Raw genomic sequence first — 113,889 nt, 5'->3', positions numbered from 1 at the left:
CGCGCCGTTTCTCAGGGAATTCACAGGTTCGCGCAAGGGTGCTCTCAGGGGCGCGTCACAGGGTGTGGGACATGACCACGACCACGCCTCAGGCGCGTACCGAACTGCTCAGGCCGGACGGGAGCCCCGTCCGCGTGCTCGTCGTGGACGACGAGGTGTCGCTCACCGAGCTGTTGTCCATGGCCCTGCGTTACGAGGGCTGGCAGATCCGCAGCGCGGCCGACGGCGCGGGGGCGGTACGGGCCGCGCGCGCGTTCCGCCCCGACGCCGTGGTGCTCGACATGATGCTGCCCGACATGGACGGGCTCTCCCTGCTCGGCAGGCTGCGCCGCGAGATGCCGAGCGTGCCCGTGCTGTTCCTCACCGCGAAGGACGCGGTGGAGGACCGCATCGCCGGGCTCACGGCCGGCGGCGACGACTACGTGACCAAGCCGTTCAGCCTGGAGGAGGTCGTGGCGCGGCTGCGCGGCCTCATCCGGCGGGCCGGCGCCGCCGACAGGCGCAGCGAGTCGACGCTGGTCGTGGGGGACCTGACCCTCGACGAGGACAGCCACGAGGTGACGCGGGGCGGCGACAGCATCCATCTCACCGCCACCGAGTTCGAGCTGCTGCGGTACCTCATGCGCAATCCGCGGCGCGTGCTCAGCAAGGCGCAGATCCTCGACCGGGTGTGGAACTACGACTTCGGGGGCCAGGCCAACGTCGTCGAGCTCTACATCTCGTATCTGCGCAGGAAGATCGACGCAGGCCGGGAGCCGATGATCCACACGCGGCGCGGGGCGGGCTATCTGATCAAGGCCGCCGTGCCCGTCTCCGCGTGAGAGGTCCCGGACCGGGGACCCTGCGGACACGGCTCGTCCTCTCCGCCGTCGCGCTGATCGCCGTGGTGTGCGCGGTCATCGGGGTCGTCACCACCCTCGCCCTCAGGTCACATCTGTACGAGCAGCTGGACGGCGCGCTCGGCGGGGTCGCGCAGCGGGCGGCGGGGCCCGCCGTCGCGCCGGGCGGCGACAAGCTGCCGCCCGGGCCCGGCCCCGGGGAAGGCTCGGGCTCGGACGGCGACCCGCTGGACTTCGTCACCCGGGGCCCGCAGGAGATCGGGGCACTCGGCGCCGAGGTGCACGACGACTCCGTAGGACGTGCCCTTGTCAGCACTGAGGATGACGGCGGCGGCACGGTGCCGGACGCGACGCGGCTGGACGCCGCGCAGGTCGCGGCGCTCGCCGACGTGCCGAGGGACGGGAAGCCGCACAACGTGGACGTCCCCCGGCTCGGCGAGTACCGCGTCACGTACACGACCGGGCACAAGGGCGACTTCCTCGTCGGGCTGCCGACCGCCAAGGTGCGGAACACCCTCAGCACACTGATCGTCGTCGAGGTCTGCGTCACCGCGGCCGGTCTGGTCGCCGCGTCGCTGGCCGGCGCCGCCATGGTCGGCGTCGCGCTGCGCCCGCTGCGCCGCATCGCGAGCACCGCCACCCGCGTGGCGGAACTGCCGTTGCACAGCGGCGAGGTGGCCCTGCACGAGCGCGCGCCCGACGCCGACCCCCGCACGGAGGTCGGACAGGTGGGCGCCGCGCTCAACCGCATGCTCGACCACGTCCACTCGGCGCTCGACGCGCGCCAGCGCAGCGAGACACGGGTACGCCAGTTCGTCGCGGACGCCGGCCATGAGCTGCGGACACCGCTCGCCTCGATCCGCGGGTACGCCGAGCTGACGCGCCGCGGCCGGGAGACCACCGGGCCCGACACGCGGCACGCGCTCGGCCGGATCGAGTCCGAGGCCGAGCGGATGACCGGGCTCGTCGAGGACCTGCTGCTGCTCGCGCGGCTCGACGCGGAGCAGCCGCTCTCGTACCGGAGCAGTGATCTCGCACCGCTCGTGGTCGACGCCGTCAGCGACGCGCGGGCCGCCGGGCGGGACCACGTCTGGCGGCTCGAACTGCCCGCCGAGCCCGCCCTGGTGCGCGCCGACACCGCGCGCCTGCACCAGGTCGTCGTCAACCTCCTCTCCAATGCCCGCACACACACCCCGCCCGGCACGACGGTCACGGCCCGGGTGTGCCGGGCCGGGCCCCACGTGCGCCTGGAGGTGCGGGACGACGGGCCCGGCATCGCGCCCGACCTCCTGCCCTCGGTCTTCGAGCGCTTCGCCCGCGGCGACGCGTCCCGCTCCCGCCACGCGGGCTCGACGGGCCTCGGCCTGGCGCTCGTCCGGGCCATCGTGACCGCGCACGGGGGCACGGTGACGGTCGAGAGCGTGCCGGGGCGGACCGTGTTCGCCGTCATGCTCCCGGCGATGTCCGAGGGGCAGGACGCACAGCTGGGCTCACCGTCCGAGGTGGCTGAGCTCTCACAGTCGGGCCACAGCCTCAGCACACAGCCCTGACAGACCACTTGGCGAGTGTCGGCCGCATGCGAACCGACACTCCCCCGGGGGCCCTGCCGTCGCGGGACCACCTCCCCGCCACAGGGCGCGACGTGCCCGTCCCGGACGTCCTGGACGTCGTGATCCCGGTCCACAACGAGGAGAAGGACCTCGGGCCGTGCGTCCTGCGGCTGCGCGACCACCTCGCCCGCACCTTCCCCTACCCCTTCCGCATCACGATCGCCGACAACGCCTCCACGGACCGCACGCCGCAGGTCGCCGCCGAACTCACCGCCTGCGCGCGGGAGGTGCGGCACGTACGCCTCGACCAGAAGGGCCGCGGCCGGGCCCTGCGCGCCGTCTGGTCCGCGTCCGACGCCCCGGTCCTCGCGTACATGGACGTCGACCTGTCCACCGACCTCAACGCTCTGCTGCCGCTCGTCGCCCCGCTGATCTCGGGCCACTCGGACCTGGCGATCGGCTCACGTCTGGCGTGCGGTTCACGGGTGGTGCGCGGCCCCAAGCGCGAGCTGATCTCCCGCGCGTACAACCTCATCCTGCGCGGCTCGCTGCACGCCCGCTTCTCCGACGCCCAGTGCGGGTTCAAGGCGATCCGCGGCGATGTGGCGCGGGTGCTGCTGCCGCTGGTGGAGGACACCGGCTGGTTCTTCGACACCGAGATGCTGGTCCTCGCCGAGCGCGCCGGACTGCGCATCCACGAGGTGCCGGTCGACTGGATCGACGACCCGGACTCGACGGTCCACCTGGTGCGGACGGCCACGGACGACCTCAAGGGCGTGTGGCGGGTGGGCCGCGCGCTCGCGGTCGGCGCGCTGCCGCTCGACCGGCTGGCCCGCCCCTTCGGCGACGACCCGCGGGACAGACGGCTCACCGGAGTCCCCGGCGGCCTCCCCCGCCAGCTCGTCGGCTTCTGCGCGGTCGGCGCGCTCTCGACCGTCTGCTACCTCCTCCTCTACAGCGGCTTCCGTACGTTCACGGGGTCGCAGGCGGCCAACGCGCTCGCCCTCCTCGTGTCGGCGGTGGCCAACACGGCGGCGAACCGGAGGCTCACCTTCGGGGTGCGCGGCAGGGACCGCGCGGTCCGCCACCAGGCGCAGGGCCTCGTCGTCTTCGCCATCGGTCTCGCCCTCACCAGCGGCTCCCTCGCGGCGCTCGGCGCGGCTTCCGGCGAGCCCGCGCACTCCACGGAGCTCGCGGTCCTCATCGCGGCGAACCTCGCGGCGACGGTGCTGCGCTTCCTGCTGCTGCGGGCGTGGGTGTTCCCGGATGCTCCAGCGGTAGCGGCAGCCTCAGAGGAACCGAGGAACGCACGATGACGACGACCACAACCGCCGCCGTGGGGTCCGCGCACCGGCGGGCGGGCGTGCTGCCCGGCCGGCTGTGGCGCGGCAGAGCCGACGACCCCCGCTGGGCGCGCCCCGCCCTCCTCGGACTGCTGCTCGCCACTGCGGTCCTCTACCTCTGGAACCTCAGCGCGTCCGGTTACGCCAACTCCTTCTACTCCGCCGCCGTCCAGGCAGGCAGCCAGAGCTGGCAGGCCTTCTTCTTCGGCTCGCTCGACGCGGGCAACGCGATCACCGTCGACAAGCCACCGGCGTCGCTCTGGCCGATGGCGCTCTCCGTGCGCCTCTTCGGCCTCACCTCCTGGGCCGTACTGGCTCCGCAGGTCCTGATGGGTGTCGCGACGGTCGGTGTGCTGTACGCGGCGGTGCGGCGCCGCTTCAGTGCCGCCGCCGGGCTGATCGCGGGCGCGGTCCTCGCGCTCACGCCCGTCGCCGCCCTGATGTTCCGCTTCAACAACCCGGACGCGCTGCTCGCCCTCCTGATGACCGTCACGGTCCACTGCGTCCTGCGCGCCCTGGAGGACGGCCGCACCAAGTGGCTGGTGTGGGCGGGCGTCGCCGTGGGCTTCGCCTTCCTCACCAAGACGCTGCAGGCGTTCCTGATCCTGCCGCCGCTCGCGGTGCTCTACGCGGTGTGCGCGCCGGTACGCCCACGTAAGAGGTTCGCCCAACTCGCCCTGTCAGCGAGTGTGATGACGGTCGCGGGCGGCTGGTGGGTGGCGATCGTCGAACTGTGGCCCGCGTCCTCGCGGCCGTACATCGGCGGCTCGCAGCACAACTCCTTCCTCGAGCTGACGTTCGGCTACAACGGCCTCGGCCGCATCAACGGCGAGGAGACCGGCAGCGTGGGCGGGGGCGGCGGCCCGGGTGGGGGAGGCATGCCCGGTGGAGGTGGCGGGCCCGGCGGGGGTGGCGGTCAGTGGGGGGAGACCGGAATCGGGCGGATGTTCAATTCCGAGATCGGGGCCCAGATCTCCTGGCTGCTGCCGGCCGCGCTGATCCTGCTCGTGGCGGGCCTCGTCCTCACCCGCAGGGCGGGCCGCACGGACACCGCACGCGCGGCGTTCGTGGCGTGGGGCGGTTCGCTCCTGATGACCGCCGCGGTCTTCAGCTTCATGGCGGGGATCTTCCACCAGTACTACACGGTGGCCCTGGCGCCCTATGTCGCCGCGCTCGTCGGCATGGGGGCCACGGTCCTGTGGGAGGAGCGGGCCGCGCGGTGGGCGCGGGCGGTGCTCGGGGCGACGGTGGTGGGCACGGCGGTCTGGGCGTACGTCCTGCTCGGCCGGGTTCCGGACCACCTGCCGTGGCTGCGGTGGGCGGTGCTCGTCGCGGGTGCCGTCGGGGCGGTGGGCCTGCTGGCGGCGAGCCGTCTCGGCCGGAGGCTGACCCTGACCGCGCTCGGGGTGAGCCTCGCGGCCTCCGTGGCGGGCCCGGTCGCGTACACCCTGTCGACGGTGGACAGCCCGCACACGGGGTCGATCGTGACGGCGGGTCCGGCGTCGGCGGGCGGCATGGGCGGGCCGAGGGGGCCCCGGGGGCGGGGTGGGGGTCCGCGGGGCGGTGTACCGGAGGGCGGTGCTCCGCAGGGGCGGCCCAACGGTGGGATGCCGAAGGGCGGGGTTCCCGGTGGCGGCATGGGTGGGTTGCTGAACGGCGCCCAGGTCTCCGACGCGGCCAAGTCGCTCCTGAAGTCGGGCGCCGCCGACCGCACCTGGGCCGCGGCGGCCATCGGCTCCCAGAACGCGGCGAGCTATCAACTGGCCACCGGCGAACCGGTGATGGCGATCGGCGGCTTCAACGGCAGTGACCCGGCACCGACGCTCGCGCAGTTCAAGAAGTACGTGGCGGACGGCGACATCCACTACTTCATCGCGAGCGGTACGGGCGATAAGGGCGGCGCGGGCGGGATCTCGTCCTGGGTCGAGTCGACGTTCGAGAAGGTGACGGTGGGCAGCGCCACGTTCTACGACCTGACGCGCAAGTAGCCGCAGTCTGCTCCCTCTCCGGAAAACCTCTTGTACGGCGTACGGGAACTGTTCTACGGTGTACGTCGCTCACCCCCGTACACCGTAGAAGAACCGGAACCCCGGAAAGGGAGGACTGCATGACGGCGACGACTGCCGAGACCCCCACCGCCTCGCAGAGGCACCCGCAGCGCTGGCTGATCCTCGGCGTCATCTGCCTGGCGCAGCTCACCGTGCTGCTGGACAACACCGTCCTCAGCGTCGCGATCCCCTCCCTCACCCGGGAGCTGGACGCGTCCACGTCCGACATCCAGTGGATGATCAACGCGTACTCGCTGGTCCAGTCCGGTCTGCTGCTCACCGCGGGCAGCGCCGCCGACCGCTACGGCCGCAAGAAGATGCTGGCCGCGGGCCTCGCCCTGTTCGGCATCGGCTCGCTGGCGGCCGGCCTCGCCCAGAGCTCCTCCCAGCTCATCGCCGCCCGCGCGGGCATGGGCATCGGCGGCGCGCTGCTGATGACCACCACCCTCGCGGTGGTCGTGCAGATCTTCGACGACACGGAGCGCGTGAAGGCGATCGGCCTCTGGGCCACCATCAACTCCCTCGGGTTCGCGGCCGGTCCGCTGCTCGGCGGCTTCATGCTCGACCACTTCTGGTGGGGTTCGATCTTCCTGATCAACATCCCCGTGGCGCTGCTCGGCCTCGTCGCGGTCCTGAAGCTGGTCCCGGAGTCCAAGAACCCCCAGGGCGATCGCCCCGACCTCCTGGGCGCCCTGCTCTCGACCGTCGGCATGGCCTCGGTGGTCTACGCGATCATCTCCGGCCCCGAGCACGGCTGGACGTCGGCGCAGGTCCTGGTCTCCGCCACGGTCGGCGTGCTGGTGCTCGGCGCGTTCGCGCTCTGGGAGCTGCGCATCCCGTACCCGATGCTGGACATGCACTTCTTCCGCAACCAGCGCTTCGTCGGTGCGGTGGCGGGCGCCATCCTCGTCGCCTTCGGGCTGAGCGGTTCGCTCTTCCTCCTCACGCAGCACCTGCAGTTCGTACTCGGTTACGAGCCGCTGGAGGCCGGGCTGCGCACGGCGCCGCTCGCGGTGACCATCGTGGCCCTGAACCTGGCGGGCATCGGCGCGAAGCTGCACGCCAAGCTCGGCACGCCCGTCACGATCATGTCCGGCATGAGCCTGCTCGCCGCGGGTCTCGCGGCCATAGCGGTGCTCGGCGGCGACAACTACAACGGCCTGCTGTTCGGCCTGATCGTGATGGGCGCGGGCATCTCGCTCGCCATGCCGGCCATGGCCAACGCCATCATGAGCGCCATTCCGCCGGAGAAGGCGGGCGTGGGCGCGGGCATCAACGGCACGCTCGCGGAGTTCGGCAACGGTCTGGGCGTCGCCGTGCTCGGCGCGGTCCTCAACTCCCGTTTCGCGTCGCTCGTCGCGGTCTCCGCCGCGTCGTTCCCGGCGGCCATGGCCGCGGCGAAGTCGACGGGGGAGCGGGAGCGGATCGCCGACGCGTTCTCCTCGGGGCTTGAGACCAGCCAGCTGGTGGGCGCGGCCGCGGTGCTCGTCGGCGGCATGCTGGCTGCGGCGTTGCTGCGCAGGGCGGAGAGGGCAGACTCCGTGGGTAAGACAGCGGCATAGCATTCCCCTCCCGGGGACAACGGCTCCGGGGCCGAGGACCAACGAGGAAGGTGCGCCATGGCGAAGGCAGCCGGCCGCACGAAGAACACGGCGCGGACCAGTGTCTGGCTGCAGGCCAGGACACCCCGCGGCGGCGGCCGCAAGGGCGACCAGCCGAACGGCCTCGACCGGGAGCGCATCACCCAGGCCACGGTCCGGCTCCTGGACGCGGAGGGGCTCGACAAGTTCTCCATGCGCAGACTCGCCGGGGAACTGAACGTCACGGCGATGTCCGTCTACTGGTACGTCGACACGAAGGACGACCTCCTCGAGCTCGCCCTCGACTCGGTGTGCGGCGAGATGCGGCTCCCCGAGGCGGAGGCGTCGCCCGAGAACTGGCGCGAACAACTCCGCGAGCTGGCCGGGGAGTACCGGGCGGCGCTCATCCGCCACCCCTGGGTGTCACCGCTCGTCGGCCGCTTCCTCAACATCGGCCCCAACTGGCTGGCCTTCGCCCTCGCCATCCAGAACGCGGTGCGCAACACCGGGCTTCCCGCCTACACGCAGAACGGGGCGATCTCGGCGGTCTTCCAGTTCGTGTACGGCTTCGGCACCATCGAGGGCCACTACATCTCGCGGTGCGCGGAGGCGGGGATGAGCCAGGAGGAGTACTACCGGGAGGCGGCCGGTACGGTGCGCGACGAACTGGCCTCGCACGGGCTGCTGGAGAGTGCGGATGAGTTGATGGCGGCTCGGGAGGGGGACACGGTGGAGGAGATGTGGGAACGGGACTTCACGATTGCCCTCGACCTCATGGTCGCGGGGATCGAGTCTCTCCTTGCCAGGGGGGCCTGACCGGCCGGTCGGGGTGGGGGTTTCGAACCCGCCGCTTCGCGGCGGATGTTTCCCACCCACCCACCCGTTTGCCCCGCGACGTTTCGCGGGGGTAGGGGCGGGTGGGCGGGTGTTCCCTCGCGACGTCCCGCGGGGGTAGGGGTGGGTGGGTGGGGCTGCCCCGCGATGTCCTGCCGGGGTGGGTGGGAGGGGTGGGGAGCCCTCGCGATGTCCCCGCGGGAGTAGGGCGGGTGGGTGGGGGTGTCCTCGCGATGTTCCTGCGGGAGTAGGGCGGGTGGGGTGCCCTTGTGATGTCTCCGTGGGAGTAGGGCGGGTGGGGGTGCCCTCGCGATGTCCTGCGGAGGCGGGCGGGGGGTGGGGGTGCCCTTGCGATGTTCCTGCGGGAGTGGGGCGGGTGGGTGGGGTGCCCTTGCGATTTCGCCGCCGGAGTAGGGCGGGTGGGTGGGGGGATGGCCCGGGGTGGTCTGTGGGGGGCGGGGCTAGTTTGTTGTGTGGGTGGGGTAGAGCTGCATGTCGGCGTAGACACCCTTGATGGGGGCCGCGTCTGCGGGCCACTTGAGGGTCACCGTGTGGGTCTCGTTCGGGGGCGTCACCATGATGTGGGTCGGCGATGCGAGGCTCTTGCCGGTGGTGTCGATCTCGTAGGAGATGTTGAAGACGGCGGCGTCGCCCGGCTTGAGGGTGGTGACCCGGGGCTGGGCCCGGCCGCGCTCGATCGAGCTGGAGGTGTTGTCGGCGTCCTTGATGTCGACGCCCGCGAAACCCGTCGCCGAGCACGTGGCCGAACCCCGGTTGGTCATGGTGATGTCGATGCGGCCGGTGCTCTCGTCGGGGGCGGCGTCCTGGGCGGCGATGGTCAGGTCCGCCGTCTTGCAGGACGTGACCTTCGCCCCGGGCTTCGCGCCCCCCGCGGCCGCCTCGGTCTTGGCCCCCTCGCCGGACGAGGACGAGGACGAGGACGAGGAGGATGAGGACGTCGAAGAGGAGTTCGCGGTCTTGGAACCCTTGGACGACGCGTTCGTGCCGGAGTCGTCGCCGCCGCAGGCGGTGAGCGAGAGGGCGGCGGCGAGGCTGACGGCGGCGAGAGCGGTGATGCGGGTGTTCTTCATGGTGTCCCCCAGAAGAAGTGCGGCGTGGGTGCGGGTGCCGTGCGTGCGGTCGTAACTATTTGTAGTCCGCACCGAGTTACGGACGGCTCCCCGCGCCGTCTTCGTTCTGTCACAGGCGATGCCCTTATTGCCCTGGCGTTGCCCCAAGTGCCAGACAGGGCGTCACCTACGGCCGCCACGCCGGGCCGGGGCGGGCCCACGCCGCCCGCGCCGCCTCCGTCAGCGGCGTCAGCCCGCCTCCGGCAGCCCCTCCCCCTGCACAGCCTGAATGTCCAGTTCCACCCGCAGCGTCGTGCCGATCGCCGAGATGCCCGCCTGGACCACCTGGTTGTAGTTCATGGCGAAGTCCTCGCGGCGCAGTTCCGCCGTGGCGCGGAAGGCGGCGCGGGTGCCGCCCCACGGGTCCGCCCCGGTGCCGAGGTAGCTGAGGTCCAGGTCGACGGGGCGCACGACCCCGTGCATGCCCAGCTCGCCGTGGACCGTCCACCGGTCGGGCCCCACGGGGCTCAGCCCGCTCGACCGGTACGTGATCTCCGGGTACTGCTCGACGTCCAGGAAGTCGGCCGACTTCAGGTGACCGTCCCGCATCCCGTTCCCCGTGTCGATCGAGGCCGCCCGGATGACCGCCTCGACCCGCGACTTCTCGACGTCCTCGGCGATCTCGATGCGCCCGCCGAACTCCAGGAACCGCCCGTGCACACTGGTGATCCCGAGGTGCTGGGCTACGGCGCCCACGGTCGAGTGCGCGGGGTCGACGGTCCACGCCCCGGGCGGGGGCAGCTCCGTGCCGCCCTGCCGGGCGAGGACGACGTTGCCGACCTCGGCCCGCCCGCTGGCGGTGACGAGCGCGGTGGAGGCGACCGGCGCGTAGCCGACGGCGGTGACGATGACGGTGTACGGACCGGCCGCGAGCGCCGTCCCGTCCCGCACGACGCCTTCCGCGTCCGCGTCCGCCCGCAGCACCTGCGCCCCGGTCATGTCGGTCACCGTGACGACGGCGTGGGGCACGGCCCACCCGTCACGCGTACGGATCCGAGCGTTGAGTCCCATCCCGTTTTACTCCTTGCCGGGCTTCCGATCCGATCGGAAGCCTCACAGTCCCAGCTCACGTTCGTTCACGTTCATAGAGGCCTCACCGGCCGCGCAGAATGCGGGCGGCCCCCGGCGGCGGTGGCTGGCCGTCCCCTGCCATGAATGCCACCGCCGGCCCGGGGGCCCTCCCCACGACCGGCCCGGGGCCGCCGCCGCGCCTCCGCTCGAAGCGCGTCCGCGGCCCCGGGCCGGGGTCGGTCACTCGCCCGGGTGGGCGAGTTCGATGTCGTGGCCCTCGACGCCGCTGCCGGCGACCGTCAGGCCCGTGGCGACCGGCGGGTACCCGGTCGCGATGACCGTGTACTCCCCGCTGTCCAGGTCGGTGAAGGCGTACGCCCCGTCCGTCCCGGTGGTGGCGGTGGCGACGACGTTGCCCGCGGCGTCGACGAGCGTGACCCGCGCGTCGTTCAGCGGACCGCCACCCGCGCGCACCGTGCCGAGCACCCGTGCACCGGAGTTGAGCTCGACCTCGACCCGGGTGACCCCGGTGCCGCCGACCTCGACGGGCAGCGCGAGCGGCCGGTGGCCAGCGGCGTTCACCGCGATGGTGACGGTGCCGGGGACCAGCTCGGCGAAGGTGAACTCGCCCTGTTCGCCGGAGAGTCCGGTGGCGAGGACGTCACCGCGGACATCGGTCACGATGACCATCGCACCGCTGACGGGCAGCTTGCTGTCGGCGTCGCGCACGAGGCCGCTCAGCCCGCTGGTGCCGCTGAGGAGGATGTCGTACGACAGCGCGTCCTCGCCCACGACCACGGTCGAGGCCTGCGGCTGGAAGCCGTCGGCGGAGGCGATGAGCACGTACGAACCCGCGCCCGGGGCGTCGACGGTGTAGGCGCCGTCGCCCTGCGCGACCGAGCGGCCGAGCTGCCGTCCCCCGAGGGAGATCAGCGTGACCGCGGCCTGCGGCACGGGCGCGCTCTCGGCGCCGCGGACGAAGCCGCGTACCGGAATGCCACCGGTGATCTGCGGCAGCTCACCGGATCCCGCGCCGGGCTGCGCGGCGGACGCCGCGGCGGCGAGCCGCTGCGTGCCCTCGGGCCCGGTCTCGGTCGTCGAGGCGACGGAGGCGAGCACGGGCTGCTCGGCGGTCGTGGCGGTGGTCGCGGCAGTGTTCGCGGGAGCCGTGGCGTCGGCCGGGGCCGCACCCTCCGTGCTCTCCGCGGCCTGGGCGAGCGCGCCCGACGTCCGCAGCGGAACCTCCTTGATGAACAGCGTGATCAGGAAGGCGATCAGCGCCATCGGCGCGGCGATCAGGAAGACATCGGCGATGCCGTGCCCGTACGCGCTCTCCATCACCGTGCGGAACGGCTCCGGGATCTTGTCCAGGTCGGGGATGCCACCGCCACCGGTACCGCCGTGGCCGAACTGCGCCGCGGCCTTCGGACCGAGGTCGGTGATGCCGTCCTTGACGTAGTCGGTGATCCGCGTGGCCATGATCGCGCCCAGCGCCGAGACACCCATGGCACCGCCCAGCGAGCGGAAGAAGGTGACGACGGAGGAGGCGGCACCGAGGTCCTGCGGCTCGACCTGGTTCTGCGTGCACAGCACCAGGTTCTGCATCATCATGCCGATGCCGAGACCCATCAGGGCCATGTAGATCGCGATGTGCCAGTACTCGGTGTCGTAGCGGATGGTGCCGAGCAGACCGAGGCCCGCCGTCACCAGCAGACCACCGCTGACCAGCCACGCCTTCCACTTGCCCGTCTTGGTGATGACCTGGCCGGAGACGGTCGACGAGATGAACAGGCCGCCGATCATCGGGATCGTCATGACACCGGACATGGTCGGGGACTCGCCCCGCGCCAGCTGGAAGTACTGGCTGAAGAACACCGTGCCCGCGAACATCGCGACACCCACGAAGAGCGAGGCGAGCGAGGCGAGGGTGATGGTGCGGTTGCGGAAGAGCCGCAGCGGGATGATCGGCTCGCTCGCCCTGGACTCGACGAAGACGAAGATCAGCGCGAGCAGCACCGAGCCGCCGACCATGGCGCCGGTCTGCCACGACATCCAGTCGTACTTGTCACCGGCGAAGGTGACCCAGACGAGGAGCAGGCAGACGGCGGCGCTGATGAAGAAGGCGCCGGCCCAGTCGACCTTGACGTCGCGCTTGACGACGGGGAGCTTCAGGGTCTTCTGGAGGACGATCAGCGCGATGATCGCGAAGGGCACGCCGACGTAGAAGCACCAGCGCCAGCCGAGCCACGAGGTGTCGGTGATGACACCGCCGAGCAGCGGACCGCCGACGGTGGCGACGGCGAAGGTCGCGCCGAGGTAGCCGGAGTACCGGCCGCGCTCGCGCGGGGAGATCATCGCGGCCATCACGATCTGGGCGAGGGCGGAAAGGCCACCCACGCCGATGCCCTGCACAACGCGGCAGGCGATCAGCATCCCTGCGCTCTGCGAGAGACCGGCGACGACCGAGCCGCCGACGTAGATGATCAGGGCTATCTGTACGAGCGCCTTCTTGCTGAAGAGGTCGGACAGCTTGCCCCACAGGGGCGTCGTCGCGGTCATCGCGAGCAGCGACGCGGTGACGACCCAGGTGTAGGCGGACTGGCCGCCGCCGAGGTCGCCGATGATTTCGGGCAGGGCGTTGGAGACGATCGTCGACGAGAGGATCGCCACGAACATGCCGAGCAGCAGCCCGGACAGCGCTTCCATGATCTGCCGGTGCGTCATCGGAGCGTTCTCACCGTGGTGACCGTGGTGAGCTCCGTGCTTGGCATGGCTGCCCCGCACACCGGCTGGTGTGGTTGTTGCCATGGAATTCCTTTTCTTACGCGGGTGTACGGGTGGTCTCCGACGTGGTCTGTACGTCGTGGGGGGAAGGGGACAGCCGGGCCGAAGCCGCGCGGCAGTCCCCGAAGCTGTCACGCAGACGCGCGAGCAGCGTGCTGAGCTGGACGACCTCGTCGTCGGTCCAGTCGTGCAGGTAGTGGGTGAGCGTGCGGATGGAGAGCTCGGAGAGCTCGTCCACCTTGGCCTTGCCGCCGGTGGTGAGCCGCAGGATCCGGGACCGCTTGTCCGCGGGGTCGGGATCGCGGACGATCCACTCCTTCTCCGCGACGTGGGCGACGTGCCGGCTGGTGACCGACATGTCGACGGCGAGCAGCTCCGCGAGCCTGCTCATCCGCATCGCGCCGTGGCGGTCGAGCAGGATGAGTACGGCGGCGGATCCGGCCGGGCAGTCGTGGGGGAGCCCCCGGCCGAGGCCGCGCTTCACGGCACCGATGGCGCTGAGCTGTCGGGCCAGCTCCTCGTACTGTCGCTGCGCGGCCACGGCACCTCCTGAATATTTGTTGCTTAGGGCAACGATAGGAGCAGTTGGTTGCTGCAGGCAAACTAAAAAGGGCCCATCGGACTAAAGAGTCGGCAAAGCGTTGGGGGCCCACTTGTAAAGTCCCTGGCCAGAGGGGGTTGGGCCGATGGCGCTGGATTCGCTAGTGTCCTGCTCCATGGCACACAACCCCCAGGGCAACCCGGGCAACCCCGATCCGGCCGGCAGCACGCAGATGTTCCGCGCCTTCGTCGACGAGGCCCCGCAGGGCCGCCAGCAGCAGGCCGCGACGTCTTCGGGGCCGCGCGTCGGCCTGATCGTGGGCGTCGTTCTCGCGATCCTGGTGGTGGCGGGCGTGGCGTGGCTCGCCCTCAAGTAAGGGCACCGAACTCGACGTTTCTCCGGAGGTAGGGGCACCCCGCACCACTCGGGCCGCCCCTACCTTCGCCGCTGCATCTCCGCTTGCTACGGCTCGCCAGCTCCCCTGCGGGCGCGCTGTGGCTGGCCGCGCAGTTCCCCGCGCCCCTAGGGGGTGGGTGGTTCGGGTCTCGTTTCTCTGCGGGGGCGCTGTGGCTGGCCGCGCAGTTCCCCGCGCCCCTGAGGGAACCCGCCCTGAGCCCTACGGAATGGCCGGCCCCCAAGGGGCGCGAGGAACTGCGCGCCCAGCCACGACGCGCCCGCAGGCGAATGACGGCCTGGGGGCCCACGATCAGGGGCGCGGGGAACTGCGCGAGCAACCACGACGGGCCCGCAGGTGAATGACGGCCTGAGGGATCACGATCAGGGGCGCGGGGAACTGCGCGACTAGCCCCGATGCGCCCGCAGGTGAATGACGGCCTGAGGGACCACGGTCAGGGGCGCGGGGAACTGCGCGAGCAGTCACGACGCACCCGCAGGTGAATTGGAACCGCCCCCGGGACGGCCGGGCTAGCGCCACTTGACCGCGACGTCGCGCGTCTCGACGTGCATACCCAGCGGCACGCGCCACGCGTCCACGCACACCGGCCAGGACTCCTCCCTCTTCTGCCCGGGACCGATCGGCACCGGCAACTGCACGGTCGACTCGATCGTGGCCCAGTCGACGCCGAGCGCACCGATGATGTGCGTACCGAAGGTGACCGTCCCCGAACGGACCGGTGAGCCACCGGTGTTGCGGAAGACGACAGTCACCTTGTCGCACCAGCGCTTGTCCCCGGTCTCACGCTCGGGCTCACCGAAGCTCAGCTTCGCGGGCCCGCTCGGCGATGTACTCGGGGTTCCCGGAGCGCTCGGCGTGCCAGGCCTGTTCGGTGTGCCAGGCCTGTCAGGCGTACCCGGTGAGCTCGGCGTACCCGGTGCATCCGGCGTATCCGGGGAGTTTCTCTTCCGGTCAGGGTCCTCCGAAGGCCCCGTCGACGGGGACGTAGAGCCCCCTCCCGTACCCCTCGAAAAAGCCCCGCCCGACGACGACTTCCCCTCCGAGGCGCCCCCACGACCGCCCCTCGCCCCGCCACCGCCCGGCCCCTCAAGAGGGATCAGCCGCACGTCAGCAGTGGGGCCCACCGGCTTCTCGGGGGCCTGGGCGCCTCCCGGGGAGGAGCCCGCCGCCCCGGTGGCCACATAACCGTCCCCGCTCCCGCCGCCGCAGGCGGACAGCAGCCCGCCGAGGCACAGCGCAGCGCCCCCCGCACCGAGTATGTTCCGCACACCTCGTCGCATCGCGTCAGTGTGGCTGACGGTCCGTCAATTAGGAACCCCGTCAGCAACACCGGCCCCGTCACAGGTCGTTGCAGCCCCGCCACAGCCCCGTGGCGTCGTCAGTCCGAGATCAGGCCCTCGCGCAGCTGGGCGAGCGTCCGCGTCAGGAGGCGGGACACATGCATCTGCGAGATGCCGACCTCCTCACCGATCTGCGACTGCGTCATGTTGGCGAAGAAGCGCAGCATGATGATGCGGCGCTCGCGCGGCGGGAGTTTGGCGAGCAGCGGCTTGAGGGACTCGCGGTACTCCACGCCCTCCAGGGCCGAGTCCTCGTACCCGAGACGGTCCGCGAGGGAGCCCTCGCCGCCGTCGTCCTCGGGGGTGGGGGAGTCGAGGGAGGACGCCGTGTACGCGTTGCCGACGGCGAGGCCGTCGACGACGTCCTCCTCCGATACGCCCAGCGCGATGGCCAGTTCGGGCACGGTCGGCGAGCGGTCGAGCCGCTGGGCGAGCTCGTCGCTGGTCTTCGTGAGCGCGAGCCGCAGCTCCTGGAGGCGGCGCGGCACCCGCACCGACCAACTGGTGTCCCGGAAGAAGCGCTTGATCTCACCGACGACCGTCGGCATCGCGAACGTCGGGAATTCCACGCCCCGTTCGCAGTCGAAACGGTCGATCGCCTTGATCAGGCCGATGGTGCCGACCTGGACGATGTCCTCCATCGGTTCGTTGCGGCTGCGGAAGCGGGCCGCGGCGTACCGCACGAGGGGGAGGTTGAGCTCGATGAGCGTGTCCCGTACATAGACACGCTCCGGGCTGTCCTGGGCGAGCGTGGCGAGCCGCAGGAAGAGGGAGCGGGACAGGGTCCGGGTGTCGATGGCTTCCGAAGCCGGTGAGCTGTGAAGCGCGTCGGGCGCGGACTCGCTCGGGCTCTTGGTGAGCGTGAGCGTGAGCACCTTCGAGCTGCCCTGGTCTGCGGACATGCCACCCCCTTGAGGTCGCGGACGGTCGCGGCGGGCGCTCCCGTCGGAGGAACGCAGCCTCCACCTGAATACCGGAGGTGGGGCTACGGCAAACGCGGTTCCAGCAGAATGTCACATGTCGGCAACGCGCTGTAGTTACTTGTCGACAAACGAGGGTGACATCCGTGCAGGAAAGAGGGGGTCTGTGCCATTTCAGCAAAGAGTGCCGTCGGGAAGAGCTCCGGCGGCACTCCACTCGATACGGTTACGCCTCGATCCGATTTGCGGACCGAAGGCGCGCGAAGCTTCTGGCGAGCAGTCTCGACACATGCATCTGGGAAACGCCCAATTCCGCGCTGATCTGTGACTGCGTCAGATTGCTGTAGTAGCGGAGGAGCAGGATCCGCTGTTCGCGCTCGGGCAGTTGGACCAGGAGGTGGCGTACGAGGTCGCGGTGTTCGACGCCGTCGAGCGCGGGGTCCTCGTAGCCGAGCCGGTCGAGCAGGCCGGGCAGTCCGTCGCCCTCCTGGGCCGCCTCCAGCGACGTCGCGTGGTACGAGCGGCCGGCCTCGATGCAGGCGAGCACCTCGTCCTCGGTGATGCGCAGCCGCTCGGCGATCTCCGAGGTCGTCGGCGAGCGCCCGAAGGCGGTGGTGAGGTCCTCGGTGGCCCCCGTCACCTGCACCCACAGCTCGTGCAGCCGCCGCGGTACGTGGACCGTGCGTACGTTGTCGCGGAAGTACCGCTTGATCTCACCGACCACGGTCGGCATCGCGAAGGTCGGGAACTGCACCCCGCGCTCCGGGTCGAACCGGTCGATGGCGTTGATGAGCCCGATGGTGCCGACCTGGACGACGTCCTCCATCGGCTCGTTGCGGCTGCGGAAGCGTGCGGCCGCGTACCGCACGAGCGGCAGGTTGGCCTCGATGAGCGCGCCGCGCACCCGGCCGTGCTCGGGGCTGCCCGGCTCCAGCTCCTTGAGCTGGCCGAAGAGCACCTGGGTCAGGGCACGGGTGTCGGCACCCCGGGTACTTCCGGAGCTCGGGGTGCTTCCAGAGCTCGGGGTGCTTCCGGAACCCTGCGTACTTCCGGTGTTCTGGGCGGTTCTCGCGGGCGGCGCTTCGGGCGCAGTACTGGCCGGCACGGTCAACGCCACCCCTTCTCAGACAGGCACTGTCAGTCAGGCACAGTCAAGCTCGGTCGACGCTCGGTCGACCTCGGTCAACTCATCCGTCAAAAGCGGTCATAGCATCACAAGACATGTGCACTGTGTGCAAGCACCTGATAACTACGTGTTGAGGGCAAGTTGGGGTGTACGACGCCGAACGGCCCCGCACCATCGCGGTGCGGGGCCGTTCGGCGGGCGGGGCGGGGCGGCGGGGCGGCCGCCTCAGAACTCGTAGTCCGCGATCACCCACGTGGCGAACTCGCGCCACAGCGCGACGCCCGCCTGGTGGGCCGGGTGCTCGATGTACCGCTTCAGTGCATCGGTGTCCTCGACCGCCGAGTTGATGGCGAAGTCGTACGCGATGGGGCGGTCGGTGATGTTCCAGTCGCACTCCCAGAACGTGAGCTCCGGGATCTGCTCGCCGAGGGCGCGGAAGGCCTTGACGCCCTCGACCACGCGCGGCTCGTCGCGCCGCACGCCGTCGTTGAGCTTGAAGAGGACCAGATGGCGGATCACGGGCACTCCTTGGAGAGGGCTGGGGCCGGGCCGCGCCGGCGGCCCGGGCGGCCGCTCAGTCCTTGCCTCCGTTGGCGACCCACGTCATGAAGTCACCGATGCTCTGAGCGCCGCTCGAAATGCCTTCGAACCCTATCTGCACGTAGTCGGCGGCTTTGGCGGGGTCGGTGATGATCACGTAGAGCACGAAGACGACCACCGCGAAGAGGCCGAGCTTCTTCCACTGCACTGCCACGATCTGGCCTCCCCTTGCCGTGCCCCGTGTGACCCCTGTGACGGCGGCGAGTCTAACCCGGACGGTACTGACGGGGCTTTTAGGGACCAACGGCCCGGCAGCAGAGGCCCTTTGCCCGCGCTCCGCGGACGGCGCGGGGACGCAGGATGGGTGGTGAGCCCGGCGGATCTGGCAGGAGTCCGCGGGGCCAGGGACCGGCCCCACTGCGGGGTCCGCGCCGTCCGCTTCCCCCCGACGGCGGCGTCGACTTGAGGGCCTGGTTCTCGTCGGGGGAAGCGGCTGTCCCCCCGATGCCGCTTCCCCCGCCCATACTCAGGGAACGGCGAAGGGGAACGACGAACGGGAACGACGAAGGGCCCGACCAGCTCGGCTGGTCGGGCCCTTTCGTATCAAGAGCGGTAGCGGTGGGATTTGAACCCACGGAAGGGGGTTACCCTTCACTCGCTTTCGAGGCGAGCTCCTTCGGCCGCTCGGACACGCTACCGAGAGGAACTCTAGCCCAAAGTGGCCCGCGGACAGAAATCCGTACTTCAGCGGTTGCGGAAGAAGTCCGTCAGCCGGGCCGCGCACTCGTCCGCGAGAACACCGTTGATGACCTCGGGCCGGTGGTTGAGCCTTCTGTCGCGCACGACGTCCCAGAGCGAGCCCGCCGCGCCGGCCTTCTCGTCCCGCGCTCCATAGACGACCCGGTCCACGCGGGACTGCACGAGCGCGCCCGCGCACATCGTGCACGGCTCCAGCGTCACGACGAGCGTGCAGCCGGTCAGCCGCCACTCCCCGGTCGCGGCGGCGGCCCTGCGCAGGGCGAGCACCTCCGCGTGCGCGGTGGGGTCGCCGACCGCCTCGCGTTCGTTGTGTCCCGTGGCGAGCACCGTCGTGCCGTCCGGGGACAGCACGACGGCGCCGACGGGGACGTCACCGCCCTCGACGGCGCGCTCGGCCTCGGCCAGAGCGAGCCGCATGGGCGCCCGCCAGCGGTCGCGTACGGGATCGTTCTCGGTGATGCGGTCGGTGATGTGGTCAGTGATGCGGTCGGTGGTGTGGTCGGTCGGGTCGGTCACACGGGGAACCTAGCGGACGGTCTCGAGCACCTCCGCCGCGCCGAGGACGTCGGCGATGTCGTTGAGCGCGTCGCCGGCCTCCAGACCGAGCAGATCCTTCTCCGGCACGCCGAGGTCGGCGAGGATCTCCGTGTCCCCGAGCGGCCCGGCCGGCACTCCCGACGTACCGGGTGCGTCGTCGTCGGCGTCCGGCTCGGCGTCGGACGCCTCCGGTTCGCCGTCCTCCGTGCCGTCGAGATCGAGGGCGTCCAGGTCGACGGCCTCCTCGTCGTCGGGGTCGCGGCCGAGCATCTCGGCGGTGAGCAGGATCTCCCCGTACGAGCTGCGGGCGGCCGCGGCCGCGTCCGAGACGTAGATACGGGGGTCTTCCTCCCCGTCCACGCGGACGACGCCGAACCACGCGTCTTCCTGTTCGATGAAGACGAGCACTGTGTCGTCGTCGTAATCGGCTGTGGCTTCGCGGGCCAGGTCGGCCAGATCCGACAGGGTCTCCACATCGTCGAGCTCCGTGTCGCTCGCTTCCCACCCGTCTTCGGTGCGCGCGAGCAGTGCGGCGAAGTACACCGTGACTCTCCCACTGGTCATAGGCAGTGCCGGTTGGCGGTTTGGGGTCCCCCCGGCGAGGTCGGGGAGCGGGGAGTGCAGGTGCCAAGCCCCGCCCATTCGGAATCGTGGCAGAAACGGCGCCGTCAGGAGAGGTCTTCCGGCCGCTGTGTTCCGCGTCGCGTTTTTCCCCGGCTCCCGCGGGCCCGTCGCCGGGCGGGCGGCTACCAGCGGAACGTACGCATGCGCATCTGCTGTCGCATGCGTGCCGCCCGGGCGCGGCGCGGCTTCACCCGGTCGCGGAGCTCGATGGCCTCGGCGCGTTCGCGCAGGAACTGGGCGCGGCGTCTGCGACGCTCGGCGTCGGTCTCGTCATCCGGTTTGCGCTCCACCATGGGCCACACCACCTCAGTCCGTACGTCCCCACCTTCCCTCCGTCGGCGGCATTGATGCCCGTGATGTGCGAGTGAGCTGCCGGTGACCTGCCAGTGGGCTGCCGATGGGCCGCCGACGAGGAGGGAGTGGCTCCGCGCCCGGTTACTGTTGATGCCATGCGGATCCACGTCGTCGACCACCCGCTGGTGGCGCACAAACTCACCACGCTGCGCGACAAGCGCACCGACTCCCCGACCTTCCGGCGCCTCGCCGACGAGCTGGTCACCCTGCTCGCGTACGAGGCCACCCGGGACGTGCGCACCGAGCAGGTCGACATCGAGACCCCGGTGGTCGGGACGACCGGCGTGAAGCTGTCGCACCCGCGCCCGCTGGTGGTGCCGATCCTGCGTGCCGGTCTCGGCATGCTCGACGGCATGGTCCGGCTGCTGCCGACCGCCGAGGTCGGCTTCCTCGGCATGATCCGCAACGAGGAGACCCTGGAGGCCTCCACGTACGCGACGCGCATGCCGGAGGACCTCTCCGGGCGTCAGGTGTACGTCCTGGACCCCATGCTCGCCACCGGCGGCACGCTGGTCGCGGCGATCCGGGAGCTCATCAAGCGCGGCGCCGACGACGTGACCGCCGTGGTGCTCCTCGCCGCCCCCGAGGGTGTCGAGATCATGGAGCGCGAGCTGGCGGGCACGCCGGTGACGGTCGTGACGGCCTCGGTCGACGAGCGGCTCAACGAGCAGGGCTACATCGTGCCGGGCCTCGGCGACGCGGGCGACCGGATGTACGGGACGGCGGAGTAGCTTCCGTCGTGCGGGGACGGCGGAGCAGCTCCGCCGTTCTCGTGGCCGGGCGGGTGTCCGGCTAGCAGTTCTTCTTGCCGGACGGCTTGGACGTCGGCTCGGGCTTGGCCAGTGCGGCCAGGGCCTTGTCGGCGTCCTCCTTTTTGGCCAGGTTCTTGAACCGGGTGCCGATGACCAGGTCGACCTCGCCGCCCTTGCGGCCGTCGGCCTTGCGCTCGGCGCCCGCGAGCTGGGTGCCGAGGACCGGGAGCGCGGTGTCGGCGGCCGCCCTGGCGCCGAGCAGCAGCCCGGTGCCCTCGACCTTCTTGTCGTACTCCTTGGTCGCGTTCCCGACCTTGCCGATGGCGAAGCCGCGCTTCTTGAGTTCGTCGGCGGTCTTCTTGGCGAGGCCGGCGCGGGGCGTGGCGTTGAAGACGTTGACGGTGATCTGGCCCGGCCGGGGCAGCGGCTTCGGCTTCGCGGCTTGGGCGGGGCCGGCGGGCGCGCGGTCGCGGTCGCAGTCGCCGCTCGCGCGGGCGGCGGCCGACGCCTTGTCGCCGCCGGTGAAGACGTCGATGAGCTGCAGGGTGCCCCAGCCGATCAGCCCCACCACCACGGTGGCCGCGACGACCGCGAGCGCGATCCTGCGGCGACCGCTCGGGCGGCGCATCCGTGGGTACTTGTCCCCCGTGATGCGGTACGGGCCGCCCATGTCGGGGGGTGTGAGCATGCTCATGGGCGCAGCGTAGTGCTGCGGGGCGGCGATGCCTACTAAATGATCATTGCCCGGTGCTCAGCGCACCCGAAAGGGTCAATGCGGGCCCGGGGAACCGCTCGGGCGGGGAGCGGGCGTGTCAGCCCAGTTCGAGCACGCGCGCGTGGAGGACCTGGCGCTGCTGGAGCGCGGCGCGGACCGCGCGGTGCAGTCCGTCCTCCAGATAGAGGTCGCCCTGCCACTTCACGACGTGCGCGAAGAGGTCGCCGTAGAACGTGGAGTCCTCGGCGAGCAGTGTCTCGAGGTCGAGCTGGCCCTTGGTCGTCACGAGCTGATCGAGGCGGACCGGGCGCGGCGCGACGTCCGCCCACTGCCGGGTGCTTTCCCGGCCGTGGTCGGGGTACGGCCGGCCGTTTCCGATGCGCTTGAAGATCACACGGAAAGCCTACCGGGCAAGGCTCTCCGGGCGCAGCCATGGCGACGGAGTGCGAGCCTGGGAAATGCCGCCTTAAATCGGCTCAAAACGGAAACACGTCAGCCGGAACAGGGGCCGAAGTGAGCGAGAGCCAGCCGATTCCGTCCATGCCGGATCATGCGAACCGCCCGAACGAGTCTCCGTCGGCCGGGGGAGTGACGAGCGGACGCGAAAGTTCCGATGGGGCGGCAGGGAGTGCCGAGGTCGGAAGTGCCGACGTCGGGAACGCCGACGCCGGAACCGCGCTGCCCGAGGAGGCCTCGGAGATCGCCGCCGGGTACGCCTTCGCGGGCCCCGCTCTCGAACTGGGAGCGCTGCTGTGGGACGGGCGGTGCCGCGCCGACGCGCAGGTCCGCGTCCCCCTCCCCATGCTCAACCGCCACGGTCTCGTCGCCGGCGCCACCGGCACGGGCAAGACGAAGACCCTCCAGCTCATCGCCGAGCAGCTAGCCGCGCGGGGCGTGCCCGTGTTCCTCGCCGACATCAAGGGCGACGTCTCCGGTATCTCGGCCCCCGGCGAGGCAAGTGACCGGGTCGCGGAGCGGGCGCGGGACGTGGGGCAGGAGTGGCGGGCGACCGGGTTCCCGAGCGAGTTCTACGCGCTCGGGGGCATCGGCACCGGGATCCCGGTCCGGGCCACCGTCACCAGCTTCGGCCCCATACTGCTCTCGAAGGTGCTCCAGCTCAACCGGACCCAGGAGCAGTCCCTCGCCCTGATCTTCCACTACGCCGACCAGAAGGGCCTCGAACTGGTCGACTTGAAGGATCTGCGGGCCGTCGTCACCTTCCTGACCTCCGACGAGGGCAAGCCGGAGCTCAAGGGCGTCGGAGGCCTCTCGTCCGCCACGGCCGGCGTCATCCTGCGGTCGCTCACCGCCTTCGAGGCGCAGGGAATGGCCGACTTCTTCGGAGAGCCGGAGTTCGACACGGGCGAGTTCCTGCGGCTGGCGCCGGACGGGCGCGGCCTGGTGTCCGTCCTGGAACTGGCCGGCGTACAGAACAAGCCGCACCTCTTCTCGACGTTCCTGATGTGGCTGCTCGCCGACCTCTACAACGACCTGCCCGAGGTGGGCGACGTGGAGAAGCCGAAGCTCGTCTTCTTCTTCGACGAGGCGCACCTCCTCTTCAACGGCGCCTCGAAGGCCTTCCTCGAAGCCGTCACGCAGACCGTGCGGCTCATCCGGTCCAAGGGCGTCGGTGTCTTCTTCGTGACGCAGACGCCGAAGGACGTGCCCGCGGACGTGCTCGGGCAGCTCGGCAACCGGGTGCAGCACGCGCTGCGGGCGTTCACTCCCGACGACCAGAAGGCGCTGAAGGCGACGGTACGGACGTTTCCCGACTCGGCGTACGACCTGGAGGAGGTCCTGACCGGCCTCGGTACGGGCGAGGCCGTGATCACCGTACTCAGCGAGAAGGGCGCACCGACCCCCGTCGCGGCGACGCGGCTGCGCGCCCCCGAGTCGCTGATGGCACCCGTGGAGGCGGACGCGCTGGCCCGGGCGGTGCGGGAGTCGCCGCTGTACGAGCGGTACGCGGACGCGGTCGACCGCGAGTCGGCGTACGAGAAGCTGACGGCCAGGCAGGCCGAGCCGCCGCAGGCCCCGCAGGCGCCCCCACGGCCGAAGCCGCAGGGGTCCGGGTCCAAGTCCGGGCCCGGTTCCGTCGTGGAGCAGGTGATGGAGAGCGGGATGTTCAAGTCCCTGCTGCGGTCCATGGGGACGCAGATCGGCCGGGAGATCTCGCGCTCGGTGTTCGGGACGGCTCGGCGCAGACGCTGACCGGCGGGGCGCCTTGAGCGTCTGTGTCTGTGTCTGCGTCTGCGCCGGGGCCGGGGGGTGTCAGGCGTCGCTTGAGTGCTGGTGCTGGTGCTGGTGCTGGTGTTGCTGCTGCAGGTCCTGCTGGCGGTGGTGGTCCTCGTCCTGCTCGGCGGGTGCGGTGCGGCGGGCGGGTTCGTGGGGTGCGGTGCGTGCGGCTTCCGCACGGAGGAGGGCCTGCAGGGCCGCGTAGGGGTCCATGGGCATGGGAACGTCCTTCGATCTGCGCTGGAGTGCTGGTGCTGTGCTGGTGGGGGTGGGGAGGGCGTGTGCCGCCCTGTCCTGTCAGCAGCGCAGGACCGCTGTGCGCGGGGTCGGGACGTGCGGGTGGAGGCCGCGGGGGCGCGGGGCGGGCGGGGTGGCGCGCCGGGCCGGAAACGGGGCGTGGGGGCGCGCGGTGGGCAGGCGTGTGGCGTGCCGGGTGGGGAGACGCAGCGCCGTCTCGGTGGCGTCCTGCTGGACCTCGCCGCCGATCTCCGCGGCGAGGGCGGCCGGGGGAGGCGGGCTCGCCTGGGCGGCGGGGGCGGTGGCGAGTGTGGCGAGGAGGAGCGCGAGGAGGGTGAGCAGTGCGCGGGGCCACGTGGGGCGCAGACGTGGCGGATCCGGAACGCTCATGCAGGGCATTTCCCCGCCCGCGCCGCGCGCGGACCGCCATACGCCGAGATCCGCTCGCTTGGACTACGACCGCAGGCGGTACAACCTCTGGTCGGGGGAAGCCCCTACTTCGCCTTCGCCGACGAGGCCTTCGCCGCGGCCTTCAGCTCCTGCTTGTGGGCGCGGACCTTCCGGAGCGATTCCGGGCCCGTGATGTCCGCGACCGAGCGGTACGCCTTGGGGGCGCCGTAGTCGCCCGCGGCCTCGCGCCAGCCCTTGGGGTGGACGCCCAGCTGCTTGCCGAGGAGGGCGAGGAAGATCTGGGCCTTCTGCTTCCCGAAGCCGGGGAGGTCGTTCAGACGCTTGAGGAGTTCGTCGCCGGTGGCGGCATCCTGCCAGAGGGCCGTGGGATCGCCGTCGTAGTGGTCGACCAGGTACTGGCAGAGTTGCTGGATCCGCTTGGCCATCGAGCCCGGGTAGCGGTGGACGGCCGGTTTCGTGGCGAGGATCGCGGCGAAGGCCTCGGGGTCGTACGCCGCGATGTCGTGGGCGTCCAGGTCGTCCGCACCCAGGCGCTCGGCGATCGTGTGCGGTCCCGCGAACGCCCACTCCATGGGGACCTGCTGGTCCAGGAGCATGCCGACCAGCGCTGCCAGCGGACTGCGGCCGAGGAGCTCGTCGGCGGCCGGCTCCTGTGCGAGGTGAAGGGTCACGTCCATGGCTCGATGATCCCTCGCGGGCGGGCCCGTCGCAGCGCGCGGGAAAATCCGGATGCGGGCGCTCCAGGGGATTCGTTAGCGTGGAAGGCATGTCTACGCCCCGCATTTCCTAGCCAGGACACACGACTCCACGCCACCCGTGTGTCCATTCGCTATTGCGGAGCGTTACCTAATGATCACCGTACGAGGCGCCGACGTGCGCGTCGGTGCCCGCCTGCTGCTGTCGGGCGTCTCCTTCCACATCGCCCCGGGCGACCGCGTCGGCCTGGTCGGTCGCAACGGCGCCGGCAAGACCACCCTGATGAAGATCCTCGCCGGCCGGGCGGCCCCCGCCGAGGGCACCGTCACCCGCGCCGGATCCGTCGGCCACCTCGCCCAGGACCCGGGCGCCGCCGATCCCGCCGTCACCGTCACCGACCGCATCCTGTCCGCGCGCGGCCTGGACGAGGCGGTCACCGCGCTGCGGGCCGCCGAGGCCGCGATGGCGGCGGCCGAGGGTCCCGCGGCGCAGGAGCGGGCCATGGCCGCGTACGCCCGCGCGGACGACCGCTTTCAGGCCCGGGGCGGGTACGCCGCGGAGGCGGAGGCCGCGCGGGTCGCCGCAGGCCTCGGGCTGCCCGAGCGCGCCCTGCACCAGCCCGTCGGCGACCTTTCGGGCGGCCAGCGGCGCCGCGTCGAGCTCGCGCGGATCCTGTTCTCGCAGCAAGACACGCTGCTCCTCGACGAGCCGACCAACCACCTCGACGCCGACTCGGTGGCCTGGCTGCGCGGCTATCTGGCGGGCTACCCCGGCGGACTCGTGCTCATCAGCCACGACACCGGCCTGCTCGCCGACACGGTCAACCGCGTCTTCCACCTGGACCCCCGGCGCGCGGCCATCGACGTGCACAACACCGGCTGGCACACCTACCTCGCGCAGCGCGCGGCGGACGAGCGGCGGCGTACGCGGGAACGCGCCAACGCCGAACGGAAGGCGGCCTCGCTGCGCGCCCAGGCCGACAAGATGCGCTCCCATGTCGCCACGGCCACCGCCGCGAAGAACATGGACCGGCGGGCCGAGCGGATGCTCGCAGGGACGGAGCCGGTGCGGCGGGGCGAGAAGGTGGCGCGGATCCGGCTGCCCGAGCCCGCGCCGTGCGGCCGGATGCCGCTCGGCGCGGTCGGCCTGACCAAGGCGTACGGGTCGCATCGCGTCCTCACGGGTGTCGACCTGGCGGTCGACCGGGGCAGCCGGCTGGTCGTCCTGGGGCTCAACGGCGCGGGGAAGACGACGCTGCTCCGGTTGCTGGCCGGGCGCGAACTCCCGGACGAGGGGCGGGTCGTCGCGGGGCCGGGGCTGCGGCTCGGGTACTTCGCGCAGGAGCACGACACGCTGGACGGGGCGAGGACCGTCCGGGAGAACCTCGCGGACGCGGCGCCGCAGCTGACGGACGGGGAGGTGCGGCGCGTGCTGGGGTCGTTCCTGTTCGGCGGGGACGACGCGGACAAGCCCGCCGCGGTCCTCTCCGGGGGCGAGAAGACGCGGCTCGCACTGGCGGGGCTCGTCCACTCGGGCGCGAACGTCCTGCTGCTCGACGAGCCCACGAACAACCTCGACCCGGCATCGCGGGACGAAGTCCTCGGCGCCGTCGGCACATACCCCGGGGCCATCGTGATGGTCACGCACGACGAGGGCGCGATCGACGCGTTGCGCCCGGACCGGGTGCTGCTGCTCCCGGACGGTGACGAGGACCTGTGGAGCCCCGACTACAAGGAGCTGGTCACGCTGGCCTGAGCGAATCAACACCCGCATGCAGGCGTCGTCTTGAGAATGCGCCCGTGCCGTACCGGCCACTGTGGTTCGATGCTGCGATGAAGCGAGACCGTGCCGCCGACGCGACCGACGGCCACCCGGTGCTCCGGGTCAGGGAACGTGCCGGCCAGAGCGATCTGGAGGCGTGCGTCGGTGTGCTCGCGGGCGTCCACAAGACGGACGGTTACCCCGTCAACTGGCCCGCGCAGCCCGTGGACTGGCTGGAGGGGCCAGGACCGCTCGGAGCCTGGGTGGCCGAGCTCGACGGCCGGGTCGTCGGCCACGTCGGACTGGCCCGCCCGGGAGAGGGCGACGAGGCGCCCGCCCTGTGGGGTGCGCGGGCGGGCGCGGAGGCCACCAGAGCCGCCGTCATCAGCCGCCTCTTCGTCGCCCCGGACGCGCGCGGCCACGGCATCGGCGCCCTGCTGATGGGCCGAGCCGTACGAGAGGCACGAGCACGCGGACTGCACCCGGTCCTGGACGTCGTCTCCACCGACACATCGGCCACCGCGCTCTACGAACGCATGGGCTGGCACCTGCTGTCCACCGTGGAACAGGAGTGGCACCCGGGCCAACGGGTCACCTTGCACTGCTACGCGGCCCCTACGGAATCGGAGTCTCCCTCTAGCGGGTGACGCCAGGAGGCAGCTCGTTGCGGTGTTTTGCGCCTTGGGTGCGGAGCCAGTGGACGACGTCGGTGGTGCCGGGGGTGGCGTCGGAGGCGGTGGCGATGTCCAGGGGGGTCATGCCGTCGTATCCGATCCAGTCGAGGTCGGCGCCTTGTGCTGCCAGATAGCGCGCTGTGGCCAACTGGCCGCCGTGGCAGGCGCCCCAGAAGGCGGTGGTGATGGCGTTGGCGTCGGGTTTTGGGTCTGTTTCCGTTCCTTCGGATTCGGGTTCGGATTCGACGAGGGTTGTCACGCGGGTGAGGAGGCCGAGGGTTGCTGCGTCCTGCAAGGTCGTTCGCGCCCCGTGCTCCAGGAGGCGTCTGGCCGCTTGCCACTGTCCGAACGCGCGGGCGTCGGCCAGGGGGGTGCCGCCCGCGATCACGGCCCCGGTCGCCTCGATGTCCGCGCCCGCCGCGATGAGGGCGTCGAGTGCCGCGACGTCGTCGTTGCTCGCGGCCCAGTGCAAGGGGGTCTCGCTGTGCGCCCCGACGAACCGGGCGTCGGGATCGGCGCCCGCCGCGGCCAGGACAGCGATGACCTCGGGGGCCGCCGGGAAGTGACCGGGCCAGTCCGTGGCGAGGTGCAGCAGGCTGCGGGTGCCCGCTGCCTCGCCGTCCTGTTTGATGCCCGTGGTGGCCAGGCCGGGATGAGCGTCCAGGAGGCGCCGCAGGGCGATCACGTCACCGGAACGGATCGCTTCTGTCACCGCGACGGCCAGCGGGTCCTCCGCGTCGAGAACTGCCATGTCCGACCTCCTGCTGATCGACTGCCGTCGAGTGTGTCAGCGGGCACTGACAATCGCCGGTTCCTCGATCGCCCGCCGGGGGCGGTGCAGGCACGCGGCGAGCAGCATCGCGGCCGCCACCGCGACCAGGTGTTCGCGGCCCGCGAGATTCGGCTCGGCCAATGACCCGGCCACCGTCGGGACCACCGCGGCGAGGAAAAGGACCGGCGCCCGCTGCGCCACGGCCGTGTAGGCGAAGAGGCCGACGATCGCCGCGGACGCCCCGGTGTCCACCGTGTGCGCGGCCTCGGCGGGGAGCCCGAGCCGGTCGGGGCCCAGGGCGATCATCACGCGCGCCGAGAGGGTTCCGGCGAGTGTGACGGCGTACGCGACCACCAGCGTGCGGACGCGCCCGAAGAGCAGCTCGGCGAGCGCGAACGCCAGGAACAGCCGGGGCAGCCCGCCCCACGCGGGCAGGTCCACCGCGGGCACGAACACCGAGACGGGCGTACGGAGCAGGGAGAGCCACAGGGGCTGGTCCGCCCGCACCTCACTGAGCACACGCACCACACCGGCACCCGTGCCGGTCTGCTGGAACTCGTGCAGACCGATCACGGCGACGGTGGCGAGGACGGCCAGTGAGATCCCCAGGGGGCCGCGCTTCCGGAGTGCGCGGAACGGCTCCGCGACGACGTTCCGCCACTCCCGGAGCAGCGCGCCCCCGCAACGGGCCGCGAGGCGGACGACCAGGCGTGACACCAGCTGTTCATCCTCTTCATGCGCTTCGGGCGGGCGAATGGGGAGGATACGCTGTCGTCAGCCTGCGAGTACGTCTCCGAAGTACGAAAGGCCCGCCGGGCCGCCGACTCCCGTGCCGCTGACCGACTTCGAACCGGTCGCGGTCGTGCCGGACGCGGTGGTCTTGAAGAGCCAGACGGCACCTGCGCCGCCGTTCTCGCCGTACGCGCCCGCCACGAGCTCGGCGCGGCCGTTGCCGTCGGCGTCCGTCAGGCGCACCGAGGACCCGAAGAAGTCCTGGGACTCCGCGGTGCCGGGCACCCCCGCCGTGCTCTGCGAGAACGCCTTCGCGCCCGTGCCGGTCAGACCGCTCGCGGAGCCGCGCAGGACGACGACGGAACCGGCCTTCTTCGCGCTTCCCAGCGTCTCGGAGTACGCGCCGACCGCGACGTCCGCGTAGCCGTCGCCGTTGGTGTCGCCCGACGACAGGCTCCAGCCGAACGCGTCGCCCTTCTCCGCGGCGCCGGGCACGCCCGCCGTGTCCTGGGTGATGCGGACCGGGGTACGGGTGCTGAGGCCGGTCGCGCTGCCGTACGTCACGGTGACGGCGCCGCCGGGGCCGCCGTTCGGCTCGTCGGCGGACTTCTCCATGAAGTTGCCGGTGACGACGTCGCCGTAACCGTCCTTGTTCACGTCGGCGATCGTCGCGGTGTAGCCGCCCGCGACCTTGCCGGCCGGCTTCGGCGTCGTACCGCCCTTGTAGAGGACGCTGCGGGTGCGGTAGCCGTCACCGCTCTCCTCCTGGCCCATGACCAGCAGGTCGGCGGCCGCGTCGCCGTTGACGTCACCGGCGAAGAGCTTGTCGGTGTTGATGCCGGTCGCGTCGTACGTGTCGATGCCGGTGAGCGCCGCGGCCTTGCCGGTCCGCGAGATGGGGCCCTTGAAGATGTTCAGCCCCGGGGAGGCGTTGTTGGCGGCGGCGAGGTCGGTCTTGCCGTCGCCGTCGAAGTCGCCGGCCGCCACGGCCCAGCCCAGCTCGTTGCGGTTCTCGGGCAGCGGCGAGGTGATGTCGGTCGCCGTCTTGAGGCCGCCCGAACCGCCCCAGACCACGGTCAGAGTGCCGGAGTCGCCGGTGCTGCCGATCTGTTCGGCGTGCACGCCGACGACCAGGTCCGTGTAGCCGTCGTCGTCGAGGTCGCCGGTGGTCATCCGGTCACCGAAGTAGTCGCTGCTCTCCGGAGTGCCGGGTATGCCGGTGGTGGCCTGGCTGATGAGGGTGCGCTTGCTGGTGTCGAGGCCGCTCGCGGTGCCGTAGACGATCGCCACGTAACCGGCGCCGGACTTGCCCGAGACGGTGCCGAGGGGCGCGGAGATCGCGAGGTCTCCGTAGCCGTCGCCGTTGAAGTCGGCGCGGACCTCGTCCGGCCCGTCGGCGGGCGCGGCACCGGCCGTGGGCGCCGTGGCGGCGAGCAGGGATCCGGTCAGGGCGGCCGTGGCGGCACCGGCCAGGACCGTACGGAACATCTTGGGCATGCGGGTTTCTCCTGCGCGGCAATCGGGACGCCCGCGATTCGGGCGCCTCAGCCTGGCGGCCCTCGAGCGGGGCGCTTCGGCGCACAGAAGACCTTCGTGGGGGCACGGAGGTTGTACGAGTGTTCAGTCCTGGTCGTCGGGGCCGGGGCCGGGGCCGGGGCCTGGCCCGGATCGCGGGCGCTTCGGTGCGTCGTCGCGGCGCCTGCGCGGCCGGTGCGCCATCAGGTCCCGCGTGCCGCGGGCCTCGTCCGTGCCCACGATGGGGAGGGGGTGGGTGCCTCGGGGGCCTGCGGGGAAGTGGAGGAGCTGGGCGGAGGGGGTGGGGGGTGGTGGTGCGTCGGTTTCGGGGTGGGTGTGGGTGTGGGTGTGGGTGTCCGCATCGGTGTGGGTGTCGGTCTCGGCGCGAGTACCGGTGCCGGTACCGGTGTCGTCGTGGCCCGCCGCCTCCCCGTCCCGGCCCCTGCACCCGTTTCCGGCCCCGCCCCTGGTCCCGCCCCCGGGCTCCGCGTCGGCCGCCCGAGCGTGCTCCGTCGCGCGGGCGTGTTCCGTCCAGCCCTCGCGGAACCAGCGCAACTGGGTCTGCTGCGCCTCCTCCTCGGTGAGGATCCGTACGCCGTCGACCCCGGCCTCCTGGATCTTCGCCCCGAGTTCGATCAGCAGCCCGCCGACGAGGAAGGCCAGCTCCTCCGCGGCAGTCGTCTCACTCGCGACATCGTGGCGTCCCGCACCGTGGTGTCCGGCACCGTGGTGTCCCGCACCGTGATGCCCGGTGCCATCGTGTTCCGCTCCGCGACGACGTGCGCCGCCGTTCGGCCCCTCCGCTTCGTCAGTCGGCATGTTCGCACTCCCTCTGCGCCCCGGGCTGCGTAAGTCGCCCCCTGCTGTTCGCCTACTCGACCTGCGGCAGGAACGCCTTCGTGACTCTGACGAAGACCGCCTGCAACTCTGGCGGCACCCCCATTCTTCGGGCCGCTTCCTCGGGGCTGAGCAGTCGCGGGGTGTCGGCGTCACCGCCCCGCGCGCCCGCGATCGGCAGGTCGTTCTCGGACAGCCGGCCGGAGCGGATCAGCATGTCCCGCAAGGGCACTCCGAGCACCGTCGCCAGGCGTCGCATCGTCTCCAGGTCGGGCATGCTCTGCCGCTGGATGAGGCGGCTGACCGCGGCCCGGTGCACGCCGGCGTCGTCCGCCAGCTTCGACTTGCCGCCGCCGCGCGGGCTGTCGATGTCGTAGCCGCGCTCGCGCATCACGCCCTCGATCCACTCGGCGAACTCCTCCAGTTCGTCCGCCCGGTTCCGGCCACTGTCTCTGCTGCTCTCCCGACCGGGGCCGGGGCCGGGACCGGGCCCGGGTCGGTACACCTGGTCGCTGCGGGCGCTGGCCCGTGGGCTGGACACCATGTCGTCGCTCTCCCCTCGTCGCAGGGGGAGCGTACCGATCGCGCGCGCACCGAAATATGTGCGCGCTCGCACGTTGTTGTGAAGATCCCGCGCAGGCGTACGCGTTTTCGGCCATCTCCGACTTCCTCTCCTGCCCCACACCCCTCCGTTTTTAGTTGCGCATGCGCACGCAGCGTGGAACTCTGATCACGCACCCACGACTCGAACTTATGTTCGCATACCCGCGGAGGGGCTGCGCATGTCTCATCGGACGGTTCTCCTCGCACCTACTCTGAACAGTGCTTTTCCTGACACACGAGACACCGGGGAACGTTCGGGCGAAGCTCTCGACTGGCGCCGAAACGCCGCCTGCGTGGATCTCCCGCAGGAGTACGTCTTCACCCGCACCCCCGCCGAGGCGGCGCCGGTATTGCGCGCCTGCAATCAGTGCCCTATCCGGCGCGAGTGCGAGGCCATCGTCGATCCCTCGCACACCTGGTTCGACGGGGTCAGCGGCGGGCGCCTCTGGCGCAACGGCCGCGAGGTCAAGCCGCGCAAGTCCGCCGGACGGAGGCCGTGATGAGCAGCACGAGCACCGCCGCCGAACGCGCGGCCCTCTGGATCGACTCCCTGCGGCGCCGGTACCCCCTGCTCCTGGAGGAGCTCGCGCCCGGCACGGGACGGACGTTCCGCGAGGTGCGGGGCGGCGGCCCGGCCGCGTCCGCCGCCGCGCCGGTCCGCCTCTACGTCTCCGACGCCCTCCGCGACATCGGCGACGGCGTGGTCGAACTGGAGGAGGCCGTACGGGACCGGCTCGGCCTGCGCCGCATCACCGCGGCCCGGGTGCCGGTCCGTCTGCGCCGACTCGCCGAACTCCTCGACGCCGTACGGGACGTGCCCGACCTGGCGGCCCACGTCGAGGAGGAGACCCGCCGCATGTCCCGTCGCTGCGCCCGCGCCCTCGGGGACCCCGAGCAGCTGGTCCGCCTGCCCGGCCGCTGCCCCGCCTGCGCCTCCGTGTCCCTGCGTGCCTTTCCCGAACGCGGGGTCGCGATGTGCGTGAACCCGCCCTGCCAACACGTACTGGACGAAATGGACGAGCTGGACGGGCCGGACGAGGAGGAGACGGTATGAATACGCCGCTGATCTCGGGGGACCTCGCCGCCACCGAGGCCGACGTCTCGCCCGCCACCATCCGCAAGTGGGTGCAGCTCGGCCATCTGAAGGCCGCGGGGCGGCAGGGGCGACGGGCGATGTACCGGCTTGAGGATGTGTTCGCCGCCGAGCGCTCCGTCCGGGGAGCGCGGGCGACGCGGCCACGGACGTAGTCCTACGGAGACGCAGTGCAGAGGGCCCCGCACCGGGTGGTGCGGGGCCCTCTGCACGTACTCCCACCAGCCCCAACCCGCCCCGCCACAACCTCAGTTGCGGGATACGAGGCCCTGGATCACACTTGAAGCAGCGGCAGAGCTGCGCCCCACACCGGGGCGGCGGACCTGCCGCTTTGTGTTGCCCGCACTCATCCCTCCGGATGACAGGGATCCCTTCTGATGACAGGGAGTGTCCATGTGTCCATCCTGACCTTTCCCGACGCGGAACGGCTCGTCGTCGACTTCCTCAAGGCCCGGGCGGAGCTCGCCGGTTCGGTCGTCGACAACAAGCCGCCCGCCGGATTCGACGGCACCCAGAAGGCCGTCCTCGTCTCCCGCGTCGGCGGCGCGTGGATCGACGACCGGCATCTCGACCAGCCGCTGCTCGACTTCGAGGTGTACGGCCCGGACAAGTCCACCGCGCAAGGCATCTCCCTCGCCGCCCGCGCCTGTGTGCTCGAACTGGCCGGCACCTCGTACGGCGGGGCCGTCGTCACCGACGTCGCCGAGGCGGACGGGCCGCGCTGGCTGCCCGACTACAACCGCCCGGCGGGCAGCCGCTACCTGTCGACGGTACGGATCTCGATCCGCCCCGAGTGAGCAACCCCCGTCCGCCCGCGCACCACAGGCCCTGCCGACCCCGGCGGGGCCTTCGTCGTATCCGTTCAGAGTTCTGAGGAGTACGCATGGCAGGCAACAACGGCAAGGAAATCCGCGTCGCCGGCACCGGACGCGTCCTGATCGCGCCCGTCGGCACCGACGCCCCGGCCACCATCGCCACCGACTGGGACAAGGCGAAGTGGACCGACCTCGGTTACACCACGACCGACGGCATCAAGTTCAACAAGAAGGACAAGATCGACCCGGTCGACACCTGGCAGTCCGTGAGCCCGGCGCGGTTCATCTACTCCGACCGCGACCTCACGGTGAAGTTCCAGCTGCTGCAGCTGAACAAGGCGAACCTCGCCTTCTTCATGGGCGGCGGCGAGGTGAAGGCGGCGACCACCACGCCGGCGACGCTCGACGCGCCGGCCGAGGGTGAGCTCAAGGAGTTCACGTACGACCTCGCCAACACCCCGGCGCCGGACGAGCGGGCGCTCGGCATCGAGTTCACGGACGGCGCGTCGAAGTACCGCTTCGTGGTGCCGCGCGGTCAGGTCACCGAGACCGAGGAGATCGGTCTGACCCGCACGGGTGCGGTGAAGCTGGGCGTCACCTTCACGGCGCTCGCCAAGGACGACAACGCTCCGCTGGCGAGCTTCCGCATCAAGGAACTGGCCACTTCCTACTCGTAAGCGGACAGGGGTCAACACCCCCGACCGCCCACCTGATTGATTGCGCGAAATCGCCGGTTGCGCTTGCGCGCGACCGTCTAGGATCCGAGCGACGCCCGGCCCGTGCCCCCAGCACGGCCGGGCGTCGCCCTGCCGAAGGAGACACCCGTGTCCGGCTTCAACGTCAACGCCGCCCGCGCCCAGCGCCTCGAAGCGCTCGGCCGGGCCTGGACCTTCGAGCTCGACTCCGACAGCTTCGAGCTGCCGACCGAACTGACCCGCGCCACCGCGCGCAAGCTCCGCGACCTCGACGACAACGACGTGGACGGCCTGCTCGAACTCCTCCTGGGGGAGCGGCAGTACGCCCGCTTCGAGCGGCACGAGGTCACGATGCAGGACATCGCGGCGATCCTGGAGGCGTACGGCAAGGAGACCGGGCTCGGCCTGGGGGAAGGCTGAGCCTCGGCGTGTTCGTCGACGAACACGCCGAGGCTCTGGAGGCCGACCTCCTCCGCTTCTACGGCCTCGACCTCCTGGACTGGCACCGCGGCAGCCTCTCCTCCCGCCGCCTCGCGGTCCTGATCCGCCACCTCCCGCGGGACGGGGCGGTGGCCCGGGAGACGGAGGGCGAGGCGGCGGAGTGGTCGGTCGGCGACTATCTCCTCGCGCACGTGGTCGACCAACTGGCCGACGCCAACTGGATGTTCGCCACGGTCAACCGGGACGAGGAAGCAGACCCTCTGGACCCGCCGAAGCCACTGCCGCGCCCGGGCGCGGGCCGCGCCGGGGAGCGGACCCCTGACTCCGAACCCGCCATGCCGTCGGCGGAGCAGTTGGCCGCCTTCTTCTCCTGACGGGGAGCCGACGGGGTCAGCGACGGCGAAGGGTGAGTTTCCACTTCTGCATCGGGCCCCAGCCGCCGAAGGGTTGGGTGACCGCGACCACGCCCGGCCCGGGGATCGTGATGGTGCCGCGGAAGCTGCCGGTGTTGCTGACGATCTCCTGCTCCTTGCCGCCTTCAAGATCGAAGTGCCATACAGCGCCTGCGCCCGCGAATTCCACATCCGCCCGCCTCGCTCCCTCGCGTATGAGGAACATGCGCGATGCGCCGGCCGAGTTCTCCCATGACAGCTCAGGGAGTTCCGAGAAGCTCTTGCATTCCAGGCTCCAGTGGCCGGTTTTTCGATCACTCGATGCGCCCTTGACGACCAGCTTTTCGTACTTCCCGGGGATCATCAGGTGAATGGGGGCGCCCCAGTGCACGAAGCCTATGTGCTCGTGCTTCGTGACGTCGTCCTCACGGATCTCGCCGTGCAGGGCAAAACCGGGGCCGAACATCCTGCATCGTGCCTCGATAACGAATTTTTCCCCGACCAGGTGCTTGGGGACGTCGAACTCGAACATTCCGCGACCGGAAAATTGAGTACCGGTTTTCCCAGACATGACTGAACCTTCCAAGGAGATGAGAGCCGTGAGTGGCAGCGAGGGCAAGCCAATGAAAGACAGAGTTACAGATCTTGAGGGCTCAGTCCAGGGTCTCGAGGAGTCGGTCCAGTCCTTCAAGGCCAAGATGGAATACGGCGGCGCCAAGGCGGACTTCGTCGGTGCCACCGCTGCGGCCACCGGAGCCTCGGCCGAGTTCACCGGATTCAGTACCGGCGTAAAACTCTGGAGCGCCGAGCTGGATATCAAGGCGGAGTGGGAGAAGAGGCAGGACAAAAATGCGCGAAGGGATCCGGAGAAGCTCCGGCTGGATCTCGACGCCGCCCAGTCCGATATCGCCCGTATCAAGTCGGACCTGACCGGCCTCGGCAGTCGGACCGACCGGCGCATCACCGACCTCTCCACTGAACTGAACCGAAAGATCGCCCGCAAGGCCGACCTCTCCGACCTCCGGCAGACCGCGGACCGGCAGGACAGCCGGCTCGAAGGGCTGCGGAGCACTCAGGTCAGCGCCCTGCGCCGCGAGGCCCATCAGACCAGAGCCACGGTCCAGGCCCTGGAGGACGAGATCGACCGGCTCAATGCCCGCTTCTGACCCGGCACGCGAGGAGTAGAGACCCCGAGGAGTAGACCCCCATGGCATTGAACCGATCCATAGGAACCGCGGCCACCCAACTGGGCCGCATGCGCACGGCCGCGAGCCAAGCCGCCGCCCAGGTCGGCAAGTTGGGAAAGTCGACCGGCACGGCCGACAACCCGGTCGCCAAGCTGGGAAAGGCGAGCGGCACCGCCTCCACCGCCATCGGCAGGCTCCGTACGTCCGCCAACAACGGCGACAGTGCCGTACGGAAACTCAACACCGGCCTCCGTAACGCCGACGGATCCCTTTCCAAGGCCCGAAAAGGGTCCGACAAGTTCAAGAGCTCCCTCGACAAGCTGCGCGGCTCCGCCGACCGCACCAAGAACGCCCTGCGTGACGTGAAGCGCCAGGCCGACGCCGTGGAGAAGTCCGTCGGCAAGGCCGGCAAGAACGCCGACAAGGGCGGAAAGTCCATGAACGGCCTCGGCAAGGGGCTCAAGGGGGCGAGCACCGCTCAGCGCGGGCTCAACCTCGCCATGGCGGCCAGTCCCTTCGGGCTGATCATGACGCTCGCCGCCCCGCTGATCGCCCAGTTCGTGAACATGGACAAGGTCACGGCGGCCCTCAAGCGCGGCATGGACGCCGCGTGGAGGGGCATCAAGTCCGGCACCCGCTCCGCCGTCGACTTCATCAAGCCGCTGGTGAAGGGGCTCGGGAACCTGATCCTGACCCCCATCAAGGGCCTGGCCACCGCCCTGAACGGCGTGTTCGGCGTCCTCGCCGGGATCAAGATCTCCATCCCCAGCTGGGTGCCCAAGTGGGGCGGCAAGTCCTTCGGCTTCCCGCGCCTCCACGTGCCCGTCCCGCACCTCGCCCAGGGCGGTGTCGTCCAGGCCCGCAACGGCGGCACCCTCGCCCTCATCGGCGAGGCCGGCGAGTCCGAGGCCGTCATCCCGCTCTCCAAGCTCGAACGCATGCTTGCCCGCGGCGGCGGCAACGGCGCCGCCCTGCGCCGCCTCGCCGAGGCCATGGAGCGGCTCGCGGAGCGGCCCGTGCACGTCGACGTGGACTCGCAGACCATCGCCCGCGCCGTCTTCGCCGGACAGCGCGCCCTGGCCCGCCGCTAGCCGCCGCCTCCCATCCCGCGACCCACGACAGAACAGGAGGACTCCATGGCCAGGAACCTGTGGATCGGAGCCCCCGGCCGGCTCCGCGAAATCCACCAGGCGGCGAAGAGCTGGGAGCGCACCGCCGAGCTCAACGTCACCGAGTTCAAGGCGCTCGAAGGGCGCGTCACCACCTTCGCCCCCACCCGCACCGTCCGCCGCCTCAAGCTCTCCTTCGACGCGCTGGAGCCCGCCGACGCCCAGCACCTCGCCCGGCTCGCCCGCCGCGTCGGCACCGGCCGCGGCCCGCTCGTCGTGCTCGACCCGGTCTCCGTCAACCTCCTCGACCCCTACCAGGCGGCCGGGCAGTCGGACGTCTCCGGCGGCTGGGACCACTGGTTCACCATGAACGGCGACATCGCGCTCGCCCGCAACGCCGACGCCGTCACCACCGCCGACTGCCAGGACCCGGCCGCCGCCGTCGGCTGGGTGCACGGCACATGGGTGGGGTGGCCGGTCGTGCCGGGCATGCAGGCCTCCTGGCTGCTGCCGGCCGGCTGGGACCCGGCCACCGCGACCGCCCAGCTGGACTGGAAGGCCGCGGACGGCACATACCTCAGCACCAGCCACACCAACGGCACCACCCTCACCGCCACCGCCCCCACGGGCGCCGCCTTCGCCACGCCCGTCGGACGGCCCGGCGCCATCGGCCTGTTCGGGCTCGCGGGCGCCTGCCTCACCCTCGGCGACACCCCCGTCGCACACGCCCTCGGCGACGGCTGCCCGGCCATGGCCGTCACCGCGTACAGCGACGTCCCGGCGCGCCCGCTGCCGTACCGCAACATCAGTGTCGATCTCGTGGAGGTGCGCCGTGCAGCCCTCTGACGAGGCACTCGACGAGGCCCTTTCCTCCCCCGAGCGCGTCCCCGCCCACTCCACCCGCCTCGGCGGCAAGGAGCTGGGCCGGCAGGTCCAGTCGTGGAAGGTCGAGCGGGCCTACGCCACCGACCTGCCCGAGGCGATGCGCGCCTTCTCCGGCAGCGCCTCCGCCCAGCTGGAACTGCTCCTCGGCGGCACGGAGAACATCCCCGCCCCGCGCCTCTATTCCGCCTGGGCCGAACGCGGGACGGGCGACGTCGTACGGCCCGGGCAGTCCGTCGTCCACACGGCGGGCGCGGGCAGCCGCACCCTGCCCGCCTTCCGCGGCACCGTCCGCTCCCGCACCGCCACCTCCGGCAGCGACACCGTCACCGTGCAGGCCCTGGACGGCGCCGAGCGGCTGCGCGGCCCCGCCTCCCTGCCACGGCCGTACCACGGCTACTACTACGGCCGGCCGGTCGCCACCGCCACCTGGTGCGTGGACGAGCTCCTCCGCCAGGGCGGCATCCACACCTGCCCGCCGCCGCGCGCCCCGCTCGTCGACAAGGACGACACGGCGGACGAGAACCCGTTCACCGTGCTCTACGCCTCCCTGCACGGCGGCTTCAACTCGACGTACGGCCAGCCGGAGGTCCTGCCGAGCCCCACCACGTACGACTGGATCCAGGACGGCGCGCCCCACGAGATCGCCCTGATGCCGAAGGCCGCGGGGCTCACCGCCTCCTGGATGCCGCGCTCACGGTTCGTGATGCCCGGCAAGGTCTTCCTGGTGGAGTGCTGGGTCAACACGGCGCTCACGCGCGGCAATCTGGTCGAGATCTCGACGGTCTTCGACCAGAGCGGCACGAGGACCGGCTTCATCAAGGGCTCCTTCGACATCTCCACGGGTGTCATCACCATGACCTGCGGCACCAAGGACGTCGGCTCGTCCGGGGTGATGTGGACCATCGACAAGCTGGCGTCCCTGCGCGGCATCTGGCACCTCGGCTTCCTGGTGGACACCAGGTCGACGGGGACGACCGTCGCCCCGACCGTGCAGCCGCGCCTCACCGCCCCCGACGGTGCGCTCCGCGTGGGCGGCAAGTACACCTTCACCAACGAAGCCGCGTTCCAGCCGATCTCGGAGCTGAACCGGATCGACCTGACCACCGACATGGCCGTGGAGTGCCTCCAGGTCACCGACCGGTTCCTGCCCGACGTCGACAGCTTCACGGGCACGGCGTGGGAGCCGCCCGGCTGGTGGACGAAGGGCGCCGTCCTCGACCTCCCCGAACTGCCCCTCTACGACATCCCCAAGGTGTCCGGCTCCCAGTGGGACGTGATCACCGAGATCGCGCGGGCCAGCATGTCCACCGCCGAATTCGACGAGCAGGGCGTCTTCCGCTGGCGCGGCCCCTCGCGGTTCACCAAGGTGCCGGCCGCGCCTGACCTCACCGTCACCACGCGCAGGGACATCGCCTCGCTCACCGTCACCGAGGAGATCGACGCCTGCCGCAACCACTGCGAGCAGCCCTACCAGGACTGGAACGGCATCAAGGCCCTGGCGGGGGAGGCGGTGGACGACACGGTGGTGCGCGAGATCAAACCGAACACCGCCGTCGTCGTGCAGTACGCGATGGCCGAGGACGAGAACGACATCGGCCCGCTCGTGATCACCGACGACAGCGTCGTCAACGACGGCCACCGGGTGCGCTTCGGCACCGCGAAGACCGGCGGCACCGCGGTCAAGGGCAAGGTGTCGGTGAGCTGCTGGCGGGAGGGCCCGACGTACTTCGTACGGTTCTCCAACCGCGGTACGACCAGCGTGTGGACGGTGACCAAGGACGGCAAGCCCTCCGTGCGCATCGTCCCGATCAAACGCTCGGCCGACCCCAAGCAGCGCTCGTACGCCCGGTGGAACACCACCAGCCAGCAGCACTACGGCAAGCAGCAGTACACGGCCCCCGCCACCGAGTGGGTGCAGACCTCCACGTCCGCCTCCGCGCTCTCGAACGCCATGCTCACCGCGGGCCGCTACCCCGTGCCGCTCCTCGGCGAGGTCGAGGTCCTGCACGACCCGCGCATCCAGCTCGGCGACGTGGTCCGCGTGGTCGACTCCGCGGGCGCCGAACTGGACACGTTCGCCTGGGTGGTGGGCATCCGCACCACACACGCCGCCGGCAGCGCGCCGCAGCAGACCCTCACCCTGCGCGGCACCGCCTACAACGGCGTCCCCGCCGACGACGGCCTCACCCCCGACGGCCCGGTCGACCCCGCCTACGGCAAGCAGCGGACGTACCAACGGCTCACCGCCCAGTACGCGACGCTCGCCCCGCTCACCGCGGCGGCGATCAGCTACCGGACGCTGCTCACGACACCGGGAGCGACGCAATGACCCCCGAGGACCTGACGGCCACCGACGCGTACGTGCCCCCGCCCGGCCCCGTCCAGATCGACGACCCCCTCGTGGCGGCGGACGACGAGGGGATGGACCCGAGCGAGACGCTGCCTCCGCCACTCGACAGCTGACCGAGGCCTCGGCCCCAACCGCCCGCCCCTGCCCTCAGGAGGATCCGAACCCATGGTCGCTCTCACCCCGCTCGGCAGCCTGCCCTACCCGCAGCCCACCGACAACGCCGACATCCCCGTCCACCTGCAGTCCCTCGCCGAGGCCGTCGACGGCCGCACCGTGCTGCGGTTCGCCGACGCCGCGGCCCGCGACGCGAAGGTCACCGACCCGATCCCCGGCATGGTCGCCTGGCTCAACAACCCCGGCCGCTACTACCACTTCACCGCCGCCAAGCAGTGGGCGCCGCTCGTCCCCGGCCCGGTGCACTGGTTCAGCACGCTGACCGGTACGACGAACTCGACCGCGTACGTCGAGACGCTCACCGGCGCCACGGACCCCCTGGCCGTCTCGTTCATCGCCCCGCCGTCCGGCATCGCGCTCATCACGGTCGGCGCCCGGTTCAACAACAGCGCGGCGGGCCTCACCTACTTCTCGGCCTCCGTGAAGCAGGGCACGCGGGTCGTATCCGCCGCCGCCGACTCCCGGGCGGCCACCGTCGGCGGCACGAACCAGGTCTCGGCGAGCATCCAGTTCCCGGTCTCCGGCCTCACCGTGGGTGCCGCCCACACCGTCACGGGCGCCTTCCGCACCACCGCCACCTCGACGAGCCTCACCAACCGGTTCCTCACGATCACCCCCATGAACTGACGCACCGAGGAGGGCCCATGGCCACACCTCTGACCCCCGACGCCCTCGTCCGCGCCCTGCGCGGCGAGGGCGTCCGCATGAGAGAACACGGCAACTGGAGGACGCACAACCGCAACCACAAGGGCGCCTGGGGCCCGGTGCACGGCGTCATGCTGCACCACACCGCGGGCACCGACAGCCTCGTGCTCTGCCGCAGGGGCATGTCCGCCCTGCCGGGCCCGCTGTGCATCGGCCTGATCACCAAGGACGGCACGCTCCACCTGGTCGGCTACGGCCGCACCAACCACGCGGGCCACGGTTCGACCGCGGTGCTCGACGCGGTACGCAGGTCGAAGGTGCCGCCGTCCAGGCCGGGCCCCGACGCCGTGGACGGCAACGCCCGCTTCTACGGCTTCGAGATCGAGAACCTCGGCAACGGCCGCGACCCCTTCCCGGCCGCCCAGCTCGACACGGTGGAGCGCCTGTCCGCCGCCCTGTGCCGGGCGCACGGCTGGTCGGGCGCGAGCGTCATCGGCCACAAGGAGTGGACCCGCCGGAAGATCGACCCCACCTTCTCGATGCCGGTGATGCGCGGCCGGGTGGCGACGCGCCTCGGCTCCGATGCGCCGGGCGACGACGACACCGCGTACGAACCGTTCCCCGGTGCCGCGTTCTTCACGATCGGGCGGCACAGCGCGCTCTGCACGGCGGTCGGGCGCCGCCTGGTCAAGGAGGGCTGCGGACGGTACGCCGTCGGCCCGGGACCGGTCTGGACCGAGGCCGACCGTGCCTCGTACGCCGTCTGGCAGCACAAGCTCGGCTACCGGGGCGGGGACGCGGACGGCATCCCGGGCCGGGCCAGCTGGGACCGGCTGCGCGTCCCGCGCTCCTGACCACCGAGTCCACCGAGTCCACCGAGTCCTGGGAGGACGCCCATGAGCGACACCACACGCAGAGGCCTGCGCACCGCCGTACAGACACTCTTCACCCTCCTCGCCGCGCTGCCACTCCTCGCGACGGACCCGGACATCGCCGACGCCCCGGCGCTCGCGGGCCTGGTGGCCTTCGCCACGGCACTGAGCCGCCTGATGGCGGTGCCGGCCGTGGAGGCACTGCTGCCTCCGTGGCTCCGGAGGAAGGGGCCGCACGATGCCCGAAACTGACACCGTAAGCGTGAGCATCCCCCTGGAGTTGGAGAGACTGCGCCGCTCCGTAGACGTGGGTTTCGCCACCACCAGGGGCGACCTGGCTCTCCTCCTCCAACGGGCCGACCAGACCGACAAGACCCTCTCGGACCACGAGGACCGCCTGGACACCCTGGAACGCAACCGCTGGCCCCTCCCCTCCCTGGCAGCCATCACCTCCTGCACGGCCCTGGCGGTGACGCTCTGGCAGACGGGCGGCAGGTGACGCACCGGGGGCCGGAGAACGACGAAGGCCCCGACCGTCGAAACGGTCGGGGCCTTCGGCTGCCCTTGCGGGCGGGTGCGGAGGATACGAGATTCGAACTCGTGAGGGGTTGCCCCCAACACGCTTTCCAAGCGTGCGCCCTAGGCCACTAGGCGAATCCTCCGCCGCAAACAATACAAGACGTTGGGGAGTGCTCGCGAACACGATCCACTCGGGGGCTTCCCGAGGTCGGGAGGGTGGGTCCCGGCGTCGCCTCCGCGGGCCCGGATCCGCTAGGGTGGGCGTCAGCCCCTCACGTGGCGCTATCTGACTGAACTCCCCCAGGGCCGGAAGGCAGCAAGGGTAGGTCGGCTCTGGCGGGTGCGTGAGGGGCGCTTTGCGTTGGGGCGGTCCGGGTTGTCAGTGGTCGCCTATAACCTCGTATACGTGTCGTCTCTCGCGTTGTACCGCCGTTATCGCCCGGAGTCTTTCGCCGAGGTCATCGGGCAGGAGCATGTGACAGACCCGCTGCAGCAGGCGCTGCGGAACAACCGGGTCAATCACGCGTACCTGTTCAGTGGCCCGCGCGGCTGCGGCAAGACGACGAGCGCGCGCATCCTGGCCCGCTGTCTGAACTGTGAGCAAGGTCCCACTCCCACGCCCTGCGGCGAGTGCCAGTCCTGCCGCGACCTCGCGAGGAACGGCCCGGGATCGATCGACGTCATCGAGATCGACGCCGCGTCGCACGGTGGCGTGGACGACGCGCGTGACCTGCGCGAGAAGGCCTTCTTCGGCCCCGCGTCCAGCCGGTACAAGATCTACATCATCGACGAGGCCCACATGGTCACCTCGGCGGGTTTCAACGCCCTGCTGAAGGTGGTCGAGGAGCCCCCGGAGCACCTCAAGTTCATCTTCGCGACGACCGAGCCCGAGAAGGTCATCGGCACGATCCGCTCGCGCACCCACCACTACCCGTTCCGGCTCGTGCCGCCCGGCACCCTCCGGGACTACCTCGCCGAGGTCTGCGGGCGCGAGGAGATGGCCGTCGAGGACGGTGTCTTCCCGCTGGTCGTGCGGGCCGGCGCGGGCTCCGTGCGTGACTCCATGTCCGTGATGGACCAGCTCCTCGCCAGCGCCGCGGACGACGGTGTGACATACGCCATGGCGACCTCCCTCCTCGGCTACACGGACGGTTCGCTGCTCGACTCCGTCGTCGAGGCCTTCGCCTCCGGGGACGGAGCTGCGGCCTTCGAGGTCGTCGACCGCGTCATCGAGAGCGGCAACGACCCGCGGCGCTTCGTCGCCGACCTCCTGGAGCGGCTCCGGGACCTCGTGATCCTCGCCGCCGTGCCGGACGCCGCCGAGAAGGGGCTGATCGACGCACCGGCCGACGTCGTGGAGCGCATGCAGGCGCAGGCCGGCGTCTTCGGCGGCGCCGAGCTCAGCCGCGCCGCCGACATCGTCAACGAAGGCCTCACGGAGATGCGCGGCGCCACCTCGCCGCGGCTCCAGCTGGAGCTGATCTGCGCCCGCGTGCTGCTTCCCGCCGCCTATGACGACGAGCGCTCGATGATGGCCCGCCTCGAGCGCCTGGAGCGCGGCGGGAACTTCGTCGCCGGTGGCCAGGGCCCCGGCCCCGCGATGGGTTACGTCCCCGGGCCCGAGGCCCACGCGGGCGTGCAGCAGCCGGGGGTGGCCATGCCTGTGGGCGGGCCCGCGCCTGTCCCGCCCGGACCGCCCGGTCCCCCCGTTCCGCCGGGTGGCGGCCCAGCGGCCGCGCGGGCGGCGGTGCGGGGGGCCGGGGCGGCGGCGCAGGCTGGTGCTGGTGCTGGTGCTGGTGCTGGTGCTGGTGCTGGTGTCGGCGGGGGCGGGCAGGTGGCGGACGGCGGACCGCAGGCTGGCGGCCAGCCCGCGCAGGCTCCGCAGGCTCCCGAGGTGGCGCAGGCGCCTGCTCCTCAGGCTTCGGCTCCGGCTCCTGCTGCCGCTCCCGTCGCCCCGGCGGCCGAGCGGCGCCCCGGTGGCTGGCCGACGGCCTCGGCGCCCGGCAGCGGTCCGGCGGCGTCCCGCCCGGGTGGCTGGCCGACCGCGGCCTCCGCGGGGAGCAGCAGCCCTGCGGCTTCCGCCCCGGCGCCGCAGGCCCCCGCCCCGCAGCCCTCCGCGCCCCAGGCGCCGGCCCCTATGGCCGCGCCCCCCGCCGGTGGGCCCGACCCTCGCACCCTGTGGCCGAACATCCTCGAAGCGGTGAAGAACCGCCGCCGCTTCACCTGGATCCTCCTCAGCCAGAACGCGCAGGTGGCCGGGTTCGACGGGACGACCCTCCAGATCGGCTTCGTCAACGCGGGCGCGCGCGACAACTTCGCGAGCAGCGGCAGCGAGGACGTGTTGCGGCAGGCGTTGTCCGAGCAGTTCGGCGTGCAGTGGAAGGTCGAGGCGATCGTCGACCCGTCCGGTGGCTCGGCGCCGCCGCCTGCCGCGGGGAACTTCGGCGGTGCACCGATGGCGGCCCGTCCCGTCGCGGCCCCGCAGCAGCCGTCACCGCCCCCGGCGGCGCCGGCCGCGCCCCAGTCCCCGCCCCCGCCCGCCCCGGAGGCGGCGCCTCCCGTACGCGCGTCTGCTCCCGCCCCGGCTCCGGCCCCGGAACACGTGTCCCCCGAGGACGACATCCCCGAGGACGATGACCCGGACCTGGTGGAGTCGGCGCTCTCTGGCCACGACCTGATTGTCCGGGAGCTGGGGGCGACGGTGGTGGACGAGTACCCGAACGAATAGCGCCACGTCTCTGGGCGCCGGCCTGCCGGCGCCGTTCTGCCGGGGTAGGGGGTGGGTGGGTTTCTGCCTGCGCCGTCCTGCGGGGGTAGGGGCGCCGAGCCCGCCGCTTCGCGGCGGATGTTTCCCACCCACCCACCCGTTTGCCCCGCGACGTCCCGCGGGGGTAGGAGCGGGTGGGTTAGGGCCGCCTGCGACGTTCCCCCGGGTCAGGAGTGCCCGGCCCGCCACTGCGCGGCGGGGATGATTCCCCACCGGCCCCCCGGGCCCCTACTCCCGCCGGGCGGTGCGGGGTGAACGGGTGGGTGGGTGGGAGGTGTTCGCCGCGGAGCGGCGGGATGGTTCGGTACGGTGCGGCCCCGTGGGCTGGAGGAACGTACGAGGGGATCCGTCGCCCCATGTGGGCGGCCCGTACAAAGGCGCCCCGCCCCCCGAGCTAGGCTGACCACCGTGAAGGTCCTCGTCATCGGCAGTGGTGCCCGCGAACACGCCCTGTGCCGCTCTCTGTCCCTCGACCCCGCCGTCTCCGAGCTGCACTGCGCCCCCGGCAACGCCGGCACCGCGGAAGTGGCCGAGACGCACCAGGTCGACGCCCTCGACGGCGCCGCCGTGGCGTCCCTCGCCCAGCAGCTGGACGCGGCGCTCGTCGTCGTCGGCCCGGAGGCCCCCCTCGTCGCGGGCGTCGCCGACGCCGTGCGCGCGGCGGGCATCCCCTGCTTCGGGCCGTCCAAGGAGGCCGCCCTGCTGGAAGGCTCCAAGGCGTTCGCCAAGGACGTGATGGCGGGCGCGAGCGTGCCGACCGCCCGGTCGTACGTCTGCACGAACCCGGCGGAGATCGACGAGGCCCTCGACGCCTTCGGAGCGCCGTACGTCGTCAAGGACGACGGACTCGCCGCCGGCAAGGGCGTCGTCGTCACGGACGACGTCGAGGCGGCCCGCGCCCACGCCCTCGCCTGCGACCGCGTCGTCATCGAGGAGTTCCTGGACGGCCCCGAGGTCTCCCTCTTCGCGGTCACCGACGGCGAGACCGTCGTCCCGCTCCAGCCCGCCCAGGACTTCAAGCGCGCACTCGACGGCGACGAGGGCCCGAACACCGGCGGCATGGGCGCGTACTCGCCCCTCCCGTGGGCCGACCCGAAGCTGGTCGACGAGGTCATGCAGAGCGTGCTCCAGCCGACCGTGGACGAGCTGCGGCGCCGCGGCACCCCGTTCTCCGGGCTGCTGTACGCCGGTCTGGCGATCACGAGCCGCGGCGTACGGGTCATCGAGTTCAACGCCCGTTTCGGCGACCCCGAGACGCAGGTCGTCCTCGCCCGCCTCAGGACTCCGCTCGCCGGTCTCCTGATGGCGGCCGCGACCGGCAACCTCGCCGACCTGCCCCCGCTGCGCTGGAGCGACGACGCCGCGGTCACCGTGGTCGTCGCCTCACACAACTACCCCGGCACGCCGCGCACGGGCGAGCCCATCGAGGGCCTGGACGAGGTCGCGGCACAGGATGCCCCGGATGCGTACGTCCTGCACGCCGGGACGAAGCGCGACGGCGACGCGGTCGTCAGCGCGGGCGGCCGCGTGCTGTCCGTGACGGCGACGGGCGCCGACCTCACCGAGGCGCGGGAGCGCGCGTACACCGCGCTGTCCCGCATCCGCCTCGACGGCTCCCAGCACCGCACGGACATCGCGGCCAAGGCCGCCGCGAAGGCGTAACCCGTCCCCCCCCGGGACACCCCCGCTTCCTCCCGGCCACCCCCGCGTGACTTTCGGCCACTCCCGCCGACCTTAGGCCCCGGATCTGACACTGGATCCGGGGCCTTTTCGGCAGCCAGCTTTAGCCAAAGCCATTCCATCGAGTGACCGGTGGCCCATCCGGCTGACGATGGCGGGCGCCCCAACTAGGGTGCGGCGAAAGCGTTCAAGGCGCCCAGAGCCAAACAGACCACCGGCATTGCGATGTCGGTGGCGGGTGCCACAGTGGGGGAGTGAGCAACACGAACGCCGTTGATGTGTGCCGTCGGCCCAGGCCGACGGCCGAGCAATAGGCAGCAGGGGGTGCCATCGGTCGTGTCAGGTACGGGTGTGGAGGTGGGCGCGCAGGCCGCGCGCTCCCGGGCCCTCGCCGTGCTGCGGCTGCGCAGCAGGGCACTGGCCGTCGCCCTGTTGCCCGCGGCCGCCGCTGTCGTGCTGCTCGCGGCCGGGGCCATGGGCCATGCGGGCGGCGAGGGTTGGGATGCCGTCCGCTGGGCCGTGACCGGCGTGGCCGTGTTCGTGCTGCTCGTCGCGGGCGGCGTCGGCCTGGTCGTCGCGCGGGCCAGACCCGCCCTGAGCCCGACGGTGCCGATCACCGAGGAGTCCGCCCCCGATCTGTACCGCTTGGTGCGGGACCTCGCCGACCGCCTGGATGTGCCCGCGCCCTCGGCGATAGCGCTCACCCCGGACTGCGACAGCTGGCTCGAGGACCGCACCCATCCCGCGCACGGCGGCGCGCCCGCGCGGGACCGCGGGGAGTCGCCGTACGCCCGGCGCCCGTCGTCCGTCGCCCCCGTGCTGGTCATCGGTTCCCCGTTCCTGTGGTGGATGCGGGTCGGTGAGCTGCGCGCGGTGCTCGCCCCCGTCGTGGCGGGGACGGGGCCCTCGGCGCACCCCGACATAGCCGCCGCCCGCCGCTTCGTCCGCGGGCTCGACGCGGCGGTCGCGGTCGCCACGGCCCCGGGCCGCGACCCCGTCTCGCGTGTGGTGCTCGCCGGGATCGGCCGGATCGCCCGGCTCCTGCTGCGCCACTGCCGGGTGCACGCCGCCGAGATGGAGCGCGGTGTCGCCGCGGCCGCCGCCGAGCGCGCCCAAGCGGTGGACTATGGCGTGCGGATCGTCGCGCAGGAACAGGTCGGCCTCGCGTACGCGGGCTGGGACCGTCTGCTCACCCGGGTCGCGCTGCCCGCTTGGCGCATGGGCCGCTGGCCCTCCCGGCTCGACGCGGGCGTGGTCTCCGCGCTCACCGAGCTGTCCCGCAGGGACCGCCTCGCGGAGGGCTTCGCCTCCCGCCTGGGCGAGCGTCCCGCCTGCGACCTCTTGGAGGAGCCCGGTTCGGTGGACGAGGCAGCGTCGCTGCTGGCGGCCCGGCTCTTCCACGGCGGGCCCGCGGAGGCGGGGCCGGACTGGGCGCCGGTGGCGTGGCAGGAGTATCCGGACGAGGTCGTCGACCGGAAATGGCGCATGGACGCCGCCCGGCTGCACCGCGTCCTGGACTCCCTCGGCGTCGGCCACTCCACCGATCCGACGGCTCCGGACCCCGATGGGCCGACGCTCGGCCGCGTCCTCGAACACCTGACGGCGTCTGGCCCGGACAGTACGCAGAGTGACGACCCGGCGGGTGCCGGCCCGGCGTCGAGGACCCCGCGGCACCGGCTCGCCCCCGGGTCCCCCGAGCACGCCGCGTCCCTCTTCCCTGCGGACGACGAGGCCGATGATGCCGACGAGCAGAGCCGCGGTGGCATGCTGGCCGCGGGGCTCACCGCCGAGCTCGCCCGGGAGGAGGCCGCGGCGCCGCCCCGCCCCGCTCCCACCGGGCAGGGCCCGGACGAGGCCCTCTGGGACGACGGCGCGCTGCCCCTCTTCCCGCTCCAGCCGCCGCGCACGGGCCGCGAGCTCCTCGCCGATCACGTGACGGCGATGGTGTGCTGTGCGGCGGTGGACACCGCGGGTGCCGCCCCCGGTCTCGACTGGCTCGACGGGCCCGCGCTGCTGGTCGACGGGGAGCGCGCGGCGGACCTCACGCCGCGCGTCCTGAGCCTCGTCGAGGACGGCGACCCGTCCCCCCTGCGGGACTGGCTCACCCGCCTGGGCATCCGCCCCGAAAAACCGGTCCGCCTGGTCTGACCCAGGCACCGGCACCCCCCCAGCACCTCTGGTACCGGCGGCGCGCCTCCCGGGCGCCTCTGGCAACCGCGCCGCCCGCCCGGCATCCCTGAACCGCGCCGCATCTCCCGGGCGCGCCCGGGCCACCGCTCCGGCTGCGCGAATCGCCGTCCCCTGCGTGCGCCACGGGTGCGGCGACCTGTGCAGCCCACCGGCCCCCCGGCCCCCGGGAGCCGCTGCCCCCGGCACCCCCCACCCCGCGCGCCCCACCGCGCGCCCCTCACACCCCGCCGCAGCCCTCCACCCCCAAACAGCCCCCCGAACCAGCACCCCGGCACATTGCCCCGCCGCTCACCCACCACCCACCCGCCGCTCACCCACCACCCACCGCCCACCCGCGACAACCCGCCGCAACCCCGCCGCACCCCGCCACCCCGACGCCACCCCACCGCCACCCCGCCCACCGACTCACCGGTCGTCCACCGCCACCCCGCCGACCGACTCACCGGTCGTCCACCGCCCCCGCCCATCCACCCACCGGTCGACCACCGCCCCCCCGCCCATCGACCCACGCGGAGCATCACGCTCCGTTCACACCAATTCGCGACGAACGGTGACGGTGCGCGTGCGTAATGTGATGTGCTGGGAGCGGCCGCCGGACCGTACGCACCATGAGGCGCCGCAGGCTCGGGGGAGCGAGGGAGGGGCACAGATGAAGTCGGAGCCGATCCGCCGCTGGGAATCGGGAGCGCTGGCGCACGCCGTATCGGATCCTTTCGGCCAGGGCCCGCTGCCCTGGCTGCGCGGATCCGAGCACTACTTCGACGACACGGGCCAGGTCGTGCCCTGGTACGTCGACCACGCCCCGGCCCCCGGCGCGGCGAACATCCCGGAGCCGCGCACCGGCGGCCCGCTCACCGCCGACGACGTGCACCGTCAGATCAAGGGCTTCACCTCCACCGGCGCTGCCGCCCCGGGCGAGGCGATCGACTTCCACGTCACCGTGGACCCGCCCCAGCAGTTCAGCGTCGACATCTACCGCATCGGGCACTACGGAGGCGACGGCGCGTCGAAGATCACCACCAGCCCCCGCCTCTCCGGCATCGTCCAGCCCGCCCCACTGACCGCGGACCGCACGGTCTCCTGCCACCACTGGTGGCTCTCCTGGCGACTGCAGATCCCGAGCTACTGGAGCATCGGGGCGTACGTCGCGGTCCTCACCACCGCCGACGGGTACCGCTCGCACGTCCCCTTCACGGTCCGCGACAGCCACCCCGCCGACCTCCTGCTGCTCCTGCCGGACATCACCTGGCAGGCGTACAACCTCTACCCCGAGGACGGCCGCACCGGGGCCAGCCTCTACCACGCGTGGGACGAGGAGGGCGGACTCCTCGGCGAGAGCGAGGCCGCCGTCACGGTCTCCTTCGACCGGCCGTACGCCGGCGCGGGCCTGCCCCTGCACGTCGGCCACGCCTACGACTTCATCCGCTGGGCCGAGCGATACGGCTACGACCTGGCGTACGCGGACGCCCGCGACCTGCACGCGGGCCGCATCGACCCGACCCGGTACCGAGGCCTGGTCTTTCCCGGCCACGACGAGTACTGGTCGCCCAGCATGCGCCGCACCACCGAGCTGGCCCGCGAGCACGGCACGTCCCTGGTCTTCCTCTCCGCCAACACCATGTACTGGCAGGTGGAGCTCGGCCCGTCCGCGTCCGGCGTCGAGGACCGCCTCCTCACCTGCCGCAAGCGCCGCGGTCCCGGCCGGCCCGCCCTGTGGCGCGAGCAGGACAAGGCGGAGCAGCAACTGCTCGGCATCCAGTACGCGGGGCGCGTTCCCGAGCCGCGCCCCCTCGTCGTCCGCAACGCCGACCACTGGCTGTGGGAGGCCACCGGGGCGCACGAGAACGACGAGATCGCGGGCCTGGTCGCCGGCGAGGCCGACCGCTACTTCCCGCGCACCGCGCTCCCCCAGCACCAGGGCCGCATCCTGCTCGCCCACTCGCCGTACGAGGACACCGAGGGCGTCACCCGCCACCAGGAGTCGTCGCTCTACCGCGCCCCGTCCGGCGCCCTGGTCTTCGCATCCGGCACTTTCGCCTGGTCCCCGGCCCTGGACCGCCCCGGCCACGTGGACACACGCATCCAGCGCGCCACAGCCAACCTCCTGGACCGCATCTGCAAACGCGACTGACCCCGCCCCCGGGGGGCATCTGGCCCCGCCCTCAGGCGCGACTGACCGCGCCGCCGTGGGCGTCTGGCCGCGCCCCCGCAGGCGTCTGGCTGCGTCGCCGGGGCGCGACTGTCCGGGGCTCCGGGGCGCGTCTGCCCGCGCCGGGTGCGTCTGCTTGTCGCCCAGGTGTGGCTGGCCGGGCTCCCGAGCGCGTCTGCCCGCCGCCCGGGGCGTCTGGCCGCACTGCCGGGCGTGTCTGGCTCCGCCGCCGGGCACGTCTGGCCGTACTGCCGGGCGCGTCTGCCCGCCCCCCAGGCCCGACTGGCCGGGCTCCGGGGCGCGTCTGCCCGCCGCCCGGGCCATCTGGCCGCGCTGCCGGGGCGTCTGGCTCCGCCGCCGGGCACGTCTGGCCGCGCTCCCAGGCACGTCTGGCCGTGCTGCCGGGCGCGACTGCCCGTCCCCCAGGCGCGACTGGCCGGGCTCCGGGGCGCGTCTGCCCGCCGCCGGGGGCGTCTGCCCGCGCTGCCGGGTGCGTCCGGCTCCGCTGCCGGGCGTGTCTGGTCGGGCTCCGGGGCGCGTCTGCCCGCCGCCAGGGGCGCCTCGCCGCGCTACTGGGCGCGACTGGCCGGACTCCCGGGCGCGTCTGCCCGCCGCCGGGCGCGACTGGCCGCGCTCCCAGGCACGTCTGGCCGCGCCGCCGGGCACGACTGGACACGCTCCCCGGCGCGACTGCCCGCGCCGCCGCGGGCGCATCGCGTATCTGGCCCCGCCGCCAGGCGCGTCCGGCCCCACCCCCAGGCGCGCCCCACCCCGCGTCCGCCCCCGCCCCCAGGCGCGCCGAACCCCGCCCCCACCCCCACCGATACACCCCACCCCCCACCCCCACTCGACCCATGGCCAAAACCATGTCTCCCATGCGGGAGAATCGTCCTCACTTGGCCAGAACCACGGGAGGGAACCGTGTCCGGATTCGTAGAAAAGCCCGAGCCGCTCGAGGTGCCGGGTCTGGTCCACCTCCACACCGGCAAGGTGCGCGAGCTGTACCAGAACGAGGCGGGCGAGCTCGTCATGGTCGCCAGCGACCGGCTCTCCGCCTATGACTGGGTGCTGCCCTCGGAGATCCCCGACAAGGGCCGCGTCCTCACCCAGCTCTCCCTGTGGTGGTTCGACCAGCTCGCGGACCTCGTCCCGAACCACGTCATCTCGACGGACGTGCCGCAGGGCGCGCCCGCCGACTGGGAGGGCCGCACCCTCGTCTGCAAGCCCCTTCAGATGGTCCCGGTGGAGTGCGTCGCCCGCGGTTATCTGACGGGTTCCGGTCTCCTGGAGTACAACGACTCCCGGACCGTCTGCGGCCTCGCCCTCCCCGAGGGCCTGGTCGACGGCTCGGAGCTGCCCGCGCCGATCTTCACGCCCGCGGCGAAGGCGGCGGTCGGCGAGCACGACGAGAACGTGTCGTACGAGGACGTGGCCCGCCAGGTCGGCGCCGACACCGCGGCGCGGCTGCGCCAGTCGACCCTGGCCGTCTACAGCCGGGCGCGGGACGTCGCGCGCGACCGCGGCCTGATCCTCGCCGACACGAAGTTCGAGTTCGGCTTCGACGGGGAGGCGCTCATCCTCGGCGACGAGGTCCTGACGCCGGACTCCTCGCGCTTCTGGCCCGCGGACCAGTGGGAACCGGGCCGCGCCCAGCCGTCGTACGACAAGCAGTTCGTGCGGAACTGGCTGACCTCGCCGGCCTCGGGCTGGGACCGCCACGGCGAGCAGCCGCCGCCGGCGCTGCCGCAGGAAGTCGTGGACGCCACCCGCGGCAAGTACATCGAGGCGTACGAGCGGCTGACCGGCACCTCCTGGTAGCCGGCGCGCGAACCGGCACCTCCTGGTGGCCGGTGCAGGAAAAGGCCCCGGTCGAGATGACCGGGGCCTTTCATCTGGAGCGGACGACCAGGTTCGAACTGGCGACCTCAACCTTGGCAAGGTTGCGCTCTACCAACTGAGCTACGTCCGCGTTGCGCCGAAGCGCGAGACCAACTATACCCAACCTCGCTCGCGTGCGAGACGTACCGCGGCATGACGATTCTCCGCCCCGATCTTGGTGGCCGCCGAGGAGAGGTAGTTGCGGACGGTTCCCTGGGAGAGCGCGGCGCGCTCGGCGATCTCCGCGACGGGCGCCCCGTCGGCGGCGAGTTCGAGCACCTCGGCCTCGCGGGCGGTCAGCGGCGAGTCCCCCGCGGAGATCGCGTCGGCCGCCAACTCCGGGTCCACGTAACGGTTTCCGGAGTGCACGGTACGGATGATCTCGGCGAGCCGCTGGGCGCTCACGGTCTTCGGCACGAAGCCGCGCACCCCCACCGCGAGGGCCCGCTTGAGATGCCCCGGTCTGCCGTGACTCGTCACGATCATGGTGCGGCACTGCGGGAGTTCGTCCCGCAGAGATGTGGCCACGCTCACACCGTCGGCGCCCGGCATCTGCAGATCGAGCACGGCGACATCGGGCCGGTGGGCCCGTGCCATGGCGAGCGCCTCGGGCCCGGACGCGGCCTCGGCGACCACGACGAGATCGTCCTCGAGGGCGAGCAGCGCGGCGAGCGCCCCGCGGATGAGGTGCTCGTCATCGGCGAGCAGGACGCGCAGGCTCACGCGGCCACCCCCTGGCCCCGGCCCCGGCCCCGGTCCCCGTCCCGCTCCCGGTCCCGGCCCCGGTCCCCGTCCCGGCCCCGGCCCCGCTCCCCGTCCCGCTCCTGCGCCGCTGCCGGGTCGTGCGCCCCGGGCGGCGGCAGGGGAATCTCCACGGTGAGCCGGAACACGCCGTCGCCGGACGCGAAGTCCAGCACCCCGTCCACCGCGGCCAACCGCTCCCGCAGCCCCGCGAGGCCGGAGCCCCGCTGTTCGGGCGCGATCTCCGGCGCTCCGTCGTTCTCCACCACCAGCGCCGCCCTCCTCTCGTCCACCGTCAGCGTGATGTCGCAGCGCCCCGCGTCACCGTGCCGCAGCACGTTCGTCGCCGCCTCCCGCACGACCCACCCGAGGGCCGACTGCACCGATGCGGGCAGCGTCGCCGCGGACCCGGTCACCCGGCAAACGATTCCCGCCGCCTCCAACACGCCCTGCGCCCCGGCGAGTTCCACCGCGAGGTCGACCTCGCGGTATCCCCGTACGACTTCGCGCACCTCCCGCTGCGACTCCTGCGCGATCCGCTGCACCTCGACCATCTGGTCCACCGCCTCCGGCCGGCCCCGGCGGGCGAGCTGCACCGCGAGCTCGCTCTTGAGGGCGATGACGGCGAGGTTGCGCCCCATCACGTCGTGCAGGTCACGGCCGAACCGCAGCCGCTCCTCGGCGACCGCGAGCCGCGCCTCGACCTCCCGGGCCCGGTCGCCCTCCCACATCACGGAGAGCGTCCAGGCGCCGCAGCGCGTGGAGACCAGCGCGAGGAGGCCGGCGAAGGCGATGAGGCCGCCGACCGCGACGAGCTCCCCGCCCCGGGCCCCGCCGGCCGCGAAGGCGGCCACGGCCGCGGCGTCGACCAGCGCCACCCAGGCCAGGAAGCCACGGACGGGCACGGAGAAGGCGAGCGCCTGGGCGAACGGCATCGTCATGTACAGGGTCGTGAGGCCCAGCATTCCGTTGTCCACGCCGTCCACGGCCTGGAGGCCGACGGCGAGTCCCATGGTGCCGCCCATGAGGACGGCGGCCACGGTGAGGTCGCGGCGCGGCAGGGGCGCCCGCCGGAGGTAGTGGTCGATCGACCGGCGCAGCGAGCGGTTGACGTGCACGCACTGCGCGGCAGCCAGGACGATCAGCGACCAGCCGAAGAGCTGGGCGGCGAGCCCCGGGCGCAGGCTCAGGCCGAGCGGCACCGAGAGCCAGCTCAGGAAGAAGATCCACGGCATGGCGTGCCACATGGCGGTGCTCTGGAGCTCGACCCTCTCGATCTTGCTGCGCCCGTGCCAGTCGCGCTGCCAGGCCCGCATGCGGTCGATCACGGAGGCTCCTCCCTCAGTGCCGGGGTTCCCAGCGGAACCATCGCCGTACAGCAAACACCGCGAGTACGGTCCAGGCCACCGCGGTGGCGGTGGCGCCCAGCGCGTCCCAGGCCGAGAGGGTGCCGGCCCAGCCGCCGCGGATCAGCTCGATGACCGGCGAGAGGGGGAGCAGTTCGCAGACCGAGGCGACCTTGTCGGGCATGACCTCGAGCGGGATGAAGAGCCCGGAGCCGATCATCGACACGAAGATCAGCGGCATGCTCATGACCTGCGCGGACTCGGTGGTCCTGCTGACGCTTCCGGTCACGGCGGCCAGCGCGGCGAACATCACGAGCCCCGCGGCGAGGCCGAGCACGACGAGGTGCGGCGCGCTCGGCGCCCCGGCGTCGAGGAGCACCCCGCAGCCCACGGAGAGCACGAGGCACTGCACGATCCCGATGAGGACCGACGGCAGCGCGGCGCCCGCGAGGATCTCGGGGTCCCGGAGCTCGCCGGTGCGCAGCCGCTTGAGCACGAGCTCCTCGCGCCGGGCGGCGTAGACGGCGGTCAGCGCGGAGTACACGGCGAACAGCAGGGAGAAGCCGAGGGCGCTGGGCAGGACGACGGTGCCGACGTCGAGCCCGGTGCCCTTCAGGTCCATGCCTTCGGCGGCCTGCCGCATGCTGAGCGGGATCACCATCGGCACGAACAGCGCCGCGAACAGCATCGCCTTGTTCCGCCCGAACAGCGTCAGCTCGGCGCGCGCCAGCGCCTGCATCCGGCGTGCCGGGGTCGTCATGGTCGCCGTGCTCATACCGACAGCTCCTTGTCGCCGAGGCGCCGCCCGGCGGCCTCGTCCGTTCCGCTCTGCGCGTCCCGCGCGATCCGCAGGAACGCCTCCTCCAGCGTGGCCGCGCGCACGTCGAGCGCGGTCAGCTCGACCCGTGCGTCGCGGGCCCACAACAGCAGCCCGGTGGCGGCCCGTTGCAGCTCTTCGGTACGCAGCCGGACGCGGCGGCCGTCCGTCTCGTGCCCGGTCACGCCGAGCGCGGCGAGCGGCGGCAGGTCGCCCACGAAGTACCCGGTGGGCAGTTCGAAGGAGATGTGGGAGGGCTGCTCGGCCACCACGTCGGCGACGCGGCCCTCGGCGGCGATCCGGCCCTCGTGCAGGATCGCGAGCCGGTCGGCGAGGCTCTCGGCCTCTTCGAGGTAGTGCGTGGTGAGCAGCACGGTGGTGCCGTTGTCGCGCAGGTCCCTGACCAGCTGCCAGGTCTCGCGCCGCCCTTCCGCGTCGAGTCCCGTGGTGGGTTCGTCGAGGAAGAGCACCTCGGGCCGGCCGAGGAGCGCCATGGCCAGGTCGAGGCGCCGCTTCTCGCCGCCGGAGAGCTGTTTCACGCGGACCCGGGACCGCTTGGCGAGCCCGACGATCTCCAGGGCCTCGCCGACGGGCCGGGCCCCGCTGGTGCACCCCGCCCACATCCGCGCGGTCTCGCCGACGGTCAACTCCGCGGGGAAACCGCCCTCTTGGAGCATGACGCCGATCCGCGGGCGCACCGCGTCCCGCTCGGTGTACGGGTCGTGTCCGAGCACCCGCACCCGTCCGGCGGCCGGTGCCGCGAGCCCTTCGAGGAGTTCGACGGTGGACGTCTTGCCGGCGCCGTTGGTGCCGAGCAGCGCGAAGAGCTCACCGCGTCCCACAGCGAAGGAGATCCCCCGTACTGCCTCGAAACCGCCCCCACGCCTTAAGGGCGCGGGGGGACCCCCTTCGTACACGCGCCGCAGATCGGTCACGTCGATCACTTGGTCAGTCATGACTCAAGCGTCCCGGGGTCCGGAGGACGTCGGCAGTGCGCGCTGTCACCGGCCCGCATGACAAATGTCAGAAGCACCCACGAGCGTACGAAGGCGCACGAAGAAGGCCCCGGTCACATGGACCGGGGCCTCTCACATGGAGCGAACGACGAGGTTCGAACTCGCGACCTCAACCTTGGCAAGGTTGCGCTCTACCAACTGAGCTACGTTCGCATTGCCTCCGATCGGCTTTCACCGACCGGCGCGGGCACCAGCTTACCGCAACCGGCGGACCGGTCGGTGAGCGATGCAGAGCGGGTGACAGGAATTGCACACTGCGCCTTCCCCCTGGAAGGGGGATGTTCTACTACTGAACTACACCCGCAAGACTCCGTGAGGTCCGGCCCTGCGGCCTCGCCCCTCGGCGTGCTCCAGACTTTAGCCGACCGGGAGGGGTGCAGCGCAAGTCGGTGCCGGCGAGGGGCTCCGGACGGCGTGCGGCCGGTGCTCAGTTGGCCGCTTCGAAGGCCTCGTAGACCTTCTTGGGGATGCGGCCGCGGGGCGGGACGTTCATCTGGTGCGAGCGCGCCCAGGCGCGGACCGCCGACGGGTCGGGGGAGACCGCCGTGTGCCGGAAGACGGCTCCGGACTTCGACTGCTTGCGGGCGGCCTCCAGGTACGGCGCCAGAGCCGTGCGCAGTTTCTTGGCATTGGTTTGATTGAGGTCGATCTCGTACGACTTGCCGTCAAGACCGAACGCGACCGTTTCCGCCGCTTCCCCGCCGTCGATGTCGTCAAAGAGAGTGACCACGACACGTTGCGCCACGAATATCGGTCCCTTCGCGCGGCTCTACCGCGTTGACATGCGGTGATGCCGACTGCACGGATGTTTTGGGCAAAGTATCGGCTATTGCCAATTCCTTTGTACAGTGCCCGGCATTGTATTGGCGCATTGCGGGGCTAGATCTTTCATGGATTCATCGTGAAGGTTCTCGGTTCGAAACCTGCTTGCACCCCGGAACGTGACCGTCATCTCGTAGGTTGCTACGAATCTACGCGAGTAGAAATTTTGTGCCGGTAGTCTGAAGGAACCTGCTCAGCACATCGCAAGCAGCACACGCCAGCACCACACACCGGGAGTGCCAGTGGCACGCGTCGTAGTCGACGTCATGCTCAAGCCGGAGATCCTCGACCCCCAGGGCCAGGCGGTGCAGCGTGCACTGCCGCGCCTCGGTTTCCAGGGCATCTCCGACGTACGTCAGGGAAAGCGCTTCGAACTCGAGGTGGACGGGCCGGTCGACGGGACGGCCCTCGCCCGTATCCACGAGTTGGCGGAAACCTTCCTCGCCAACACCGTGATCGAGGACTTCGTCGTAAAGGTCGAAGAAGACCAGCAGACGCAGAAGGCCGAGGAGGCCGCGAAGTGACTGCTCGAATTGGAGTCGTCACTTTCCCGGGAACCCTCGACGACCGCGACACCCAGCGTGCCGTCCGTGTGGCCGGCGCCGAAGCCGTGCCGCTGTGGCACAAGGACAAGGACCTCAAGCAGGTCGACGCCGTGGTGCTGCCCGGCGGGTTCTCCTACGGCGACTATCTGCGGGCCGGCGCCATCTCCCGTTTCTCGCCGGTGATGGAGTCCGTCATCGAGCAGGCCAAGGCGGGGATGCCGGTCCTCGGCATCTGCAACGGCTTCCAGGTGCTCACCGAGACGCACCTCCTGCCCGGCGCGATGCTGCGCAACAACCACCTGCACTTCATCTGCCGCGAGCAGCGGCTGCGCGTGGAGAACGCCGGGACCGCCTGGACCGCCGACTACACGGCAGGGCAGGAGATCCGGATCCCGCTCAAGAACATCGACGGGCAGTACACCGCCGACGAGCGGACCCTGGACATGCTGGAGGCCGAGGGCCGCGTCGCCTTCCGGTACCTGGACGGCAATCCGAACGGCTCGCTCCGTGACATCGCCGGCATCACCAACGAGGCGGGCAACGTGGTCGGCCTCATGCCGCACCCCGAGCACGCCGTGGAGCCGCTGGTCGGGACCGGCCGCACCGACGGCCTCGGATTCTTCACCTCGATCCTGAAGAAGCTGGTCAACGCATGACTCTGGACACCGTCAAGCACGCGGCCGAGACGCCCGACGTCAAGCTGCCCTGGGCCGAGCTGGGCCTGAAGGAGGACGAGTACGAGCGCGTCCGCGAGATCCTCGGCCGCCGCCCGACCGGCGCCGAGCTCGCCATGTACTCCGTCATGTGGTCCGAGCACTGCTCGTACAAGAGCAGCAAGGTCCACCTGCGGCAGTTCGGCGAGAAGGTGCCGGAGAACGACGCCATGCTCGTCGGCATCGGTGAGAACGCCGGCGTCGTCGACGTCGGCCAGGGCTACGCGGTCACCTTCAAGGTCGAGTCCCACAACCACCCGTCGTACGTCGAGCCCTACCAGGGCGCGGCCACCGGCGTCGGCGGCATCGTCCGCGACATCATCGCGATGGGCGCCCGCCCGGTCGCGGTCGTGGACCCGCTGCGCATGGGCGACGCGAACCACCCCGACACCAAGCGCGTGCTCCCCGGAGTAGTCGCGGGCATCGGCGGCTACGGCAACTGCCTCGGCCTGCCGAACATCGGCGGCGAGCTCGTCTTCGACGCCTGCTACCAGGGCAACCCGCTGGTCAACGCCGGTGCGATCGGCGTCATGCGGCACGAGGACATCCACCTCGCCAAGGCGTCCGGCCCCGGCAACAAGGTCATCCTCTACGGCGCCCGCACCGGCGGCGACGGCATCGGCGGCGCCTCGATCCTGGCCTCCGAGACCTTCGACGAGACGAAGCCGAGCAAGCGCCCAGCCGTCCAGGTCGGCGACCCCTTCCAGGAGAAGCTCCTCATCGAGTGCACCCTGGAGGCCTTCGCCGAGAAGCTCGTCGTCGGCATCCAGGACCTGGGCGCGGCCGGACTCTCCTGCGCCACCAGCGAGTTGGCGTCCAACGGCTCCGGCGGCATGCGCGTCGAGCTCGACGACGTGCCGCTGCGCGACTCCACGCTCACTCCCGAGGAGATCCTCATGAGTGAGTCGCAGGAACGCATGTGTGCCGTGGTCGAGCCCGACAAGGTCGACCGCTTCCTGGAGATCTGCGACAAGTGGGACGTCATCGCCACCGTCGTCGGTGAGGTGACCGACGGCGACCGCCTGGAGATCTTCTGGCACGGCGAGAAGATCGTCGACGTCGACCCGCGCACGGTCGCGCACGACGGCCCGGTCTACGAGCGGCCGTACGCCCGCCCGTCCTGGCAGGACGCCCTCCAGGCCGACGACGCGAACAAGCTGGCCCGCCCGGCGAACCCTGACGAGCTGCGCGAGCAGGTCCTCAAGCTCGTCGCCGCGCCGAACCAGGCCGCCAAGTCCTGGGTCACCGACCAGTACGACCGCTTCGTGCAGGGCAACACCGTGCTCGCCCAGCCCGAGGACTCCGGGATGATCCGGATCAACGAGGAGACGGGCCTCGGCGTCGCCATCGCCACCGACGGCAACGGCCGGTTCGCGAAGCTCGACCCGTACACGGGCGCGCAGCTCGCGCTCGCCGAGTCGTACCGCAATGTGGCCGCCTCCGGCGCCAAGCCCCTGGCGATCTCGGACTGCCTCAACTTCGGTTCGCCCGAGGACCCGGACGTCATGTGGCAGTTCGCCGAGGCCGTCCGCGGTCTCGCGGACGGCTGCCTCGAGCTCGGCACCCCGGTCACCGGCGGCAACGTCTCGCTCTACAACCAGACCGGCGAGGCGGCGATCCACCCGACGCCGGTCGTCGCCGTCCTCGGTGTGATCGACGACGTGGCGCGGCGCACGCCGATGGCGTTCAAGGAAGAGGGCCAGCTCCTCTACCTGCTCGGCGAGACGCACGAGGAGTTCGGCGGCTCGGCCTGGTCGCAGGTGGTCCACGGACACCTCGGCGGGCTTCCGCCCAAGGTCGACCTGGCGCGCGAGAAGCTGCTCGGCGAGATCCTCATCTCCGCCTCGCGCGACGGCATGATCGACGCCGCGCACGACCTGTCGGACGGCGGTCTCGTGCAGGCCGTCACCGAGTCCTGCCTGCGGGGCGGCCGCGGTGCCCGGCTCGTCGTGCCGGACGGCCTGGACGCGTTCACCTTCCTCTTCTCCGAGTCGGCGGGGCGCGCGGTCGTCTCGGTGCCGCGGAGCGAGGAGCTGCGGTTCACCGACATGTGCGGGGCGCGGGGTCTGCCCGTGCGGCGCATCGGTGTCGTCGACGGTGACGCCGTCGACGTGCAGGGCGAGTTCACGCTGCCGCTGAGCGAGCTGCGCGCGGCCCACGAGGGGACCCTGCCGGGGCTCTTCGCCTGACCCACCTTCGCCGACAGCCCCCGCCCGGACCTGGTCCGGGCGGGGGCTGTCGGCGTTTTCGGCGTTTCCCGGTTGCCAGAAATTACGTAACTACGTAAGCTCGTAATCGTGGATCTTGAAGAGCGTGTCGCCGAGCTCGAACGGCGGATGGCGGAGTTGGAGAGCGTGGGCCCGGCCGCGCCTCCCGTGGGCGAGGGCGATTTCTGGGCCCTCGACGCGCTGAAGGCGCGGCATCCGGTGACGGAGGAGGCGGACGGCGCCGTCCTGTTCACCGGCTCGGTGCGGGTGCCGACGGGACATCGGTACGACTGGCAGTACGGCCTGCACACCGAGACCGTGTTCGAGGGCGACTGGTCGGAGACCGCCGAGTCGTTCGCCGCCCTCGGCAACCCCGTGCGGCTGCGGCTGCTGCGGGAGATCCTCGGCGGTCTGCGCACCGCCGCCGAGCTGGCCGCGCTCGACGACGTCGGCACGACCGGCCAGATCTACCACCACCTGCGCCAGCTGACCGGCGCGGGCTGGCTGCACACCGCGGAGCGCGGCCGGTACGAGGTCCCGGCAGGCCGGGTCGTGCCGCTCCTGGTGGTGCTCACGGCCGCACGCCCGGTGACCTGACCTGATCTGACCGGGCTTTCGACAGGTATGTCCGTACGTACGAGGGGGAGTTATGTCCATAGGCCTGCTCAAGTCCGCCGCAGTGCTCCATCGGGTGCTGTGGATCGTGTTCTTCGGCCAGTTCGTCGTCAGGATCTTCACGGACCTGCCGTACAACTACTGGCTGAGCTGGCTGCCCGCGGTCGCCGCGATCGCCATCAGCTCCACGCTGTCCCGCTCCGCGCGCCGACGGATCGAGGCGGCGCCCCCGGCGTCCGTCGAGGTCGCGCCCCCGGTCGGCGGCCGCTGGTCCGCGCTCAACAGCCCCGCCGACAAGGTGCCGAGCCACGGCACGCACTACCTGGCACAGACGTACGCCATCGACATCACCGCCGAGCCGGAGGACGGGCCCGCACGCCCCACCCCCGTCTGGTTCTGGCCCGTCGCCCGGTCCGGCCGGGCCTACCCCGCCTTCGGGGCGCCCCTGCTCGCCGTGGGCGACGCGACCGTCGTGCACGCCGAGGACGGCCAGCGCGACCACCTGAGCCGCAGCTCCCTTCTCGGAGTGCTGTACTTCTGGCTGGTCGAGGGCGTCGGCAGGACGCTCGGCGGGGCCCGCCGCGTCATCGGCAACCACGTCGTGCTCGACCTCGGCGAGGGGACGTACGCCCTGTACGCGCACGTCCAGCGGGGATCGCTCGCCGTCCGGGCGGGGGACAAGGTGACCGTCGGGCAGCGGATCGGTGGCTGCGGGAACTCCGGCAACTCCACCGAGCCGCACGTCCACTTCCAGCTGATGGACGGACCCGACCCGGAGACCGCGCGGGGCGTGCCGTTCAGCTGGCGCGGGGTCGGCGTGCCCCGCAACCGCGAGACGTTCACCGTGCGGGAAGAGGCCACCCCGGTACCGTGACCTGCATGACTGAGGAGCTGGGGCTGCGCGCGCGCAAGAAGCGGCAGACCGCCGCGCGGATCTGGCAGGTCGCCGTGGACCTCTGCTCCGAGCGGGGCTACGACCACGTCTCCGTGGCGGAGATCGCCGAGGCGGCCGACGTGTCGAAGATGACCGTCTTCAACTACTTCGGTACCAAAGAGGGCGTGCTCGTCGGCCCCATGGAGGAGCACGTGGCGGACCCCGCCCGCGCGGTGCGCGAGCGGCGGCCGGGCGAGTCCGCGGTCGCCGCGGCGCGCCGCCAGTTCCTGGAGCAGATCCCGGCACACGACCCGTCGATCGGCCTCAGCGGCGACCCGCGCACCCTCAAGGTGCGCCAGCTCATCAAGGAGACACCGACGCTCGCGCACCGCGTGGTGATCTTCCACATGCGCAGCGTCCAGCTCCTCGCGGACGCCCTCGCGGAGGAGACCGGCGACATGCTCCTCGCGCGGGTCGCCGCCGCCCAGCTGATCGGCGCCCGGAACGCCCTCATCATGGAGAACCACGAGCGCACCCTCGCCGGCGACCCGATCGACGAGATCGCGAAGGACTGCGCCGAGGCCGCCGAGCGCGCCTTCGATCTGGTGGAAAAGGGACTTCAGGGGTACCCCGAAAACGCTTAGGCTCGGCCCCATGCCACCGGCCAAGAAGCGCACGCGTTCGTACGACTCCGCCAAGATCCGCACCGCCGTCCTCGCCCAGTTCGGCAACGTACGGGACGCGGTGCACACCCTCACCCCCGAGCAGCTGGCCCGCCCCACCCGGCTCGGCGACTGGACCGTGCACGAACTGGCGGCCCACCTCGCGATGGTCCTCGGCACCGTCCACCGCTATCTGGGCCTGCCCGAGCCGGAGAAGCACGAAGTCCCGCTCATGGACTGGCCGTTCGCGACCGTCACCGCCGCGGCCCAGGTCGACGAGGACACCCGCGCCATCGCCGAGAGCGCGGGCGCCGACCTCGACGACCTGTTCACGCGCACGCTCGCCGGCATCGAGGAGTCCCTGGCCGCCGCGCCCGACGAGCGCCTGGTGCCCTCCCGCTTCGGCGCCATGACCCTCGGCGACTTCCTCGTCACCCGGACCGTCGAACTCACCGTCCACACGGACGACTTGAACGACGCGGTGCCGGGCCTCGACGTCCCGTACGACCGCCAGGCCCTGGCCGCCTGCGCCCGGCTGCTCGCGGACGCCCTCGCGGTGAAGGCGCCGGGCGCGTCGACCGAGGTGCGCGTCCCGCCGTACGCGGTCGTGCAGTGCGTGGCGGGCCCCCGGCACACCCGCGGCACCCCGCCCAACGTCGTCGAGACCGACCCGCTCACCTGGATCCGCCTCGCGACCGGCCGCACGGACTGGGCGAGCGCCCTGGACGCGGCGAAGGTCAGCGCGAGCGGAGAGCGGGCGGATCTGTCGGACCTGCTGCCGATCATGGGCTAGCCGCGGCCGGTGGGGGTGATGGAACCGACTCCCCCACTTGTCCCGTCACATCGTCATGCACACGCAGCGACTGACCCTCACCCTGACCGCGCTGACCTCCGCCGGGCTGCTGCTCACCGCATGCGGCACCGAGTCCGGGGCCGGCTCCGAAGGCGACTCCGGCGGCCGTTCCGTGGAGAGCGAGGCGGCTCTCACCGGCGTCCGCTGGACCGTCGAGAGCCTCACCCTGGACGGCAAGAAACACGACGCGCCGGGGAACGCCTACCTCAAGATCGGCGAGGACGGGCGGGCCGGCGGCAGCTTCGGCTGCAACTCGGTCGGCGCCGACGTGACGATCAAGGGCGAGACCGTGGAGTTCGGGCAGCCCCTGACGACGAAGCGGGCCTGCGCGGACGACGGCCGCATGACATTCGAGAAGAACGCCCTGCGCGCCCTCGGCAAGGAGAAGTTCACCGCGAAGGTCGCCGGCGACCGCATGACCCTCACCACCGCCAAGGGAGACCGTGTGGCCTTCACCTCGCAGCCCGCCGAGCCCGACGCCCCGCTCACCGGCACCAGGTGGACGGTGAACTCCGTCGGCGACGCGAAGACCACCGCCTCCCTGCCGAAGGACGTGGCCGACAAGGTCCACCTGACCTTCGGCGACGACGGCAAGGTCCGCGGCAACCTCGGCTGCAACTCCGTCACCGCCAAGGCCGAGGCGAAGGACGGCCGCATCACCTTCGGCGCCCCCGCCACCACCCGGAAGCTGTGCCCGGGCGAGGCGATGACCACGGAACGCAAGCTCCTGAAGCTCTTCGACGGCACGGCACGCTACGAGGTGAAGCAGGGCACCCTGAAGATCACCGCCGCCGACGGCACGGTGATCGGCGCGAGCGCGGACCGTGAGGGAGCCGAGAAGCCGGCGAAGTAGCGGTACGGCACCGGAGCGTCAGCCGTACGCCAGCAGCTCCCCGTCCGTCCGCTCCCACGCCGCCCGCAGCTCGGCCAGGAGCTCCGGCTCGCCCGCGGCCCGGTCGGCCTGCTCACGCCGGTCGGCCGCGAGGTCGAAGAGCTGGTCCGCGCCGCCCTTGCCGCGGTAGTACTTCCACTTCCCGCGGCGCAGCGCCCGCTCCCCGCGCACCCGCCAGAACAGCTCGCGTTCCGCGACGGCCTTCCCCTGCAGGAGGTAGGGGGCGAGGCTCGTCCCGTCCAGCGGATACGCCGGGTGCGGCCGGGCCCCGGCGACGTCCAGGAGCGTCGCCGTCCAGTCCGGCGTGTAGACGGGCTCGTCGCTGACCTGCCCGCCGTCGAGCCGCGCCGGCCACCGCACGATGGTCGGCACGCGGATGCCGCCCTCCTTCAGCGAGCCCTTGTTGCCGGACAGCGGCCAGTTGTACGAGAAGCGCTCACCGCCGTTGTCGGAGGCGAAGAACACCAGCGTGTCCCGCTCCTGCCCGGACTTCCGCAGCGCGCGCAGCACTTCGCCGATCGAGCGGTCCAAGTCCTCGACCATCTCCGTGTACTTCTCCACGGAGCCGCCGTCCTGGTGGCGGAGCGCGCCCTTGTCGCCCGCCTTGATCCGCCGCACGATCTCGGCGCTCCCCTCCTCGTCCCCGTCCGCGATCCACGGCCAGTGCGGGGTCGTGAAGTTGAGGTTGAGCAGCCAGGGCCGCCCGCCGTGGTCCCGCCGGACGTACGCGCTCGCCCGCTCGGTGAGAACACGCGTGTAATACCGCAGGTCCTTGTACTCGGCATCGCCCTCCCGCACGCGGCCCTCGTAGAGGTCGTACTCCCCGCCGAGCCCGAGTTTCGAGTAGTACTCCAAGGCCCCGCCGAAGTTCCCGAAGAACTCGTCCCAGCCCGACCGGGTGGGGGAGTAGTCGGGCAGATAGCCGCAGTGCCACTTGCCGATCAGCGCGGTCGCGTATCCGGCGTCGCGAAGCAGCGAGGCGAGCGTGGGGTGGGTCGGGTCGAGGCCCACGGACCTGTCGGCGATCGGCTCCGCGAGCCCGCCCTTCGTACGCCCGGGGAAGCGCCCCGTGTACAGGCTGAAGCGGGTCGGCGAGCAGGTCGCGGAACCGGAGTAGGCGTCCGTGAACCGCACGCCCTGGCGGGCGAGGCGGTCCAGATGGGGGGTCTTTATGTGCGGCGACCCGTAGGAGGAGAGATCGGCCCAGCCGAGGTCGTCGCCGAGGATGAAGAGGATGTTGGGCCGCCGGGAGTGCCGCCCGTGCGCGGCGGCGAAGGGCCGCTCGGCGGGGGTGGCGGAGGAGGCCGTGGCGGAGGCCTCGGCAGGGGCGCCGGGCGCGGCGTCGGCCCGCGTCGCGGCGCCCACCGCGCCCACGCCGACGGCGGCGCCCGCCACTCCGCCGGTGAAGGAGCGCCGGGACAACCGGGAAGACCGTGACAATCCATGAGGCTGCATGGATCAGGAGCCTCGCGGGGTGCCGGAACGGGCGTCAACGCACTCCCGCCCCTGTTCACAAAGCCGTCGTCGCAGTTCACAGCCCTGTCGTACGCCTGACGCACAAGCGATGCGGAGCGGCTGCGAGGGCCACGGCGACGGGCCGCGCTCACCCTCCGTGCAGGGGCCGTATCCCCAATTCGGACCAGTGGTCGATCTCGCCTACACTCGGTGGCGTGCCACGTGGTGACGGTCGACTCAATCACGATCTGCTTCCCGGCGAGAAGGGCCCCCAGGACGCTTGCGGCGTCTTCGGTGTCTGGGCTCCGGGCGAAGAGGTCGCAAAGCTCACGTACTTCGGGCTCTACGCCCTCCAGCATCGGGGCCAGGAATCCGCGGGAATCGCGGTCAGCAACGGCTCCCAGATCCTCGTCTTCAAGGACATGGGCCTCGTTTCCCAGGTCTTCGACGAAACCTCTCTCGGCTCGCTCCAGGGTCATATCGCGGTCGGTCACGCCCGCTACTCGACCACCGGAGCCTCCGTCTGGGAGAACGCCCAGCCGACGTTCCGTGCCACCGCGCACGGCTCCATCGCGCTCGGGCACAACGGCAACCTCGTCAACACGGCCCAGCTCGCCGAGCTGGTCGCCGAACTGCCGAAGGAGAACGGCCGCGCGACCCAGGTCGCCGCGACCAACGACACCGACCTGGTGACGGCTCTCCTCGCAGGTCAGGTGGACGACGACGGCAAGCCGCTGACCATCGAAGACGCCGCCATGAAGATCCTCCCGCAGGTTCAGGGCGCCTTCTCCCTCATCTTCATGGACGAGGGCACGCTGTACGCGGCCCGTGACCCGCAGGGCATCCGCCCGCTGGTCCTCGGCCGCCTGGAGCGCGGCTGGGTCGTCGCGTCGGAGTCCGCCGCGCTCGACATCTGCGGCGCCAGCTATGTCCGGGAGATCGAGCCCGGCGAGTTCATCGCGATCGACGAGAACGGACTGCGAACGTCCCGATTCGCGGAAGCGAAGCCCAAGGGCTGTGTCTTCGAGTACGTCTACCTCGCGCGCCCCGACACGGACATCGCGGGCCGGAACGTCTACCTCTCGCGGGTCGAGATGGGCCGGAAACTCGCCGAGGAAGCTCCCGTCGAGGCCGACCTCGTCATAGCGACGCCCGAATCCGGCACCCCCGCCGCGATCGGGTACGCGGAAGCCTCCGGCATCCCCTTCGGCGCCGGCCTGGTGAAGAACGCCTATGTCGGCCGCACCTTCATCCAGCCCTCGCAGACGATCCGCCAGCTCGGCATCCGTCTCAAGCTGAACCCCCTCAAGGAAGTCATCAAGGGCAAGAAGCTGGTGGTCGTCGACGACTCGATCGTCCGCGGCAACACCCAGCGCGCCCTGGTCAAGATGCTCCGCGAGGCCGGCGCCGCCGAGGTCCACATCCGGATCTCGTCCCCGCCCGTGAAGTGGCCGTGCTTCTTCGGCATCGACTTCGCGACCCGCGCCGAGCTCATCGCCAACGGCATGACCATCGAGGAGATCGGCACCTCGCTCGGCGCCGACTCCCTCTCGTACATCTCCATCGACGGCATGATCGAGGCCACGACCATCGACAAGCCGAACCTCTGCCGCGCCTGCTTCGACGGCGAGTACCCGATGGACCTGCCCGACCCCGAGCTGCTCGGCAAGCAGCTCCTGGAGACGGAACTGGCCGCGGGCCCGGCGAGCACCGCCGCCGCCGACGCGATCCGTCGCCCGTAAGACCCCACGCAGTACGACACGAAAGTTCTCACCGTCATGTCTGAGACCACTGGTGCCAGCTACGCAAGCGCGGGCGTCGACATCGAGGCGGGCGACCGCGCCGTCGAGCTGATGAAGGAGTGGGTCAAGAAGACCCAGCGTCCCGAGGTCGCGGGCCTCGGCGGCCTCGGCGGCTTCGCCGGGCTCTTCGACGCCTCCGCGCTCAAGCGTTTCGAGCGCCCCCTGCTCGCCTCCGCGACCGACGGCGTCGGCACGAAGGTCGACGTCGCCCGGCAGATGGGCGTGTACGACACCATCGGCCACGACCTCGTCGCGATGGTCATGGACGACATCGTCGTGTGCGGCGCCGAGCCGCTCTTCATGACCGACTACATCTGCGTCGGCAAGGTCCACCCCGAGCGCGTCGCCGCCATCGTCAAGGGCATCGCCGAGGGCTGTGTCCTCGCGGGCTGCTCACTCGTCGGCGGCGAGACGGCGGAGCACCCGGGCCTCCTCGGCCCGGACGACTTCGACGTCGCGGGCGCCGGCACGGGCGCGGTCGAGGCCGACCGCCTGCTCGGCCCGGATCGCATCCGTAAGGGTGACGCGGTCATCGCCATGGCAGCCTCGGGTCTTCACTCGAACGGGTACTCGCTCGTCCGGCATGTGGTCTTCGACCGCGCGGGATGGGCCCTGGACCGCCAGGTCGAGGAGTTCGGCCGCACGCTCGGCGAGGAGCTCCTGGAGCCCACCAAGATCTACTCCCTGGACTGCCTGGCGCTCACCCGCACCACCGACGTCCACGCCTTCAGCCACATCACGGGCGGCGGCCTCGCGGCGAACCTCGCCCGGGTGATCCCGGACGGCCTGCACGCGATCGTCGACCGCGAGACATGGACGCCGGGCGCGGTCTTCGACGTGGTCGGCAAGCAGGGCAAGGTCGAGCGCCTCGAACTGGAGAAGACGCTGAACATGGGCGTCGGCATGATCGCGATCGTCCCCGAGGAGTCGGCGGACGCGGCGCTCACCACCCTCGCCGACCGCGGCGTGGAGGCCTGGGTCGCCGGAGAGATCACCGACCGCGGCGACCACGCGACCGGCGCCGAGCTCATCGGTGACTACGCGAAGTAGGAAGCGCGAGCAGCACAAAACCCGGCCCGGGGTGGTGCCCCCGGACCGGGTGAAGTGCAGTTGCTATGAGAACTGCGAATACTGCCTAGGCAATAAATAGTGCGTAAGCAACGAGGTCAAGCGCCGCGGCGCTGAGACGAGGGGCCGGACTCTTCAGCAGAGTCGTCGTCCTCGTCGTCGTTATACAGATCCGCGTACTGGGCGTACGGGTCGTCTTCCTCGTCGTCGTCTTCGAACGGCTCGCCATTCGGCGGCTGTTGCGAAGTCGAAGCGCCCAGCTCATTGGCCAGACGCGACAGGTCAGTCCCGCCGCTGCTGTACTTCAGCTGGCGGGCGACCTTCGTCTGCTTGGCCTTTGCCCGGCCGCGCCCCATGGCTCGACCCCCTCGGATACGGGGCTCGACGGCCCCAGAGTCTTGACACGCGTTCATGATCTGGAACGGACTCTCCGTGGAGAGACCGGTCCGTAGGGCTTCCACGGTACCTGCTCCTGCGGCCATACGGTACGTCGCCCGCAGGACGCGCCTCGGCGCACAACCTTCGAGGAGCCCCGTCCTCGCTGGTCAACTGCGATTTTAACCTCTTCTTGCCGGGCGACCCGCCGACGGGGGTGAGTCTTGTCTCTCCCAGTACGTCGACGGGGCCCTGTGGCACGTCCTCACACGCCCTTTCAGCGCGCGTCGGACATCCGCTGTTCGGCGATCCTGTCGGCCGCGGCAGCCGGCGGAATGCCGTCTTCCTTTGCGCGAGCGAATATGGCGAGCGTGGTGTCGAAGATCTTCGACGCCTTCGCCTTGCACCGGTCGAAGTCGAAGCCGCGCAGCTCGTCGGCGACCTGGATGACGCCGCCGGCGTTCACCACGTAGTCCGGCGCGTAGAGGATCGACCGGTCGGCGAGGTCCTTCTCGACGCCCGGGTGCGCCAGCTGGTTGTTGGCGGCGCCGCACACCACCTTCGCGGTGAGGACCGGCACGGAGTCGTCGTCGAGCGCGCCGCCGAGCGCGCAGGGCGCGTAGATGTCGAGGCCTTCGGTACGGATGAGCGCCTCGGTGTCCGCCACCGCCGTCACCGACGGGTGCTTGTGGGTGATCCGGTTCACCGACTCCTCGCGGACATCCGTGATCACGACGTCGGCGCCGTCCTCCAGGAGGTGCTCGACGAGGTGGTGGCCCACCTTGCCGACGCCCGCGACACCGACCTTGCGGCCGCGCAGCGAGGGGTCGCCCCACAGGTGCTCGGCGCTGGCGCGCATGCCCTGGAAGACACCGAAGGCGGTGAGCACGGAGGAGTCGCCCGCGCCGCCGTTCTCCGGGGAGCGCCCGGTGGTCCAGCGGCATTCGCGTGCGACGACGTCCATGTCCGCGACGTACGTACCGACGTCGCAGGCCGTCACGTAGCGGCCGCCGAGCGAGGCGACGAAGCGGCCGAAGGCGAGGAGCAGGTCCTCGCTCTTGATCTGCTCGGGGTCGCCGATGATCACGGCCTTGCCGCCGCCGTGGTCGAGGCCGGCCATGGCGTTCTTGTACGACATCCCGCGCGACAGGTTCAGGACGTCGGCGACGGCCTCTTCCTCGGTCGCGTACGGATAGAAGCGGGTGCCGCCGAGGGCGGGGCCCAGGGCGGTGCTGTGGATGGCGATGACGGCCTTGAGGCCGCTGGCACGGTCCTGGCAGAGCACTACTTGCTCGTGGCCTCCCTGGTCCGAGTGGAACAGGGTGTGCAGGACGCCGTTGTCTGCTTCGGTCACTGTGGTGACTCCCGGTCAAGTGGCGCGGTTGGGCGGGCTCCCGTGCGGGTGGCGGGGCCCGATGGGCATGAGACTAAAGGCTGTCCACCGACCTTGACCGCCCGGAGTCGAGGATCACGTTTTCGAGTTCACCCGTGGGGGAGAGAGCAGCCGTGCCCAAGGTGTCATCGGTGACGGTCCCGTACGCGTCCTATCTGCGTGTGTACGAGCCGCTGGCCGCCTTCCCCGAACCGGAGCGCGGCCACTGGGCGCGCTACGCCCGCCGCCCCGACCTGCCCTCCTACCAGGACGAGCTCCGCCGCTCGCTCGCCGACCTGGTGCCCACGCCGCCGGTGCCCGTGCCGGTGCACGAGAGCGGCGACGCGTTCGTCGTGGAGGCCGACGGGGTGCTGTGCGTCTGCCCCTGGCGGACCCGGCTGCGCGGCTGGCAGGCCATGGGGGAGCTGGCCGGGCAGCTGCCCGCGCCGGTCCTGGACGCGGTGCTCCCGCCGGTGCTGCGCCGCCAGACGGCCGCGGACTACGAACAGTGGCTGGCCCGCAACCCCGACGCGCGCCCCTGGATCCGTACGTCGACGTGGCAGGTGCCGCTGCACTGGTTCGTGCTCTTCTCCGACGAGGAGCGGAACCACGCGAAGGCCGACCCGCCCGTGCTCCGCTACCGCACCCCGATGGTGCAGGCGCGGCGCCGGGTCGCGCGCGGCCTGAAGACGCTGCGGGAGACGCTGGGCGAGGGGCCGCTCATCGACGGGCTCATGGACGTCGGCCGCTGGCTGGAGGAGTTCCACCCGCGCTCTCTGGTCGAGCTCGACTACGGAGGCCTCGTGCACGCGGTGCCGGCCGACGAGCTCGGCGAGGACCACTCGGCGGCGGACGTGGCCGAGGGGATCGAGGCGCTGCGCGACGGCGACGGCGAGGCGGCCGGCGAGGCGTATGCGAGGCTCGTGGAGCGGTGGCGGGCGGTCCGGGATCTTCAGTTCGCGAACTGAGGTCCGGCTCCCTTCCGTCGTCGCCCTTCAGGGTCCCGGGACGTAGGTCCCGATACGGGCCTTTGCCTCAAGCGTGATGGACCGCACTTTCGGGGCTCTTGCGCCCATCACCCCTCCTCATGCCAAAATAGGACAAGGAGTCCGGGGAGGGCTCCTTCCGCCCAAGTAAGGGCGGATTACTCAGCATTGCACTGTATGGGGGGTCTGTTGACTCCTGATCGCTCTGTGACTGATCGTCACTGTGGCGTGACTGTCCGCTATGGCATGGTCCATCGGCTTCCGTCGGTGATGAACACCTGGGAGGGCAATTCCATCGGTTTGGCCGACGCGGCTGGACGGATGGTGTAGTTGTAGTGCCGAGGACAAGCCGTTCGTCCTATAACCGACTCGACTCGCGTCCGCCATTTCGGGCAACGCGGGTCAAGGTGCAGAATTTAGAGGAATGAACCGAGAAGGTTCGGTTCTCCCGAGGAGGCCGCTCATGACCGCTCGCACCCCTGATGCCGAGCCGCTGCTGACCCCGGCTGAGGTCGCCACGATGTTCCGCGTCGACCCGAAGACGGTGACGCGCTGGGCCAAGGCTGGCAAGCTCACGTCGATTCGCACGCTCGGCGGACACCGCCGTTACCGCGAGGCTGAGGTCCGCGCACTGCTCGCGGGTATTCCGCAGCAGCGCAGCGAGGCCTGACGTACGCCAGAAGTACCGCTCAACCAGCAGTAACTCGTACAACTCGGGCGAAGAGCACCACTGCTGTCAGGTCCCCCAACCTGGCCGTACGTCCGACATATGGCTACACGCGACGAGGGTCCCGCCCCAACGGGACCCACGCCTGACACACGTGGGTGCGTCGTTCGATCGCGCTGGACTCCGCCGGGTCCAGCGCGATCTTTTTTGTGCGCCGAGGATGCGCCGTGGATGCGCGGCGGATGTGCAGGTGGGCGGCCCCGGGGAGTAATCGGAGGACATCGGGGGAGCGCTCTGGGGGGTGGTGCAATTGCACATATTAAATTGGCTGGTTGTAGGAAGGGTGTAAGTTCCGGGGTTTCGCAAACTGCTTCGGTGACACCCGTCACACGTCGTGAATCTTGTTGTGGGCAACTCCCCTGCGCTAGAGGGGCTCTTGCGCTTCGGTCATGCGCCGGGAGGGCCGTCTGTGGCGCTCTCCCGCGCGGAACCCTCCTCCGGGTCCTCGGGATCGCCCCCGGCGCGCTGAGGGGCCTCCAGGGCGAGTCTCAGGAGCCGGTGGCAGATCGGGCAGTGCCGGGTCGCGTGGCGGTAGCTGGTGGCCGCCGCGAGGTGGGCGCGCAGCAGGGCGCGCGTCTCGTGCCGCGCGGACGCCGAAGAAGCAGACATGCGTCACCTCCTGGGGAGCCTCCCGCCGGCCCCCTGCTCTCCGGAGTACCGACGGAATGTGACTCCGTCAAGCCACCGGGGGCGGAGCCCGCGCACGGGCGCACGACGGAGGGCCGCACCCGGGCCGGTGTGGACCCCCCGGAACACGACTGAGGGCCGCACCCATTGGGTGCGGCCCTCATATCTACTGCGGTCCTGACGGGATTTGCTGTGTCTGATTGCGGCTCCGCCGCGGGCGCGGACAGCGGGAACGACTGAGGGCCGCACCTGATGGGTGCGGCCCTCGTGTCTACTGCGGTCCTGACGGGATTTGAACCCGCGGCCTCCACCTTGACAGGGTGGCGAGCACTCCAAACTGCTCCACAGGACCTTGCTCGCTGCACTTGCTTGCGCGTTGTGCTGCGAGACAGGACTCTACAGCAGTGCAGGCCCGGCGGTCGAACTCACCCTGCGTGCCCGGACGATCACGGCACCAGCGCGTCGATCGCCTTCACGATCCGCTTGTCCGAGACGGGATACGCCGTGCCCAGGGCGTGCGCGAAGTAGCTGACGCGGAGCTCCTCGATCATCCAGCGGATGTCCAGGGCCTCCTGCGGCACGGGCCTGCCCTGCGGCAGCTGTTCGAGCAGCCACAGGTACTCGTCGCGCATCTCGCGGGCCTTCTCCATGCGCGCGGTGTCCCGCTGGACGCTGGTCGGCATCTGCTGCAGCCGCCGGTCCGCCGCCACCATGTAGCGCATCAGGTCCGGCAGGCGGCGCAGTCCCGTCTCCGTCACGAAGCCCGGCTTGATGAGGGAGTTCAGCTGCTCCCGCACGTCCGCGAGGTTGGGCAGGAGGGCCGGGCTCTTCGTCGACTTCAGGCGGCGCTCACAGGCCTGCCAGGCGGCGAGGACCTGCTGGACCTGCCCGACCGCCCGCACGGTCGTGTCGACGATCTCCGCGCGCACCTTGTCGAACAGCTTGCGGTACGACTCCTCGTCCCAGACCGGCCCGCCGAAGTCCGCCATCAGCTTGTCCGCGGCGGCCGTCGCGCAGTCGTCGAAGAGGGCCTGCATGGAGCCGTGCGGGTTCGCCGAAAGGGCGAGCTTCTGCTGGTTGGTCAGCTTGTCGGAGGCGAACTTGGCCGGGTTCACCGGGATGTTGCGCAGGATGAGGCGCCGGGTGCCGCGCCACATGGCCTGCTGCTGCTCCGCCTCGGTGTCGAAGAGGCGTACGGAAACGGTGTCGCCGTCGTCGACGAGCGCCGGATACGCCTTCACCGGCTGGCCGGCGCGGCGCGTCTCGAAGACGCGCTGGAGGGTGCCGATGCTCCAGTCCGTCAGACCCGAGCGCTCGACCGCGGAGCCGCCCGTGCGCTCCGCCGTCGCCGCGGCCGCCTGCGAGAGCGCCTTGCGGGCCTTGGGCTTGAGCCGCAGCTTCAGCGCTTCGAGGTCCTTGTCCTCGGCGAGCTTCTTGCGCCGCTCGTCGACGATCCGGAACGTGATCTTCAAGTGGTCGGGCACGCGCGTCAGGTCGAAGTCGTCCGGCGCGACCGGCACGCCGACCATCCGCTGGAGCTCGCGCGCCAGCGTGACGTGCAGCGGCTCCTGCAACGGCACCGCACGCTCCAGGAACGCCTTCGCGAAGTTCGGCGCGGGGACGTAGTTCCGGCGGATGGGCTTCGGCAGGGAGCGGATCAGCTCGACGACCACGTCCTCGCGCAGGCCCGGGATCTGCCAGTCGAAGCCTTCGTCCGTCACCTGGTTCAGGACCTGGAGCGGGATGTGGACGGTCACGCCGTCCGCGTCCGCGCCCGGCTCGAACTGGTACGTCACCCGGAACTTGAGCTGTCCCTGGCGCCACGAGTCGGGGTAGTCGTCCTTGGAGACGCCCTGCGCCTTCTCGTTGATCAGCATCGACCGCTCGAAGTCGAGCAGTTCGGGCTCTTCCCGCTGCTTCTTCTTCCACCAGGAGTCGAAGTGCGCGCCGGACACGACGTCCGCGGGCACCCGCTGGTCGTAGAAGTCGAAGAGCGTCTCGTCGTCGACGAGGATGTCGCGGCGCCGCGCGCGGTGCTCCAGTTCCTCGACCTCGGTGAGGAGCTTGCGGTTGGCGGCGAAGAACTTGTGGTGGGTGCGCCAGTCGCCCTCCACCAGCGCGTTCCGGATGAAGAGGTCGCGGGAGACCTCGGGGTCGATGCGGCCGTAGTTCACCTTGCGGTCGGTGACGATCGGGACGCCGTAGAGCGTGACCTTCTCGATCGCCATCACCGCGGCCTGGTCCTTCTCCCAGTGCGGTTCGCTGTACGTCCGCTTCAGGAGGTGCTGGGCGAGCGGCTCGACCCACTCCGGCTCGATCTTCGCGTTGACCCGGGCCCACAGCCGGGAGGTCTCGACCAGCTCGGCCGACATGATGAAGCGCGGGGGCTTCTTGAAGAGCGCCGAGCCCGGGAAGACCGCGAACTTCGCGTTGCGCGCGCCGATGTATTCGTTGCGCCCGCCGCGCTGCTTGGGGTCGCCGTCCTTGGCGGACCTGCTGTCCTTCGACTCCTTCACGTCCTTCATCCCGATGTGGGAGAGCAGGCCGGACAGGAGCGAGATGTGGACGTGCTGCTCGGGGGCGTCGTCCTCGTTGAGACTGATGCCCATCTGCTTCGCGACCGTACGCAACTGCGAATAGATGTCCTGCCATTCGCGGATGCGGAGGTAGTTCAGATACTCCCGCTTGCACATGCGGCGGAAGGCCGACGAGCCGAGCGTCTTCTGCTGCTCCCTGACGTACCGCCACAGGTTGAGGAAGGCGAGGAAGTCGCTCGTCTCGTCCTTGAAGCGGGCGTGCTGCTGGTCGGCCTGCGTCTGCTTGTCGGCCGGGCGCTCGCGCGGGTCCTGGATGGAGAGCACCGCCGCGATCACCATGACCTCGCGCACGCAGCCGTTCTTGTCGGCCTCCAGGACCATCCGGGCGAGCCGAGGGTCGACGGGCAGCTGGCTGAGCTTGCGCCCCTGCGGGGTGAGCCGCTTCTTCGGGTCCTTCTGGGCCGGGTCCAGCGCACCCAGCTCCTGGAGGAGCTGGACGCCGTCGCGGATGTTGCGGTGGTCCGGCGGGTCGATGAAGGGGAACTTCTCGATGTCGCCGAGGCCGGCCGCCGTCATCTGGAGGATGACCGAGGCGAGGTTCGTACGGAGGATCTCCGCGTCCGTGAACTCGGGGCGGGAGAGGAAGTCGTCCTCGCTGTAGAGGCGGATGCAGATGCCGTCCGACGTACGGCCGCAGCGGCCCTTGCGCTGGTTGGCGCTGGCCTGGCTGATCGCCTCGATGGGCAGCCGCTGCACCTTCGTACGGTGGCTGTAGCGGGAGATGCGGGCCATGCCCGGGTCGATCACGTACTTGATGCCGGGGACCGTCAGGGAGGTCTCCGCGACGTTCGTCGCCAGGACGATTCTTCGGCCGGTGTGCTGCTGGAACACGCGGTGCTGCTCGGCGTGCGACAGCCGGGCGTAGAGGGGCAGGACCTCGGTGAACCGGTAGTTCTTCTTGTTCAGCGCGTCCGCCGTGTCGCGGATCTCGCGCTCTCCGGAGAGGAAGACGAGGATGTCGCCCTTGCCCTCGGCCTGGAGCTCCTCGACGGCGTCCGTGATCGCGGTGATCTGGTCGCGGTCGGAGTCGTCCCCCTCCTCTTCGAGGAGGGGGCGATAGCGGACCTCGACGGGGTACGTCCGGCCGGAGACCTCCACGATCGGGGCGTCCCCGAAGTGGCGCGAGAACCGCTCGGGGTCGATCGTCGCCGACGTGATGACGACCTTCAGATCCGGGCGCTTCGGCAGGAGCTGGGCGAGATAGCCCAGCAGGAAGTCGATGTTGAGCGAGCGCTCGTGCGCCTCGTCGATGATGATCGTGTCGTACGCGCGCAGCTCGCGGTCCGTCTGGATCTCGGCCAGCAGGATGCCGTCCGTCATCAGCTTCACGAACGTGTCCGCGCCGACCTGGTCGGTGAAGCGGACCTTCCAGCCGACGGCCTCGCCGAGCGGCGTGTCCAGCTCGTCGGCGACGCGCTCGGCCACCGTGCGGGCCGCGATGCGGCGCGGCTGCGTGTGCCCGATCATGCCGCGCACGCCACGGCCGAGCTCCATGCAGATCTTGGGGATCTGCGTGGTCTTGCCCGAGCCGGTCTCACCCGCGACGATCACGACCTGGTGGTCGCGGATCGCCTCGGCGATGTCGTCCTTCTTCTGGCTGACCGGCAGCTCTTGCGGATACGTGATCGTGGGCAGCCGGCTGCCCCGCTCGGCCATCCGCGCCGCGGCCTTGTCGACGTCCGCCGCGATCTCGGCGAGGACGGCGGCACGGGCCTCGGGCTTGCGGATCCGGCGCGCACCCTCCAGCCGCCTGCCGATCCGGTGCTCGTCGCGCAGCGAGAGCTCGGAGAGGCGGGAGGCGAGGGCGTCGAGGGCGAGGGCGGGCTGCGTAGACATACGCCGTCCAGGATCTCACCCGCGGCTCGGCGGTGGCGAACCGATTTCTCCGGCGGTGCACCCTGGCACGTACGATTCCGGGCATGCCGACCGGTACGCGCACGCACTGGAGCCCCCTCGCGGTGGTCTTCCTCGTCGTGCTCGGGCTCGGGATGTTCTGCGGGCCCGCGGCCGCCGTGCAGCAGCCGGTGGCCGGGGCCGTGAAGGTGCTTGCGTCCCCCTCCGCCGCGGATACGCAGGGCTCGCCCGGCTGCGGCAAGGGCACCGACCGGGACGCCGACCAGCCACCGGGCACCCCGCAGCGCCCCGGGACGGCGTACGAACTGCTCCCCGCGCTGCACGACGCCCGCGCGGCATCCGGCTCCTGGGGCGCCGACCAGGCCGTGCTCCTGGTGGCGCCGGGCCGCGCGCCGCCCGCGCTCACCCCGCCCTCACCGATAGATCTCTCGATCCTGCGCGTGTAGGAGGCCCCTGACTCAGGGGCCCCACATCGACGTACAACAGGACAAGAGAGAGCACACCCATGCCCGAGAACGGCAGCAAGAAGACCCAGAGCGGCAAGACCCCGAGCGGCAAGAGCCAGAGCGGCAAGGGCCGGAACATCGCCATCGGCGCGGGCGTCGTCGTGGCCGCCGTGCTGCTCGGCGTCGCCTCGTACACCGCGACCAAGCCGGAGAACTCCGGCGCCTCCGGCAGCGGCTCCGTCAAGGAAGAGGCCGCCGCAGACGTCTCCGCCGACCCGCAGGAGGGCGTCTACCCCGAGCTGGAGAAGCTCGCGCGGCGTGACGCCGAGGACCCGCTGGCGCAGGGGCGCGCCGACGCACCCGTCGTGATGGTCGAGTACGCCGACTTCAAGTGCGGCTTCTGCGGCAAGTTCGCCCGCGACACCGAGCCCGGCCTCGTGAAGAAGTACGTCGACGAGGGCACCCTGCGCATCGAATGGCGCAACTTCCCGATCTTCGGCGCGGACTCCGAGCGGGCCGCGCACGGCGCGTGGGCGGCGGGGCGCCAGGGCCGCTTCTGGCAGTTCCACGAGGCCGCGTACGCCGAGGGGTCCAAGGAGAAGGGCTTCGGCGAAGGGCGGATGGAGGAACTGGCGAAGGAGGCCGGGGTCAAGGACGTCGACCGGTTCATGAAGGACCTGGACAGCGACGCCGCCGAGGCCGCGGTGAAGAAGGACCAGGAGGAGGCGTACGGACTGGGCGCCGCCTCCACGCCGTCCTTCCTCATCAACGGCCGGCCCATCTCGGGCGCCCAGCCCGACCAGGTCTTCGACCAGGCGATCGAGGCGGCGGCCAAGTCGGCGAAGGGCGGGGCCGGCGCGGGCAAGGGTGGTTCCGAGTGACTGCCGACGTCGGGTACTTCGCCGCGTTCCTGGGCGGGCTGCTCGCCCTGGTCAGCCCGTGCAGCGCACTGCTGCTCCCCGCCTTCTTCGCCTACTCCATCGACTCCGCCTCGCGCCTCGTCGCGCGGACCGGCATCTTCTACGCCGGGCTCGCGACGACACTGGTGCCGCTCGGCGCGGCCGGCTCGTACGCCGGACGGTTCTTCTTCGGCCACCGCGACCAGCTCGTCCTCGCCGCCGGGTGGCTGATCATCGGGCTCGGCGTGCTGCAGATCCTCGGCATGGGCTTCGCGTCGCGGAAGATGGCGGAGCTCTCGGGCCGCATCCGGCCGACCACCGCGTTCTCCGTGTACGCGCTGGGGGCGGTGTACGGACTCGCCGGGTTCTGCGCGGGCCCGATCCTCGGCAGCGTCCTCACGGTCGCGGCGGTGAGCGGAAGCCCGGTCTACGGAGGGCTGCTGCTCGCCGTGTACGCGCTGGGGATGGCCGTGCCGCTGTTCCTGCTCGCGCTCCTCTGGGAGCGGTTCGACCTGGGGCGGCGCGGGTGGCTGCGGGGCCGGACGTTCCGCATCGGCCGGTTCGAACTGCACACGACGTCGCTGCTGTCGGGGCTGTTCTTCATGGCGCTCGGGGCGCTGTTCCTCGCCTACGACGGGACGACCGCGCTGCCCGGCCTGCTGGACGTGGACGACTCGTTCGCCGTGGAGCAGTGGGCGGGCGGGATCGGCCGCGCGGTGCCGGACGCGGTGCTGCTGGCCGGTGTGGTCGTGGTGGTGGGTGTGGTGCTCGGGGTGCGGGGATGGCGAAGGCGCGCAAAGTCTGTTTAGCGCGTTTAGCGCGTTTGGCCGGGTGCGTCGCTTGCGGGGTGGGAAGGCTGCTTATAGGGCGTTTGGTTTAGCGTGTTCGTATGCCTGATACGCCTGATATGCCTGATCGCGAGCCGGACCAACAGGAGCAGCGGGTTCAGCAGGAGCAGCGGGAGCAGCATCAACACGGTGCGCAGGGCGCGCACGGCGCTCATGGCGCGCACGGGCGGGTTCCCACCCGGAGTGAGCGGTGGGACGCGTTCAAGCGGTCGCCCTTCCTGCCCGCGATCGTGCTGGTGTTCATCCTGGCGGCCGCGGCGGGCCTCTTCGCCGGCTCGTACACGTACTCCATGGCCAACCCGACCCCGCACCACATCCCCACCGCGGTGGTCGACGCCCCGGACTCCAAGCGGGGCAAGGCGTTCCTCGAGGGCATGGAGAAGGCGCTGAACGCCTCGCTGGAGGTGCGGCGGTACGACAACCGGGCGGCGGCGCTGCGGGACGTGGAGGAACAGAAGGTCTTCGCGGTCCTCGACGTGGCCCGCGGCGGGGACAAGGTGACGCTGGACGTGTCAGGGGCGTCCGGCGCGTCCGTCGCGCAGGTGCTCGCGGAGACCGCGCCCAAGGTGGGCGAGAAGGTCGGGGTGCCGGTGGCGGTGAAGGACATCAAGCCGCTGCAGGAAGGCGACCCGCGGGGGCTCGCCATCTTCTACATCTCGCTGGCCGCCGTGATCATCGGCTTCGTGGGGGCCATTCAGCTGAGCGTGCACGCGCGCGGGCTGAATCCGGCGGAGCGGATCGGGTTCACGGTGCTGTACGCCCTGCTGGGCGCGTTCGTCATCGCGGCGGTCGTGGACTGGTGGCTGGGGGCGGTACGGCTGCCCTTCGTGGAGTCCTGGCTGATCCTGGCGCTGACGATGTTCGCGTCGGGGATGGTCTTCTCGATGTTCAACACGATGTTCGGGCGGTGGGCGATGCTGCCGACGTGGGGCCTGATGGTGCTCCTCGGCAATCCGTCGTCCGGCGGGGCGGTGTCCTGGCCGCTGCTTCCCTCGGTACTCGGGCACATCGGGCAGTGGCTGCCGCCCGGGGCGTCGGTGAACGCGCAGCACACGGCGGTGTACTTCGGCGGCCACCAGCACGCGTTTCCGTTCCTGGTGCTGGGGGGCTGGGCGCTGCTCTCCAGCACGGTCTTCTGGATCTGGCGCCACCGCCACCCGGGCGGCCGCACGTCGTCCCCCGCGCACGCGGGCTAGCTCTCTGGCCTACGGGGGGGGGAGGCTCAAGCCCGCCGCTTCGCGGCGGATACTTCCCACCCACCCACCCGTTTGCCCCGCGACGTCGCGCGGGAGTAGGAGCCGGGTGGGTGGGTGGGAAACATCCGCCGCGAAGCGGCGGGACTGTTTGCGGGGGCCGCGGGTGGGGGCCACGGGCCGAGCCCGGAAACGGCAGAAGCCCCGCCGGGGAGGCGGGGCTTCTGGAGAGGTGGCTGGGGCCGGGATCGAACCGGCGACCTATCGCTTTTCAGGCGATCGCTCGTACCAACTGAGCTACCCAGCCACGCGATCCGCGTGGAATCGCAAGCGGTCCTGACGGGATTTGAACCCGCGGCCTCCACCTTGACAGGGTGGCGAGCACTCCAAACTGCTCCACAGGACCAAGCATTGTGCGAGCACTAGTCTCGCACAAGGTGTTGCGTGCCCCCAACGGGATTCGAACCCGTGCTACCGCCTTGAAAGGGCGGCGTCCTGGGCCACTAGACGATGAGGGCTAAGAGGCCCGCCTGGGCGCTTTGCAGCGCGTCGGGGACGTGAGAAGCATATGGGATGCGGGGAGCTATCGCCAAAACGGTTTAGCCGGAGGGACTCGGGGTGGCCGGCGAGGAGGGCGCCCCGGGGCGGTTCTCCTTGGGGAGATGGCGGCTGACCTCGGCCTTCGTGAGGCCGAGACCACCCAGTTTGATCTCGTCCCAGGCCTGCAGCCGCTTGGTCGTACGGTCCAGGTAGAGGACGGACGCCTCGACCGGGTCGGGGTACTTGCCCTCGACCGCGCGCAGCCCGCTGCCGCCCGTCGACCCCTCGATGCGCAGCCGCGTCCCCCCGTCCATGACCTCCATCTCCTGGCGGTGGACATGGCCCGCGAGGACCAGCGGGACCTCGCCGTCCGTCTCGCGCGCCGCCGTCGGGTTGTGCGCGACGGCCACGTCGACCGGTGTGCCGGCCGCCCGCTCGGCGCGCAGGGCGGAGGCGAGACGTATGCCCGCCATGTGCTCCACCGAGTCGCCCTCGGGCTCGGTCGAGCGGTCGGGGGTGTACTGCGGGTCGCCGATGCCGGCGAAGCGCAGGCCGGCGACGGTCACGGCGCGGCCCTCGTCGAGGACGTGGACGTTCTTGAAGCGCTCCAGGTAGCGCTGGGTGGTGAGCGAGTCGTGGTTGCCGCGCACCCACACGTAGGGCGCGCCGAGGTCCTCGATGGGGTCGAGGAAGCCGTTCTCGGTGGCCGAGCCGTGGTCCATGGTGTCGCCCGAGTCGACGATGACGTCGATGTCGTACTGCGTGACCAGGGAAGAAATGATCTTCCAGCTCGCCGGGTTCAGATGGATGTCCGAGACGTGCAGGACCCGCATGGTGGTGGGGTCCGGCTGGTACGCGGGGAGCGTGGACGTCACGTCGTACAGCTTGGTGACGTTGGTGACCAGGCGTGCCAACTCCTGTTGGTAGACGTCGAATTCGCTGACGATGCTGCGGGCGTTGCCGACGACGGAGGGGGCGCTGCTGAGCAGGCCGGAGAACTTCGGCTCCAGGACGGATTTCGGGTTCCAGGTGGCGTACGCGGCCGCCCCCGACGCGGCGAGCAGGGCGAGGGCCAGGCCGCCCGCGGCGAGCGCGCGGCGCGGGCGGCGGTAGACGGCGAGGCCGAGGGCCGTGGCACCGGAGACGACGGCGACGCAGGAGCGTACGGCGAGGTCGAGCGTGCCGTGGCCGACGTCGTCCGTGACCTCGTCCTGGAGGCCGGAGAGCCGTTCGGGGTGGTCGACCAGGGCCTGGGCGCGTACCGGATCGAGACGGTCCACGTCGACGTCCAGGCGGATGGGGGCCACGTGGGAGCGGAGCTCCAGGGCGCCGAGCGGCGAGACGTTGATCTTCGTGCCGCCGGACACGGACGGGCGGAGCGTCATGCGGGTGTCCATCGGGCCGACGGGTGCGCGCACGCTGCCGACGATGAGCAGGCCGAGCCAGGCGCCGAGGACGACGACCGTGATCAGGCCCAGCGCGCGGGCATAGGGGTGCGGGGGGCTGATCAGCTCGGTCGTGGGGTGGGTGCGTCGAGCGCGGTAGTGGCCGACGAGGGCGCCACCCGCCCGTCGTACGCCCTGGAGAACGACTGTGAAGCCGCGTGCCATTGGTCCCCTATGCCCAAGTGCGGGCACGGGTATGCCGGGACGGCCGCGGCGGCGTGGCCGACAATGGGGGTGTGCTGGAGATGACGCGCGAGGAGTTCGAGGAACTGGTCGGCGAGGCTCTCGACCGGATTCCGCCGGAGTTGACACGCCTGATGGACAACGTGGCGGTGTTCGTCGAGGACGAGCCGCCGTCCGACGATCCCGAGCTGCTGGGTCTGTACGAGGGGACTCCGCTGACCGATCGCGGCGAGTGGTACGCCGGGGTGCTGCCGGACCGGATCACGATCTACCGGGGGCCGACGCTGCGGATGTGCGGGTCGCGCGAGGAGGTGGTCGAGGAGACGGAGATCACCGTGGTGCACGAGGTGGCCCATCACTTCGGCATCGACGACGCACGGCTGCACGCGCTCGGGTACGGGTGAGCGCCGGGCGCCCGCCCTGGTGTGCGGGTGCGGATGCGGGTGCATGTGCGTGTGCGGGGCCCGGCGGACCGGGGTGGCGGTCCGTGTCCTCTTGCGGGCCGCGGGAGTTGGGCAGGGCGTCTCGATCCTCAGCGCCTCAGGAGGTGCTCGGCCGTGCGCCAGTTGTACGTTCCCGTCCGTTGGGCCGCGGTCGCGGTGGCCGTCGCGGCGACCGCGGGCTGCATGAGCATCGGTGACGACGGGAACGCTCCGGCGCCCGACCGTTCCGCGGGGCAGCGCAGCGGTGCGGCCGCGCCCGACGGCGACCCCCTGACGCGGGGCGGTGACGCGGCGTCCGGGGACGAGGACGGGCCGGGCCGCGGGCGGCACAAGGGCAAGAAGAAGGGCAAGGGCGGGTCCTCGCGCGCGGACCGGGCCGGGGCGGGGGCCGCGAAGCCCTCGGAGTCCTCCTCGGCGGCGGCCACCGAGAAGCCGCCGAAACCGGGCAGGCCGGGGCAGCCGACGCCGACCCGGCCGAAGCCGACCCCGACGCGCAGCAGCGCGACACCGGACCCGCCGAAGCCCACTCCCACCCCGACGCCGGATCCGACCACTCCGGAGCCGTCGTCCTCGGAGGGGTCGGGGCAGGGGGCGCAGCTCCAGCGGCGGAACGCGGAGATCCCGGAGCGCGAGCCGTCGCCCCAGGCGGGCCCGCACTGACGAATGTGCAGGTGAGAGGGGGTTTGACGGGGGCGGTTTGCCATATGGGGTGGGGGGTGCGTATGGTGGTAGATCGTTTGATCCCATTTGCCCGGCGCCGACACAGAAGAGCGCCGCGTGGCGCGTACTCTCCCTTGCCGTGGCTGACCGCATCGAGGCGGTCCATTGCGAAATCACGGAGTTGACGGGCGCGTGCCGAGACTCCGGAAGGTTTCGCATTTCGCATGTCCATTTTCAGTTCTGACCACGCCGTCCTGCCCGAGAACGAGATCGTCGAGACCGTCGAGAACGACGCGGCCGTAGTGGCCGCCGTCGAGATCGTCGAGTCCGCCGAGGCGCAGGACGTCATCGAGGTCACCCCCGAGGCCCCCCAGGCTGACGCCTCCGACGCCGAGGTCTCTGAGGTCTCCGAGGTCTCCGAGGCGGGCGCCTCCGAGACCGACGCCGACGCCGAGCCCGAGATGACCTTCGCCGACCTCGGTCTGCCCGAGGGCATCGTCCGCAAGCTCGCGCAGAACGGCGTGACCACGCCCTTCCCGATCCAGGCCGCGACCATCCCGGACGCCCTGGCCGGCAAGGACATCCTCGGCCGCGGCCGCACCGGCTCCGGCAAGACCCTCTCCTTCGGTCTGCCGATGCTGGCGACCCTCGCCGAGGGCGGCCGCACCGAGAAGAAGAAGCCCCGCGGCGTCATCCTCACCCCGACCCGCGAGCTCGCGATGCAGGTCGCGGACGCCCTCCAGCCCTACGGCGACGTGCTCGGCCTCAAGATGAAGGTCGTCTGCGGCGGTACGTCGATGGGCAACCAGATCTACGCCCTGGAGCGCGGCGTCGACATCCTCGTCGCAACGCCGGGCCGGCTGCGCGACATCATCAGCCGCGGCGCCTGCTCGCTGGAGAACACCCAGATCGCGGTGCTCGACGAGGCCGACCAGATGTCCGACCTGGGCTTCCTGCCCGAGGTCACCGAGCTGCTCGACCAGGTTCCGTCCGGCGGCCAGCGCATGCTGTTCTCGGCCACGATGGAGAACGAGATCTCCACGCTGGTCAAGCGCTACCTGACCAACCCGGTGACGCACGAGGTCGACAGCGCCCAGGGCAACGTCACGACCATGACGCACCACATCCTCATCGTGAAGCCCCGCGACAAGGCGCCCGTCACGGCCGCCATCGCCGCCCGCAAGGGCCGCACGATCATCTTCGTCCGCACCCAGCTGGGCGCCGACCGCATCGCCGAGCAGCTCTGCGACTCGGGCGTGAAGGCCGACGCGCTGCACGGCGGCATGACGCAGGGTGCCCGCACCCGCGTCCTCGAGGACTTCAAGAAGGGCTACGTCAACGCCCTCGTCGCCACCGACGTCGCCGCCCGCGGCATCCACGTCGACGGCATCGACCTGGTCCTGAACGTGGACCCGGCCGGCGACCACAAGGACTACCTGCACCGCTCGGGTCGTACCGCTCGCGCGGGCCGGTCCGGCACGGTCGTCTCCCTCTCCCTGCCGCACCAGCGCCGCCAGATCTTCCGTCTGATGGAGGACGCGGGCGTCGACGCCACGCGCCACATCATCAACGGCGGCGGCACCTTCGACCCGGAGGTCGCCGAGATCACCGGCGCCCGCTCCATGACCGAGGTCCAGGCCGACTCCGCGGGCAACGCCGCGACCCAGGCCGAGCGTGAGGTCAAGGAGCTCACCAAGGAGCTGGAGCGCGCCACGCGCCGCGCCGCCGAGCTGCGCGAGGAGGCCGACCGCCTCACCGCGCGTGCCGCCCGCGAGCGCGGCGAGGACCCGGAGACCGCGATCGCCGAGGCCGCTGCCGCCGCCGAGGCCGTCGTGGAGGCCGCCGCCGTGTCGGTCCCCGAGCAGCCCGTCGCCTCCGAGCGCCCGGTCCGCGAGGAGCGCTCCTCCTCGTACGACCGCCGTCCGCAGCGCGACGAGCGCGGCAACTACGAGCGCCGCGACAACCGTGGCGGTGGCTTCAACCGTGACCGTCGTGACGACAACCGCGGTGGCGGCTTCAACCGCGACCGCCGTGACGACAACCGCGGTGGCGGCTTCAACCGTGACCGTCGCGACGACCGTCCGTCGGGTGGCGACCGTGGTGGCCGTTCGTTCGAGCGCCGCGACGACAACCGTGGCGGCGGCTTCAACCGCGACCGCCGCGATGACAACCGTGGTGGCGGCTTCAACCGTGACCGTCGCGACGACCGTCCGTCGGGTGGCGACCGTGGTGGCCGTTCGTTCGAGCGCCGCGACGACAACCGCGGTGGCGGCTTCAACCGCGACCGCCGTGACGACAACCGTGGCGGTGGCTTCAACCGCGACCGCCGTGACGACAACCGCGGTGGCAGCTTCCGCCGCGACGACCGTCCGGCCGGCGGCCACCGCGGCAGCGACCGTCCGTTCAACCGCGACCGTCGCGACGACCGCCCCGCCGGCGGCTCGGGCGGCTTCCGCTCCGGCGGCCACGACCGCCCGTCGTACAACCGCCGCGACGACCGCACCGGCTCCGGCACGGGTTCGTTCGGCCGCCGCGACGACAAGCCGCGCTGGAAGCGCAACGGCTGACCTGTAGCCAGGCCCGCACGACGTACGCGTCGTGCGGGCCTTTTGGCGTCGTACACCGATACCCGATCGGACTCCGGGCCCCGTCCCGCTATGCTCGGGGGAGCACCGACGAGGACCGTTAGCTCAATTGGCAGAGCAGTGGACTTTTAATCCATTGGTTGTGGGTTCGAGTCCCACACGGTCTACAGAGAAAGCCCAGCTCGGAGACGTCTCCCGGCTGGGCTTTCGGTGTGTTGCGGGGTGTCAGGGGCGGCGGAGTGCCGCGATCTCGAAGACGATCGTCACCTTTGGGCTGACGAACAGCACGTCCGCTGCGTTCGCGGTCGCGCCCCAGTCCTTGCGGTTGATCAGGGCGCTGCCCTTGAAGCCGACGCGCAGGTCGCCCTGTGCGTCGTGCTCGCCGCCGGTCGTCTCGACGGTCAGGGTGAGCGGCCTGGTCGTGCCGCGCAGGGTCAGGTCGCCGGTCACCTCGAAGGTGGTTCCGTCGATCTGCCGCACCTCGGTCGAGGCGAAGGTGATGACGGGGTGGTTCTCCGCGTCCAGGAACTTGGCGCGCACCGGGTCGTCGCGGAACTTGTTGTGGCTCTGCAGGCTCTTCGAGTGGATCGTGAGCCGGATGCCGGACTTCGAGGGGTCGTCGCCGTCGAGCTGCGCACTGCCCTCGAACTCCTCGAAGTGCCCACGGACCTGGGGTCCGACCGAGTGCCGGGCGACGAAGCCGAGCCGGGTGCGGGCGGTGTCGAGGACGTACTCGCCGCTCAGCTCGCTGAGCTTGGTGATGGTTGACATTGCTTGGTCACTCCCGGTGGGAAAGAGGCAGTAAGCGTTCGGTGCAACCGGTCACTGGAGAAGGCGTCATGGAGCGTGGATCGACCGTGGAGGCTCGAACATACCGCCGGGGTCGGCGCCCCTCCGGGCTGCTCGAGCGCAGGACCACCCTGAGTCAAGTGGTTCGACGCACCCTTCCGGATGGCGTACTGTTGGGTTTACCGACGCGGGGTGGAGCAGCTCGGTAGCTCGCTGGGCTCATAACCCAGAGGTCGCAGGTTCAAATCCTGTCCCCGCTACTGAAGGCCTGAGGCCGGGAAGCATCAGCTTCCCGGCCTCAGGTGTTTCCGGCCTTAGGCGTTTCCCGGGTTCAGAAGTTTCCCCGGCCCGTAACCCGGTCGGCCCACACCAGCTCGCACCCTCCCCCCGCTCCGGGAACCCTGAGTGGAGCGCGGTCATGGGCGCGGAGTCGGCGGGAGACAAGCGGTGGGGCAGCGAGGAGGACCCGACGGCAGGGGGGTCAGGGAGGGCAGGGGTGCCACCGGTACCGAGCGTGCCTTCGTGCGGGTCCTGCCCCTGCTGCTGCTCATCGTCGGTGTCGCCTACGACGTGTCGACCCCGCCGGAGTTCACCGCCGCCCCGCTCTTCACGGCGGCCCCGCTGATCGCCGCTCCCTTCTACTCGCTGCTCAGCACCGTCCTGACCGGTGCGGCGGCCACCGGCACCGTCCTCCTCCTTCACTACTTCCTGCACTACGGCAACCGCGTCAGCAGCAGCCATGTCGAGGCCGTCACCGAAGTGGTCACCGTGGCGACCGTCGCCGCCCTCGCGATCGTGATCAACCGTGTCGTGCGCCGCGGCAACGACCGGCTCGCCATCGCCCGCTCCATCTCCGAGGCGACCCAGCGCGCCGTGCTGCCCGCGCCGGACCCGCGCATCGGCGGCCTGGACATCGCGGCGCGGTACGAGGCCGCGCAGGCCGACGCGTTCATCGGGGGCGATCTGTACGCCGTGCAGGACACCCCGCACGGCGTGCGGCTCATCGTCGGTGACGTACGCGGCAAGGGCATGGGCGCGGTCGCGGCGGTCGCCGTCGTCATCGGCGCGTTCCGGGAGGCCGCCGAGCAGGAGGCCACCCTGGAGGCGGTGGCGCAGCGCCTGGAGCGGGCGCTGGCGCGTGAGGGCACCCGGCGCGACGGCCTCGACGCGTTCGAGGGGTTCACCACCGCCGTCCTCGCGGAGATCCGGCACGGCGAGGGTTCCGTACGCCTGATCAACCGCGGGCATCCGCCGCCGCTGCTGCTGCGCGGCGACGGGCGGCTGTGCGTCATGTCGGCGACCGAGCCCGCGCTGCCGCTCGGCATGGGCGACCTGGGGTTCTGGCCGGACCGGGCGGACGAGTCGGAGTTCCCGCCCGGCGCGACGCTGCTCTTCTACACGGACGGCCTGTCGGAGGCGCGGGACGCGGCGGGGGAGTTCTACGATCCCGCGGCGCGGCTCGGCGGGCGGATCTTCCCGGGCCGGGGCGGCCCGCACGCGCTGCTCGCCGCCCTGGCGGGGGAGGTGCGGCGGCACACCGGGGGCGCCATGACGGACGACATGGCGCTGCTCGCGGTGCGGCGGCCCGCCGCCGGCGATCCGGAGGTCACCACCGGTGACTGAAGTGCACCCCTCCGCATAACAACTGACACACTGTCAAGGAAATGTGAAGCTCCGGTGTTTGAAGGTCGGGGGTCAACTCGCCCCGGTCCGCACCCCCGTGTCCCGGTACGTACAGCCGATCAGCGTTAACGATCAACCCGAACGGCTTGGAATACGGACCCCCTGTCTATTAACGTTCGATAACGCAGCGCGGTCGTCCCAGCCGTCACTAGAGACGGCTCCGCGCGCACGCGCCTAATCCCGCAAGGGAGCCGGGGAACCACCAACTTGGGGTGAATCGGGCAGCTGTGCCTCCGTGCCAGGTGTTCGTAGGAGACCTTCCTGCTCCGAACCCGTCAGCTAACCCGGTAGGCGAGAAGGAAGGAAAGGAGCGCGCCCCAGTGGCGTCCAACCGGCCTGCCCCCCGCGCCGTGTACGTACCGAATGACGACGACTTCGGCTCGTACGACCAGGGCCCCCTCGAAGCGTTCGAGGAGTGGAACCCCACCGAGGAGTCCATCCGTCCCGTCCGCGGCAGGCACCGCGTGCACAAGAAGAGCGGCGGCGGGCTCGCCCGCAGCTCCACCGTGCTCGGCGTGGGCGTCATCGCCGCCGTCGGCGCCGGCGGCATCGCCACCGCGCAGGACGGCAAGCCGCCGGTCTCCATATCCCTGCCCGACCTGCCGGGCGTGGGCGCCGTCGCGGACTCGCTGCCCGCCGCCGAGTCCCTGCCGGGCGTCGGGTCCCTGATGTCCGACGGCTCGCCGGAGACCACCACGGCCGCGGCCGCCGCCCCGCTCACCGCCGCCGGTGTCAGCACCGCCGACGCAGAGCAGGGCACCGCCGACGCGGGCGAGGCGCTGCGCGCCCGCATCATGCAGCAGGCCGAGAACCAGCAGGAGCAGGCGGACACCGCCGTGCGGACCGCGGCCGAGGAGGCCGCCGTCAAGAAGGCCGCCGAGGAGGCCGCCGACCAGCAGAAGGCGGCCGAGAAGGCGGCGGACGCCAAGGCCGCGGCCAAGAAGAAGAAGGAAGAGGAGGCCCGGAAGGCGAAGGCGGAGGCCGAGCGCCGCGCCAAGCTCGCCAAGAGCTACGCCATCCCCACCTCCTCGTACACGCTTACGTCGCACTTCGGTGATGCCGGTTCCATGTGGTCCTCCGGGCACCACACGGGTCTGGACTTCGCTGCTCCCACCGGTACCCCGCTCAAGGCCGTGCACACCGGCACCGTCAAGGAAGCCGGCTGGGCGGGCGCGTACGGCTACCGCACCGTCCTCGAGCTGGAGGACGGCACGGAGGTCTGGTACTGCCACCAGTCCTCGCTCAACGTCAGCGCCGGCCAGAAGGTCAGCACGGGCGACGTCATCGGCCGCGTCGGCGCGACGGGCAACGTCACAGGGCCCCACCTCCACCTGGAGGTCCACACGCCCGGCGGCTCCGGGATCGACCCCCTCGGCTGGCTGCAGAGCAAGGGCCTGAACCCCTGACGTAACCCCGGGACGCGGACCCACCCCCCCTTACTGGAAGACTCCGGCGGTCCTGGCGACAACCCCCCGACGCCAGGGCTGCCGGTCCGGTGAACGGAATTCCGTTTCCGGCCGCGGTGTTGAGGGGCATATGACTTCTCTTCGTACGCTTGGCTCTTCCGACCTCGAGGTCTTCCCGCTCTCCCTCGGCGGCAACGTCTTCGGCTGGACCGCGGACCGGACGGCGTCCTTCGCCGTCCTCGACGCCTACACCGCGGCCGGCGGCAACTTCATCGACACCGCCGACGTCTACTCGGCCTGGGTCGAGGGCAACCAGGGCGGCGAGTCCGAGACCCTCATCGGCGAGTGGCTGACCGAGCGCGGCAACCGCTCCGACGTCGTCATCGCCACGAAGGTCGGCGCGCACCCCGAGTACAAGGGCCTCTCCGCCACCACCGTCAAGGCCGCCGTCGACGCCTCACTGCGCCGCCTCGGCACCGACTACATCGACCTCTACTACACCCATTACGACGACCCGTCGGTCCCCGTCGAGGAGATCATCGGCGCGCTCGACGAGCTGGTGCGGGCCGGCAAGGTGCGGGCGATCGGGGCCTCCAACATCACCCCCGAGCGGCTCCAGGAGTCCCTCGACCTCTCCGACCGCGAGGGCCTCGCGCGGTACGTCGCGTTGCAGCCGCACTACAACCTCGTCTCCCGCGACACCTACGAGGGCCCGCTCCAGGAGGTCGCCTCCCGCTCCGGCCTCGCGGCCGTCCCCTACTACGCGCTCGCGTCCGGCTTCCTCACCGGCAAGTACCGCAAGGGCGTCCAGGTGGAGAGCGCGCGGAGCGGCCGGGCCGAGGAGTACGCGGGGAGCGAGCGGGGCGACCGTGTCCTCGCCGCGCTCGACGAGATCGCCGGGGCGCGGGGCGCCCAGGTCGCGACCGTGGCGCTCGCGTGGCTCGCGGCACAGCCCACCGTGGCGGCGCCGATCGCCTCCGCGCGCACGGTGGAGCAGCTGCCCGCCCTGCTCGCGGTCGGCGACCTGGAGCTGACGGAGGCGGAGGTCGCGGCGCTGACCGCGGCGTCCGCCTGACGCCTGACGCCTGACGCCTGACGTCTGACGCCCGGCGGTCAGCTGTCGCGGTAGGGGTTGTACGTCGGGTAGCCGTACGCCGGGTAGGGCTGCGGCTGCCCGTACGGGGGTGGGGCTTGGCCGTACGGCTGGTGCGGTGCGTGGGGCGTGTAGGGCGCTTGGGGTGCGTGGGACGTGTAGGGCGTGTACGGCATCGGGGGGCGGGCCGGCGCCGTCGCCCCGGCCGCGTACGCCAGCGCGGGGCGGGACGGTTCGCGGCGCTCCCAGAGCTTTTCCAGAAGCTCCCGCTCGCGTACGACGAAGTCGGCACCGGCCCGCCCGAGACGGCCCCGGTGGCGCAGGAACGCGAGCGACGTCGCGTACATCTGGTACTCCGTGACCGTGCGGGCCGCGGCCTTTCCCCAGGTGTGCGAGGCGTAGTCGCGGGCCAGTGAGCGGGCGCGCATCGAGCCGAGCGCGTACGGCTCGGGCGGGGTGAGCCAGCCCGCCGCCGTGTACACGGGCAGCTCGGCGCGGATCATGCGCAGTTCGCGCTGCCGGGTCCAGATCGCCAGCCAGGTCAGCAGGCCGAACGCCGGGAGCATGAAGAGGGCGTACACGGCGAAGAAGCCGTACTCCCCGAAGACCGCCGAGCCGTTCCACAGCGCGTGCATGCCCATCGCGAGCAGCAGCCCGGTGAGCGGGAGCAGCACGCGGCGCAGGTTGCGGTGCCGGGCCGAGAGCGCGGCGATGCCGAAGCCGATGCCGGTCAGGACCGTGAACAGCGGGTGGGCGAACGGGGACATGACGACGCGTACGAAGAAGGTCGCGGCCGTCACCGACGCGAGGCCGCTCTCGCGGCTCAGCTGGTCGGTGACGAAGGCGTTACCCAGATAGAGGATGTTCTCGGTGAACGCGAACCCGGTCGCGGTCACCCCGGCTATGACGATGCCGTCGACGATGCCGGTGAAGTCGCGTCTGCGGAAGAGGAAGACGAGCAGTACGGCCGCCGCCTTGGCGCTCTCCTCGACGATCGGGGCGATGACGGTGGCGCCGAGGGTGTCGGCGCTGCTGGGGTCGGCGGTGGCGGTGGCTATCCAGCGGATCGCGAAGCTGTTCGCGACGATCGCTATGAGTGCGGCCGCGCAGGCGCCCCAGGAGAAGGAGAAGAGGAGGTTCCGCCAGGGGCCCGGGGCCACCCGGTCCAGCCAGCGGAACGCGGCGACGAGCAGCGGCACGGGCACGGTCGCGAGGCCGAGCCCGACCAGGAAGCCCTCGGTGCCGGTCTGCTCCCTGACCAGGGCCAGGATCACCAGGCCGGAGAGGGCGAGCAGGGTGACGAGCGCGGCCCCGCGTATCGCGCGCCGCTGCCACCACCGGACGTGGCGCAGCGCCCCCGGGGCGGGCGCCTCGGGGGGTATCGGATACGGAGGACTGGTGGCCACGTCGTCGACCCTAACGAGGGCGGCGGGCGACCGCGACGGTGCCTCAGTCCTGGGGCGGCGTGACTTGGCCCTGGGGCGGGGTGATTCGGCTCTGGGCCGGTGTGACTCGGCGGAAGAGCAGGTCGTGGACGACGTGCCCCTTGTCCAGGCCCTGGCCCTCGAAGCGGGTGCGGGGGCGGAAGTCGGGGCGGGGCGCGTAGCCGCCGTCGGGCTGGGTGTTCTCGAAGTCGGGGTGCGCGGTGAGCACCTCCAGCATCTGCTCGGCGTACGGCTCCCAGTCCGTCGCGCAGTGCAGCAGCGCGCCGGGCTTGAGGGAGGGCGCGGCCAGCGTCAGGAACTCCGGCTGGATCAGGCGGCGCTTGTGGTGGCGGGCCTTGGGCCAGGGGTCGGGGAAGTAGACGCGGAGGCCGTCGAGCGAGGCGGGCGCCAGCATCTCGCGGAGCAGGATGATCGCGTCGCCGTTGGCCACGCGGACGTTGGTCAGGCCGTTGCGCTCGGCGAGGGCGAGGAGGTTGCCCTGTCCTGGCGTGTGCACGTCGACGGCGAGGATGCCGGTGTCCGGGTCGGCGGCGGCCATCTGGGCGGTGGCCTCGCCCATGCCGAAGCCGATCTCCAGGACGACGGGCTTGGCGGACGGTGTCTCACCGTCCCCGAAGAGCTCGGCGAGGTCCAGGGTGCGCAGCCCGTCGATGTCCAGCCCCCACATGGGCCAGAGCCGACGCAGCGCGTCCTCCTGGCTGGCGGTCACCCGGCTGCGGCGGGGCTGAAAACTACGGATCCGCCGCTCGTGGTGCGACCCCGCGGGATCGGGCGAGGGCCCACCGGGAAACCGCGGCGCAGCCTGCGCCCGGCCACCGGCCCGGGAGACATCGGAACTGCCGGAACCGCCGGAGGCATCAGGGGTACGGGAAGAGTCAGACACAGTGCGGCAATTTTACGGGGCGGGTGGGGGTGGGGGTGTGCCTTGGGAGGGGGCGGGGAGGGGCGGGGAGCGGCGATCAGGTGTGCCGGGCCCCCGGGTGCCTCACTCGCCCCGCAGCGCGTTGAGCGCCCGGCGGGCGACCTCTCTGCCTACGGGGAGGGAGGCCGTCGCGGCCGGCGAGGGTGCGTTCAGGACGTGGACCGTGCGGGCGCCCTCGCGGATCAGGAAGTCGTCGACCAGCGTGCCGTCCCGCAGGACCGCCTGGGCGCGGACGCCCGCGGGGGCCGGGACCAGGTCGGCGGGGCGGACCGCGGGCAGCAGCCTGCGCACCGCGTCGGTGAAGGCGGACTTGGATGCGGAGCGGCGCAGCTCACCCGCCCCGTAACGCCAGTGGCGGCGGGCCAGGTGCCAGGAGCCGGGCCAGCCGAGGGTCCCGGCGAGCTCACGGGGGCGGACGACCGACCAGTCGTACCCCTCGCGGGCGAGCGCGGGGACCGCGTTCGGCCCCACGTGGACGCCGCCGTCGATGCCTCGGGTGAGGTGGACGCCGAGGAAGGGGAAGGCCGGGTCGGGCACGGGATAGACGAGGCCGCGCACCAGCTCGGGGCGGGCCAGCTCGAAGTACTCCCCCCGGAACGGAACAATCCGCATGGCCGGGTCGTCGCCGGTGAGCCGCGCGATCTCGTCGCAGTGCAGCCCTCCGCAGTTGACCAGGACCTTGCCGCGGACCACGGAGCCGTCGGCGGTGCGGACCGCGACGCCGCGGTCGGAGCGGCGGTCGATGCGGACGGCCTCACCGGCCGCGCCGTACCGGATCTCGGCGCCGGAGGCGTCGGCCAGGTGCTGTGCCACCGCGCTGTAGTCGCATATCCCCGTGGTGCCGACGTGGATGGCGGCGAGGCCGCGGACCTCCGGCTCGTACTCGACTATCTGGGCGGGGCCCAGCTCGCGCACCGGGATGCCGTTCTCCCTGCCGCGCTGGACCAGGGCGTGCAGCCGGGGCAGCTCCGCGCGCTCCGTGGCGACGATCAGCTTGCCGGTGACCTCGTGCGCGATGCCGTACTCCGCGCAGAACTTGACCATCTCGGCGGCGCCCCGGACCGCATACCTCGCCTTGAGCGAGCCAGGGCGGTAGTAGATCCCGCTGTGGATCACGCCGCTGTTGCGGCCCGTCTGGTGGCGGGCGGGGCCCGGCTCCTTCTCGAGAACCGTGACCGAGGTGCCGGGAGCGCCGCGCGTGAGGGCATACGCCGTCGCGAGCCCGACGATGCCGCCGCCGATCACCAGCACGTCGCAGTCGTACGCGACCTTCTTCACCGCGCCTCACCTCCCACCACAGATAGTGCCCTGCGCCACTGACAACGCCGCCAAACCTCGGGCGCCGGTTCCTCCCCCACCGCTCCGCGCCGGTTAACCCGGCCTCAGCCGGCGGTTCACCGGGGAGTGAGGCGGGACCGGGCCTACGCCGGGGCCACCAGCAGGGGCCTGGCCCGCTCACGGAGCTCGACCACCCGCGGCTCGTCCCCGTACGGCTCCAGGCGGTGCAGCAGGTCCTTCACGTACTCCGTGGTCCTCGCGGAAGAGATCCGTCCGGCGACCTCGAGCGCCCGCGTCCCCTGCTCGCACGCCGCGTCGAGGTTCCCGGACTCCAGCTCGGCGACCGCCGACACCACGAGGCGTAAGCCGTGCGAGCGGACGAACTCCTCCGTGGGGCGGGACAGCGCCTGTTCCGTGAAGCGCCGCACCTGCCGGGGCGCCTTCAGGTCGCGGTAGCACTCGGCGGCGTCGGCGGCGAAGCGGTCGTATCCGTAGAAGCCGAGCCAGGTGGGGTCGTGGTCGCCGTCCCTGGCCCGCTCCAGCCAGCCCTCGGCGGCCCGCAGCGCCGCCCCCGCGGCCTGCGCGTCGTTGGCACGCGCGTGTGCCCGCGCCTCGACGAGGCGGAAGAAGCTCATGGTGCGGGCGGTGGCCAGGCCCCTGTTCCGCTCCAGGGCGGCCTGCGCGAGGTCGACCCCCTCGTCCCCGAAGCCGCGGTACGTCGCCTGGAGGGACATGGACGCCAGGACGTACCCCCCGAGGGGGACGTCGGCCGCCGCGCGCGCGAGCCGCAGCGCCTGGATGTAGTAGCGCTGGGCGGCCTCCTGCTGGCCGGTGTCGAAGGCCATCCACCCGGCGAGGCGGGTCAGCTCGGCCGACGCTCCGAAGAGGGCGCGTCCGACCTCGTCTGAGTACGAGCCGAGCAGCAGGGGTGCCGCCTCGACACGCAGGCACTCCGGAACCATCGAGGAACGCCAGTCGCCGCCCCCGTACTTGGAGTCCCAGCGGCGGGCGTCCTCGGCGGCCTCCCGCAGTTTCAGTACGTCGCTGTGGCCGACCTTCATCGGCGCGCCGCTGTCGTCGGCGTGCACGGCGTCGCGGGGCGTCTCGCGCGAGACGTCGCGTGCGACGGAGCTGTCGGCCGGGGTTATGAGCCAGCGCGACGCGGGTGTCGCGTACGCGCTGACGGCGAAGGAGCCGGCGAGGGACTGCCAGATCCCGCCGCCCGCGCGCCGGCCCGCCAGATCGAGGCGGTACAGCTCGGTCGCGGACTTCACCGCCGCGCCCACGTCACGGGGGAAGGCGAGGCCCACCTCCGGCGCGGGGTCGGCGTCCGCCAGGCCGATCTCGTGCAGCGGCACCGGGCGGCCGAGCTTCTGTCCGATGGCCGCCGCGATCAGGTGCGGGGCGGCGCCCTGCGGCACCATGCCCTTGGACACCCAGCGGGCCACCGATGTCTTGTCGTAACGGAGCGTCAACCCGCGTTGTGCGCCGAGGTCGTTGACCCGGCGGGCGAGTCCCGCATTGCTGATTCCCGCGAGGGCGAGAACGGTGCCGAGCTTTTCGTTCGGCCCGCGTTGCTCCCTGGACATGCGCCACCCCTCGGACACAGACGGCTGCCGGGCAGTGCTGGACCGCTCGGCATTCGTGCTGCGTTCCCCCGGGGGCAGCCCTGCCCGAACCGTCGTGCGCGCCGCGATTCCGGGCGTCCTGCCCCGGGCTCCGCGCACGGTGGCCGGAATGGCGGCCGCAAGAGCGTTTGGCCGATCCTCCAGGTATATGCCTCCGCGAAAACATCAGCACACACAGCGTAGTTCGCCGCATCCCAAGCGTTAAGAGGCGCAGTTCCGGATGGCGAGATTGTTGTCCGTGCGGAAGTGCGCCGACGGCGACGCGTGCTCCTGCCGTGTGGCCGTGCGCCCGTGTGTGCGCTCTTCTCCGGCCATGGGGGGAGCGCTTCCATTGGCGATGCGTGGGTCGGCCCGCTGCGCTGGAGTCAGTGGGCTGGGGGACACCGCCGCCTCCATCCCCGCGGGCGGCGGACCGGTCCGGGAGGCGAACACCGCCTCCCGGGCTGTGTGTTGCCCTCGAACGGTTCCGCCGTGGGCCCATCACAGGCCGATTTGGCCGAAAAGCATCTCTGTACAGGAGCGGGTATTTCGCCCACGAGCGTGGAGTGCGCCCACACTCGTGAGGACCGCGTACGCCCTGCGCACTGGACGCTCGCAAGGCACGCTCAAGGCACACCCAAGGCGCAGCCAAGGCATCTCTGAGGCGTCTCTGAGGCGTCTCCAAGGAGAGCACCTTCGTTCTACGCTTCAACCACCGCTCGCCCAGGGTGCATTCACCGCCGCTCCAGCGGCCCCGCAGCCCTTCCCGCACGCCTCCTTCGTGGCAGCATGGGACCCCCAGATCCGTCCACAGCCTGTGGAGGCAGCGATGCGGTGGTTGGTGGGGTGGAGCAGTACCACCGCGAGACCCTCGGTGGTGGGCTCGGCCGGAGCCACCGGTGACGACGGCGAGGCCGTGCACCCCGTGGGCTCCCAACTCCTGTGGGGCGACCCGGATCCGCTCTGGGCGGTCGGCGACTGGCGGGCCGACGAAGTACGGACAGTGACGGCCGACGCGCAGACCCGCATCGCGGTCCTCGGCGTCTGCGGAGCCTCCGACGAGGAGCTGCGGGTCGGCCTCTTCGCCGCCCGCGGCGGCGCCCTGCGCCATCTGACCGCCTGGTCCGGCAGTTACACGGCGGTCGTCCAGGTCGGCCGCCGCGTCATGATCGCCGGCGACCTCGCGGGCGCCCGCCCCGTCTTCTTCACCCCCTGGGCGGGCGGCACGGCCTACGCGACGGCCGCCCTGCCGCTGGCCGACCTCATCGAGGCCCACCTGGACATCGGCCACCTCGCCGCGCTGCTCGCCGCCCCCGACGTCCCCGAGGCACTGCACGACTCCACCCCGTACCAGGGCGTGCGACGCGTACCACCGGGGCACGCGCTGATCCTGCGCGCGGGCGCACGGGAGATCGCCGGGTACGAGCCGGTGGCCTCGCTGGCCGTCGCGGCGCCCACGGCCGACGCCGACAGCGCCGTGGACGGCGTCCGCGATGCCCTCATCGAGGCGGTACGCGCCCGCCTCACCGCCCCGCGCCACGTGCCGGGCATGGACGTCGACCCGGGACCGGTGCCCGGCATGGGGCCCGCGGAGCGGCGTGCGGCGCGGGGCATGCCGGTGCCCGGCATCGGAGCCGACCTCTCCGGAGGACCCGCTTCGGGAACCCTCGCTCTCCTTGCGGCCGGTCTGCCCGGGATGCCGGGCACGGTCCTCGGGCACGGCACGGGCGCGGGCGAGCGTCTCCTCGCCGTCACCTTCAACGACCTGGCTGTCGACGGCCGCGAGGCCGAGCTGGAGCGGGCCGGCGCCATCGCCGCCAACCCCCGCCTGCACCACGTGGTCGTCGCAGCGGGCGAGGAAGCCCTGCCCTACGCCGACCTCGACGGGCCGCTGACGGACGAGCCGAGCTCCACCCTGGTGACCGCCCAGCGCCACCGCGCGCGGCTCTCCTCGGGCAGCGCCGACCACTTCACGGGCCACGGCGCCCGGCAGGTCCTCGACGCCCACCCCGCCCGCCTCGCCGACCTCCTCATGGACCGCAGACGGCGCCACATGGTGCGTCCCGTCGCGGCGCTGGCGAAGGCCGACGGCTCGGTGCTCGTCCCCGCGCGCGTGTACGGCGCCGCCCGCAAGCTCGCCCGCATGCCGCACCGGGCGGGCGTCGAATCGCTCGCCGACCGGCTGCTGCACCGCCGCTTCGACGAACCGGGCGGAGCGGTGGGGGCGTCGCTCGCCGCCCTCGCGTGGGCCAGACCGGGCCCCGCCGCGCGCTGGCTCACCGGAGAGGCCCTCGCTGAAGTATCGGTTCGTCTGCAGGACACCACCATGCGTCCCGGCGGCCCCGGCCAGCGCCCCGGCGAGTTCCGCGCGCGGGCGGCCCTCGCCCGGCACGCCGCGGACCTGCGCGTCCTGGAACAGGCGGCCGAGGTGCGCTTCCAGCGCCTGCACGCCCCCTTCCTCGACAACCAGGTCGTCCGCGCCTGCCGCGCGCTCCCCGAGGCCCTCCGCGTCCAGCCCGGCGCGCGGGCCGCCATCCTGCGCACCGTCCTCGAAGGCGCCGGGGTCGCCGACCTGCCGGCCGGCTGGGGCGCCCCGTCCCACACCTCGAACGCGGTCGCCGCCCGCACGGGGCTCCGCGGGGCGGTGGACGGCCTCATCGCCCTCTTCGACACGCCGCTCCTCGCCCAGGCGGGCCTGGTCGAGGCCCGCGTCATCCGCAAGGCCCTGCGCGCGGCCGCCGAAGGAGAGCCGCTCCCGCTGGACGGCCTGGCCGACCTGGTCTCCACCGAGCTGTGGCTGCGCCGACTGCTGTCGCGAAGAGGAACGTGCTGGACGGGCACTCCAGCACGGCAACGAGCCGTTCCTACGGGGAGTGTGGTTCCGGAGAGGGGCGCACTAGGAGCGGGGCGGTAGCGGTACGGCGCCCCGCGACAGCGGTACGGCGCCCCGCGACAGCGGTACGGACCCCCCTGACATGCGCCCGGAAAGAAAGCACGCGCCCCCAGACACCTGTACGGGGAGAATGACGTGGTGCGGTACCGAATCCTGGGCGCCACCGAGGCGTACGACGACCAAGGCGCCCCCCTGCCCGTGGGGGGCCAGCGGCTGCGCGCCCTCCTCGCCGCCCTCGCGCTCCACGCGAACCGCACGGCCACCGTCGCCACCCTCATCGACGAGGTCTGGGCCGACGACCCGCCGGCCGACGCCCCCGCCGCCCTGCAAGCCCTCGTCGGCCGGCTGCGCCGCGCACTCGGCAAGGACGCCGTCGCATCGGCCCCCGGCGGCTACCGCCTCGCCGTCGCCCCCGCCGACGTCGACCTGCACCGCTTCGAGGAGCTCACGCGCGAGGGCAGGGCGGCCCTGGACCACGACGACCCGGCCCGCGCCGCCCGCACCCTGCGCGACGCCCTCGCCCTGTGGCGCGGCCCCGCCCTCGCCGACCTGACCGACCGGACCGCCGCGGCCCGCCCCGAGGCCCTGCGCGCCGAGGCCGTCCGCGCGCGGATCGAGGCGGACCTGCTCCTCGGCCGCGCCCCCGACGTCGTACCGGAGCTGCGGGAGCTGACCACCGCACAGCCGTACGACGAGACACTGCGCGCCCTGCTGATCCGCGCCCTGCGCGACGCCGGGCGCGGGGCGGACGCGCTCGCCGCCTACGAGGAAGCGCGCCGGTCCCTCGCCGACGGTCTCGGCACCGACCCGGGCCCGGAACTGCGGGCGCTGCACGCGGAGTTGCTGGCGGGACCGGAGCGATCGGAACGACCGGACCGACTGGAGCGACCGGCGCTAGAGGGACAGAGACCGGCCGAACCCGATCCGTCGCCGTCACTGTCGCCGTCACCCTCGTCGTCGCAGGCACACCGACGCCCCGGCAGAACCGAGCAGAACGGGAACATCCGCACCCGCTTGACGTCTTTCGTCGGCCGGGAACCCGAACTCGCGGCCATCCGTTCAGACCTGCACAGAGCCCGCCTCGTCACCCTCACCGGACCGGGCGGCTCCGGCAAGACCCGCCTCGCCGAGGAAGCCGCCGCCGGGCATCCGCAGGCATGGCTGGCCGAGCTCGCCCCGCTCGACCACCCGGAGGCGGTGCCCGGCGCTGTCGTCAGCGCGCTCGGTCTGCGCGAGACCGTGCTCATGACCAGCGAGCTGTCCGCCCCGCAGGACGACCCGATCGCCCTGCTCGTCGAGTACTGCGCGCCGCGCAGCCTGCTCCTGCTCCTTGACAACTGCGAACACGTCATCGGTGCCGCCGCCGAGCTCGCCGAGGCCCTCCTCACCCACTGCCCGGGCCTCACCATCCTCGCCACCAGCCGTGAACCCCTGGGCGTGCCGGGCGAGTCGGTGCGCCCCGTGGAGCCGCTCCCGCCGGACCCGGCCCACCGGCTCTTCAGCGAGCGGGCCGTGGCGGTGCGGCCGGGCTTCGACCCCGAGGAGGACGCGGCGGCCGTCGCCGAGATCTGCCGCAGGCTCGACGGTCTGCCGCTCGCCATCGAGCTGGCCGCCGCCCGCCTGCGGCTGCTCACCCCGCGTCAGATCGCCGACCGCCTCGACGACCGCTTCCGCCTCCTCACCAGCGGCGCCCGCACGGTCCTGCCCCGCCAGCAGACGCTGCGGGCCGTCGTCGACTGGTCCTGGGACCTCCTCGACGACGCCGAGCGGACCGTGCTGCGCGAGGCGTCCGTCTTCGCGGGCAGCTGGGACCTCCCCGCGGCGGAGGCCGTCTGCACCGCACCCGCCACCGATCTGATCGGCGCCCTGGTCGACAAGTCCCTGATCGTGGCCGTCCCGGACGCCGGCTCCGCGGACGGCGGCATGCGCTACCGCCTCCTCGAGACCATCCACGAGTACGCGACGGAGCGCGCCGCCGAGACCCCCGAGCTCCTCGCCGCGGCCGAGGCCCGCCACTCGGCGTACTTCGCGGACCTCGTCGCCCGCGCCGAGCCCCTGCTCCGCTCCGCGGAGCAACTGCCGTGGATCACCCGCATGGAGACCGAGCTGGACAACATCCGGGCGGCCCTCCAGCGCACCGTCGAGTCCGGCGATGTGGCGTCGGCGATCGCGATGGTGCTGCACACGGGCTGGTTCTGGTGGCTGCGGAACTACCGCAGGGAGGGCGCCGACTGGTTGGCCCGCGTCCTGGACCTCGCCCCGCCCGGCCTCCCGGCGGAGGACGACCCGCTCTACTGGCCGTGGATGAACCTCCACCTGCTGCACCTGTGCCTGATCGCGGAGTCCAGCCCCGTGGACTCCCTGTCCCACCAGGGCGAGCGGACCGACCCGGAGCGCGTCGCGGCGCTGCGTGCCGCCTTCGAGAGGCCGGTGCCGGAGGCCGCCCGCTTCCCCGGGCTGCTCTGGCCCTTCACCGTCTTCCTCACCGGCGGCACCCATGAGGACGCGCTCGCCCCGCTGAACCGGACGATCGAGAACTGCCGCAGGTACGGCGGGGACTGGGACCTCGGCGTCATCCTCATGTTCCGCACCCACATGGCCGTCGACATGCCGGGCAACCTCTCGGGCGTCGACGAGGACCTGGCGGAGCTGCGGGAGCTGAGCCGCCGCGTGGGTGACCGTTGGATGCGGGCCCAGGTGTGCGGCGCCGCGGGCGAGGCCGCCATGGCCCGCAGCCACCACGAGGAGGCCCGCGGGGAGTACGACGAAGCGCTGCGCCTCGCCTATGAGGTGGGTGCCTATGCCGAGGCGCCGTTCCTGCTCGCCCGGCTCGCCGAGATCTCCTACCGCGAGGGCGACCGGAGCGTCGCGTCGAAGCTGCTCGACGAGGCGAGCCGGGAGGCCGACCGGTACGGGGTGACGGACTCCCGTGCCTTCGTACGCCTGCTGCGCGCGCTCATGGTCCTGGAGGACGGGGACGTCGCCGAGGCCCGCAGGCTGTTCCAGGAGGCACGCGGCGAGTCCTCGTACGGCAACTCGCCGCCCCCGCAGTTCGAAGCGGGCCTGGACGGTATGGAGGCCCGCATCGTCGCGGCCGAGTCGGGGCCGGCCGCGGGCCTGCCACTCGCCGTCGAAGCGGTGCGCACGGCGTGGACGACCCGGTGCTCCGAAGTGATCGTGGCGTCCCTGGTGGACAGCACCGCCGTGCTCCTGTGCGACCTCGGCGACCATCCGCGCGCGGCCCGGCTGCTCGCCGTCGCCACATCCCTGCGCAACGGCAACCCGCGCCCCATGCCGGAAGCCATGGAGGCCGACCGCGTGGAGCGCGAGGCGCTGGCCGCGCTCGGCCCGGAGGGGTACGAGCGGGAGCGCGCCGCGGGCAGCGCCCTGACGGTCGACGAGGCCATCGCCGAGGTGACCGAGGCGGTGCCTCCGTCCCCACCCCCGCCCCCGCCGCCGCAGGACAGGCCCTAAGGCCTGCGGCCGAACGGGCCCTGGACCTCTACGTGCAGGACATCCGCGACTGCGCCCAGTCCGCGAGGGCCGTCGTGTCGAACGGCGTGTGCGGTTCGACGACGAGCCGGACCGTCTTGCGGCCCGTCAGGTTCACATGCACGGGCACCGCCGGGTCACCGCCCCTGACCAGCGGGGACTGCCACAACCGCGCCCCGTCCCCGTACACGGAGAAGCGCACCTTGCCGAGCCCCATCGTCATGTCGTCGATCCCGACGACCGCGTCGTACGTCGAACAGCTGCGGTTCAGGTCGATGGTGACGGACGACCTGCCGTGCACGGTCACGCCGTGGGAGTACCGCTTGTCGCCGACCGAGAGGCCCCAGCGCTGCCACACCCAGCTGCTCTCGGCGAGCCGCATCTCGGGCTCGGTGCCGTCGCCGGTGAGGCCGTACCGCAGCTCGTTCCACTGGTAGACCTTCGGGGCCGGTGGCGGTGGCGGTGGCGGAGGCGGCTTCGGGGTCGGCCTGGGCGGTGTGGGGGTGGGCTTCGGGGCGGGCGGGGGCGGCTTCGGCCTGGGCTTCTCCTTCGCGGGCGGCTCCGGCTTCGGCGTGGGCGTGGGCGTCGGAGTGGGCGTCGGGCTGGGTTTCGCGGCCGGCACGGGCGGCGGGGGCGGCTTCGGCTTCGGCGACGGCGGCTTCTGCGGCACGATCGACTCGGACACCGCGGGCTCCTTGGCCTTCGGCGGCCGGTCCTCCTTGGGCTTGCCGCTGCCTCCGGTGAGCGCGATCGCCGCCGCGACACCGGCCGCCACGACGACGCTCGCCGCGATACCCGCCTTCGCCGGGGCGCCGAGACCTTCGGAGGCGGCGGCACCGCCCGCCGCCGAACCACCGGCCGACCCGCTCGCCGCCGCCGCACCGGCCCCCGCGGCGCCCGCTCCCGCGGTGCCGCCGCCGACGAGCGCGGCCACCTTCGCGTACCCGGCGGCACCGAACCAGCCGATGACGGCGATGGGCACGACCGCCGGGATGCCGCTGGCGACATCCTTGATCTGGCCCGCGGCGAGCCGGCACTTGGCGCACTCCTCCAGATGCTTGCGCAGCCCCCGCTCGGCACGGGTGCGCAGGCCGCCGCGGGCGTAGGCACCGAGCCGGTCGGCGTAGCGCGCGCACTCCTCGCTCTCGGTCAGCGTGGCGCTGACGTGCGCCTGCAGATAGGCCTGCTTCAGGCCCTCGCGGGCGCGGCTCGCCAGCACGCGCGTGCCGTTCGCGTCGAGGCCGAAGAGCGTGGCGACCTCGCTCGGCGACTCCTCCTCGACCTCGGTGTGCCACAGCACGGCCTGCCAGCGCTCCGGCAGGCTCCGGAAGGCCTGCATGGCCATCGACTGCTCGGCCTCGTGCATCGCGCGGACGTCCGCGCCGAGTTCCAGGCCCGCTCCGAAGGAGCCGATGGACGCGGTGTCGTCGGAGACCTCGGCGCCGCGCGCCGCCTGCGCGGCGAACACCGCGAAGTCGTCGACCAGCTGCTCCCGCTTCGCCGACTTCGTCCACCCGGCGGCGACCCGCCGCACGGTCGTGAGCAGATAGGCACGCACGGCGTGCTCGGGTCCGCTGCCGCCGCGCACCGCCTGCAGCATGCGGGCGAACACCTCGGCGGTGAGGTCGTCGGAGGTGTGGGCGTCCCGGCAGCAGGTGCGCGCATAGCGGCGCACGGCTTCGGCGTGGCGGCGGTACAGCTCCTCGTACGCGGAGTCGTCGCCGGAGCGCATCCGGGCGATCAGGTCGGCATCGGACACCGGGGCCGCCTCGCCGCCCTCGCGCTGTGGTGGCACGCGCGATCCACCGGTCTCCGTGCCGCCGCCCGAGGGAGCCCCCTCGCCGAACCCGGCGGACGACTCGTCCGGACCGTCAACACTCATCGCGGAACGCCCCCGGTTGCACACTCAGACCCGATTACCGGGAAAGAGTGACACACGGGCGTGCCGAGGCCGACGGTGCGGACGTTCAACCACCCGTCCGGGGCGATTTACCGCAATGGAGCACTAACTTTCACTCGTTCGGGGAAGGCTCAACGATCGCTGCCTGACGCGACGTTGAGCCTTCCGCCGGATGACCCGACCGGTTACGCGGGCCGGGACCGCAGCCCTTCGAGCAGGATGTCGAGGAGCCGCGAAGAGGCCGCCGCCTGCTGCGCCGCGTCGGGCAGCGAGGGCGCCGCCGTCGCTATCACCAGCAGGACGTCGGACACCGTCACGTCCGCGCGCAGCTCACCCGCGGCGCGGGCCCGGTCCACGAGCCGGCCGACGACGTCGAGCAGAGTCGCCGCGCCCGCGTCGTCGCCCAGGGAGGCCGTCTCCTCCACGGGCGCCTGGCGCTGTTCGATCAGACGCAGGTCGGGGGAGTCCGGGGCCGGCTGCCGCTGCTGCGGCACCCGCGCCTCGTCCTCCTTGGGGGCGCCGTCCTCGACGCTCACCCGCAGCACCTGCGGCGGCAGTAGCCGCCCCGCACCCGACGCCACGGACGTCCGCAGGAAGCGCGAGAGCGCCGACCACGGTTCGTCCTCCTGCCCGAGCGCCGCACGCGCCTGGTCCGTCAGCCGGGAGGTCTCCTCCTCGGCTATCCGCCTGACCAGCACGTCCTTGCTCGGGAAGCGTCGGTAGACAGTGCCGACACCGACCCGCGCGCGGCGCGCCACGTCCTCCATCGGCGCGCCGTACCCCAGCTCGCCGAAGACTTCGCGTGCCGCCCTGAGCACATGTTCGAGATTGCGCTGTGCGTCGACACGCAGCGGTGTCGTGCGCGCTCCTTCCCCCATGTCACGTCCGTTCCCGCTCGGGCCGACTGCTGATGCCGGCACGGCGGCGGAAGTCCAGTGAGTCTCCTGAATGTGCATACACGTTCCCCCGGTAATGACGTCTCCCCCCGGAGACACTCCCCGCCATTGGCTACCGACGTGTGAGGAGCGAGCCCTTCCGGCGGGCCGTGAATCCGGCCCGACGAGCGCATCCCCCGACACCCCGACGTCCCACGAACATAGTTGAGCGGGAGTCAATTCAGAAGAGGCGGGTTCCGCACAGCGCGCCCCCCGATCGGAGTACGCGCCCTTTCCGGCCTTGTCGCACCCCCCTTCTGCCCCCTCCTCGCCCATGCTGACCTGGGCACCTCCGCCGCCCCGCGGCACGCCGCCGGGCCTTTCCCGCACACCGCTTCCGGTCACACAAATTGCCGGGCCTGTGGACAAACTCCGGAGCCGGGTGCGTCATGGGATGGTGAAGGCTGCGATCTCCCGGGGGATGACCCCCGTACCTCCGGACTGTGTGCGCATTCTCGTCGTCGGCGGCGGCTACGTCGGCATGTACACCGCGCTGAGACTCCAACGAAAGCTGAAACGGGAGCTCAAGCGGGACGAGGTCGAGATCGTCGTGATCACCCCCGACCCGTACATGACGTACCAGCCGTTCCTGCCCGAGGCGGCGGCCGGCTCCATCTCGCCGCGCCACGTCGTCGTGCCGCTCCGCCGCGTCCTCGACCAGTGCCGGATCGTCATCGGCGAGGTCGAGACCGTCGACCACGCCAAGCGCACCGCGACGTTCACCACCCTCGCCACCGAGGAGGAGGGCGCCGGGCCCGTCCAGATCGCGTACGACCACCTGGTGATGGCCCCCGGCTCCATCGCGCGCACGCTGCCCGTGCCCGGCCTCGCCGAGTACGCCATCGGCTTCAAGACCGTCGAAGAGGCCATCGGCCTGCGCAACCACGTCATCGAGCAGATGGACATCGCCTCCTCCACCCGCGACCCCGCGATCCGCGACGCCGCCCTGACCTTCGTCTTCGTGGGCGGCGGTTACGCGGGCGTCGAGGCGCTCGGCGAGCTGGAGGACATGGCGCGCTACGCCTCGCGGTACTACCACAACATCAAGCCCGAGGACATGAAGTGGATCCTCGTCGAGGCGACGGGCCGCATCCTGCCCGAAGTCGGCGAGGAAATGGGCAAGTACACGGTCCGCGAACTGCGAAGGCGCAATATCGACGTACGCCTCGACACGCGCCTTGACTCCTGCGAGGACCGCGTGGCCGTCCTCAGCGACGGCGCCCGCCACCCCACCCGCACCGTCGTCTGGACCGCGGGCGTCAAACCCCACCCCGTACTCGCCGCGTCGGACCTGCCGCTGAACGAACGCGGCCGCCTCACCTGCACCCCACAGCTGACCGTCGAAGGCACCACGCACGCGTGGGGCGCGGGAGACGCCGCCGCGGTCCCCGACGTCACGGCGGACAAGCCCGGCACGGAGTGCGCGCCCAACGCACAGCACGCCGTGCGCCAGGCCAAGGTCCTCGGCGACAACATCATCGCGTCACTCCGCGACCGGCCACTCCAGGAGTACACCCACAAATACGTGGGCTCCGTCGCCTCCCTGGGACTGCACAAAGGTGTCGCGCACGTCTACGGACGCAAGCTGAAGGGCTACCCTGCCTGGTTCATGCACCGCGTCTACCACCTGAGCAGGGTGCCGACCATCAACCGCAAGTCCCGAGTGCTCGCCGAATGGACCCTGTCCGGCCTGTTCAAACGCGAGATCGTCTCCCTGGGGTCGCTCGAACACCCCCGTGCGGAGTTCGAACTGGCGGCCGGTGGCGAACGCCCGAAGGAGTCCTCCTGACCGGAGTCAGGAACTCCCCGCACGGGACCGGCGTCTGACGGTTGTCAGTCCGTTCGGTCAGACTGTTCGTGTGACCATGGGCAGGCCGTCAGGCCGACACCAGGGACGTCCGATCGCGACATGCTGTGTTCCCGATCCAGAAGCGACACCACGAGGCCTACCGCAGTGAACTTCACGCGCTGGAGCGCCCGGCTCCCCGGAACGCAGCGCCGCGCAGCAGCGCGGACCGAACAAGCGATCGCCCCGGCACCGCGCGGGGACGGCTCCGTCCCCGCGGCCCGCGCCGAGCGGCCCACCGACGGAGCGGAGCCGCCGTCCCCGGACGGCACCGCGGCAGGCCCAGGACCCGGCGGCATCGACGAGCTGCCGATCCGCGAGGTGCTCGACCGCATCCCCGCCCTCGTCGCCCTGGTGCACGGCACCGACCACCGCATCGCGTACGTCAACGACGCGTACGTGGCCGCCTTCGGCCCCCGGCCCGTCGGCGAGACCGCGCGCGTGGCACTGCCCGAGCTGGAGGAGCTGGGACTGCTGCCCCTCCTGGACCAGGTCCTGCGCAGCGCGAAGCCGCGCACCGTCAAGTCCCGCAAGGCCTCCTCCGGCCGCTCGTACACCTTCACGTGCACCCCCGTCCCCGTGACGCTGCCGCTCGGCGGCTCCGCCGCGGGCCCCGAAGAGGGCGGCGGCGTCCTCGTGTTCGCCGCCGACGTCACCGACCACGCCGAGGCGGCCGAGCGGCTGCGCACCAGCGAGCGGGCCCAGCGCGAGACGGCCGTCACCCTCCAGAAGTCCCTCCTGCCCCAGGAGCTGGAGCAGCCCGACGACCTCCGCATCGCCGCCACGTACCAGCCGGGCGGCACCGAAGCCGCCGTAGGCGGCGACTGGTACGACGTGATCACCCTCGGCGGCGGCCGCACCGCCCTCGTCATCGGCGACGTGATGGGCCGCGGTGTCCGCGCGGCGGCCGTCATGGGCCAGCTCCGCACCGCCGTGCGCGCGTACGCCCGCCTCGACCTGCCCCCGCACGAGGTCCTGCAGCTCCTCGACGGCCTCGCGTCGGAGATCGACGCCAGCCAGATCGCCACGTGTGTCTACGCAGTGCACGACCCGAACGAAGGAAGCCTCGTCTACGCATCGGCGGGCCACCTCCCCATCCTCGTCCGCGACGAGAACGGCACCATCCACCGCGCGGAGGAGCCCACCGGACCCCCGCTCGGCACCGGCGGCTGGCTGCACACCTCGGGATCCGTGCCGCTCGGCCCCGGCTCCACCGCCGTCCTCTACACGGACGGCCTCGTCGAGCGCCGCAGCGAGGACATCGACGAAGGCGTGGCCTCCCTGGAGCGCGCCCTGGCCGGCGCCACCGGCACACCCCAAGTGGTCTGCGACCGCCTGATCCGCGCCCTCGGAGTGACCGCCGACCACGACGACGACGTCGCCGTCCTGGTCCTCCAGCACCCCGCCCGCGCCGGCTCGGACGCCGAGCTCTTCAGGAACGCCGCACTGGAGCTCCTCGGCGGCGTGGAAGCGGCTCCACGCGCGCGTGCCTTCGCCACCGGCGTCCTCGCCAGCTGGCGCTTCTCCCCGGAACTGCACGACCTGGGCGTCCTCGCCGCCAGCGAACTGGTCGCCAACTCCCTCCAGCACGGCACCCCGCCGATGCGCCTCCGCCTGCGCCGCACCGACCGCCGGCTGATCATCGAGGTCACCGACGGCGACGACCACCTGCCGCGCCGCCGCCGCGCCGAGCCTGCCGACGAGGCGGGACGCGGCATCGCCATCGTCGCCACGATCGCGTCGAACTGGGGCTGCCGCCGCACACCGGGCGGCGGCAAGGCCGTCTGGTGCGAGTTCGCGCTCCCCAAGTAGCGCGCGTTACGCGTCGGCCGTGGCGGGCGCGGCCGTAGTAGGGCCGCCCTGCGCCACCACCGGGCTCTTGGCCAGCGAAGGCTGGTTCTGCACGGGGGTGAGCCCACGCCCGAGACGCACCGCGAGCACCGTGATACCCAGCGAGAACAGCACGAACGTCACGATGTACGGGACGTGCAGCGCGGCGCCCATCGGCCCGCCCACGGCCGGGCCCACCGCGAGAGCGAGCTGCTTCACCAGGGCGAAAGCCGAGTTGTACTGACCGACCATGCCGCCCGGCGCGAGATCCGCGACCAGCGGAGCGACGGTCGGCGACAGCATCGCCTCACCGAGCCCGAAGAGGGCGTACGTCGACACGAACGCGGCGGTCGCCATCGCCTGGCTGCCGTGCCCGAGCCCGGCGTAACCGGCGAGGAGCCACGCGAAGGCCCAGATCAGACCCACGGCCGCGATCACCCGGGACCGCTTGCGCCGCTCGACGAACTTCAGGACGGCGAACTGCGCGATCACGATCACCGCCGTGTTGGCGGCCAGCGCGATGCCGAGCGTCGACGGGGAGATCCCCGCGGCCTCCACGCCGTACGCGGAGAGACCCGACTCGAACTGCCCGTAGCAGGCGAAGAAGATCACGAAGCCGAGCACACACAGCTGCACCATGGCCTTGTGCTTCAGGAGCGCGCGCATGCCGCCCCGCGGGGCCGAGGCGTCCCTGGGCATCGCGTCCTGGATGGACGGCGCGTGCGGCAGCCGCACGGTCAGCGCGATGGCCGCGAGCACCAGGAACATCACGGACTCGATGGAGAACAGCAGCGTGAAGCTGCCCGGCCGGCTCTCGTCGACGATCTGGCCGCCGATGAGACCACCGATGCCGAGGCCCAGGTTCTGCAGGAAGAACTGCATCGCGAAGGACCGCGTCCGGGTGGCGGGCGTCGAGGACCACACGATCATCGTCGCCAGCGCGGGCTGCATCACGGCCGTGCCCGCGCCGAGCAGAGCCGCGGACAGGATCGCCGTCGTCTCACTGTCCGCGATGCCGAGCGCGACCGCGCCCACGGAGGCGACGACCGCCGCGCCCACCAGCACGGGGAGAGGGCCGCGACGGTCGATGACGCGGCCGGTGATGGGCAGGACGATCAGCGCGGCCATGGCGAAGGCGGCGAGCACGATGCCCGCCGCACTGGATCCCAGATCCCGGACCTGCGCCACATAGACGTAGAGGAACGGGACCGTGAAACCGATGCCGAACGCGCTCAGCGCGCTGCCTGCCTGGATACGACGCATCGCTGCGCCCATCGCCCTGGTCACTTTCACCTGCCTTAGGAGTTAGAAGTGAAGACTTCGAAGCTAAAGTTAGGATCTAAACAGTACACACTGAAGGACTTCAATGCCAAGCGGGCCCGTGCCATACTCGGCCCATGGGTGACACCCCCGGCCCGACTGAGCCGACACTTGAAGAGCAGATCGCCGCGTATCAGCGCGAGTTCCAGGACCTCGACCCGCAGGTCGAGCAGATCGTCTCGGCCCTCGGCCGCCTGAACCGCCGGATGAACGTGGCCTACGGCCGCCAGACGGCGACCCTCGGGATCAGCAACGCCGAGTGGGAGGTCCTCAAGGCCCTCGTCCTCTCCGGGGCCCCGTACCAAATGGGTCCGGGCGAGCTGGCCAAGCGGCTCGGCCTCACTCCCGCGGCCATGACCCACCGGATCGACCGCATGGTGGCGGAGGGCCTGGTCACCCGGGACCGCGACGAGACCAACCGGGTCCGCGTGATCGTCGAGCTGACCGCGGAGGGCCGCGAGAAGTGGCTGGAGGCGATGCGCCTGGCCACGGTCTTCGAGGAGGACCTCCTCCAGGACCTGTCCCAGGACGAGCGCGGCGCGCTGGGCGAGGTGCTCACCCGTCTTCTACGTCGCGTGGAGCACGCCCAGCCGGACGCCGGCGGACGCCTCACCGACCTGGACTGAACCGTCCTCCGGCGGGGCACAGGGTGGGGTTGACAGTCACCTGCTGGATCCGTAAGGTTCTTCGGGTTGCCACGGAGCCGTAACGGTTCTGCGACAGCACATCCCGCCGCTGATCGAGCGGCAAACCAAACTCAGCACGACCTCCCAACGGATGCAATTCGGCGTGCCCGAATTCAATTCCAAGGCTCGATTATGAGTCGCCGGGAAAACCCGCTAGAGTTTGAGACGTCGGAACGGCCCAACAGCCGCGAAGACACCTCCCGCTGACTGGGAGTCAGGCCCGAAAGGATCTGATAGAGTCGGAACCGCCGGAAAGGGAAACGCGAAAGCCGAAAGGCCGGAGCGGGAACCGGAAAGGCACCGAGGAAATCGGACACGAAAGAGTCTGATAGAGTCGGAAACGCAAGAACGAAGAACAAAAAGAAACACCGAAGGGAAGCGCCCGGAGGAAAGCCCGAGAGGGTGAGTACAAAGGAAGCGTCCGTTCCTTGAGAACTCAACAGCGTGCCAAAAGTCAACGCCAGATATGTTGATAACCCCGTCTCCAGCATCAGCTGGGA

The 113,889-nt window shown here is 71.6% G+C and carries 101 protein-coding genes, 11 tRNA genes, 1 other RNA gene and 1 riboswitch; of the genes, 62 read left to right on the top strand and 51 right to left on the bottom strand.

All coding sequences use genetic code 11. From position 1 onward, the window contains the following. The first annotated feature begins 71 nt into the window (after positions 1 to 71). The 6 genes from ACZ56E_RS26715 to ACZ56E_RS26690 all read left to right on the top strand — a co-directional run bounded on the left by ACZ56E_RS26715 (position 72) and on the right by ACZ56E_RS26690 (position 8,176). Entirely contained in the window at positions 72 to 821 is a 750-nt protein-coding gene (locus ACZ56E_RS26715; protein ID WP_398301659.1) for a response regulator transcription factor, read from the top strand. Beyond that, entirely contained in the window at positions 818 to 2,389 is a 1,572-nt protein-coding gene (locus tag ACZ56E_RS26710; protein WP_471217968.1) for a sensor histidine kinase, read from the top strand. Before ACZ56E_RS26715 ends, ACZ56E_RS26710 begins: the two co-directional genes overlap by 4 nt. A gap of 26 nt (positions 2,390 to 2,415) precedes the next feature. Continuing rightward, positions 2,416 to 3,705 (top strand): bifunctional glycosyltransferase family 2/GtrA family protein, encoded by a 1,290-nt coding sequence (locus ACZ56E_RS26705; protein WP_471217966.1) that lies wholly within the window; start codon positions 2,416 to 2,418, stop codon positions 3,703 to 3,705. Next, on the top strand, positions 3,702 to 5,720 hold the full coding sequence (locus ACZ56E_RS26700; protein ID WP_471217964.1) for a glycosyltransferase family 39 protein: 2,019 nt from the start codon (positions 3,702 to 3,704) through the stop codon (positions 5,718 to 5,720). Before ACZ56E_RS26705 ends, ACZ56E_RS26700 begins: the two co-directional genes overlap by 4 nt. Before the next feature lie 119 nt (positions 5,721 to 5,839). Next, positions 5,840 to 7,342, top strand: coding sequence for a DHA2 family efflux MFS transporter permease subunit (locus ACZ56E_RS26695; RefSeq protein ID WP_471217963.1), 1,503 nt, complete (start codon positions 5,840 to 5,842; stop codon positions 7,340 to 7,342). Positions 7,343 to 7,399: 57 nt separating this feature from the next. Further along, on the top strand, positions 7,400 to 8,176 hold the full coding sequence (locus tag ACZ56E_RS26690; RefSeq protein WP_471217961.1) for a TetR/AcrR family transcriptional regulator: 777 nt from the start codon (positions 7,400 to 7,402) through the stop codon (positions 8,174 to 8,176). Positions 8,177 to 8,655: 479 nt separating this feature from the next. Here ACZ56E_RS26690 and ACZ56E_RS26685 read toward each other — a convergent pair whose 3' ends face one another. From ACZ56E_RS26685 to ACZ56E_RS26670, 4 genes are all read right to left on the bottom strand, one after another. After that, positions 8,656 to 9,357, bottom strand: coding sequence for a DUF4232 domain-containing protein (locus tag ACZ56E_RS26685; protein WP_471217960.1), 702 nt, complete (start codon positions 9,355 to 9,357; stop codon positions 8,656 to 8,658). 156 nt (positions 9,358 to 9,513) lie between these two features. After that, on the bottom strand, positions 9,514 to 10,335 hold the full coding sequence (locus ACZ56E_RS26680; RefSeq protein WP_471217958.1) for a YceI family protein: 822 nt from the start codon (positions 10,333 to 10,335) through the stop codon (positions 9,514 to 9,516). Between the two features lie 240 nt (positions 10,336 to 10,575). After that, complete coding sequence (locus ACZ56E_RS26675; protein WP_471217955.1) at positions 10,576 to 13,059, bottom strand: MFS transporter; 2,484 nt, start codon at positions 13,057 to 13,059, stop codon at positions 10,576 to 10,578. A 97-nt stretch (positions 13,060 to 13,156) separates the two neighbouring features. Continuing rightward, positions 13,157 to 13,660 carry a MarR family winged helix-turn-helix transcriptional regulator gene (locus ACZ56E_RS26670; protein WP_468091561.1) on the bottom strand — a complete coding sequence of 168 codons (504 nt, stop codon included), beginning with the start codon at positions 13,658 to 13,660 and terminating at the stop codon, positions 13,157 to 13,159. Between the two features lie 175 nt (positions 13,661 to 13,835). On the opposite strand from ACZ56E_RS26670, the gene ACZ56E_RS26665 reads away from it, so the two are divergent. Then, positions 13,836 to 14,036, top strand: coding sequence for a hypothetical protein (locus ACZ56E_RS26665; protein WP_468607068.1), 201 nt, complete (start codon positions 13,836 to 13,838; stop codon positions 14,034 to 14,036). Positions 14,037 to 14,584: 548 nt separating this feature from the next. On the opposite strand, the gene ACZ56E_RS26660 is transcribed toward ACZ56E_RS26665, so the two are convergent. The 9 genes from ACZ56E_RS26660 to ACZ56E_RS26620 form a co-directional block, all read right to left on the bottom strand. Next, a complete protein-coding gene (locus tag ACZ56E_RS26660; protein WP_471217953.1) occupies positions 14,585 to 14,827 on the bottom strand; it encodes a hypothetical protein in 243 nt (80 codons plus the stop codon). 626 nt (positions 14,828 to 15,453) lie between these two features. Continuing rightward, on the bottom strand, positions 15,454 to 16,317 hold the full coding sequence (locus ACZ56E_RS26655) for an RNA polymerase sigma factor SigF (RefSeq protein WP_398301643.1): 864 nt from the start codon (positions 16,315 to 16,317) through the stop codon (positions 15,454 to 15,456). Between the two features lie 244 nt (positions 16,318 to 16,561). Next, positions 16,562 to 17,452: an RNA polymerase sigma factor SigF gene (locus ACZ56E_RS26650; RefSeq protein ID WP_471217951.1), complete on the bottom strand. Its 891-nt coding sequence runs from the start codon at positions 17,450 to 17,452 to the stop codon at positions 16,562 to 16,564. Positions 17,453 to 17,686: 234 nt separating this feature from the next. Beyond that, a complete protein-coding gene (locus ACZ56E_RS26645) occupies positions 17,687 to 17,980 on the bottom strand; it encodes a Dabb family protein (protein WP_030780402.1) in 294 nt (97 codons plus the stop codon). 55 nt (positions 17,981 to 18,035) lie between these two features. Next, positions 18,036 to 18,215, bottom strand: coding sequence for a hypothetical protein (locus ACZ56E_RS26640; protein WP_471217949.1), 180 nt, complete (start codon positions 18,213 to 18,215; stop codon positions 18,036 to 18,038). 396 nt (positions 18,216 to 18,611) lie between these two features. Next, positions 18,612 to 18,699, bottom strand: a tRNA-Ser gene (locus ACZ56E_RS26635). 46 nt (positions 18,700 to 18,745) lie between these two features. Beyond that, on the bottom strand, positions 18,746 to 19,177 hold the full coding sequence (gene tadA, locus ACZ56E_RS26630) for a tRNA adenosine(34) deaminase TadA (RefSeq protein WP_471218386.1): 432 nt from the start codon (positions 19,175 to 19,177) through the stop codon (positions 18,746 to 18,748). A 108-nt stretch (positions 19,178 to 19,285) separates the two neighbouring features. After that, a complete protein-coding gene (locus ACZ56E_RS26625; protein ID WP_468607062.1) occupies positions 19,286 to 19,840 on the bottom strand; it encodes a tRNA adenosine deaminase-associated protein in 555 nt (184 codons plus the stop codon). A 203-nt stretch (positions 19,841 to 20,043) separates the two neighbouring features. Beyond that, complete coding sequence (locus tag ACZ56E_RS26620; RefSeq protein ID WP_468607060.1) at positions 20,044 to 20,214, bottom strand: hypothetical protein; 171 nt, start codon at positions 20,212 to 20,214, stop codon at positions 20,044 to 20,046. A gap of 156 nt (positions 20,215 to 20,370) precedes the next feature. On the opposite strand from ACZ56E_RS26620, the gene upp reads away from it, so the two are divergent. Beyond that, positions 20,371 to 21,006: a uracil phosphoribosyltransferase gene (upp, locus tag ACZ56E_RS26615; RefSeq protein WP_447038695.1), complete on the top strand. Its 636-nt coding sequence runs from the start codon at positions 20,371 to 20,373 to the stop codon at positions 21,004 to 21,006. Positions 21,007 to 21,067: 61 nt separating this feature from the next. Here upp and ACZ56E_RS26610 read toward each other — a convergent pair whose 3' ends face one another. Then, a complete protein-coding gene (locus tag ACZ56E_RS26610) occupies positions 21,068 to 21,721 on the bottom strand; it encodes a LytR C-terminal domain-containing protein (protein WP_471217946.1) in 654 nt (217 codons plus the stop codon). A gap of 118 nt (positions 21,722 to 21,839) precedes the next feature. Next, entirely contained in the window at positions 21,840 to 22,136 is a 297-nt protein-coding gene (locus ACZ56E_RS26605) for a type II toxin-antitoxin system VapB family antitoxin (protein ID WP_003955420.1), read from the bottom strand. A 146-nt stretch (positions 22,137 to 22,282) separates the two neighbouring features. Between ACZ56E_RS26605 and ACZ56E_RS26600 the strand changes: the two genes are divergently transcribed. After that, positions 22,283 to 23,953, top strand: coding sequence for a helicase HerA-like domain-containing protein (locus ACZ56E_RS26600; protein ID WP_471217944.1), 1,671 nt, complete (start codon positions 22,283 to 22,285; stop codon positions 23,951 to 23,953). Positions 23,954 to 24,013: 60 nt separating this feature from the next. On the opposite strand, the gene ACZ56E_RS26595 is transcribed toward ACZ56E_RS26600, so the two are convergent. The 3 genes from ACZ56E_RS26595 to ACZ56E_RS26585 all read right to left on the bottom strand — a co-directional run bounded on the left by ACZ56E_RS26595 (position 24,014) and on the right by ACZ56E_RS26585 (position 25,302). Further along, positions 24,014 to 24,196, bottom strand: coding sequence for a hypothetical protein (locus ACZ56E_RS26595; protein ID WP_471217942.1), 183 nt, complete (start codon positions 24,194 to 24,196; stop codon positions 24,014 to 24,016). A 78-nt stretch (positions 24,197 to 24,274) separates the two neighbouring features. Next, complete coding sequence (locus ACZ56E_RS26590; RefSeq protein WP_471217940.1) at positions 24,275 to 24,604, bottom strand: hypothetical protein; 330 nt, start codon at positions 24,602 to 24,604, stop codon at positions 24,275 to 24,277. 104 nt (positions 24,605 to 24,708) lie between these two features. Next, a complete protein-coding gene (locus tag ACZ56E_RS26585; RefSeq protein ID WP_471217938.1) occupies positions 24,709 to 25,302 on the bottom strand; it encodes an HhH-GPD-type base excision DNA repair protein in 594 nt (197 codons plus the stop codon). A 172-nt stretch (positions 25,303 to 25,474) separates the two neighbouring features. Here ACZ56E_RS26585 and ACZ56E_RS26580 point away from each other — a divergent pair, with 172 nt between their 5' ends. Both ACZ56E_RS26580 and ACZ56E_RS26575 read left to right on the top strand, forming a co-directional pair. After that, complete coding sequence (locus ACZ56E_RS26580; RefSeq protein WP_471217935.1) at positions 25,475 to 27,076, top strand: ABC-F family ATP-binding cassette domain-containing protein; 1,602 nt, start codon at positions 25,475 to 25,477, stop codon at positions 27,074 to 27,076. A 77-nt stretch (positions 27,077 to 27,153) separates the two neighbouring features. Beyond that, entirely contained in the window at positions 27,154 to 27,729 is a 576-nt protein-coding gene (locus tag ACZ56E_RS26575) for a GNAT family N-acetyltransferase (protein WP_471217933.1), read from the top strand. Here the strand turns inward: ACZ56E_RS26575 and ACZ56E_RS26570 are convergent. The 5 genes from ACZ56E_RS26570 to ACZ56E_RS26550 all read right to left on the bottom strand — a co-directional run bounded on the left by ACZ56E_RS26570 (position 27,719) and on the right by ACZ56E_RS26550 (position 32,003). Continuing rightward, entirely contained in the window at positions 27,719 to 28,507 is a 789-nt protein-coding gene (locus ACZ56E_RS26570) for an ankyrin repeat domain-containing protein (RefSeq protein ID WP_471217931.1), read from the bottom strand. The two genes, ACZ56E_RS26575 and ACZ56E_RS26570, sit on opposite strands and share 11 nt — an antisense overlap. A 36-nt stretch (positions 28,508 to 28,543) precedes the next feature. Beyond that, on the bottom strand, positions 28,544 to 29,245 hold the full coding sequence (locus ACZ56E_RS26565) for a hypothetical protein (protein WP_471217930.1): 702 nt from the start codon (positions 29,243 to 29,245) through the stop codon (positions 28,544 to 28,546). 57 nt (positions 29,246 to 29,302) lie between these two features. Next, the gene (locus tag ACZ56E_RS26560; RefSeq protein ID WP_471217928.1) at positions 29,303 to 30,757 is read right to left on the bottom strand and encodes an FG-GAP-like repeat-containing protein; all 1,455 of its coding nucleotides are present in this window, start codon (positions 30,755 to 30,757) and stop codon (positions 29,303 to 29,305) included. Positions 30,758 to 30,880: 123 nt separating this feature from the next. After that, positions 30,881 to 31,594 carry a hypothetical protein gene (locus ACZ56E_RS26555; RefSeq protein ID WP_471217926.1) on the bottom strand — a complete coding sequence of 238 codons (714 nt, stop codon included), beginning with the start codon at positions 31,592 to 31,594 and terminating at the stop codon, positions 30,881 to 30,883. A gap of 52 nt (positions 31,595 to 31,646) precedes the next feature. Further along, a complete protein-coding gene (locus tag ACZ56E_RS26550) occupies positions 31,647 to 32,003 on the bottom strand; it encodes a helix-turn-helix domain-containing protein (RefSeq protein ID WP_471218384.1) in 357 nt (118 codons plus the stop codon). A gap of 424 nt (positions 32,004 to 32,427) precedes the next feature. On the opposite strand from ACZ56E_RS26550, the gene ACZ56E_RS26545 reads away from it, so the two are divergent. The 7 genes from ACZ56E_RS26545 (at position 32,428) to ACZ56E_RS26515 (ending at position 35,633) form a co-directional block, all read left to right on the top strand. Further along, entirely contained in the window at positions 32,428 to 32,715 is a 288-nt protein-coding gene (locus ACZ56E_RS26545; RefSeq protein WP_471218382.1) for a WhiB family transcriptional regulator, read from the top strand. Then, the gene (locus ACZ56E_RS26540) at positions 32,715 to 33,269 is read left to right on the top strand and encodes a hypothetical protein (RefSeq protein WP_471217924.1); all 555 of its coding nucleotides are present in this window, start codon (positions 32,715 to 32,717) and stop codon (positions 33,267 to 33,269) included. Before ACZ56E_RS26545 ends, ACZ56E_RS26540 begins: the two co-directional genes overlap by 1 nt. Next, complete coding sequence (locus ACZ56E_RS26535) at positions 33,266 to 33,463, top strand: helix-turn-helix domain-containing protein (RefSeq protein WP_468715166.1); 198 nt, start codon at positions 33,266 to 33,268, stop codon at positions 33,461 to 33,463. Before ACZ56E_RS26540 ends, ACZ56E_RS26535 begins: the two co-directional genes overlap by 4 nt. A gap of 240 nt (positions 33,464 to 33,703) precedes the next feature. Further along, entirely contained in the window at positions 33,704 to 34,105 is a 402-nt protein-coding gene (locus ACZ56E_RS26530) for a hypothetical protein (RefSeq protein ID WP_471217921.1), read from the top strand. An 86-nt stretch (positions 34,106 to 34,191) separates the two neighbouring features. Further along, complete coding sequence (locus ACZ56E_RS26525) at positions 34,192 to 34,800, top strand: phage tail tube protein (protein WP_468607026.1); 609 nt, start codon at positions 34,192 to 34,194, stop codon at positions 34,798 to 34,800. A 147-nt stretch (positions 34,801 to 34,947) separates the two neighbouring features. Further along, positions 34,948 to 35,238: a hypothetical protein gene (locus ACZ56E_RS26520; protein ID WP_365366081.1), complete on the top strand. Its 291-nt coding sequence runs from the start codon at positions 34,948 to 34,950 to the stop codon at positions 35,236 to 35,238. An 8-nt stretch (positions 35,239 to 35,246) separates the two neighbouring features. Further along, positions 35,247 to 35,633: a hypothetical protein gene (locus tag ACZ56E_RS26515; protein ID WP_471217918.1), complete on the top strand. Its 387-nt coding sequence runs from the start codon at positions 35,247 to 35,249 to the stop codon at positions 35,631 to 35,633. 16 nt (positions 35,634 to 35,649) lie between these two features. On the opposite strand, the gene ACZ56E_RS26510 is transcribed toward ACZ56E_RS26515, so the two are convergent. Then, the gene (locus ACZ56E_RS26510) at positions 35,650 to 36,183 is read right to left on the bottom strand and encodes a hypothetical protein (protein WP_471217916.1); all 534 of its coding nucleotides are present in this window, start codon (positions 36,181 to 36,183) and stop codon (positions 35,650 to 35,652) included. 67 nt (positions 36,184 to 36,250) lie between these two features. On the opposite strand from ACZ56E_RS26510, the gene ACZ56E_RS26505 reads away from it, so the two are divergent. From ACZ56E_RS26505 to ACZ56E_RS26465, 9 genes are read left to right on the top strand one after another with little or no spacing between them, the layout of a single operon-like run. Further along, on the top strand, positions 36,251 to 36,817 hold the full coding sequence (locus ACZ56E_RS26505) for a hypothetical protein (protein ID WP_471217914.1): 567 nt from the start codon (positions 36,251 to 36,253) through the stop codon (positions 36,815 to 36,817). Positions 36,818 to 36,858: 41 nt separating this feature from the next. Then, positions 36,859 to 37,929: a hypothetical protein gene (locus tag ACZ56E_RS26500; protein WP_471217912.1), complete on the top strand. Its 1,071-nt coding sequence runs from the start codon at positions 36,859 to 36,861 to the stop codon at positions 37,927 to 37,929. Positions 37,930 to 37,974: 45 nt separating this feature from the next. Beyond that, positions 37,975 to 38,793, top strand: a complete 819-nt coding sequence (locus tag ACZ56E_RS26495; protein WP_471217910.1) for a hypothetical protein — start codon at positions 37,975 to 37,977, stop codon at positions 38,791 to 38,793. After that, positions 38,780 to 41,161 carry a hypothetical protein gene (locus ACZ56E_RS26490; protein ID WP_471217907.1) on the top strand — a complete coding sequence of 794 codons (2,382 nt, stop codon included), beginning with the start codon at positions 38,780 to 38,782 and terminating at the stop codon, positions 41,159 to 41,161. The genes ACZ56E_RS26495 and ACZ56E_RS26490 overlap by 14 nt, the downstream gene beginning before the upstream one ends. After that, complete coding sequence (locus ACZ56E_RS26485; protein ID WP_471217905.1) at positions 41,158 to 41,295, top strand: hypothetical protein; 138 nt, start codon at positions 41,158 to 41,160, stop codon at positions 41,293 to 41,295. Before ACZ56E_RS26490 ends, ACZ56E_RS26485 begins: the two co-directional genes overlap by 4 nt. A 52-nt stretch (positions 41,296 to 41,347) precedes the next feature. After that, positions 41,348 to 41,983: a hypothetical protein gene (locus ACZ56E_RS26480; RefSeq protein ID WP_471217903.1), complete on the top strand. Its 636-nt coding sequence runs from the start codon at positions 41,348 to 41,350 to the stop codon at positions 41,981 to 41,983. Between the two features lie 17 nt (positions 41,984 to 42,000). Further along, complete coding sequence (locus ACZ56E_RS26475; RefSeq protein ID WP_471217901.1) at positions 42,001 to 42,855, top strand: peptidoglycan-binding protein; 855 nt, start codon at positions 42,001 to 42,003, stop codon at positions 42,853 to 42,855. Between the two features lie 42 nt (positions 42,856 to 42,897). Then, positions 42,898 to 43,125: a hypothetical protein gene (locus ACZ56E_RS26470; RefSeq protein ID WP_471217899.1), complete on the top strand. Its 228-nt coding sequence runs from the start codon at positions 42,898 to 42,900 to the stop codon at positions 43,123 to 43,125. A gap of 10 nt (positions 43,126 to 43,135) precedes the next feature. Continuing rightward, complete coding sequence (locus ACZ56E_RS26465) at positions 43,136 to 43,372, top strand: hypothetical protein (protein ID WP_471217896.1); 237 nt, start codon at positions 43,136 to 43,138, stop codon at positions 43,370 to 43,372. Between the two features lie 78 nt (positions 43,373 to 43,450). Here the strand turns inward: ACZ56E_RS26465 and ACZ56E_RS26460 are convergent. Further along, a tRNA-Ser gene (locus tag ACZ56E_RS26460) sits at positions 43,451 to 43,535 on the bottom strand. A gap of 120 nt (positions 43,536 to 43,655) precedes the next feature. Between ACZ56E_RS26460 and ffs the strand changes: the two genes are divergently transcribed. From ffs to ACZ56E_RS26430, 6 genes are all read left to right on the top strand, one after another. Then, positions 43,656 to 43,754: signal recognition particle sRNA small type (gene ffs / locus ACZ56E_RS26455), an RNA gene on the top strand. A 44-nt stretch (positions 43,755 to 43,798) separates the two neighbouring features. Then, complete coding sequence (locus ACZ56E_RS26450; RefSeq protein WP_471217893.1) at positions 43,799 to 46,120, top strand: DNA polymerase III subunit gamma and tau; 2,322 nt, start codon at positions 43,799 to 43,801, stop codon at positions 46,118 to 46,120. A gap of 447 nt (positions 46,121 to 46,567) precedes the next feature. Beyond that, positions 46,568 to 47,821, top strand: coding sequence for a phosphoribosylamine--glycine ligase (gene purD, locus ACZ56E_RS26445; RefSeq protein WP_471217891.1), 1,254 nt, complete (start codon positions 46,568 to 46,570; stop codon positions 47,819 to 47,821). A 354-nt stretch (positions 47,822 to 48,175) separates the two neighbouring features. Beyond that, positions 48,176 to 49,987, top strand: a complete 1,812-nt coding sequence (locus tag ACZ56E_RS26440; RefSeq protein ID WP_471217889.1) for a M48 family metalloprotease — start codon at positions 48,176 to 48,178, stop codon at positions 49,985 to 49,987. Positions 49,988 to 50,678: 691 nt separating this feature from the next. Continuing rightward, a complete protein-coding gene (locus tag ACZ56E_RS26435) occupies positions 50,679 to 52,160 on the top strand; it encodes a N,N-dimethylformamidase beta subunit family domain-containing protein (protein WP_471217887.1) in 1,482 nt (493 codons plus the stop codon). A 939-nt stretch (positions 52,161 to 53,099) separates the two neighbouring features. Next, on the top strand, positions 53,100 to 53,996 hold the full coding sequence (locus ACZ56E_RS26430; protein WP_471217885.1) for a phosphoribosylaminoimidazolesuccinocarboxamide synthase: 897 nt from the start codon (positions 53,100 to 53,102) through the stop codon (positions 53,994 to 53,996). A 75-nt stretch (positions 53,997 to 54,071) separates the two neighbouring features. Here the strand turns inward: ACZ56E_RS26430 and ACZ56E_RS26425 are convergent. The 8 genes from ACZ56E_RS26425 to ACZ56E_RS26390 all read right to left on the bottom strand — a co-directional run bounded on the left by ACZ56E_RS26425 (position 54,072) and on the right by ACZ56E_RS26390 (position 58,721). After that, positions 54,072 to 54,147: transfer RNA gene (locus ACZ56E_RS26425), tRNA-Gly, on the bottom strand. A gap of 23 nt (positions 54,148 to 54,170) precedes the next feature. After that, the gene (locus tag ACZ56E_RS26420; protein WP_468606985.1) at positions 54,171 to 54,779 is read right to left on the bottom strand and encodes a response regulator; all 609 of its coding nucleotides are present in this window, start codon (positions 54,777 to 54,779) and stop codon (positions 54,171 to 54,173) included. Then, on the bottom strand, positions 54,776 to 56,125 hold the full coding sequence (locus ACZ56E_RS26415; protein WP_471217883.1) for a sensor histidine kinase: 1,350 nt from the start codon (positions 56,123 to 56,125) through the stop codon (positions 54,776 to 54,778). The genes ACZ56E_RS26420 and ACZ56E_RS26415 overlap by 4 nt, the downstream gene beginning before the upstream one ends. 13 nt (positions 56,126 to 56,138) lie before the next feature. Continuing rightward, a complete protein-coding gene (locus ACZ56E_RS26410) occupies positions 56,139 to 56,918 on the bottom strand; it encodes an ABC transporter permease (RefSeq protein ID WP_471217881.1) in 780 nt (259 codons plus the stop codon). Then, entirely contained in the window at positions 56,915 to 57,916 is a 1,002-nt protein-coding gene (locus tag ACZ56E_RS26405; RefSeq protein WP_471217878.1) for an ABC transporter ATP-binding protein, read from the bottom strand. The genes ACZ56E_RS26410 and ACZ56E_RS26405 overlap by 4 nt, the downstream gene beginning before the upstream one ends. A 137-nt stretch (positions 57,917 to 58,053) precedes the next feature. Next, a tRNA-Gly gene (locus ACZ56E_RS26400) sits at positions 58,054 to 58,129 on the bottom strand. Between the two features lie 79 nt (positions 58,130 to 58,208). Next, positions 58,209 to 58,280: transfer RNA gene (locus ACZ56E_RS26395), tRNA-Gly, on the bottom strand. Between the two features lie 123 nt (positions 58,281 to 58,403). Continuing rightward, complete coding sequence (locus tag ACZ56E_RS26390; RefSeq protein WP_468606977.1) at positions 58,404 to 58,721, bottom strand: histone-like nucleoid-structuring protein Lsr2; 318 nt, start codon at positions 58,719 to 58,721, stop codon at positions 58,404 to 58,406. Positions 58,722 to 59,040: 319 nt separating this feature from the next. Here ACZ56E_RS26390 and purS point away from each other — a divergent pair, with 319 nt between their 5' ends. The 8 genes from purS to ACZ56E_RS26350 all read left to right on the top strand — a co-directional run bounded on the left by purS (position 59,041) and on the right by ACZ56E_RS26350 (position 66,120). Then, positions 59,041 to 59,322 carry a phosphoribosylformylglycinamidine synthase subunit PurS gene (gene purS / locus ACZ56E_RS26385; protein ID WP_468606975.1) on the top strand — a complete coding sequence of 94 codons (282 nt, stop codon included), beginning with the start codon at positions 59,041 to 59,043 and terminating at the stop codon, positions 59,320 to 59,322. Beyond that, entirely contained in the window at positions 59,319 to 59,999 is a 681-nt protein-coding gene (purQ, locus tag ACZ56E_RS26380; RefSeq protein WP_468606973.1) for a phosphoribosylformylglycinamidine synthase subunit PurQ, read from the top strand. The genes purS and purQ overlap by 4 nt, the downstream gene beginning before the upstream one ends. Continuing rightward, a complete protein-coding gene (gene purL, locus ACZ56E_RS26375; RefSeq protein WP_471217874.1) occupies positions 59,996 to 62,245 on the top strand; it encodes a phosphoribosylformylglycinamidine synthase subunit PurL in 2,250 nt (749 codons plus the stop codon). The genes purQ and purL overlap by 4 nt, the downstream gene beginning before the upstream one ends. Before the next feature lie 108 nt (positions 62,246 to 62,353). Further along, positions 62,354 to 62,860, top strand: a complete 507-nt coding sequence (locus tag ACZ56E_RS26370) for an ArsR/SmtB family transcription factor (RefSeq protein WP_471217871.1) — start codon at positions 62,354 to 62,356, stop codon at positions 62,858 to 62,860. Between the two features lie 52 nt (positions 62,861 to 62,912). Beyond that, the gene (locus ACZ56E_RS26365) at positions 62,913 to 63,752 is read left to right on the top strand and encodes a M23 family metallopeptidase (protein ID WP_471217869.1); all 840 of its coding nucleotides are present in this window, start codon (positions 62,913 to 62,915) and stop codon (positions 63,750 to 63,752) included. Between the two features lie 5 nt (positions 63,753 to 63,757). Then, positions 63,758 to 64,396, top strand: coding sequence for a TetR/AcrR family transcriptional regulator (locus ACZ56E_RS26360; protein WP_471217866.1), 639 nt, complete (start codon positions 63,758 to 63,760; stop codon positions 64,394 to 64,396). Between the two features lie 10 nt (positions 64,397 to 64,406). Continuing rightward, entirely contained in the window at positions 64,407 to 65,207 is an 801-nt protein-coding gene (locus ACZ56E_RS26355; RefSeq protein WP_468606963.1) for a maleylpyruvate isomerase family mycothiol-dependent enzyme, read from the top strand. A gap of 55 nt (positions 65,208 to 65,262) precedes the next feature. Beyond that, on the top strand, positions 65,263 to 66,120 hold the full coding sequence (locus ACZ56E_RS26350) for an META domain-containing protein (RefSeq protein WP_471217864.1): 858 nt from the start codon (positions 65,263 to 65,265) through the stop codon (positions 66,118 to 66,120). An 18-nt stretch (positions 66,121 to 66,138) separates the two neighbouring features. Here the strand turns inward: ACZ56E_RS26350 and ACZ56E_RS26345 are convergent, their stop codons facing one another. Then, positions 66,139 to 67,599, bottom strand: a complete 1,461-nt coding sequence (locus ACZ56E_RS26345) for a sulfatase family protein (protein WP_471217862.1) — start codon at positions 67,597 to 67,599, stop codon at positions 66,139 to 66,141. 230 nt (positions 67,600 to 67,829) lie between these two features. Between ACZ56E_RS26345 and purF the strand changes: the two genes are divergently transcribed. After that, positions 67,830 to 69,356 carry an amidophosphoribosyltransferase gene (gene purF, locus ACZ56E_RS26340; RefSeq protein ID WP_398301532.1) on the top strand — a complete coding sequence of 509 codons (1,527 nt, stop codon included), beginning with the start codon at positions 67,830 to 67,832 and terminating at the stop codon, positions 69,354 to 69,356. Between the two features lie 36 nt (positions 69,357 to 69,392). Beyond that, positions 69,393 to 70,466 carry a phosphoribosylformylglycinamidine cyclo-ligase gene (gene purM, locus ACZ56E_RS26335; RefSeq protein WP_471217859.1) on the top strand — a complete coding sequence of 358 codons (1,074 nt, stop codon included), beginning with the start codon at positions 69,393 to 69,395 and terminating at the stop codon, positions 70,464 to 70,466. Positions 70,467 to 70,582: 116 nt separating this feature from the next. Here purM and ACZ56E_RS26330 read toward each other — a convergent pair whose 3' ends face one another. Together ACZ56E_RS26330 and ACZ56E_RS26325 are read right to left on the bottom strand one after the other, a co-directional pair. Further along, entirely contained in the window at positions 70,583 to 70,840 is a 258-nt protein-coding gene (locus tag ACZ56E_RS26330; protein WP_344522176.1) for a DUF3073 domain-containing protein, read from the bottom strand. Positions 70,841 to 71,136: 296 nt separating this feature from the next. Further along, positions 71,137 to 72,213: a Leu/Phe/Val dehydrogenase gene (locus ACZ56E_RS26325; protein WP_398301528.1), complete on the bottom strand. Its 1,077-nt coding sequence runs from the start codon at positions 72,211 to 72,213 to the stop codon at positions 71,137 to 71,139. Positions 72,214 to 72,365: 152 nt separating this feature from the next. Here ACZ56E_RS26325 and ACZ56E_RS26320 point away from each other — a divergent pair, with 152 nt between their 5' ends. Next, the gene (locus tag ACZ56E_RS26320; RefSeq protein ID WP_471217855.1) at positions 72,366 to 73,199 is read left to right on the top strand and encodes a DUF8083 family protein; all 834 of its coding nucleotides are present in this window, start codon (positions 72,366 to 72,368) and stop codon (positions 73,197 to 73,199) included. A 481-nt stretch (positions 73,200 to 73,680) separates the two neighbouring features. Further along, positions 73,681 to 73,887 carry a developmental transcriptional regulator BldC gene (gene bldC, locus ACZ56E_RS26315; protein ID WP_003949541.1) on the top strand — a complete coding sequence of 69 codons (207 nt, stop codon included), beginning with the start codon at positions 73,681 to 73,683 and terminating at the stop codon, positions 73,885 to 73,887. Positions 73,888 to 74,331: 444 nt separating this feature from the next. On the opposite strand, the gene ACZ56E_RS26310 is transcribed toward bldC, so the two are convergent. The 3 genes from ACZ56E_RS26310 to hrpA form a co-directional block, all read right to left on the bottom strand. Continuing rightward, a complete protein-coding gene (locus ACZ56E_RS26310; RefSeq protein WP_471217853.1) occupies positions 74,332 to 74,553 on the bottom strand; it encodes a DUF6274 family protein in 222 nt (73 codons plus the stop codon). A gap of 295 nt (positions 74,554 to 74,848) precedes the next feature. Continuing rightward, positions 74,849 to 74,923 (bottom strand) — tRNA-Asp (locus ACZ56E_RS26305). Positions 74,924 to 75,017: 94 nt separating this feature from the next. After that, entirely contained in the window at positions 75,018 to 79,004 is a 3,987-nt protein-coding gene (gene hrpA, locus ACZ56E_RS26300) for an ATP-dependent RNA helicase HrpA (protein WP_471217851.1), read from the bottom strand. 83 nt (positions 79,005 to 79,087) lie between these two features. Here hrpA and ACZ56E_RS26295 point away from each other — a divergent pair, with 83 nt between their 5' ends. From ACZ56E_RS26295 to ACZ56E_RS26280, 4 genes are all read left to right on the top strand, one after another. Further along, positions 79,088 to 79,468, top strand: coding sequence for a hypothetical protein (locus ACZ56E_RS26295; RefSeq protein WP_471217848.1), 381 nt, complete (start codon positions 79,088 to 79,090; stop codon positions 79,466 to 79,468). Positions 79,469 to 79,527: 59 nt separating this feature from the next. Continuing rightward, positions 79,528 to 80,349 carry a DsbA family protein gene (locus ACZ56E_RS26290; RefSeq protein WP_471217845.1) on the top strand — a complete coding sequence of 274 codons (822 nt, stop codon included), beginning with the start codon at positions 79,528 to 79,530 and terminating at the stop codon, positions 80,347 to 80,349. Then, complete coding sequence (locus tag ACZ56E_RS26285; RefSeq protein ID WP_471217842.1) at positions 80,346 to 81,176, top strand: cytochrome c biogenesis CcdA family protein; 831 nt, start codon at positions 80,346 to 80,348, stop codon at positions 81,174 to 81,176. The genes ACZ56E_RS26290 and ACZ56E_RS26285 overlap by 4 nt, the downstream gene beginning before the upstream one ends. Positions 81,177 to 81,256: 80 nt before the next feature. After that, complete coding sequence (locus ACZ56E_RS26280; protein ID WP_471217840.1) at positions 81,257 to 82,411, top strand: ABC transporter permease; 1,155 nt, start codon at positions 81,257 to 81,259, stop codon at positions 82,409 to 82,411. Positions 82,412 to 82,641: 230 nt separating this feature from the next. Here ACZ56E_RS26280 and ACZ56E_RS26275 read toward each other — a convergent pair. The 4 genes from ACZ56E_RS26275 to ACZ56E_RS26260 form a co-directional block, all read right to left on the bottom strand. Continuing rightward, positions 82,642 to 82,715, bottom strand: a tRNA-Phe gene (locus tag ACZ56E_RS26275). 24 nt (positions 82,716 to 82,739) lie between these two features. Then, positions 82,740 to 82,814 (bottom strand) — tRNA-Asp (locus ACZ56E_RS26270). 39 nt (positions 82,815 to 82,853) lie between these two features. Beyond that, positions 82,854 to 82,926 (bottom strand) — tRNA-Glu (locus ACZ56E_RS26265). Between the two features lie 81 nt (positions 82,927 to 83,007). After that, positions 83,008 to 84,558, bottom strand: coding sequence for a metallophosphoesterase family protein (locus ACZ56E_RS26260; protein WP_471217838.1), 1,551 nt, complete (start codon positions 84,556 to 84,558; stop codon positions 83,008 to 83,010). A 71-nt stretch (positions 84,559 to 84,629) separates the two neighbouring features. On the opposite strand from ACZ56E_RS26260, the gene ACZ56E_RS26255 reads away from it, so the two are divergent. From ACZ56E_RS26255 to ACZ56E_RS26240, 4 genes are all read left to right on the top strand, one after another. After that, positions 84,630 to 84,980: a metallopeptidase family protein gene (locus ACZ56E_RS26255; protein ID WP_198505059.1), complete on the top strand. Its 351-nt coding sequence runs from the start codon at positions 84,630 to 84,632 to the stop codon at positions 84,978 to 84,980. Between the two features lie 153 nt (positions 84,981 to 85,133). Continuing rightward, on the top strand, positions 85,134 to 85,679 hold the full coding sequence (locus tag ACZ56E_RS26250; RefSeq protein WP_471217836.1) for a hypothetical protein: 546 nt from the start codon (positions 85,134 to 85,136) through the stop codon (positions 85,677 to 85,679). Positions 85,680 to 85,903: 224 nt separating this feature from the next. After that, the gene (locus ACZ56E_RS26245) at positions 85,904 to 88,246 is read left to right on the top strand and encodes a DEAD/DEAH box helicase (protein WP_471217833.1); all 2,343 of its coding nucleotides are present in this window, start codon (positions 85,904 to 85,906) and stop codon (positions 88,244 to 88,246) included. Between the two features lie 112 nt (positions 88,247 to 88,358). Further along, a tRNA-Lys gene (locus ACZ56E_RS26240) sits at positions 88,359 to 88,431 on the top strand. A 58-nt stretch (positions 88,432 to 88,489) separates the two neighbouring features. Here the strand turns inward: ACZ56E_RS26240 and ACZ56E_RS26235 are convergent. After that, positions 88,490 to 89,035 carry a YceI family protein gene (locus tag ACZ56E_RS26235; RefSeq protein ID WP_471217831.1) on the bottom strand — a complete coding sequence of 182 codons (546 nt, stop codon included), beginning with the start codon at positions 89,033 to 89,035 and terminating at the stop codon, positions 88,490 to 88,492. 204 nt (positions 89,036 to 89,239) lie between these two features. Here ACZ56E_RS26235 and ACZ56E_RS26230 point away from each other — a divergent pair. The 4 genes from ACZ56E_RS26230 to ACZ56E_RS26215 all read left to right on the top strand — a co-directional run bounded on the left by ACZ56E_RS26230 (position 89,240) and on the right by ACZ56E_RS26215 (position 93,217). Beyond that, positions 89,240 to 89,313 (top strand) — tRNA-Met (locus ACZ56E_RS26230). A 187-nt stretch (positions 89,314 to 89,500) separates the two neighbouring features. Next, positions 89,501 to 90,676 (top strand): PP2C family protein-serine/threonine phosphatase, encoded by a 1,176-nt coding sequence (locus ACZ56E_RS26225; RefSeq protein ID WP_471217828.1) that lies wholly within the window; start codon positions 89,501 to 89,503, stop codon positions 90,674 to 90,676. A 221-nt stretch (positions 90,677 to 90,897) separates the two neighbouring features. Beyond that, positions 90,898 to 91,045, top strand: a riboswitch (cyclic di-AMP (ydaO/yuaA leader). Between the two features lie 11 nt (positions 91,046 to 91,056). Beyond that, a complete protein-coding gene (locus ACZ56E_RS26220) occupies positions 91,057 to 92,142 on the top strand; it encodes a M23 family metallopeptidase (RefSeq protein WP_471217827.1) in 1,086 nt (361 codons plus the stop codon). A 130-nt stretch (positions 92,143 to 92,272) separates the two neighbouring features. Next, positions 92,273 to 93,217, top strand: a complete 945-nt coding sequence (locus ACZ56E_RS26215) for an aldo/keto reductase (protein ID WP_471217825.1) — start codon at positions 92,273 to 92,275, stop codon at positions 93,215 to 93,217. A gap of 38 nt (positions 93,218 to 93,255) precedes the next feature. Here ACZ56E_RS26215 and ACZ56E_RS26210 read toward each other — a convergent pair whose 3' ends face one another. The 4 genes from ACZ56E_RS26210 to ACZ56E_RS26195 all read right to left on the bottom strand — a co-directional run bounded on the left by ACZ56E_RS26210 (position 93,256) and on the right by ACZ56E_RS26195 (position 98,469). Continuing rightward, positions 93,256 to 94,641, bottom strand: a complete 1,386-nt coding sequence (locus ACZ56E_RS26210; RefSeq protein WP_471217823.1) for a PrsW family intramembrane metalloprotease — start codon at positions 94,639 to 94,641, stop codon at positions 93,256 to 93,258. Between the two features lie 43 nt (positions 94,642 to 94,684). Then, a complete protein-coding gene (trmB, locus tag ACZ56E_RS26205) occupies positions 94,685 to 95,563 on the bottom strand; it encodes a tRNA (guanosine(46)-N7)-methyltransferase TrmB (RefSeq protein WP_471217821.1) in 879 nt (292 codons plus the stop codon). Between the two features lie 102 nt (positions 95,564 to 95,665). After that, entirely contained in the window at positions 95,666 to 96,880 is a 1,215-nt protein-coding gene (lhgO, locus tag ACZ56E_RS26200) for an L-2-hydroxyglutarate oxidase (RefSeq protein WP_471217819.1), read from the bottom strand. A gap of 143 nt (positions 96,881 to 97,023) precedes the next feature. Next, positions 97,024 to 98,469, bottom strand: a complete 1,446-nt coding sequence (locus ACZ56E_RS26195; protein WP_468606921.1) for an MFS transporter — start codon at positions 98,467 to 98,469, stop codon at positions 97,024 to 97,026. A gap of 847 nt (positions 98,470 to 99,316) precedes the next feature. On the opposite strand from ACZ56E_RS26195, the gene ACZ56E_RS26190 reads away from it, so the two are divergent. Together ACZ56E_RS26190 and ACZ56E_RS26185 are read left to right on the top strand one after the other, a co-directional pair. Continuing rightward, positions 99,317 to 101,401 (top strand): asparagine synthase-related protein, encoded by a 2,085-nt coding sequence (locus ACZ56E_RS26190; protein WP_471217816.1) that lies wholly within the window; start codon positions 99,317 to 99,319, stop codon positions 101,399 to 101,401. 117 nt (positions 101,402 to 101,518) lie between these two features. Then, on the top strand, positions 101,519 to 104,854 hold the full coding sequence (locus tag ACZ56E_RS26185) for an AfsR/SARP family transcriptional regulator (RefSeq protein ID WP_471218380.1): 3,336 nt from the start codon (positions 101,519 to 101,521) through the stop codon (positions 104,852 to 104,854). Positions 104,855 to 104,882: 28 nt separating this feature from the next. Here the strand turns inward: ACZ56E_RS26185 and ACZ56E_RS26180 are convergent, their stop codons facing one another. Together ACZ56E_RS26180 and ACZ56E_RS26175 are read right to left on the bottom strand one after the other, a co-directional pair. Continuing rightward, positions 104,883 to 106,754: a sigma-70 family RNA polymerase sigma factor gene (locus ACZ56E_RS26180; RefSeq protein WP_471217814.1), complete on the bottom strand. Its 1,872-nt coding sequence runs from the start codon at positions 106,752 to 106,754 to the stop codon at positions 104,883 to 104,885. Positions 106,755 to 106,957: 203 nt separating this feature from the next. Beyond that, positions 106,958 to 107,728, bottom strand: a complete 771-nt coding sequence (locus ACZ56E_RS26175) for a TetR/AcrR family transcriptional regulator (protein ID WP_468606915.1) — start codon at positions 107,726 to 107,728, stop codon at positions 106,958 to 106,960. Positions 107,729 to 108,101: 373 nt separating this feature from the next. Between ACZ56E_RS26175 and ACZ56E_RS26170 the strand changes: the two genes are divergently transcribed. Continuing rightward, positions 108,102 to 109,496 carry an NAD(P)/FAD-dependent oxidoreductase gene (locus ACZ56E_RS26170; RefSeq protein ID WP_471217812.1) on the top strand — a complete coding sequence of 465 codons (1,395 nt, stop codon included), beginning with the start codon at positions 108,102 to 108,104 and terminating at the stop codon, positions 109,494 to 109,496. 165 nt (positions 109,497 to 109,661) lie between these two features. Next, positions 109,662 to 111,365: an ATP-binding SpoIIE family protein phosphatase gene (locus ACZ56E_RS26165; RefSeq protein WP_471217810.1), complete on the top strand. Its 1,704-nt coding sequence runs from the start codon at positions 109,662 to 109,664 to the stop codon at positions 111,363 to 111,365. A gap of 6 nt (positions 111,366 to 111,371) precedes the next feature. On the opposite strand, the gene ACZ56E_RS26160 is transcribed toward ACZ56E_RS26165, so the two are convergent. Further along, a complete protein-coding gene (locus ACZ56E_RS26160) occupies positions 111,372 to 112,658 on the bottom strand; it encodes an MFS transporter (RefSeq protein ID WP_471217808.1) in 1,287 nt (428 codons plus the stop codon). A 122-nt stretch (positions 112,659 to 112,780) separates the two neighbouring features. Here ACZ56E_RS26160 and ACZ56E_RS26155 point away from each other — a divergent pair, with 122 nt between their 5' ends. Continuing rightward, complete coding sequence (locus ACZ56E_RS26155) at positions 112,781 to 113,329, top strand: MarR family winged helix-turn-helix transcriptional regulator (RefSeq protein WP_471217806.1); 549 nt, start codon at positions 112,781 to 112,783, stop codon at positions 113,327 to 113,329. The last annotated feature ends 560 nt before the right edge of the window (positions 113,330 to 113,889 follow it).

It is taken from the genome of Streptomyces sp. NPDC039480 (assembly GCF_055597165.1).
Note: the sequence above shows the minus strand (reverse complement) of the source record. Positions and strands in the feature narration are given on the sequence as shown.

Bases quoted from the DNA above. Each gene is read 5' to 3' on its own strand.
- ACZ56E_RS26715 (WP_398301659.1), top strand. From the start codon at position 72: ATGACCACGACCACGCCTCAGGCGCGTACCGAACTGCTCAGGCCGGAC.
- ACZ56E_RS26705 (WP_471217966.1), top strand. From the start codon at position 2,416: ATGCGAACCGACACTCCCCCGGGGGCCCTGCCGTCGCGGGACCACCTC.
- ACZ56E_RS26700 (WP_471217964.1), top strand. From the start codon at position 3,702: ATGACGACGACCACAACCGCCGCCGTGGGGTCCGCGCACCGGCGGGCG.
- ACZ56E_RS26695 (WP_471217963.1), top strand. From the start codon at position 5,840: ATGACGGCGACGACTGCCGAGACCCCCACCGCCTCGCAGAGGCACCCG.
- ACZ56E_RS26690 (WP_471217961.1), top strand. From the start codon at position 7,400: ATGGCGAAGGCAGCCGGCCGCACGAAGAACACGGCGCGGACCAGTGTC.
- ACZ56E_RS26680 (WP_471217958.1), bottom strand. From the start codon at position 10,335: ATGGGACTCAACGCTCGGATCCGTACGCGTGACGGGTGGGCCGTGCCC.
- ACZ56E_RS26675 (WP_471217955.1), bottom strand. From the start codon at position 13,059: ATGACGCACCGGCAGATCATGGAAGCGCTGTCCGGGCTGCTGCTCGGC.
- ACZ56E_RS26665 (WP_468607068.1), top strand. From the start codon at position 13,836: ATGGCACACAACCCCCAGGGCAACCCGGGCAACCCCGATCCGGCCGGC.
- ACZ56E_RS26655 (WP_398301643.1), bottom strand. From the start codon at position 16,317: ATGTCCGCAGACCAGGGCAGCTCGAAGGTGCTCACGCTCACGCTCACC.
- tadA (WP_471218386.1), bottom strand. From the start codon at position 19,177: ATGCGGCTCGCTCTGGCCGAGGCCGAGCGCGCCGTCGAGGGCGGTGAC.
- ACZ56E_RS26620 (WP_468607060.1), bottom strand. From the start codon at position 20,214: ATGGTGGAGCGCAAACCGGATGACGAGACCGACGCCGAGCGTCGCAGA.
- upp (WP_447038695.1), top strand. From the start codon at position 20,371: ATGCGGATCCACGTCGTCGACCACCCGCTGGTGGCGCACAAACTCACC.
- ACZ56E_RS26610 (WP_471217946.1), bottom strand. From the start codon at position 21,721: ATGAGCATGCTCACACCCCCCGACATGGGCGGCCCGTACCGCATCACG.
- ACZ56E_RS26600 (WP_471217944.1), top strand. From the start codon at position 22,283: ATGCCGGATCATGCGAACCGCCCGAACGAGTCTCCGTCGGCCGGGGGA.
- ACZ56E_RS26595 (WP_471217942.1), bottom strand. From the start codon at position 24,196: ATGCCCATGGACCCCTACGCGGCCCTGCAGGCCCTCCTCCGTGCGGAA.
- ACZ56E_RS26590 (WP_471217940.1), bottom strand. From the start codon at position 24,604: ATGAGCGTTCCGGATCCGCCACGTCTGCGCCCCACGTGGCCCCGCGCA.
- ACZ56E_RS26585 (WP_471217938.1), bottom strand. From the start codon at position 25,302: ATGGACGTGACCCTTCACCTCGCACAGGAGCCGGCCGCCGACGAGCTC.
- ACZ56E_RS26580 (WP_471217935.1), top strand. From the start codon at position 25,475: ATGATCACCGTACGAGGCGCCGACGTGCGCGTCGGTGCCCGCCTGCTG.
- ACZ56E_RS26575 (WP_471217933.1), top strand. From the start codon at position 27,154: ATGAAGCGAGACCGTGCCGCCGACGCGACCGACGGCCACCCGGTGCTC.
- ACZ56E_RS26570 (WP_471217931.1), bottom strand. From the start codon at position 28,507: ATGGCAGTTCTCGACGCGGAGGACCCGCTGGCCGTCGCGGTGACAGAA.
- ACZ56E_RS26560 (WP_471217928.1), bottom strand. From the start codon at position 30,757: ATGCCCAAGATGTTCCGTACGGTCCTGGCCGGTGCCGCCACGGCCGCC.
- ACZ56E_RS26555 (WP_471217926.1), bottom strand. From the start codon at position 31,594: ATGCCGACTGACGAAGCGGAGGGGCCGAACGGCGGCGCACGTCGTCGC.
- ACZ56E_RS26550 (WP_471218384.1), bottom strand. From the start codon at position 32,003: ATGCGCGAGCGCGGCTACGACATCGACAGCCCGCGCGGCGGCGGCAAG.
- ACZ56E_RS26540 (WP_471217924.1), top strand. From the start codon at position 32,715: ATGAGCAGCACGAGCACCGCCGCCGAACGCGCGGCCCTCTGGATCGAC.
- ACZ56E_RS26535 (WP_468715166.1), top strand. From the start codon at position 33,266: ATGAATACGCCGCTGATCTCGGGGGACCTCGCCGCCACCGAGGCCGAC.
- ACZ56E_RS26525 (WP_468607026.1), top strand. From the start codon at position 34,192: ATGGCAGGCAACAACGGCAAGGAAATCCGCGTCGCCGGCACCGGACGC.
- ACZ56E_RS26510 (WP_471217916.1), bottom strand. From the start codon at position 36,183: ATGTTCGAGTTCGACGTCCCCAAGCACCTGGTCGGGGAAAAATTCGTT.
- ACZ56E_RS26500 (WP_471217912.1), top strand. From the start codon at position 36,859: ATGGCATTGAACCGATCCATAGGAACCGCGGCCACCCAACTGGGCCGC.
- ACZ56E_RS26495 (WP_471217910.1), top strand. From the start codon at position 37,975: ATGGCCAGGAACCTGTGGATCGGAGCCCCCGGCCGGCTCCGCGAAATC.
- ACZ56E_RS26485 (WP_471217905.1), top strand. From the start codon at position 41,158: ATGACCCCCGAGGACCTGACGGCCACCGACGCGTACGTGCCCCCGCCC.
- ACZ56E_RS26480 (WP_471217903.1), top strand. From the start codon at position 41,348: ATGGTCGCTCTCACCCCGCTCGGCAGCCTGCCCTACCCGCAGCCCACC.
- ACZ56E_RS26475 (WP_471217901.1), top strand. From the start codon at position 42,001: ATGGCCACACCTCTGACCCCCGACGCCCTCGTCCGCGCCCTGCGCGGC.
- ACZ56E_RS26470 (WP_471217899.1), top strand. From the start codon at position 42,898: ATGAGCGACACCACACGCAGAGGCCTGCGCACCGCCGTACAGACACTC.
- ACZ56E_RS26435 (WP_471217887.1), top strand. From the start codon at position 50,679: ATGAAGTCGGAGCCGATCCGCCGCTGGGAATCGGGAGCGCTGGCGCAC.
- ACZ56E_RS26410 (WP_471217881.1), bottom strand. From the start codon at position 56,918: ATGAGCACGGCGACCATGACGACCCCGGCACGCCGGATGCAGGCGCTG.
- ACZ56E_RS26405 (WP_471217878.1), bottom strand. From the start codon at position 57,916: ATGACTGACCAAGTGATCGACGTGACCGATCTGCGGCGCGTGTACGAA.
- purL (WP_471217874.1), top strand. From the start codon at position 59,996: ATGACTCTGGACACCGTCAAGCACGCGGCCGAGACGCCCGACGTCAAG.
- ACZ56E_RS26365 (WP_471217869.1), top strand. From the start codon at position 62,913: ATGTCCATAGGCCTGCTCAAGTCCGCCGCAGTGCTCCATCGGGTGCTG.
- ACZ56E_RS26360 (WP_471217866.1), top strand. From the start codon at position 63,758: ATGACTGAGGAGCTGGGGCTGCGCGCGCGCAAGAAGCGGCAGACCGCC.
- ACZ56E_RS26355 (WP_468606963.1), top strand. From the start codon at position 64,407: ATGCCACCGGCCAAGAAGCGCACGCGTTCGTACGACTCCGCCAAGATC.
- ACZ56E_RS26350 (WP_471217864.1), top strand. From the start codon at position 65,263: ATGCACACGCAGCGACTGACCCTCACCCTGACCGCGCTGACCTCCGCC.
- purM (WP_471217859.1), top strand. From the start codon at position 69,393: ATGTCTGAGACCACTGGTGCCAGCTACGCAAGCGCGGGCGTCGACATC.
- ACZ56E_RS26330 (WP_344522176.1), bottom strand. From the start codon at position 70,840: ATGGGGCGCGGCCGGGCAAAGGCCAAGCAGACGAAGGTCGCCCGCCAG.
- bldC (WP_003949541.1), top strand. From the start codon at position 73,681: ATGACCGCTCGCACCCCTGATGCCGAGCCGCTGCTGACCCCGGCTGAG.
- ACZ56E_RS26310 (WP_471217853.1), bottom strand. From the start codon at position 74,553: ATGTCTGCTTCTTCGGCGTCCGCGCGGCACGAGACGCGCGCCCTGCTG.
- hrpA (WP_471217851.1), bottom strand. From the start codon at position 79,004: ATGTCTACGCAGCCCGCCCTCGCCCTCGACGCCCTCGCCTCCCGCCTC.
- ACZ56E_RS26295 (WP_471217848.1), top strand. From the start codon at position 79,088: ATGCCGACCGGTACGCGCACGCACTGGAGCCCCCTCGCGGTGGTCTTC.
- ACZ56E_RS26290 (WP_471217845.1), top strand. From the start codon at position 79,528: ATGCCCGAGAACGGCAGCAAGAAGACCCAGAGCGGCAAGACCCCGAGC.
- ACZ56E_RS26280 (WP_471217840.1), top strand. From the start codon at position 81,257: ATGCCTGATACGCCTGATATGCCTGATCGCGAGCCGGACCAACAGGAG.
- ACZ56E_RS26260 (WP_471217838.1), bottom strand. From the start codon at position 84,558: ATGGCACGCGGCTTCACAGTCGTTCTCCAGGGCGTACGACGGGCGGGT.
- ACZ56E_RS26245 (WP_471217833.1), top strand. From the start codon at position 85,904: ATGTCCATTTTCAGTTCTGACCACGCCGTCCTGCCCGAGAACGAGATC.
- ACZ56E_RS26235 (WP_471217831.1), bottom strand. From the start codon at position 89,035: ATGTCAACCATCACCAAGCTCAGCGAGCTGAGCGGCGAGTACGTCCTC.
- ACZ56E_RS26215 (WP_471217825.1), top strand. From the start codon at position 92,273: ATGACTTCTCTTCGTACGCTTGGCTCTTCCGACCTCGAGGTCTTCCCG.
- ACZ56E_RS26195 (WP_468606921.1), bottom strand. From the start codon at position 98,469: ATGTCCAGGGAGCAACGCGGGCCGAACGAAAAGCTCGGCACCGTTCTC.
- ACZ56E_RS26190 (WP_471217816.1), top strand. From the start codon at position 99,317: ATGCGGTGGTTGGTGGGGTGGAGCAGTACCACCGCGAGACCCTCGGTG.
- ACZ56E_RS26180 (WP_471217814.1), bottom strand. From the start codon at position 106,754: ATGAGTGTTGACGGTCCGGACGAGTCGTCCGCCGGGTTCGGCGAGGGG.
- ACZ56E_RS26175 (WP_468606915.1), bottom strand. From the start codon at position 107,728: ATGCACATTCAGGAGACTCACTGGACTTCCGCCGCCGTGCCGGCATCA.
- ACZ56E_RS26170 (WP_471217812.1), top strand. From the start codon at position 108,102: ATGGTGAAGGCTGCGATCTCCCGGGGGATGACCCCCGTACCTCCGGAC.
- ACZ56E_RS26160 (WP_471217808.1), bottom strand. From the start codon at position 112,658: ATGGGCGCAGCGATGCGTCGTATCCAGGCAGGCAGCGCGCTGAGCGCG.
- ACZ56E_RS26155 (WP_471217806.1), top strand. From the start codon at position 112,781: ATGGGTGACACCCCCGGCCCGACTGAGCCGACACTTGAAGAGCAGATC.